Source organism: Reyranella sp. (genome assembly GCF_036558665.1).
In the GTDB taxonomy this organism is placed as follows: Bacteria; Pseudomonadota; Alphaproteobacteria; order Reyranellales; family Reyranellaceae; genus Reyranella.
The window spans coordinates 1-113,327 of the sequence record NZ_DATBFE010000096.1 but is presented as its reverse complement, the minus strand read 5'-3'; the positions used below and the strand labels follow the sequence as shown (position 1 = coordinate 113,327).

The following is a 113,327-nucleotide window of genomic DNA, read 5'->3' as shown; positions in this document are numbered from 1 at the left end:
ATTGCCGGACGCCGAAGCCATGGCGCGCAACCGCTGGATCGAGTCGGCTACGTCCGCCTGCTGCCCGATCATGGCGTCGCCCAGCTTCTGGGTCCAGTCGAGATGCTCATTCATCTGCGACAAGACATCCGGGAAGGCCACGAGGGATTTCACGCTGACGTCCCATTCCTTGTCCTTCACCGCCGTCACGGCGGCATCGCCCTTCAGCGTCGGGTTGGCTTTCGACCAGCGCGCCGCATCGACGACCTCCAGGGGATAGCCGGCCGCCATCAAGATCTGCGACAGCAGAGCGTCGGGATAAAGCGCCACCGGCGCCAGCATCTGGTCGAGTTCCTCGGGCTTGAACTTGGGTTTGTCCGTTTGCGCGCCGACGGGACGGGCGCGGCCGATAGCCAGCAGCAAAATCGACGCCGCCAGCAAAGCGCGCCGCTTCATTGCGACTCCCTCAATCTGCCGATCAACTCCGATCCAGCATGCCGCGAGCGGCGCAGGCGCGCGCCGCCGCGCCGCGAAAGCTGCGGCGCAGATTCGAATGCGCGCAACCCGCTCGCTATCCAATGCGCCATCACTTGTGCGCATCGAAAGACGATATCGCTGCATGGCGTCATCCTGGTGCCTGCAATCGCCTCCTCTCGTGCTAGCACCATGCTAACCGCATCGCGCCTCCACGCGACTTGATAAAAATCAAGCCGAGTCGCCTCTTGCCGCTGCTATGCTGTCAAAACCGGCAATAAAGAAAGCGGACCGGTACGCGATTGGCGTTCCCCGCTTCTCACCTGCTGCGATGCCAATCGCAGGGAGGGACACATGGATGGTCCGGAAGCTCACGTCGACGAACGCCAAGGACAGGCATGGCGTACCTTTGAAGCGGGTCGCTGGCAGAGCGCCATCGACCTGCGCGATTTCATCATCCGCAATGTGACGCCCTACCAAGGCGATGATTCATTCCTGGTTGGCGCATCGGCGCGTACCAAGGCGGTATGGGACAAGCTGCGGCCCTACTTCGAGGAGGAGCGCAAGAAGGGTGTGCTCGATGTGGACGCCGCCCATCCATCGACCATGCTCGCCCATCCGGCCGGCTGGATCGATCGCGACAACGAGGTGATCGTCGGCCTGCAGACGGACAAGCCCTTCAAGCGCGCCATCTTCCCGTTCGGCGGCTTGCGCATGGTAGAGGCGGGGCTCAAGGCCGCGGGCTTCGAGCCCGACCAGACCGTGCACCAAATCTTCACCCGCTACCGCAAGAGTCACAACGACGGCGTATTCGACGTCTACACGCCGGAGATCATGCGGTGCCGACGCAGCCACATCATCACCGGCTTGCCCGACGCCTACGGCCGCGGCCGCATCATCGGCGACTACCGTCGCGTGGCACTCTATGGCGTCGACCGGCTGCTCGCCGCAAAGCGGACCGAGCGGGCACAGCTCGACGACATGTGGGCGAACGAGGACGTGATCCGCCTGCGCGAGGAGCTGGCCGAGCAGACGCGCGCGCTCAGTGACCTGGCCGCGATGGCCAAGCGCTACGACTGCGACATCACGCGTCCCGCTGAAACTGCCCGTGAGGCGGTGCAATGGACTTATTTCGCCTATCTCGGCGCCATCAAGGAGGCCAACGGCGCTGCCATGTCGATCGGGCGGATTTCCACCTTCCTCGACATCTACATCGAGCGCGACCTGCGCGAGGGCTCGCTGGACGAGATCGGAGCACAGGAGCTGATCGACCAGCTGGTACAGAAGCTCCGCATTGTGCGATTCCTGCGCACACCGGAGTATGACGCGCTGTTCAGCGGCGATCCGTACTGGGCGACCGAGTGCATTGGCGGCATGGATCTTGACGGCCGTCCGCTGGTGACGCGCAGCAGCTACCGCATGCTGCATACGCTGACGACTCTCGGCCCGGCGCCGGAGCCGAACATGACCGTTCTCTGGTCTCACAATCTGCCGGCCGCATTCAAGCGCTATTGCATCCGGCTCAGCCGCGACACTTCATCGATCCAGTACGAGAACGATGACCTGATGCGGCCCTACTGGGGCGACGACTACGGCATCGCCTGCTGCGTATCCTCGATGCGGCTTAGCAAGCAGATGCAGTTCTTTGGCGCGCGCGTCAACCTGGCCAAGACGCTGCTCTATGCCATCAACGGTGGCCGCGACGAGCTCAGCGGAGACCAGGTTGCCCCGGTCACGGCGCCGGTGACGTCTGATACGCTCGACTACGACGAGGTCTTTGCCAAGTTCGATGCCACGATGGAGTGGCTGGCACGTACCTATGTCCATGCCTTGAACTGCATCCATTACATGCATGACAAGTATTTCTATGAGCGGCTGGAGATGGCGCTCCATGACCGCGACATCCTGCGCACGATGGCGTGCGGCATCGCCGGCCTCTCGGTCGCCGCCGACAGTCTCTCGGCCATCAAGTACGCCAAGGTCCACGTCGTGCGCGACGACAAGGGGCTCGCCGTCGACTACCGCATCGAGGGCGACTTTCCGAAGTACGGCAACGCCGATGCGCGCGTCGACGACATCGCGGCCGACCTGGTGTCGCGGTTCATGGCCAAGGTGCGCAAGCACCCGACCTACCGCAACGCGACCCATACCCAGTCCGTGCTCACCATCACCTCCAACGTGGTGTACGGCAAGCATACCGGGGCCACGCCCGACGGCCGGCGCAAGGGCGAGCCGTTCGCGCCCGGAGCCAATCCGATGCATGGTCGCGATACCCATGGCTGGCTGGCCTCCTGCATCTCGGTCGCCCGGCTGCCCTACGCCGATGCGCAGGACGGCATCAGCTACACCGTCTCGATTGCGCCGAGCCTCACGCAGCGCGACGGGGAAGCGAGCATCGACAATGCCGTCAAGGCGTTCGACGCCTACTTCGGCCAGGGCGGCTTCCATATGAACTTGAACGTGCTTTCGCTCGACACGCTCAAGGACGCCATGGAGCACCCGGAGAAATACCCGCAGCTCACGATCCGCGTTTCCGGCTATGCGGTGAACTTCGTGCGCCTGACCCGCGAACAGCAGCTCGACGTCATCCATCGCACCTTCCATCAAAGCTACTGAGGGAGGGGCCGGTGTCGGAGCAGGGGATGGTCGATGTCGGCAGTCGCTACGACCTGCGCGTAGCAAAATCTCCCGATGCGCCCGAGACTGCCGGCTTCGAAGGCCAGGAGAAGAGTTTCGGCTGGATCCATTCCTACGAGACAGGGTCGACCGTCGACGGCCCTGGCGTGCGCATCGTCGTATTCATGTCCGGCTGCCTGTTGCGCTGTCAGTTCTGCCACAATCCGGATACCTGGCATCTCAAGGACGGTGCGCGCATTGAACTCGCCCATGCAGTGCGGCGCCTGGGGGACTTCGCCCCCATGCTGCGAGCCATGGGGGGCGGCCTCACCATTTCGGGCGGCGAGCCGTTGGTCCAGACGGCATTCACCGGCGCCCTGCTCGCGGCGGCCAAGCGCATGGGCCTGCATACGGCGATCGAGACCTCCGGCTTCCTCGGCGAGCGCGTGTCGGACGAGTACCTCGCCAACCTCGATCTCGTCATCCTCGACATCAAGAGCGGCGATCCCGAGCTCTACCGGCGGCTGACGTCGGCCGACCTCGAGCCCACGCTGAGGTTCGCGCGCCGCCTCAACGCCATGGGCAAGCCCATGTGGGTGCGCTTCGTGCTGGTGCCGGGACTGACCGACGACCCGGTCAACATCGGGACGGTGGCGAAGTTCGTGGCGCCCATGAAGAACGTCGAGCGGGTCGAGATACTGCCTTTCCACCAGATGGGCGCGTTCAAATGGAAGACGCTGGGTCTCGCCTACGTGCTCGAGAGCACCCCTCCTCCGACGGACGCGCAGGTGCAGGCGGGCTTGAAGATCTTTCGCGACGCCGGCTGCCGGGCGAGATAAGAGCAGGGTCGGGGGAGACGTTGTGTGGTTGATGCCGTTGCCGAGCTGATCGGCTCACAGCCGATCCTTGCCCTGTTTCTCGCCGTCGGCGTCGGCTACGCGGTCGGCCAGCTCAGCGTCTTCGGCTTTTCGCTCGGCATCGGAGCGGTGCTGTTCGTCGGCCTCGCCATCGGTGCCTTTGCGCCCGAGGCGCAGATCGCGGGTCCGATCGGACTGATCGGGCTGGTGATGTTCCTCTACGGCATCGGCACGCTGTACGGCCGGCAGTTCTTCGAGGGCCTGTCGGGACCGGGACGGCGCTACAATCTCCTGGCCTTCGTCGCAGTCGTGGCGGGGCTCCTGGTCGCACTCGGGCTCGGCCACGTGTTCCACATCGACGACGCGCACGTCCTCGGGATCTTCGCCGGCTCGATGACCAGCACGCCGACCTTGCAGGCCGCGCTCGACGTCTTCGCCAACAAGGAGCCCTCGATCGGCTATTCGGTCGCCTATCCCTTCGGCGTCATCGGCCCCATCCTCTGCTTCTACTTCCTGACACGCGCCGTAAAGCCGGCGTTCCCGCCGCCGGCCGCCCGCTTCCACATGGCCGAGATCACCATCGAACGGCTGCCCGTCGGCGGTGCCACCCTGGGCGAGGTGAAGAAGGTCCTGCCGGCCGGCGTGCAGGTGTCGATCGTGCGCCAGCGGCATCAGAATCGTCTGCCGGAGGACGACATCGTGCTCGAGCCCGGCGATGGTCTTTTGATCGCCGCCACCACCAAGTCCAGCGTCGCCGAAACGGAGGAAATACTCGGCCGGCTCGATCCTAACCGGCTGGCGAAGGATCGCAGCGACCTCAGCTATCAGCGCCTGTTCGTCTCGAGGGCGAACCTGACCGGCGTGCCGCTCGCCGAGCTGACGATGCCGGCGGGCTACCCGATGCACATCCTGCATCTGAGGCGGTACGACGCCGACATCGTGCCGAGGCCCGAAGCGACCCTCGAGATCGGCGATCGAATCGGCGTGCTGGTGCCGCCCGACCATATCGCCGACGCGCGGGCGTTCTTCGGCGACAACCTCAAGTCCACCGCCGAATTCAGCTACATCTCCCTGGGATTCGGCATGGTGCTGGGCGTGCTGCTCGGCGAGGTGCCGATCCCGCTGCCCGGCATCGGAACGGTAAGCCTGGGCATCGGCGGCGGACCGCTGATCGTGGCGCTGATCCTCGGAAAACTGCGGCGGACCGGCCCGATCAGCTGGGTGATGCCGCTGCCGGCGAACATCGTGTTGCGCAATTTCGGGCTGACATTGTTCCTGGCGACAGTGGGCATCAACTCGGGCCAGGCTTTTGCCACGACCGTGGCCCAGACCGGACCGACGATGCTGCTGGTCGGCGCGGTGGTGATCCTGACCACGGTGCTCATCGTGCTGCTCGCCGGCCGCTACCTGATGCGTATTCCGTTCGACGATCTGCTGGGCGTCGCCTCCGGCGCCACCGGCAATCCGGCCATCCTCGTCTATGCAAGCCGGATGGCGCCGACCGACCGGACCGATATCGGCTACGCCATGATCTTTCCCTCGGCGACCATCGTGAAGGTGATCGCCGTACAGGTCGTCGGCATGATCATGATGGCCGGCTGACCATCAGTAGAGCTTGACGGTGTAGTTCAGAATGAGGCGGATCTCGTCGACCGTCGTGTGCACGCCGTTCTGGTCCGTCGCGGAGAAGCCGTAGCGTGCGCGCAGCCACAAGCCCGGCAACGGCTTCCACTGCGGACGCCATTCCAGATTGAAGTCCCACTCGTACTCGTTGAGCGGACCGCCGGCGGCGGCCGCCGTCGTCCAGCCATTGAAGTAGAAGACCGATGCCGCCACGCCGGGCACACCGATCGGCGCGAGGCCATAGGACAAGCCCACCATCACCGTGTTCTCGCCGGCCCGGTTGAAGGCCTGGATCTGCGCGTCCGTGTAGAAGGGATTGGCGCTCCAGGGCGTCTGCATGTTGAAGCCCGGATTGACCACGCTGTAGGCGGCCGTGAGGATCGCCGTCTTGTAGCCGAGCTGCACCTGGGCGCCGAACTGGTTGGTGCCAAAGGGATTGCCGCCGTTCAGCAGGTTGGCGCCGGTGCTGTGCTGGTCGGCGAATTGCAGCGCGAGGGCGGCATTCCAATCGGGCGCCAGACCCACACCGTATTTGCCCTCGCCGTACATGATGTTGATCGTATCCTGGGTGTAATACTCGATGCCGCCGATGCGCAGTGGCCCCCAGCTGAACATGCCACCAAAGACGCCAGTGCCACGGTCCTCGTCGGCCCCGGCCGAACGCGACATCGACACGAAGTCCGTGGCGTTGCGATCCTTCATCGCGGCGATGTAGCCGCCGCCGTAGCGGAACGAGGGCCCGCTCTCCGGGTTGCCGAACACTCCGTGCAGCACATAGCCGTAGAACGTCTTGGGCGACATGCGGTTGTCCTGCGGCCCCATGAAGGGCGTGTCGTACAGATAGCGCCCGGCGATGATCTCGTGGTCGTCAGTGATGTGGACCTTGCCGTAGAGCTGGCCAAGCACGCCGTATTGCTGCTGGCCCGGCGCCAGCAGACCGGTGCCGTCGTGGTCGAGCGGAGCGTAGACCGGAAACGAGGTGTAGAGGACAAGGCCGCCCGAAATGAGGTCGAACAGCCGGCCCGTTTCAAAGGCGAAGGAGCCACCCGCGGCCCACGCCTCTTTCCAGGTGGCTGATCCGGGAGTGTTGTTGGTGACCTCGTCGCGATAGTAAGTGCGGAAGTTGAAGGCGGCTTTCGAATCGCGCAAGAACGCAGGCGCGTCCTTCAGTTGCTCGCGGATCTGGGGAAACATCGTAAGCTCGGCCGGCGACGGCGGCAGCGCGAACGTGCGCTCGATGGCGGTCAGGCTGTCCTTGACCGTCTCGGGAATCGGGTCTTCCTGCTTCGCGCTCTGGGCAAATGCCACCGTCGCCAGAAAGCCGGTCACCAGGCCGACCAGGGCCGCCGCCAGCGAGCGACCGCCCTTCTTGGTGAAGCGGTTCACAGCCTCCTCCCCCGATTCTTGGTCTTGATTGCGTCGCCTCAGCAGAGGACCAGATTGGCCGCCAATCCCGCCTCGCTGGTCTCCTTGTACTTCGAATTCATGTCCTTGCCGGTATCGGCCAGACTCTTGATCGTCGTGTCGAGATCGACGCGATGGCGCGAAGCGATCTCGTTGGTCGCGATCATGAAGGCAACCCACGCCTTCACCGCCCCGAAGGCGCAGCGCTCGATGCAGGGCACCTGGACGTAGCCTGCGACCGGATCGCAGGTCATGCCGAGATGATGCTCGAGCGCCGATTCGGCGGCATTCTCCAGAACCTGGGCCGAACTGCCCATCACCTGCGCGATCAGCGCGGCCGACATGGCCGACGCCACGCCGATCTCCGACTGACAACCGCCCTCGGCAGCGGCCAGGGTGGCGTTGTGCTTGCAGAGATAGCCGACGGCAAGGCCCGCCAGCATGCCTTCGCGCATCTTCTCCCTGGGAATCTTCCGAGGACCCTCGAGAAGCGCATAGACGATCGCCGGCATCACGCCGGCCGAGCCACCGGTCGGCGCAGTGATGACCAGATGGCCGCGCGCATTCTCCTCGGAAGCGGCAAGCGCGAATGCCGACACCATGGCGATGGCGCGATCGCTCTCGTACTTGTCGTCCTGGGCGCGTTCCCAGACCGTCGCCGCCTTGGTCTGAAGCTTGATCGGTCCCGGCAACACGTCGTCCTTTATCGACAGCCCGGTCTTCACCGTCGCCACCATGGCGTTCATGATCTTGTCGAGGAAGGCATTGACGTCCGCCTCGCTCTTGCCCGAGATCGAGGTCTCGTTGGCCATGATCACATGCGCGATGCTGAGATTGTTCTTCTCGGCGTGCTGGCGCAGCTCCTTCATGCTCGCGTACGGGTATTTCGGCGGATTCTTCTTGGGTGGCTGGTAGCCCTTCCATTCGATGAAGCCGCCGCCAACCGAGTAGTACTCCAGTTCGTACACGGACTGGTTGTCCGGGCCGAGGAGCTTGCAGACCATCGTGTTGGGGTGATGGAAGTCGCCCTTCGTCGAATCGTAGACGACGTCGGCCAGCGACAGGTTGAAGGTCTTGGCACCGAGCTTCAGCGGGTAGAACTGGGACGGCTTCTGGCGCATTTCGTCGAGGAACAACGGATCGACGGTCGCCGGCTCCTTGCCCAGCAGGCCCGCCAGGGCGGCCCGCTCGGTGCCGTGGCCCTTGCCGGTGGCGCTGAGACTGCCGAACAGATGCACCTTCAATCCCGTCGCCTTTGCCTGCTGGTCGGCCGGAAGCTTGGTGCAACGCTGGTAGAAATCGTAAGTGATGCGCATCGGCCCGATCGTGTGCGAGCTCGAAGGTCCGGGACCGACTTTGTAGAACTCGTCGGCCAAGGTCATGACCGGGCCTTTTTCGGCCTTCACGACCTCGAGGTCGGGCGAAAGCCGCGAACCGAGCCCGGGGACTCCGGATTCTTTCGCCGCCTGCTGAGCGCGCGCTTGAGGCGTCCAGCTCGCGCCCGTCAGCGCCGCCGCGGCGCCAATCACGGCGCTGCGCATCAGAAAGGCGCGGCGATCGACATTCGCCGGGATGCGCGATACCTCGGTGGGAAACGCAAACGCATCGTCGAACCTGTCCGGGGTGTCCATGATAGTTACCTCCCGATGACGCCACCGCATTTGCGGAAGAACCTGGACATTCTAAGACCAACAAGCGCATCGCCTGTTGATTTTAGTCAATAGGTCGTTAATCGGTTGCGGGCCTCACGACATGTTTGGCGATCGAACCCCTGCCCCGACGCGCCTCTGGCCGCGTCGCTTCCTTTTGTACGGTCTCGACCATCGGACTTTATTTCGCCGATCAAATATGCAGTGTCTCGCTGGCGTAACGGGCGATCATCCGCTCCTCGTCGGTCGGCACGACCAGCACGGTGACAGGGGTGCCATCCCGGCTGATCACCCCGCGCCCCGCCGCGTTGCGCTCGGCGTCGAGCGTCAGTCCGAGCCAATCACAACCGGCCAATACCTCCGCCCGCGTTGCGGGATCATTTTCACCGATCCCGGCCGTGAAGACCATGCCGTCGAGCCCGCCAAGCGCGGCGGCCAGTGAACCCGTCTCGCGAATGATCCGATAGATGAAGAGCGCGATCGCCTCGGCCGCCGCTGGCGACGTGGACTGGCGCAGCGTTCGCATGTCGGACGAGATGCCGGAGACGCCGAGCAAACCAGACTTGCGGTAGAGCAGATCCTCGATGCCTCTTGCATCGAAGCCCCGCTCCTGCATCAGGTAGAGCAGCACCCCCGGATCGAGCGCGCCCGAACGCGTGCCCATCATCAGGCCATCGACTGCGGTGAAGCCCATGGTGCTGGCCACACTTCGACCTTCATGCACGGCGCAGAGGCTGGCGCCGTTGCCGAGATGGGCGATCACCAGCCGCCGGCGAGCCAGGGCGGGATCGATCTCTCGAAGCCTGGAGACGATGAAGTCATAGGAAAGCCCGTGAAAACCATAGCGGCGCACGCCGGCTGCGGTGATCTCCCGCGGGAGCGCGAATTCCTGGGCAACCGCCGGCTGGCTGCGATGGAACGCCGTGTCGAAGCACGCGACCTGCGGAATGTCCGGAGCGGCCGCAGCGATCGCTTCGATCGGCGCCAGGTTGTGCGGCTGGTGAAGCGGAGCGAGCGGGATCAGTTTCTTGAGCTCGCCCAGCACCGCCGCGTCGACCAGAACCGGGCGGTCGAACCCCATGCCACCATGCACGACGCGATGGCCAAAAGCGAGCACTGGCCGGCCCGCCAGAAGCTCGCGGCCGAGCTTCAGGATCTCCGCTGTAGCGTCATGATGATCCAGCGTGCCCGAGGTCCAGCGGCGCTCCGCCACCACGGTCCCCGATACGTCCGTGACTTTGAGGTGAGGCGAAAGCCCGATGCCCTCGACTTGCCCGCGATACATCAGGATGCCCTCGCGGCCAGCCTCATAGAGCGCGAACTTGATGCTTGACGAGCCTGCATTGAGGATGGCCGCGCAGCCCGGTTCCGCGTTCACGATCGCTGCCGATCAGGCGATGATATTGGCGCCGCCGTCGACATAGACGGTGCCGCCAGTGATGCGATGAGCGAAAGGCGTGGCGAGGTAGGCGCAAGCCCAACCGACGTCCATGATGTCTACCAGCTCGCCGAGCGGTGCTTTCTGTGCCGCCTCATTCAGCAGAAGCTCGAAATCCTTCAGTCCAGAAGCAGCCCGCGTCTTGAGCGGCCCCGGCGATATGGCATGCACGCGAATACCTCGCGGGCCAAGTTCGAAGGCCAGATAGCGGCAGGCTGCTTCCAGGGCGGCCTTGACCGGACCCATGACATTGTAGTTCGGCACAACGCGGTTGGCGCCATAGTAGCTCATGGCGAACATCGTGCCGCCCTCCGTCATCAAGGGCGCGGCGACCTTTGCCATGCGAATGAAGGAGTGACAGGAGACATCCATCGCCTTGGCGAAGCCTTCGGCAGAGCAATCGAGCAGGCCGCCTTGCAAGTCGGCACGCGGGGCGAAGGCGATGGAATGGACGAGAATATCGAGCTGGCCCCAACGGCGGCCGACCTCCGCGAACACAGCCTCGAGCTGACCGGGCTGGGCGACGTCCAGCGGCATCATGATCCGAGCCTCAAGCTCGCGCGCAAGCGGCTCGACATGGGGCCTTGCCTTGTCGTTCAGCCAGGTCATGGCGAGTTCGGCGCCGGCGGCGCGGAATGCCTTGGCACAGCCGTACGCGATCGACTGGTCGTTGGCGACGCCGACGACCAGCGCGTTGGCGCCAGTCAATACCGGGCGGATTTTCGGGTCCAGGATGGTTCCTCCTTAGGCAATGGCAGCGGCGGCCGCCATGCGGCGCGCGGCGGCAACCAAAACGGCGACGGCACACGAGGCGAGCCTGGTCAGCAGCGAGTCAGCGCGGCTGGTCAGAATGATCGGCACGCGCGCGCCCAACACGATGCCGGCGGCGTCGGCGTCAGCGAGGAACGACAGGCTCTTGGCCAGCATGTTGCCCGCCTCAAGGTCGGGTACGATCAACACGTTTGCCTGGCCGGCCACGGGCGAGACGATGTTCTTGATTTTCGCTGCCTCGGCGCTGATGGCGTTGTCCAGCGCCAACGGTCCATCAAGCAGCGCGCCCGTGATCTGGCCGCGATCAGCCATCTTGCACAACGCCGCGGCCTCGACGGTCGAGGGCACCTTGGGATTGACCGACTCCATGGCACTCAGGATCGCCACGCGCACATCGGTCACGCCCATGGCGTGAGCGAGGTCGATGGCGTTCTGCACGATATCGACCTTCTCCTCGAGCGTTGGCGCGATATTCACGGCGGCATCGCTGATGACAATCGCAGTAGGATGGGAAGGCACGTCCATGACGAAGCAATGGCTGATGCGCCGTGCCGTCCGAATACCCGTGTTCCGCGACACGACTGCGCCCATCAGCTCGTCGGTGTGGAGACTGCCTTTCATCAATGCCTCGGCGCGCCCGGCTCTGACCAATTCGACGCCCTTGGCCGCCGAATCGTGGCTGTGCTGAGAATCCACGATCTCGAAACCGCCGATATCGAGCCGGGCACGGGCGGCCACGTCGGCCAACCGCGCCGACGGCCCGATCAGGACCGGGCTCAAAAGGCCAAGGCGCGCTGCTTCGACCGCACTCTCCAGCGAAACTTCATCGCAGGGATGGACCACGGCCGTCCCGATCGGCGGATGCTTGCCCGCAACCTCGATCAGGCGCTCGTACTTGGCGTGCGGCCGCGAACCGGCTGGCGTCGGGACATCAGGCATGGGCGACCTTCGCTGGTTGAGCATTCATTCCGAACAGGCTTTCGACCCGGGCGAGGCGACGGGCAGCTTCGTCAGGCAGGGCGCCTCGCGCTCCCAGCATTTCGAGCAACGCCTCGAAACCCGCTCGGCGAGCAGCTTCGCTCTCAGGCAGGAGCCGCGGGATGGCCCGCACGGCGCGCTCCTCGTCGAGGCGGAGCAGGAGAAACTGTTCCTTCAAGCAGGCCTTGAGCTCCGGCAGGCTCATGCGGTCGTTGAGCGGCTGCATGTCCCGGATGGCCTGAAGCATGGCGAAGCTGCGTTCGTCGACGCTGCGCTGCACCATGCGTACATAGACGAGGGCCCGCAGCACGGCCTGCGGAAGGCCGCCGACCTCAAAGCGCTGTTGGAGTTGGATCCGCAATTGGGCCTCGTCGGCCTCCCGTATGAGATCGCGCGCGACACGCCGCTCGGTTGGCGCGTGGTGCGTCCCCAGGCCGACCATCGACTGCAACAGCGGCGAACCGTAGGTACCGAGGAAGATCGCCTCGGTCGCGGCATCGCGAACCTGTCGATAACCCTCCCAGCAGGTCGAGATCCATGCCGAAGCTGCACGCTCGAGCGACAACAGCGGGTTGTCGGGCGACACCGGTTGGCGATTTGCGCGCACCTGTTCGGCCAGGCCCTTCACCGGCCCCATCAATGGATTCTGGTCGGAGAACGAGGCAAAGCGCAGGCGGTTGGGATGGAACTCACGCAGCATCTCGGCCGAGCGGTCGCTGGCCGACGCCTGCACCGCCGGCTGAACAATGGTGCGGTAGAGGCCTTGATTGATCTCCGACACGCGCGCCACGGTTGCGAACCGCTGGTTATCCTCGTCGCTGTTGACGCCGAGCGCGCGAATATTGTCGAGGGTGCGTGCCTCCAGCGTCATGAGATACTTGCCGTGGACAAGATCAGGTCGCTCGGTGCCCTCATTGACCTCTTCGATCACCGCCTCATATAGCCCCGGCGGTACCAGATCGATCATCTCCATGCAGGAGGCGAACTCGGCATGCTCTCGGCTGGCGATCTTGCCGGAGACGAAGATACCGAGATGACCGATCGTCTGATGCAACGTATAGACGATGGTCTGGCCGTTCGCCACGATCTCGTCCTCGTGACCGTAGAGATCGGTGATCCATCCGAGCGCTTGCTGCGGCGGAGTAATGTTGTCGCCCCAGGAACAAAGCACGATGATCGGCGACCTGATGTTGCGCAGGTCGACGCGGACGCCCGATGACGTGCGGATCTCGCCCGAGGTGAGCTTGTTGCCGACGAAGAGATTGTCGGCGATCCACTGCATCTCGCCGGCATTGAGCAGAACGGGGTGGCCCCACCATGTCTCGAAATCGAGGAAACGCGACGCTTCGGTGTCGACCTTGGAATAGAGCTGGTACGGCTTTTCCCAATAGGTGTTGGCCGGATTGAGCGATTCGAAGTTGGCCACCAGGTTGGCGCCGTCGAACGTGCCGTTGCCCATGTCGCCGGCAAGCGCGGTAAGCCAGGTACCGCCCAGCATGCCGCCCAGATAGCGCATGGGATTGCGACCGCGCACGCCCGCCCAGTAGGAAAGCGGAGAACCGGCGAGCAGAATGGGACCCACGATGTCCGGCCGGATGGCTGCCATCATCATGATCTGCCAGCCGGCCTGGCAGTTGGCCACGATGACCGGCTTGCCCTGCGCCTCACGATGGCGGCCGGCCACCTCCTCGATGAATGCGGCTTCGGCAGCGCATACGTCCTCTATCGTTTGACCCGGCACCGGCTGAGACAAGAAGCCGATGAAATAGCAAGCATGCCCAGCCGCCACGGCAACTCCGACCTCGCTCTCCTGCTTCATGCCGCCAATGCCGGGGCCGTGACCGGCGCGCGGATCAACGACGACGAACGGCGGCTTGGCCGAATCGATGGCGGTACCCTGCGGGGGGACGATGCGCACCAGTGCGTAGTTGACCGGCCTGGGCAAGGTGCGGCCATCGCGCACCACCTCGAACGCGAAGCTCAATACATGCGGCGCGGTCCGGGCACTGCGCTCCACGTAAGCATTGCCACGCTCGCGCAAGACGTCGAGCGTCAGGATCGACCGCTGCCAGGCATCGATCCAGTATTCCTGAAAGAAGTTGACCTCTGGAGTCGACGGCATGAACGCACTCCCTCTACAGAGCCGGCAGACTATCGGCCGGAACGCGTGGCGACGTTGATCTTAATCAAGGCCTGCGCCGACCACCCGGACGTCACAAAGCCAGGCAGCCGGCGATTTTGTTGTGGACACGGCGCGCCCGCACGATCGATCGTCGTCACCTGTCGGCGCCACCCGAAAGAGCGAGCGTCACGTGTACGACGCCCCTTTCACTGCGCGTCGTCATTGCAAGGCCGCAGCGCTCAAATACCTTGAGCATCGGCACATTCTCGGGCAATACTTCGGCGACGAACTCCTCCAGCCCGGCCGCGCGTGCAATCTTGATCAGGTGAGTGATCAGGTGCGTGGCGATCCCCAGTTTTTGATGCGGGTCGTCGATTGCGAACGCAATCTCTGCACAACGGGGCCGCGACACGATGTACCTCGCGCCGCCGGCGATTGTCGGCCGCCCGTCTTCGGAAAGGACAGCCACTAGCGCAACGTGGTTGGTAAAGTCCACGTTCAAAAAGAAGTCTATTTCGTGCTCGCTGAAGCTCCGCTTTGGCGCAAAGAATCGGCGGTATAGCGATTCCTTGCTGAGCCGTACTACGGCGGCAAGCATCTCCGCGCGGTCACCGGGCAGCAGCGCCCTGATCTGCAGGCATGCCCCGTTACGCAGGCGTTCGGTAGCGCAGTACTTGGCAGCATCCACGGATTGCAGCCTTTGTTTAGAGGATCGTATGACCCTAACCTGCTCAGGCGTGCGCGCTTTGTCCAATATTCCGATCAGGGGAATAGCCGGTAACGCCGATCGGGTTGCCTTGGCCTTGAGATGCGCGCCCTCATCGCGCCCGCGGCGCCGGCATCGAGATACGTCAAGCGGCTGCGACGCCTGCCAGGCAATCTTCGATCGTCCTGTGCGCAACAATCTCGCCCAGATCGGCTTCGCCGCCGGCAGTCCGCAGCTGCTCCGCCACGTCGTCGCGCAGCCCGGCGAGATGGAGGGCGATGCCCCGCTCGCGCGCAAGCCGAGCGAGAATGCGCAAGCTGGCGGCTGCCTGGAGGTCGATCATCGGCACCATCGAACAATCCAGAACCAGAGTTCGAACAGGCGCAGTCGCGCCGTCGACCATTTGCAGGATTTGCCGGCGAATGTGCTCGCCATTGAAGTACACCCAGGCCCCGGCGCTCCGAAGCACCAGCGTGCCCGGCATCTCCTCCGCAGCGGCCAGCCGCTCGCGATTGATGAAGCGACCGCTCGGATCGCGAGCAAGCAATACGATGGCGGGACGTGCCGCTCGCGCGATAAGCACAATCAATGAACCCAGCGCCGCCAACAGCAGGCCATTGAGCAAGCCGAGTGCCAGAACCCCGGCGAGCGCGATCAACGCGATACGAAACTCGACCCGCGAGGCAGCACGCAACGCCTTGAGCTCTTCCAGCTTCACAAGATGCTTGGCAGCCATCAGCACGATCGCGCCAAGAACCGGTTCGGGCATATCCTCGAACAGGCCGGCGAAGTAGAGCAGCGTCAACGCGATGGCACCGGAAGCCACCACGAGGGAAGCGGGCGAGGTGGCCCCGCCCATGTCGTTGATCGCCGTCTGCGACATGCCGCCCGCCACGGGAAAGCCCTGTGCCAGCCCCGTAGCGACGTTGGCTGCGCCCATGGCCGTCAACTCCCTGTCGGGATCGATCTCATAGCCATGCTTTTGCGCGAAGCTCCGGGCGACCGAGATGGATTCGCCATAGGCTAACAGAAAGCAGGCGAGCGCCGCCGGGACAAGATCTGTAAGGTCCGAGAGGTTGATGGCCGGCATCCCGATGGAGGGCAAGCCAGTCGGCAACGCTCCCACGACGTGGATACCGAGCGTTTGAAAGCCAAGAACCTTGGCGCCGGCAATGGAGACACCGACGACCAGCAGCGTCGTCGGCCGGCCCGGCAGGGCCCACTCGAGCACGAGAAACAGGAGCACCGCGCCGGCGCCCACGGCGAATGAGGGAAGATGCGTGTCCGGCAGCGAATGCACGACATAGATCATGCGATCGAAGAAGCTGCCACGAACACCCTCCAAGCCAAGCAACTTCGGCAGTTGGGTAGACGCAATGTAGACCGCGGCGCCGGTCTTGAAGCCCGTGACCACCGTGTCGGAGAGAAAATAGGCAGCGTTGGCCAGACCGACGAATCGCCCACTCAGGCCGATCAGCCCGACCAGCATGGCGACGCCCGCCCCGAGGGCTGCGACCCGCGCCGTATCGCCTCCGCCCAGAGCCGCTATGCTGGCCGCCACTGCGATGGCGAGTGCAGACGTGGGCCCTACCGCAAGCTGACGGCTGCTGCCGAAGATGGCGTAAGCGATGCCCGCCACGAGATAGCAGTACAGCCCCGATATCGGCGGCAACTCGGCCAACGATGCATATGCGAGAGACTCAGGGATTGCGAACGCCGCCAGCGACAGGCCTGCGATTACGTCGAGGCGAAGCCGCGGTGTCGTGTAGTCATGCAACCACTGCGGAGCCGGAATCACCGTCATGAGGGCGCCCCAAAAATGCTGGACCGTTCACCACACCCGTTCCACGAACCCGCGTCTCGCAAGACCGAGCTTCCGCAATCCTGAGCCAATATCGAGAGGACGTGTATGATTTATGTCATCTCGGCAGTCGTTTTCGGCTGTGCCACCGGTTCCCCGGGCAATGATTCGACCTGCGTCAGCCACCCAGCAGTACGGATACCAGGACCAACACTATGCCAAGTCCGACGATGGTGACGCCGATGCGCCAGGGACTCCCGCCGGAATGGCGCGCCCATTGAAACCCGACGAGGAACAGAAGGCCAATCTGGATAACGTTGGCGAGACGCAGAGCCAGACGGCTGTCTTGAAGAACGAGGAATGGCAATGCGCCCGGCACGGCTGACAGCGACACGAGCAGGACGATCGCAACCGCCGCCTGGAAATCCTGCCGGCGCAAATGAGCGCGCTCGGTGCTGGCACGTCTCATCATGTCGAGGATGACCCGATGGAAAGCCGCGTGGTCGGCCTCCCGTATGAGGGGTTCACCTTCCAAACCGAATTCTTCGCGGATCGCCTCTATGGCGTCCGCCTCACTGGCCGCCGCCCGCAGCCTGCGAATGAAGTGGACCCGCTGGTTGCGGCTGAAGACCGAGCCGATCAGATAGAGAACCGCGTCGATGATCCCCCAGGCGATGTTGCACCCGATCATGGCGGCTACGAGTTCGCCGGCCGCGATCTCGGAATGCTGCGACAGTAGCCCCGCTCCGAGCGTGACGGTCAGCGTCATGATCAAGCCGAACAGCAATTCGCCCAAGCTATCGGCGGGATCGAGGTAGCGGTGGATGTAGTCAGAGAGCATCGCCGCTACCGACCAGTTGCATGCGCTCGCTGAAGTCCGAGAGTGAACCAAATGTTCCATCCCCCGGGCCGATTTTCCGCCGCAAATTCGGCGTAGCCGCGCAGGTTGACGTCGAGCTGCATATGCCCGATCGAAAAGGCATAACCAATCTGGGGCCCCACTCCGATCACTTTCGACTCGAAAGCTCCGAGCCGGGCGCCAGGACCACCATCTGGCCCAAGCTGGTTGTAGAAGTATCCGACAGCCCCAAGGTAGAGGCTTTCGGTCGGCGAATAGGACGCGCCCCAATCGAGGTGGCCGTCCAAGCCACTCTGGTATTGTGTTTGCGGGTTCACGAAGTTGTAGGTAAGGCCCAAGGTGACCGAGGCCTCGATGCCTGACGTGTTGGCAAAGGTATAGCCAAACCCGCCATCAATGGCCCAGTGTCCGACGCCAAGGCCGGCCAGGCGGTTCGGATCGTAGACGCCCGCCGGTATGCTGCCCATCGTGTAAGCCATGAAGTTTTGGGATCCGGCGTTCCACTTGAGGGTCGCGAGCGGATAGACATCACCCATTCCCCCTGCGACGTCGCTTCGACCGGCCGAAATTCCATTCCCGCCAGGTCCTGTCAGCGTCGCGCCAATGGAAGTGTCGACGGTACCGGGTAAGAAGGTCACGCCGAGCGCAAGCTGGCCATGGAGAACCGGATCCGCGAAGGTGTAGGTCGGTGTCACAAAGACGTAGTTTTCCGTCGTCGCAATGCTGGCGACAATACTCCCGCCAACAGGGAAGGTGCGGCCGGCGGCGGCACTCGCCTGGCGGTGATAGTAGAGCAGCTCAAGCGATAGTCCGGGGTCTCCCGGAACAGCAGCAAAGCTCGCGAATTGGCCGGGAAGCCACACACTCGCGCCGCTCTCGTCCGCCCACGCTTCGGGAGTGCCGACGCACAACGGTTGCAAGATAGCGAGCACAATCGCCACGCCGATTGACCATGACGACCTTCCCGCCCACGCCGTCACGATCTACCTGACACTTCGGCGTCCATCCCGCCGAGCGTCCGGCGTCATCGCCCGGGCCTCATGGCACGTGATGTACGCGGCCGTGGCGAACGCGGATGATTGAGCCGGCGAGGTCGATGCCCGGTCGGCGCCACGATGGCGGTAACTACCGCGAACCAGTGGTTGCGGCTCATTTGGTGACTTCTCCGGCAATATAGCCGACTGATCCTCCGATGAGCCCGGCTCCGACCACCTGGCCGAACGATCCACCGGCAACCATTCCGATTCCCGAACCCAGTGCTGCTCCGGTCACGGCGCCCTTCTGGCCACGACTCATGCTCTCGCATGCACCTAAGGTGATACAGAGCCCGACCAGCCCCATTGACACGATTGCTCTCATGCCGTCCTCCGTGGGCTCTCCTGCCGATGCCAGCATAATAATAGTCCGTGACGCGAAGCCACCTATCTTTGATCTGGCTCAAACCAGAAGCGTCCGAGGCTCGATAGACAACAGCGAGACCGGCGTACCAGCCAAGATGAATTGGAGGCTGGCTTTGATCAGTACGCGGGCGCCGCGCTGCCAGCAACAACGACAACAAAGGCCAGCGACGGGCAACGTCGACAGCGCGGAGATCAGTATGCGGAGATGCCGCCTTCGGCCGGGATCGCCGCGCCGTTCACCATGCGCGATTCATCGGAGGCGAGGAACAGGGCGATGTTCGCGATGTCCTCCGGCTGCCCGACACCGAACGGGTATCGCTCGGCGACGTTATCCATGCCGCCGAAGCGAATCTGGTTGCCGCCGGTAAAGCGACTCTTGACTCGATCGGTCAGCACGATGCCGGGACAGATGGCGTTGACGCGGATCCCCTTGGGAGAGTAGGCGCCGGCCAGAGCCCGTGTGAACGCGATCAGGCCGCCCTTGGCGCTGACGTAGACATGGGCGATGTGGTTGCCGCGCAGAGCCACCACCGACGAGAAATTGACCACGCTGCCTTTGGCCTGCTCGACCATCACCGGGATGACATGCCGGCAGCACAGGAACGGGCCCTTCATGTCGAGGTTGATGGTGTGGTCCCAGACCGCGAGATCGACTTCGGTGACCGGCTTGTCGTCGCGTACAGAGCCGCCGGCGCAATTCAGCAGCACGTCTATGCGGCCAAAGGCATCTCTCGCCTGTCGAACCATCTGCTTGACGCTCTCCTCGTCGGTCACATCCGTGCGCACGAAGCGGGCGCCGGCGCCGGCTTCGCGCGCACTCGCCTCCCCCAGCGTCTCGTCGATCTCCGCCACGACGACCTTCGCACCCTCCGCGACGAACACCCTGGCCGATGCCCGGCCGATACCGGAACCCGCCCCGGTGATCACTGCAACCTTGTCCGCGAGACGATTCATCTGTTCCTCTCCTCGTCAACAAGAGAGCCGCCTGCGCGCCTCGTACGACATCGAAACGGTAGCAAGAATGACCACCTGACCGCCCTGACGTCTACGCCAGCCATTCTCGTTCAATTGGACCCGCCAGCAATTGCGGCTCTCGTCGAGCAGGGTCTGCACCTCCTTGGTGTCGGCCGGCACCGCCACTTTTTCGGGGAGCCGGAATTGCAGTGGGAGAACCCAGCAGGTCCGAAAGCGAGCCCTGGGGTGTCCTTGGTTGTCCGGACTAGGAACGCGCTCGATTCTCCCGGGCCCGCCGTATCGCCTGCCAAACGCGTTCGGGAGTGGCTGGCATTTCGAGATGCATGACGCCATACGAGGAGAGCGCATCGACGATCGCATTGACGACGAGACCCAGGGCGGGCGTGGTGCCGCCTTCGCCCCCCGGGCGAATGCCGTGCGGATGCGAACTGGCCGGCACCTCGGTGAGAAATGTCTGCAACGATGGCACCGTGTCGGCGCGGGGCAGCGGGTAGTCCATGAACGATCCGGTGAGAAGCTGGGCCGTGCCCGCCTTGTAGTGGACGGCCTCGAGCAGCGCCTGACCCAGCCCTTGCGCGATGGCACCATGGGCCTGGCCGTGGAGGATCATCGGATTGACCGCGCGCCCGACATCGTCCACCCCCGTCCAGGATACGATATCGACCTGGCCGGTATCCGGATCGACCTCGACCTCGCACACGTGGCAGCCATAGGGATAGCCGCCGGCACGATCGGTGATGTCACCGACGCCCGTCAGCGGGCCGCTCAGTTCGCGCGGCAGGGCGCCGGGGATGGCGGCGGCATTCGCGAGCTCCCACAGCCCGATGCTGGCGCCGCCCGGCACGGCGAAGACGCCGCCCTCGTAGGCCACTTCGCGTGCTTCTGCCTGCAGGACATGAGTGGCTACCGCGGTTGCGCGAGCGAGAAGCTGCTCGACGGCCTTGCCGAGCGCGGTGCTCACCATCCGCATCGATCGGCCCGAGACCGAGCCGCCGCCTACCGAGACGCGGTCGGTGTCGTTGGCCGTGAACCGTACGCAGGCAAACGGAACCTGCAGCCATTCCGCGACGAGCTGGGCAAAGCTCGTCTCGTGTCCCTGCCCGCTGCTCATGGTCCCGACAACGAGCTCGACGGTCCCGTCGGCACGCACCGTGAGCTCGGCCCGTTCGCGCGGCGGGCCGCTTGCGACCTCGATATAGTTGGCGACGGCGATTCCGCGGCAGAGGCCGCGGCTGGCCGAGCAAGCCTTGCGTTGCCGGAAGCCCGCCCAGTCGGCCTTGTCGAGGGCGTCTTCCATGCAAGCCGGGTAGTCACCGCTATCGTAGGTGACGCCGACGGCATTGGTGAAGGGCATCGCCTCGGAGGGAATGAAATTGCGGCGTCGCAGCTCGACCCGGTCGAAGCCATGGCGGGCAGCCGCGAGGTCGATCAACCGTTCGATCATGTAGATCGCCTCGGGGCGGCCGGCGCTGCGGTAGACGGCGACGGGAGCCGTGTTGGTCAGCACGGCATGGCCTCGGAAATGCACCGCCGGGATCCGATAGACGCCTTGCATCATCGACAGGCCCTTGCGCAACGGCCAGAAATAGACCGTGTAGGCGCCGACGTTCATGATGTTCTCGCCGCGCAGCCCCAGGAAGTTGCCGTCCGCATCAAGCGCGAGCTCGGCCACCGACGTCAGGTCGCGCGCCTGGTAGTCGGAGAGAAAGCACTCCGAGCGGGTGGCGATCCATTTGACGGGGCGGCCGACCCGGCGCGCCGCCCAGGGCATCAACGCGAATTCCGGCGAGAAGGCGTTCCGGGTCCCAAAGTTGCCGCCCATGTCGCCGAAGACCGCGCGGCAGCTCTCCAGCGGCACGCCCAGGGTCACGGCGAGGCGCTCGCGACTCTGCACGGCCCCGCGCCCCGACGCGGCGTACAGGGTATAACGGCCACTCGGCACATCGTAGTCGCCGACCACCGCGCGTGGTTCCAGGGGACAGCCCGTGACGCGATGGATCCAGCTGTCGAGCCGCACGACATGGGTGGCCTCGGCGAAGGCTCGATCGCATGCCGCCTGGTTGCCGACCTCGCAAGTCAAGGGAAGGTTCCGGCTGCAGTCCGGCCAGAGGCGCGGCGCACCTTTGCGCATGGCTTCGCGGGCGGCCACGATCGACGGCAAGGGCTCCCACTCGACGTCGACCAGCTCTGCCGCCTCGTTGGCAAGGGCCTCGCTCTCCGCCACCACGAGGGCCACCGGCTCACCGACATAGCGGACGATCTCCGCCGGCAGCGGCGTGTTCGGCGTCACGTAGATCTCGAAGCCGGGCGGCGGCCGAAGCTCGACATCGGGCGGGCCCTTCCAATCGGGGTTGTGAGGCATCGGTCCCAGTCCGTCCGCCGCCGCGTCATGGCCCGTGAGCACGGCAAGCACGCCGGGCAAGGAAGCTGCCCGCGAGACATCGATCGAGCGTATGCGTGCATGGGCGTGCGGCGAGCGCGCGAGAGCGGCGTGGCAGAGGTTCGGCAGGAAGAGATCACTGGCATACCGCCCGCGACCGGTGAGCAGCCGCCGGTCCTCGGTCCGCCGCAGCGCGGCTCCGATCCCGTCGCGGCGCGACATTCGCGGCGAAGAGTCGACGTCCATCTCGTTCACTGCCTCACTCCTGATGTCACTCGAGGACCGGCACGCTTCATCGCCGCCGCCGTGTCGCCCATCGCATAGAGGCTTCTTGCATAGCCCGTCGCCGCGTGGCGATCCATGCTCGGGCCGCGCGGAGATATTCTTTCAACTCGGTTGTGACGCGCCACAGTGCGCAGGACCTAGCCCCGGGGCCCGGCGTGCGCTGCGGTTCGGACCGCTGACATCCGTCGGGCACGCAACCCGCAGACTCCTCTTGCCGACCGCACCCATTGGCGCAAAGCTGGCTGTAATCAACAAATTTGGTCTGCTTCAGAGTTCGGCTTTACAGGGAGGAAGACATGACTACCCGCCGTGCGCTGATTGCCTATTTGCCCGCCATGACTTTCGCAGGGGGCCTTGCCGCCCGCTCCAAACCGGCCTTTGCCGCCGACAAGACCGTGACGGTCGGCATCGACGTGCCGTTGACCGGAGCGGACGCCGAAGGCGCCATCCTCATAAAGAACGGCGCCATGATGGCGGTCGACGAGGCCAACGCCCAAGGCGGAGTTGCCGGTTACAAGATCAAGGTAATCGTGCTGGATGACGGCACGACATCGGCCGGGCAATACGATCCGGCGCAATCCGCGACCAATGCCCGCAAGCTGGTTGCCGATTCGAGCGTCGTTGCCAATGTCGGGCCGGAGATGAGCGGCAGCGGCAAAGCCATGGCCGCGATCCTTTCCCAGGGTGATCTCGCGACCATTACCCCGTCCTCGACCAACCCCGACATCACCGATCCGAAATTCGCGTCCCAGTTCGTTCCCAAGGGCCGACCGATCTACTTCCGCACGGTGACGACCGACGCCTATCAGGGTCCGAACATGGCGAACTACTTCGCCCACACCCTGAACGTGAAGAAGGTCTATATCCTCGATGACAGCGGCGCGTACGGCGTCGGCATGGCCAACGCTTTCGAAGCCCAGGCCAAGAAGAACGGCATGACCGTCCTCGGTCACGACGAACTCGATCCCAAGGAGGCCGACTACGCGACGATCCTCACCAAGATCAAAGGGCTCAACCCCGATGCGCTCTACTATGGCGGCGTATCTCTGGCCGGAGTGAAGCTCGCCAAGCAGTCGTACAATATCCTGCCCAACATCATCAAAGGCGGCGGCGATGGCGTATACGGAGCGCCGATGCTGAAAGGCTCGGGTTTCCCGGCGATGGAAGGATGGTACGCGACCATCGCCGCGCCCTACATCGCCGACAATCCCGACGTCCAGCCTTGGATCAAGCGCTACACCGAGAAGTACAACCAGGGGCCCGGTGCGTATTCATTTACCGCCTACGATGCCATGCTGGTCATCCTCGATGCCATCAAGCGTGTTGCCGAGTCGGGCAAGCCGGTCACACGGTCGGCGGTGCGCGACGCGATCCAGACGTCCAACCTCAAGACCCTGCAGGGCGTCATCAGCTTCGACAAGTATGGCGACATCAACAGCCGGATCGTGAGCGTCTTCAGGGCGCACTACAATTCGCAATATCCGGTTGAGGATTCGCTGCACCAGTACAAGTACCTCGGGGTGGCGCCGCAGACTTCGTAAAGCTCGGCGTCGTTCATGAGCGACACCACGATAATCGTCCAGCAGGTCATCAACGGCCTCAGCCTGGGGGCGATGTACGCGCTGCTGGCGATCGGCTTCACGCTGGTCTACGGCATCATGGAGCTGATCAACTTCGCCCATTTCAACGTCTTCATGATCGGCTCCTTCCTTGGCATGTGGGCGCTCGAGAGCCTCGGGCTGTCCGGTCAGAGCCAGATGCTGACCGGGTTCGCCCTGTACGGCACGCTCGCCTTCGCTTTCGTCGTGGCGATGCTCGGCTCGGGCCTCCTCGGCGTCGCGATAGAGCGAATCGCGCTGCGTCCGCTGCGTGGAGTTGCCGGCACCACCGGGATGATCACGACGATCGGGGTGTCTTACATCCTGTTCAACGTCGTCCTGCTGGTCGCCGGTGCCGACGCGAAGAACTATCCCAATCCGATGCCGGTCGTGCAGTGGAAGGTGGGTGGCGCCACCTTCGACCTGCGCCAACTGCTGATCTGGGTGGTATCGCTGGTGCTGATGATCGCCTTGCAGTTGTTCGTCAGCCACAGCCGGCTTGGCAAGGCGATGCGGGCAACGGCGCAGGACAGCGAGGCGGCGCGGATGATGGGTGTTGATGTCGATCGCGTAATCGCCACTGCCTTCTTCCTGGGTTCGGCCCTGGCTGGAGCTTCGGCATTGATCTTCGGGCTCTACTACAACTACACGAGCTTCCTGATCGGCTACAGCGCAGGCCTGCGAGCCTTCACCGCGGCGGTTCTGGGCGGCATCGGCAGCGTGACCGGCGCAGTGGTAGGCGGCATCCTCGTCGGACTGATCGAGACCCTGGGCGGGCAGTTCATTGCCGTCCGATGGACCGACGTGATCATCTTTTCGATCCTGGTCTTTGTCCTGGTCTTTGCCCCCTCTGGCCTGCTCGGCCGGGCCCGCCCGACCAAGTCGTGACGGCCCAAATCATGACGATGTCGTGCTGATATGACGATCCAGGCCAAGCTGACCGGGCCTTGGCCAGAGGTGGCGTCCTGGCTGCGTGCCCGGACGACCCTCCGCACCCAGCACGCCTCGATGGCCTGCCTGTTGCTGGTAGCTCTGCTGTTTCCACCGTTGATCAACAACGACGGTGACGTCGACGCCGCCGCGAACGCCTTGTCGTTCGCCGCCCTCGCTCTCGGCCTCAACATCGTCGTGGGCTTCGCCGGGCTGCTCGATCTCGGTTATGCGGCATTCTTCGCGATTGGGGCCTACGCCTACGGGGCGCTCGCCTCGTGGCAGCTCCACCCGGCTTGGAGCAGCTTCTGGGTTCCGTTCCAGTGGCTCGATCTCGTATCGGAGGTGGACGGCGCTGTTCACTTCCAGGTGTCGTTCTGGCTGATGCTGCCGATCTCGGCCGCGATCGCCGCCTTCTTCGGCATCCTGTTCGGCGCCCCCACGCTGCGGCTCAAGGGGGACTACCTGGCGATCGTCACACTGGGGTTCGGCGAGATCGTGCCGATCGTCGCCCGCAATTCGCCGACCCTGACCAACGGCGCGCAGGGGCTGAATGGAGTTCTGCCGCCCGTGCTGTTCGGCTACCAGTTCGGCGTCGATGCCACCCCTTACTACTATGTAGGACTGGCGCTCGTCGTCTTCCTGATGTTCACGAGCCAGCGGCTCAAGATGTCGCGAATCGGGCGCGCCTGGATGGCGATCCGCGAGGACGAGATCGGCGCAGCGGCGATGGGCGTCGACCGCGTGCGCTACAAGCTGATGGCCTTCGCCATCGGCGCTGCCTTCGCCGGGGCAACCGGCACCCTCTACGTCGCCAAGTTGCAGACCGCCACCCCCGAGATGTTCATGTTCCCGGTATCGGTGATGCTGCTCGTCATGATCGTGTTCGGAGGCATGGGCAATGTCTGGGGCGTGGTGGTCGGAGCCTTGATCCTCCAGATCCTGCAATCATGGCTCCTTCAGGACCTGTCGGGCTGGCTGCAGGCGCTGGGCGAGCTCATCAATGTTGAGTGGCTGCAACACGTCGACCTGTCCCAGTCGATCGAGCTGATCTTCGGAATCATCCTCGTGCTTATGATGCTTTACCGGCGACAGGGGCTGATTCCCGCTTCGCGCCGCGTCGCCGGCCTCAGCCTTGACGAGCAGGCGGCGCAGGTGTCGCGGGGTGGTTTCGACGCCCTCGCCGGCCTTGGATCGATCGAAGAAAGGAGAACCGGGCCGCTGCTCGAGATCGAGGGACTGACGGTACGATTTGGCGGACTCGTCGCGCTTCGCTCGGTATCACTGTCCGTTCCAGCTCACGGCATCGTCGCGGTGATTGGGCCGAACGGATCGGGCAAGTCCACCCTGTTCAATGCCGTCACCGGATTGTTGCGGGCGGACAGCGGCAGTGTGCGCTTTGCCGGCCAGCAAATCGCGGGCATGCCGGCCCACCGCATCCTGAAGCTGGGGATTGCCCGCACCTTCCAGAATTTGCGCCTGTTCCCCAACCTGACGGTTCTCGAAAACGTGCTGGTCGGCATGCACTCGCGGTTGCGCACCGGGCTGGTCGGCGCTGTGGTGCGGCCACCGGGCACCAATCGCGAGGAGCACGACGCGCAGGAGCGGGCACTGGAGATCCTGTCGGTTTTCGGCAACCGCCTGGTGCCGCGGATCAATCACGTTGTGTCCAGCCTGTCCTATGCCAATCGCAGGCGCGCGGAGATCGCCCGCGCAATCGCAACGCGGCCGAAGCTCCTGCTGCTGGACGAGCCGACGGCCGGCATGAATCCGGCCGAGACACTGGAGCTCGCCGACCAGATCAAGAGCCTCAACCGGCTCGGCCTGACGATCGTGCTGATCGAGCACAAGCTCGACGTCGTGGTGAACCTGGCGGACAACGTGGTGGTGCTCGACCATGGCGAGGTGATCGCCTCGGGGCCACCGGACGTGGTGCGGCGCGACGAAGAGGTGATCCGTGCCTATCTCGGCAGGAGCGCGAACGTTGCCTGACCTGCTCGAATTCCGGAGCGTGGACACCTACTACGGTGACCTGCACGTCCTGAAGTCGGTCGACTACCGCATCGCCGAAGGCGAGATCGTCTGCCTTCTCGGCGGCAATGCCTCGGGAAAATCGACGACGATGAAGGCGATTATGGGGGTCGTGCCCCCGCGCCGCGGCGAGATCCTGTTCCAGGGTCAGCCACTCGCCGGCGTAAGCGTCGCCGATCGCGTACGCCGCGGCATCGCCCCCGTCCTGGAAGCGCGCCGGCTTTTTCCCCGGATGACGGTCTACGAGAACCTGGAAATGGGGGCGTACACGCGGCAGCCCGGCCCCGAGCTGGAGAAAGACCTCGAACGCGTCTTCACGCTCTTTCCGGTGGTCAAGGAGCGACTGAAACAGTTGGCCGGCACTCTGTCGGGCGGCGAGCAGCAAATGGTCGCGATCGGCCGGGCGCTGATGACTCGGCCCAAGCTCCTGTGCATGGACGAGCCGTCGATGGGACTTGCGCCGGTTCTCGTCGAACAGGTTTTCGACATCGTCAAGATGATCAACCGCCAGGGTACTACCATCTTCATGGTGGAACAGAATGCCAATATGGCACTGTCGATCGCCCATCGCGCTTATGTCCTGCAGACCGGCCAGGTGGTGCTGAGCGGCGCGGCCGCAGAACTGCGCCAGAACGATCTGATCCGCCAGGCCTACCTCGGGGAGATGGTGGTGACATGAGTCAGCCACGTGCCGCAGGCATGTCTGCTTTTCCCGGCATTGCGGACTGAAGCCGATCGACCGCGGGCTCGATCGTCGCCGGCATGGAGCTCTCCGATCCGACGCAATGCCTCCGCTGCGACTGCTCGAACCCCGGGAAAGCCATCGACCGGCAAGGTGCCTTGAACCGGTCCAGACGCATGACCGGACGTTCGGCACGCCGCTCAGGACTGCTGACGTCGATCATGTCGTCGGCGACGTGACCACAAATATCTAGCCGCCGGCCAGCCCCATCTGGCGGGAGAGCAGCACAAGGGTCTCGTAGATCACGTGCGCGCAAAGATGCGCCGCCATGCCGTTCACGTCCTGCGGCGGGCTCACGGTGTTGACGTCGACCGCCACGATGTTGAGATCGGTCAGGCAGCGCAAGAGATCGATGCCCTCCCGCGCCGACAGGCCACCCCAGGACGGCGTGCAGACGCCCGGCGCGCACGATGGGTCGAACACGTCCATGTCGAAGCAGAGATAGACCGGGCGCTTGCCGACGCGATCGCGGAACTCGGCCATGCGTTGCGCGAACCCGCCGCGCACCAGCTCGTCGATCGACACGACCTTGTAGCCGAGACTCATCGCTCGCGGCACCACGCCCTGGGCGTAAGTCGTGCTGCGGATCCCGACGTGCCAGGAGAATTCGGGGTCGACCAGGCCCTCCTCGGCGACGTGGGTGAACTGGGTCGCCGAGTTGTACCTCTCCTCCGCGCCATAGGGATAGGAATCGGTGTGCGAATCGATGTGCAGCGCCGCCATCTTCCGGTATTTCCGGCCGACCGCGCGGGCGACCGGCACCGTGACCGAGCCGTCGCCGCCGATCGTAATCGGTACCGCACCGGCCGCGACGATGCGATCGACGGCCTGCTCGGTGCGCTCGAAGGCGTCGACGATCCTGCTGGGCGTGAGCCGGACGTTGCCGCAATCGACCAGGCCAAGGGCGGCGACCGGATCGAAGTCGGCATGGGTAGGATTGAAGCGCCTGATGAGGGCAGACTGCTGGCGCACCGAATCGGGACCTCCACGCGACCCGATTCGCATGTTGGTGCCGCAATCGAAAGGGATGCCGAGGATCGCGGCCCTGTTTTCCGGCCCGGGTCGGCCGTAAGGCGCGCCCATGAAGGTCATGGGAGTGGTGAAGAGCTCCGCATCCGAGAGACGGTCCATTGCACTACCTTGCCGAAAGGAAATCGAAGGCCACGAGCGTATGGATCTTGGCGACGGCCACGAGCTCATCGACCATGACGTATTCGTCGGCACCGCCCATATTGAAGGGCGTCAACCCGAGCACCACGGTCGGGACGCCGTACTTGCGATACCATCGCGAGTCCGATCCGCCGACTCGCATGTTCACCGCCGGCGGCGAGCCCAGCACTTCCGCGGCGACGCTCGCGGTCCGGCGGATCAGTTCGTGATCCGGTGGGGTAAAGGACGGCTCGAAGCGCCGGATGGCGCGCCAGCTCACTCCCTCGAGTGGCGCCAGCCACTCGTCGAGCCTGGCGGCGAGGATGTCGGTCGTGATGCCGACGGGCAGACGGATGTCGGCGCGCGCGATGGCATGGATCGGCACGAGGTTGGGGGACGTTCCGCCTTCGATCGTGCCGAGATTCACCGTCACGCGCTGGAGCGTCTGGGATTCACCGCGCCCCGACAGCGCCTCGGAGATGCCGGATGCCTTCGTGATTGCCTCCGCCACGACCGCCGGTGCCTGAAACGGCACGTTCTCGAGATCCTTGATGCGATCGAGCGCCGCGCGCAGCCGATCGATCGCATTGACGCCACGATGCACATGCGCCCCATGGGCGGGCTCGCCGGCCGCTTCGACCTCGACCCACATGAGGCCCTTCTCGCCGAAGCGCACGATCTTCGGTGAGCCGACATCGCCGCAGATATTGGCGTCGCCGCGTGCCTGCGGGACGTGCTCCATCATGTAGCCTGTGCCGAGCGAGCCCATGTTCTCCTCGTCGGCGGCAAGAGTGAGAACGATCTCGCCTCTCCAGGTATCACGATGGTCGGCCAGCAATGACGCCGCCAGCAGCGAGCAGGCGATGCCACCTTTCATATCGCTGACGCCGCGTCCGTAAAGCTTGCCGTCTTTCAGGACCCCGCCCAACGGCGGAACCGTCCAGGGCAGCGTCTCGAGAACCGGAAACGTGTCGAGATGGCCGTTGAAGATCAGGCGCCGTCCCGGGCGGCCACTCGAAAGGCGGGCGATCAGGCTCCTGACACGCGGCTCCGGTTCGATGGCCTCGATCTCGATACCCGGGATCTCGCGTAGCAGCGCCTCCGCCACCGCGGCGATTTCAGCCGTGTCGCTCGGTGGATTAGGTGAGGCCACGGCAACGAGACGCTGCGTTGTCGCCACCAGGCGATCGTGGGCGGCCTCGACCTTCTGCATCAAGACGGCTCTGACATCCGACATGCGTCAGCGATTCCTAAGTTTTGCTTCCCACAAACGGATGCCCATCGCCAGGGGCCAGCAGATGACGAAATAGACGACCGCGATGAAGCTGAAGATCTCGAGCGGCCGGAAAGTCGAGGACGAAAGTTCCATGCCGCGTCGCGTAATCTCGCTTACCGAGATGACTGCGCCCAGCGAGGAATACTTGATGAGCTGGACGAAGTTGGAGGCGAGCGGCGGCAAGGTCATGCGGATCGCCTGTGGCAGAACGATGCGCGTGAAGTTCTGCAGCGGTGACAGGCCCAGCACCTGGGCGGCCTCGGAGTGACCGCGCGGAACGCTCTGGATACCGGAACGATAAACCTCCGAGATGAAGGCGCCCTGATAGAGCGACAGGCCGATGATGAGTGCGGTGAGCGATTCGATGCGCACGCCGAACACGATGGGGAGCACGTAGTACACCCACAGCAGCTGCACGAGGATCGGCGTGTTACGGATCAGCTCGCCGAACGTCAGGCCCACCCATCGCGCCGGCGGAAAGCGTGACATGTCCAGGAGCGCGATGATCAGGCCGGCGATCATCGCCAGGACCAGCGTGATGGCAGAGACGATGAGCGTCATCTGCAGCCCCGACATCAGGAAGTCGAAATTTTCACCGAGAACGATGTCCCAGCGGAACTGGTACTTGAACATGATCAGGCCGGCTCCAGCACGCGCATTCCCGGCTCGCCGAACATGCCTATGGCGCCACGATCGGGCCAAGCTTGTTCTTCTTGGCATACTTCATCAGCCGGCCGTCCATCTTGATCGTGTCAACGAATAGGTTGATGTAGTTCAGCCAGATCTGGTCGCCCGGTGCCACGACATAGGCGTAGGGCGTGACCGCGAGCTTCTCCTTCGGCGTCACGTAGGTCGCCCAGTCGAACTCGTCCGTGACCTTCACCGCGGTGGGAAAGTCGGTCATATCCACGTCCACGCGGCCGGCGACCAGTTCGGCCTCGCGGGTGTTGGGCGGCGCGATCGAGATCACGTCGGCATTCTTCAGGTAGTCCTTCATGAAGGGCTCGATGTAGCTGCCGAGCGAAACCGCGACCTTGATTCCTTTCTTGTCGATATCCTCCCAGGTCTTGATCCGGCCATCCTTGCGCACCACGGCATAGATGTTGGTGATGAGATAGGGCTTGGAGAACTCGACCGCCTGGGCACGCTTCAGTGTGGCGCCAACACCGAACATGCCGATGTCGCACTTGTTGGCCTGCAGATCGGCAATGAAGCTGCCGAAGCTCGTCTCCACGACCTCGAGCTTGGCATCGAGCTCCTTTGCCAGCTCCTTGGAGAGGTCGGCATCGATGCCCTCGAGCTCCCCGGTCTTGGGATTGCGGAAGGAAATCGAATAGTAGAGCGGGAACTGACACACCCTGAGCTTGTGGCTCTTCGTGATCTCGAACAGCCGTGACTGTGTCTGCTGCGCCATCGCTGGATCGGCTGAGCCAAGGCCGACTGCCGCGGCAAGCGCCAATGCGCCGAAAATCTTCCCACCCATGGCCTGTCTCCCTGATAGAGTTTCGTCATTCCTCGAATTGCTGCAGGAAGCGCCGGGCGCGCTCCGTCCTGGGTGCGTTGAAGAAGGCGGCGCCCGGCGCCTCCTCGACGATCTCGCCCTTGTCCATGAATACCGTGCGGGTCCCGACCTGGCGGGCGAATCCCATCTCATGGGTGACGACCAGCATGGTCATGCCTTCTTGCGCGAGCTGCCGCATCACCAGCAGCACCTCGCGGCGCAGCTCCGGATCGAGCGCGCTGGTCGCCTCGTCGAACAGCAGCACCTTTGGCGACATCGCAAGTGCGCGAGCTATCGCTACACGCTGTTGCTGCCCGCCCGACAACCGGCCGGGATAAGCGTCCCGCTTGTCGAGCAGGTCGACCTTGGTCAGCAGTTTCTCGGCAATCGCGACCGCCTCGGCCTTGGGGAGCTTCTTCACCCGGACCGGCGCCTCTATCAGGTTCTCCAGTACCGACATGTGCGGCCAGAGATTGAAGTGCTGGAAGACCATCCCGATGTCGGAGCGGACGGCGCGCGCCGCACTGGCGACTCGCCTGTCCTGCTCCGGCGTCGAAATCGGCACGCCCTGCATCACGATACGGCCTTCGCTGGGCGCTTCGAGAAGCGCCAGGCACCGCAACAACGTCGTCTTGCCCGAGCCGCTCGGCCCGACGACGCAGACCACGTCGCGCTCCATCACCGGCAGCGACACGCGCGTCAACACCTGGTTCGCGCCGAACCGCTTGCTCACCTTCTCGGCAACAATGATCGGCATTGCCGACATGGGTGCTGTTTCTCTCCCTGGGCGAACTTTGCCTCGTCCCAGGTACATAAGCAATTCGTATGCCGGCTCTTTTCGATATCCCGATTCGGCCGCTGATTTGCTACACATGGGCCAGAATAGGGCATTGAGGCCGATAAGCAGGGTTTATGGGCTAATGGAAGTTAAGCTTCTCGAGGCGTTCCGGGCGGTTATCGACCATCGTTCGGTGACGGCGGCGGCACAGGCGATGGGCCTGACGCAGCCCGCCGTGAGCACGCAGATCGCGCGGCTCGAGGAGGCCTGCGGCTTCTCCCTGTTCGAGCGTACCGGCGGACGACTGAAGCCGACGCCAGAAGGCCTGCTGTTCTACGCCGAGGCCAGCCGCATGCTGGGCGAATTCGATCGCTTGGCCACCGCCACCGCCCAGATCCGCGGCGGCCAGACGGGAAAGCTCGTCATCGCGAGCCATCCTTCCGCCGCCATCTCCCTCCTGCCGACACTGGTGGCGGAGTTTGTCGCCGAGCGGCCTGGCGCCACGGTTCGCCTCATCTCGCGGCATTCCGACGTCGTCAGCCAGCTCCTGCCGAGCGAAAGCTTCGATCTCGGCATTGCGGAACTCCCAGTCGACGACGCGGCGACCAAGCTCCGCAAGTACCAGATGCCGTGCGTCGCGATCCTTCCGCCGGGCCATCCGCTGGCATCGCGCAAGGTACTGACGCCGGAGCTCCTCGCCCCTCATCCCATGGTGGCGCCGTCACGGTCGATGCAGGTGCCGACTCGCCTGTTCGGCACTTTCGCCAAAGCCGGCGTCACGCTGAACGCGGTCGTGGAGGCGGAGTTCTTCGCCAGCCTCTGTGCCTTGGTCGCCGCTGGTGCCGGATGGTCGCTCGTCGACCGGCTCTCCGCCCGCAGCTTCGCCCATCTCGGTTTGGTCGTTCGCCCCTTCGAACCGACGCTGCTCTACGAGATCGGCGTTTTCCATCGTCGCGACCGAGAGCCGTCGATGCTCGCGACAGCGTTCCTCGACCTCATCGATTGCAAGCTCGGCAAATGAACCGTACCGGCAGGAGCCTCGCCTGATGCGTCTTGATCCGAAATTGGCCGCCCGAATCGCGGGCGACGTCGGTTTGTGGCAAGATTTCAACGATATCTGCGATTGCGGTGGCCGCCTCGCCGGAACGCAAAGCGAGCGCCGCGCCTTCGCCTTACTGCGCGAACGCGTGCAAGCCGCCTCCCCCGCCAATTCAGGCCGGTCCATTCCCGTGACCTACAACGGCTGGACGGCGAAGAAGGCGGTGTTGCGATTGCACGACGGCAGCGAGGCGGCCTGTCATCCGCTGGTCCGCACGATCGCCACCGGCAAGGAGGGACTGACCGCCGAGGTGATCGATCTGGGGCGCGGCACGCCGGAAGAGTTTGCCACGCATGCGGACGAGATCGCGGGCCGCATCGTTCTGGTGCGGCACGAGTTGATGTTTGCCGCCGGCACCATCCATCGCCGGCGCAAGTACGACATGGCGCGCGAACGAGGTGCGGTGGGCTTCCTGATCGCGGGTCCCCTCCCCGGAAACGTCGTGGCCGGATCGTCCGGTAGAGACGGCGGTCACGGAATTCCCGCCCTGGGAATCGCTCCGGAGACTGCAGCCCGCCTGGCGCGGACGGCCCACGGATGGCCAACTGCCACCCTGCTGATCGAGACCGTGGAGACGGCCGCGGAGACAGAATCGCTGGTCTACGACTATCCCGGCCGCAGCGACGACTGGGTGGTCCTGTCCGCTCATGTCGATGGTCACGATCTTGCCGAGTCGGCCATGGACAACGGCAGTGGACTCGCTGCCGTGCTATCCGTCGTGCGGGCGCTCTCCCCGGAGGTGGCGAATTTCCGTCGCGGCCTGCGGGTGATGTTCTTCAGCGTAGAGGAATGGGCGCTCACCGGTTCGGCGCAATATGTGGCTGCCCTCGGGGAGATCGACAGGGCAAAGATCGCGCTCAACATCAACCTCGATTCGGTGGCGGGAAGCCCGGATATCGCCGCGCTCACCAGCGGGTATGCTAGCGTCGAACCGTTCTTGCTAATGGTGGCGGCGCAAAATGGCCATTCACTGCGCACAGTTCGTCCGCTGATGATCAACTCGGATCACGCCAACTTCGCCCTGAGTGGGATTCCTGCCATCCGGCTGGTCGCGGGCTTCGACGACCCGACAGCGAACCTTCGTGTCGTTCTCACTCCGGCCGATACTCGGGACAAGGTGGCGCAAAGCGAGCTGCGTCAGGCTGCCCTGCTGACCGCTGCCCTGGTCGCGGCCGCCTGCAACGCCGGTCCTTCTGAAGCCGCGGCCTGGCGCGCGCACTAACGATCCACCGAGGCCCGCCATAGTGCACGCCTCCGTGCCCGTTCCCTGTTCGTGCCGGGAGATTCCCTGTTATCCCGCGGGTACCACAAAACAGAGTAGGCTGGATTGGCTCCGCCGCGGCTGGCAATTTCGCCTGCGCCGTGCTGCGCAGAATGACCAAGCACCCACTGCACCCGAACTTTTCGCTGCTGGGAGCAAGAAACGAGGAGGCAAGACATGACGATCAACCGACGCCCCATGATCACGGCACTTGCGACAGCCGGCGGGCTGCTCGCCCTTCCCTTCGTCGCGCGTGCCGCCGAGGGCACGCTCGAAGAGGTAAAGAAGCGAGGCACGCTTCGTGTCGGCGTCACGCAGGCGCCGCCCTGGTTCTCCAAGGATCCGAAGACCGGCCAATGGACCTCCGGCGTCGGCATTTTCATGGGAGAGGCGATGGCCAGGACACTCGGCGTCAAGATGGAAACCGTCGAGGTGAGCTGGGGGAATTCGATCGCGGCTCTTCAGGCGAACAAGATCGACCTCATGTTCACGATCGACGCCACGCCCGAGCGCAAGCAGGCGGTCGATTTTCCGGCCTCGCCGCTTCTCTGGTATTCTCTGGCGATCCTGACGCGCGACGACCTGGCGGTGAAGGCCTGGGACGATCTCAATAAGCCCGGCATGCGCATTGCCGTGCCGCAGGCTTCGTCGATGGATCGGTTCCTCACCGAGCACACACCCAAGGCCGACATCGAACGCTTTCCCGACAATGCGGCCGCCATCGCGGCCTTCCAGTCGGGACGTGTCGACGCGGTGTGCCTGTTCCATCCGCCTCTGCTCGCCGCACGGCAGAAACTCGGCAAGGGCAAGCTGGTGGTGCCGTCCCCTGCCCAGTCGCAGGCGAGCAGTGTCGCTCTTCGCAAGGGTGATACCGAGTTCGTGGCCTGGGTCGACAAGCAACTCGCCGCCTACTACCAGAGCGGCCAGACGGAGAAGTGGTACGAACAGGCCCTCACCGACTTCGGCCTCGATCCCAAACTCGCGCCTCCAATCATGAAGGAAATGATCAGGTAGCGCAGATCGCATCAGCCGGACTGCCGCCTCCATGTATCGCTGGGACTTCGCGCCGGTCTTGGCCAATGCTTCCTTGTTGGCGGAAGGCCTGCTGAACACGCTCAAGGTCACGGGAGTGGCCCTCGCATGCGGGCTCGTTCTCGGCCTCGCGCTCGCACTGTTCCGGCTGTCGCCGCGGCGTTGGCTTTCATGGCCCGCCGGGCTCGTCATCGAGGTGTTCCGCACCACACCGCCGCTCGTCCAGCTCTTCTGGTTCTTCTTCGCCCTGCCGCTGATTGCCGGTATCGAAATGACGCCGTTTTTGGCGGCTTGCGTCACCTTCTCGATCCAGTCCGCGGCCTTTTTCGCCGAAGTCTTCCGCGCCGGCATCGTCTCGGTAGAGCGCGGCCAGTGGGAAGCAGCGCTCGCCATCGGCCTGACGCGCCGCCAGACGCTCGGACGGATCGTGCTGCCTCAGGCGGTGAAGCGCATGATTCCGGCCTTTCTCGAGCGCGCCATCGAACTCATGAAGACGACCACACTCGTGGCCACGATCGCCTATGCCGATCTTCTGTTTGAAGCCAGCGACATCGCCCAGAAGACGTTCCGGCCGCTCGAGACATTCACGGTCGCGGCCTTGATCTATTTCGCCGTGATTTACGTGTTCAGCCTCCTGGGGCGGGGGCTCGAGCGGCGACTGGCGGTCAGCGGCGAGTCCACGGTGCACTGATGGCCGCGCATTGGGACTTCGCATCAGTCTTCGCCAATACCGATGCCTTGCTGGCAGGCCTCGCGGGCACGCTTCGCCTGTTCGCGATCTGTCTCGTGCTCGGCCTCGGTCTCGGGCTGGTGGTCGGTCTCGCCCGCTATGCACACAACAGATGGCTCTATGTGCCGGCCACGATCTTCGTAGAATTCTTCCGCAACACGCCCGTGCTCGTGCAAATCCTGTGGTTCTACTTTGCCCTGCCGATCCTGCTTCCATTCGAGATCAGCCCTCTGGCAGCCGCCTCCCTCGGCATTTCACTGAATTCGGCGGCCTTTTCGGCCGAGATCTATCGCGGCGGCATCCAGTCGATCGAACGCGGCCAGTGGGATGGCGCGCGAGCGATCGGCATGCGATGGGGCCAGGCGATGCGGCGCATCATTCTGCCTCAGGCCCTCAAACGCATGCTGCCGGCGCTGACGAATCGCGCCATCGAAATCTTCAAGATGTCGACCCTTGCTTCGGCTGTCGCCTATGTCGAGCTCTTGCAGCAGGGCAAGCTGATCGCCTCGCTCAACTTCAATCCGATCGAAGCCTACACAGCGATCGCTGTGATTTTCTTTGTTCTCCTCTGGCCGCTCGTGCAGTTCACCTATTTGCTCGAACGCCGGCTGAAGAGGGACGAGTGACGATTCTGAAAGCCGCTGGTCTCGTCAAACGCTTCGGCGCCGTCGACGTGCTGCGCGGCATCGATCTCGAGGTGCAGCGCGGCGAGCGCATCGCCATCCTGGGTGCGTCGGGATCCGGCAAGAGCACCTTGCTTCGCTGCCTCAACTTCATGGAATTGCCGACAGCCGGTCGAATCGAGCTCAATCGCCGGATACTCGGCAGCGAACGCCGCGACGGCCAAAGGGTCTATCGCGAGAGCGAGCTCACAGGAGTGCGACAGCGGGTCGGCATGGTGTTCCAGCAGTTCAATCTTTTCCCCCACATGACCGCGATCGGCAACGTGATGGAAGGATTGCGCACCGTTCGCCGCAAATCCAGGGCCGAGGCGCGGGCCCGTGCCGAAAAGGAGCTCGCCCGCGTCGGCCTTGCCGACAAGGCCGATGCCTATCCGGCACACCTTTCCGGCGGCCAGAAGCAGCGCGTGGCCATTGCCCGCGCGCTCGCCATGGATCCCGAGCTACTGCTGTTCGACGAGCCGACGTCGGCGCTCGATCCTGAGCTGGTCGGCGAGGTATTGAACGTGATCCGGGCGCTGGCCGAGGAAGGCCGGACCATGCTCCTGGTCACGCACGAGCTCGGCTTCGCCTACCACGTTGCGACACGGGTGATTTTTCTCTCCGGTGGCACCATTCTCGAGGACGGCCCGCCGGACGAGGTGCTCAAGAACCCGCGGCAGGACCGCACCCGCGCCTTCCTCGCCAGCCACCGACAATTCAGCTTCTAGGAAGGCATACAATGAGTGCAACAGAGGCCGGCAGCGCCCAGGGCTACCTTCCCGATGCAAGAAACGAGAAGGTGCTGGTCTACGTGAACGGCGATCTGGTGCCGCGCCAGGAGGCGCGCGTGTCGATATTCGATGCAGGCTTTGCGCTCGGCGACGGCGTGTGGGAGGGCCTGCGGCTGGTCAAGGGCAAGCTGATCAGCCTCGATGCCCACATGGATCGGCTGTTCGAGGGCGCGCGCTCGATCGATCTCGATATTGGCCTCGATCGGCAAGGCGTGATCGAGGCGGTACGGCACACGCTCGACCGCAATGGCATGAGCGATGGCGTCCACATACGCCTGATGGTGACACGCGGCATCAAGACTACGCCCAACCAGGATCCGCGCTTTGCCGTTGGTAAGCCCACGATCGTGATCGTGGCCGAATATAAGACGCCGTTGCCGGAGGCAAAGGCCCGCGGCTATGCGCTCTTCACCTCGACTTTCCGCACCACCGGCCCGGATCAGTTCGACCTGCGGCTCAACTCGCATAGCCGACTGAATCTCATCCAGGCGCTGATCCAGGCGATCAAGACCGGAGCGGACGAGGCACTGATGCTCGACCCGAGGGGCTTCGTTGCCTCCTGCAATTCGACCAACTTTTTCATCGTGCGCAAGCGTGAGCTCTGGACTTCGACAGGTCTCTACAACTTCAAGGGCATCACCCAGGCCAACGTCATTGCGGCCTGGCGCAACGCGGGCGGCATCGCGCGGGAGTGCGATTTCACCCTGGCGCAGGTTTATTCTGCGGACGAGGCTTTCGTGACCGGAACACTGGGCGGCGTGACGCCCGTGACGAAGGTCGACGGACGTCTCATTGGCAACGGCCAACCCGGTGCCCTGACGCGGGAGGCGAGCCAGCTTTATCTGAAGGCCGTAGGCGCGCTTTGACGGACGGCGGTTCGCACCGCGCCAGGAGCGGCGTCGGATGGGACAAGGGTTGGCGCTATGCCTAGCGCTTGCAATATCGCCGGCGACGCGAGAGCCAGCTCTTCAGGGAATTGAGTGAAAAGCCCAATTCCCTGCCGCGCAGCTCGCGGAAGTGGGCCACTCCCAGGCCGGCTCGCATCCATGCGCGGTAGTGTGTCCGTTTCCTCTACATCGGCGGAGTTTTCTTAGGGTGACACCACCAACCCACTCTGCTTGAGCACCTCGCAGGCAATGCGAATGATCGTGTCGGTTCCACGGTTAGCACTTTCGCGGGCCTGGCATATGAAGAGCGGACGTGGTGCGATGCGAGGCCTGGTCGTCAATACCTTCAGCTTTCCCGATCGAATCTCCGACCGCAATGTTCTGAAGGGCAAGACGGCAATAGCGTGGCCGGCGCAAACAAGCTGCGACATGAGCGTATGTGAGTTGCAGGCGCTGAGATGCTCCGGTTCGAGGCCGGCCCGGCCGAACCACTCCATGATGATCGTATGCAATGTCGACGGCTCGGGATTGGTAATAATTTGGAGCTGCGCAAGGTCCGACGGCTCCAGCTCGCGCTTGGGCAGAGCTAACCGCGGACAGGCGATCCATCCCAGCTCGATGCTGCCGATCTTTCTCGCGACGACGCGATCGTCCGGCTCCGGATCCGTCACGATGGCAAGGTCGAGCTGACGAGCGTTGAGCTTGCGGCTGAGCAAGGTGCCGACATCCACGGTCAACTCGACCCGCAACTCGGGGAAGCTCTCCGTCAGCTTTGAGAGCAGCTCCGGCAATGCCATGAGCGCGACCGATTCCACGGCACCGAGCCGCAACAACCCGCGCATCGGATCGCGCTGCTGCACCGTCTGCTCGAGGTCGTTGGCGAGCCGCAGTATCTGCCTCGTCCTTGCGAGGATGTCGCGGCCCGCCGCCGTGATCTCGGCCCGCTGATGGACCCGGTCGAAGAGCGTGACCGCAAGGCCCGCTTCGAGTTCGCGGATGCGCGCCGATATCGTCGGCTGGGTCAGCCGAAGATGACGTGCCGCCGCGTGGAACGAACCGAGCCGCGCGACCCAGTAGAAGGTTTCGATCTGTATGAAGGTGGCCTTCATGACAGAGTATCTTTATCAGTTTGCCATCTTCTTTTCGATTATCTTCTATCGTCGGACGGGCCGTATGATCTGGCCTGTCGGGTGACGATCAACAAAGAACGAGCACGCGTCGTTCCGACGACACGTTCAAGGGAGGGTGCGATGGGAAAGTGGTGGGTTGGCACGCCTGGTATCTGCCTCACGGTTGTTGCCCTTGCCGCGGCCGGCCCGGTCAAGGCGCAGGACGAGATCAAGATCGGAGCTTTCTTGCCCGTGACTGGCGTTACCGCCGACGTGGGTGCCCAGATGAAGGCGGGAATCGAGGTCGCCGTTGAACATGCCAACGCGGCGGGCGTAAAGCTCGACAAGCCCTATAAGCTCCGGGTGATCTTCTACGATACCGAGGGCAAGGGCGATGTCGGGTTGAACGTCGTTACCCGCGCCTTGTCGGTCGACAAGATCGACATCGGCGTCGGATTCATCAGCAGTGACGTGTTCACCCGTGTCATGGACGAGTTTCAGAAGGCAAAGGTGCCGGTCGTCGACTGCTGCGCCGCCTCGCTGAAGGTCGGCGACAAGATCGCCGAGCGGAAGATGACGTACGTCTTCCAGCTGAGCCCGACAGCAAGCGACATCGCAAAGTCGGTGGCGGCGGCTGTGGGGCAGTGGGTCAAACCGGCGAAGGTCGCGATGCTGAACGAGAACACCGATTCCGGCCGCGATTTCTCGAAAACCACGAGAGAGTGGTTTGCCGCACATGAGCCGAAGGTCGAAGTCGTTGCCGACGAATTTGTCGATCACGGGGCAACCGACATGACGGCGCAGATGGCGAAGTTCAAGCGCTCCGGGACGCAGGCAATCATCGGCGAGATCTACGGCTCGAGCGCGCCAATTCTCTATGAGCAATGGTACGAGCTGAAGGTGCCGGCGATTATCGCGCACATGGGCGCGACCGCTGCCGCAGGCAGCTTCATCGAGCAAAATGCCAAGGTCATGGAGCATTCGATCGTCAACGTCCGCTGGTGGCCCGCCGCCTACTCTCCTGTCTCGGAGCCGATGATGGCGGCCTACAAGAAGAAGACCGGCCGCGATCCGACGAACTTCTCGGTGCAAGCGCACGATTCCGCGCTGGTCGCGATCGACGCGATCCAGAAGGCAGGCAGTCTCGACGCCGAAAAGATCAGTGCGGTTCTGTCCAAGACCACGTTCCAGACCGCGTGGGGCGACCGCAAGTTCACCCCGCTCGAGGAAGGTCACCGGATGCCCATCGAGACCGTTGTCGCGCAGGTTCAGAACGGCAAGGCCGTGCCGATCTATCCCGCCGCTGTCGCGAAGTCGGCCGGCGGCACTTACAAGGCCGTCCCGCCCTACGCCTGGGAGATGAAGTAGCTGTCCTGTCATGCACCAAGCGTCCCTGGGCACATCCGCCGAAGCACCTGCCGCCGTCCTTTCGGTCGAAGGACTGAGCAAGCGCTTTGGCGGCGTCGTCGCGGTGGACGACTGTTCGTTCGAGGTCGAGCGTGGGTCGGTGGTCGGAATCATCGGTCCGAACGGGTCAGGAAAGAGCACGCTCTTCAATCTGCTGACGAGCGTGCTTCGCCCTGACAGGGGCGTGGTCCGCTATCGGGGCGAGCGCATCGACGGGCTTCCCCTCTACGAAATCGCCCGCAAGGGGATCGGCCGGACCTACCAGTCGGTGAGGATCTTCCGCGACCTGCCGGTCTGGATGAATCTCGAGATCGCGGCCATGGGCCGGGGACGCTCGGCCTGGGAAGTCCCGGCGCGGCAATGGCTGGAGCGGTTCGGACTGACCCACCTTGTCGGCGACGCTTCGGACACCCTGTCGGTCGGCCAGCAACGACTCCTGGAACTGGCGATGAATCTCGCCATGTCCCCGGATCTCCTGCTGCTCGACGAGCCTCTCGCCGGCGTCAATCCGGTCGTGCGCGACACGATCGCCGACGCGGTTGTCGCATTGCGCCGCGAAGGCAAGACATTCCTCATCATCGAGCATCACATGAACTTCGTGATGCGCCTCTGCGACAAGATCGTGGTCATGGACCATGGCGAGAAGATCGCCGAGGGAACGCCTGAATCGATCCGCGAGGACGCGCGCGTGATCAACGCGTTGCTCGGCAAAAGGGCCGCCCAGGCATGATACTCGAGGTCAATGACGTCCGCGCCGGCTACGACCGACTGGAGATCCTCCAAGGGGTCTCCCTCTCGGTAGCGCCTGGCCAGATCGTTGGCATCATCGGCCCGAATGGCGCCGGCAAATCGACGCTTCTGAAGTCGATCTTCGGCTACATCCGTCCTTTTTCGGGCCGCATTGCGCTGCGCGGCGAGATCCTGAATGGCTGTCGGCCTGACCAGGTGATGCGACGGCGGGTCGGCTTCGTCGCCCAAGCCGGCGGGCTCTTCGCCGAGATGACGATCGAGGAGAATCTGCTGCTCGGTGGTTACAGCGTCGGCGACACGGGCACCGTCCGCGGCGCGATCCGCGAGGTCTACGACCGCTTTCCGCTTTTTCGCGAGCGGCGTCGGCAGCTCGCCGGCAGCCTCAGCGGCGGCGAACAACGGCTCCTGGCGATCGCCCGTTCGCTCATCATCAAGCCAGAGCTGTTGCTGCTCGACGAGCCTTCGGCGGCCCTCGCCCCGCGCTTTATCGACGAGGTCTATGAGACGCTGCGGAAGCTGAACGCACAGGGGATCGCGATGCTCGTCGTCGAACAGAATACCGGCGTCATCCTCGACACGGCCGATCGCGTGTTCGTGCTCGAAATGGGCACAAACGCCTTTGACGGAACCCCCGCCGAGCTGCTCGCTGACGACCGCATCCGGCGACTCTATCTGGGCTCGGAGGCCGCCTGACCGATGCTCGAGTCGATCGTCGAGTTCCTCATTCTGGGCATCGTCCTCGGTGGCATCTATGCCTTGTTTTCGACCGGGCTGACCCTGATCTTCGGCGTGCTTGACGTCATCAACGTCGCGCATGGCGAGTTTTTCGCCATCGGCGGATACATCGTCTTTGCCACTGTCGTGCTGCTCCATCTCTCGCCGGCGCTCGGTCTTCTCGCCGCAACGACAGGATCGTTCCTGCTCGGGCTCGCCGTCTATCCGCTACTGATCGCACCGTTGAAGCGACGCCTCGGCCGCCGGCCGCAAGGGCCGCTCTTCCTCGTGCTGACGCTTGGGCTTTCGACTTTCCTCCAGAGCACACTGCTGGCGATCGGCGGCGGCGATTATCTTCGCGTTCCCCCCTTCGCCCGGGGCATGCTCGATCTCGGCTTCACAGCGGTGAGCTACCAACGGCTGCTGATTCTCGCGGTCGCGACCCTGGCCCTCGTGGCTCTGTTCACGTTCCTGCATTTTCATCGCCAGGGCATGGCGATCCGGGCCGTTGCCCTGAACCCTGACGCAGCCCAGGCAGTGGGCATCAATCTCGGCATGATCTTCACCCTCGCTCTCGCGCTGGGCGTCGCCTTGGCGGGAATGGCCGGCGCTCTCATGGCGCCGCTCTTCAACGTCTATCCGGCCGTCGGTTTCGCGTTCACCATCAAGGCCTTCGCGATCACGATCCTGGGCGGTCTCGGCAATCTCGCCGGGGCGCTCCTCGCGAGCTTCGTCATCGCAATTGTCGAGACGCTGTCGGTCCTGGTCATTCCCTCGCAATGGCAGAACGTGATCGCTTTCGCGATCATGATCCTCATCCTCCTGATCAGGCCACAGGGCCTGCTCGGCCGGGCCGACCGCTGATGATCATGACCCGATCCACGCGACGATGGCTCTGGTTCGTCGGCGCCGTCGCGACCGCGGCCGCGGTACCGTTTGCCGTGCCGCATCCCTTTCTCTTCAACCTTCTGATCCAAGCCGCGATCTGGGCATTGGTGACGGCGAGCTGGGACCTGCTAGGCGGCTATGCAGGTCAGATCTCGTTCGGCCATTCCGGATTCTTTGCGCTCGGCGCCTATACCGCCGCTGGCCTCGCTTATCACCTCCACGTTTCGCCGTGGTTCGGTCTCGTGGCCGGAGCCATATTGTGCAGCCTGGTTGGCCTTTGCGTGGGATTCCCGGCGCTTCGACTTCGCGGCCACTACCTCGCGCTCGTGACACTCGGCTTCGCCGAGATCATTCGGCTGGTGGCGCAAAACTGGGTACAGATGACCGGTGGTCCCTTCGGCATGCACGATTTCGGCACGCTCCCGGGTCTTCCGACTGCTCTTCTGCGCTACAACGAGACGCTTTATCTCGTCGTGCTCGGCATCGCGGCCGCTGCGATCGCACTCATGCTGACCGTATGCGAGCACACCGACGCGGGCAAGGCGTTTCGCGCCATCCGCGAGGATCAGGTCCTCGCGGAAAGCCACGGTATCAACATCAAGGTCTACAAGCTCTACGCCTTCGCGTTGAGCGCCGCATTGGCCGGGCTCGCCGGCGGCCTCTACGCCTTCTCGATCGGGCTTGTAGACCCGAATCTCGCGTCGCCGCTGACCAGCGCGATGATTCTTGGCATGGCGGTATTCGGCGGAATCGGCACGATCTGGGGGCCGGCGCTGGGCGCCGTGCTGCTCTTCATGATGAGCGAAGGACTTCGCTTCGTTGGAGTCGTTTACAATCTGATCGCCTTCGGGCTCGTCATCATGGTCTTCGTGATCTTTGTGCCGCGCGGGGTTGCCGGGCTGAGGCTCGGCCGCAACGAACGACTTTCGAGGCGCGACTTGTTGCAATCGGAGCAGGCTGGCACCAGGCCGGACCCAGTCCAGCGGCGGGAGGTGATATGAGCAGGGTTGAACCGGGCGGCTGGCGCCTGGGCGCCGATGTTGGGGGAACGTTCACGGACCTTGTGCTGCTGTCGCCCGACGGACGCGCCACCACTCGGAAGGTGCTCTCGACCACTGCCAACTATGCAGACGCGATCCTGCAAGGAGTCCGCGAGCTGCTCGCCAGCGCGGGCATCGCCGCGGGTGAGATCGCCGAGCTCATTCACGGTACCACCGTCGCGACCAACGCCATACTCGAGCGCCGCGGCGCCCGGACGGGGCTTGTCACCACCGAGGGCTTCCGAGACCTCCTGGAGATTGGCCGGATCAGGCTATCCCGCCTCTATGACATGGACCAGCAGCGCCCAGTTCCGCTCGTGCGGCGGCGCTGGCGTTTCGAGGTCGAGGAGCGCCTTGATCATAAGGGCAACATCCTGCGGCCGCTCGACCCGCGCAGCATTGACCGGGTCATCGACGCAATGCTTGCAGAGGACCTCGAGTCCCTCGCAGTCTGCCTCGTCCATGCCTACGCCAATCCGGTCCATGAGCGCGCGGTCGCGGCCGCGGTCCGTGCTCGGCTGCCCGGTCTGCATCTCTCCCTGTCGTCCGAGGTGCTGCCCGAGATTCGCGAGTTCGAGCGTACCAGCACGACAGTGACGAACGCCTATGTGATGCCGGTCATTGGCCAGTATCTTTCCGCACTTGAAACCCGGCTCGACTCGCTTGGCATGACGGCGCCGATCCTGATCATGCAGTCGAATGGCGGAGTCATGAGTGCGCGCCGGGCGCGTCAGCGTCCGGTCCAGATCATCGAATCCGGCCCGGCTGCCGGCGTCATCGCCGCGGCGGCGCTGGCGCGCCGGGTCGGCGCGCCGAACGTTATCAGCGTCGATATGGGCGGGACGACGGCGAAGGCCTCGGTGATCGAGGACTACGAGATCAAGCGGTCGAACGAATTCGAGATCGGCGGGCCCATCTCCCAGGGGAGCCGGCTCAACAAGGGCGGCGGCTACCTTTTGAGGACGCCGGCGATCGATATCGCCGAGGTCGGGGCTGGCGGCGGCAGCCTCGTCACCGTCGACGACGCAGGCGCGCTCCATGTCGGACCGCAGAGCGCCGGGGCTGTTCCCGGCCCGGTCTGCTACGATCTCGGCGGCGCTGTCGCGACGCTTACCGACGCCAACGTCGCCCTCGGCTATCTGGCGCAGGACCGGCTGCCCAGCGGTCTGGTGCTTGCGGCCGAGAAGGGACGGCGGGCAATCGAGGAGCAGATCGCGCGGCCGTTGCGACTCTCGATCGACGAGGCGGCGCACGGTGTCTACCTGGTCGGCTGCGCCGGGATTGCCCGTGCCGTGCGCGCCGTCACCATCGAACGCGGCCGCGACCCACGCGACTTCACGATCATCGCCTTCGGCGGCAATGGCCCGCTGCTCGCCGCCGAAATGGCGCGATCGCTCGAGATCGGCAGCGTCCTCGTGCCGCTCGCCCCGGGGGTGTTCAGCGCGCTCGGTCTGCTCGAGGCCGATGTCGAACACCACCTCGTCAGGACCTTCAACCGACCGCTGGACAGAGTCGCGGACGGCGACCTGGCGCGCGAACTCGCGGCGCTCGCCAACCAGGCGCGGGATCTGACGCTGACGGAAGGTCACCGCCAGCAACTGGCGACCACTTCGGCGGTTGATGCGAGATATGCCGGGCAGTCGTTCGAGCTGACCGTTCCGGTGCCGGATCTCGATGCTGGAGGGCTTGCCGCAGCCATTGCCGAGGATTTCGGTCGCGAGCACGAGCGCACCTATGGCCATCGTGCCCCGGGCGACCCCATCCAGATCGTCAATCTGCGGGTTATCGCCCGCGTACCGCAAGGGACCGGACGGCAGGCGATCCGCCCGGCCACCGAACCGACTGCCGGCCAGGCGCAGCGGCTCGCCTATTTCGGCGCGCGACTCGGACAGCTTTCGACGCCCGTCATCGGCCGCTTCGATCTCGCGAAGAGCGCGCGGCCCGGCCCGCTCCTGATAGACGAATACGATGCGACCACGCTGGTGCCTCCCGACTGCACTGCGCGGCTCGACGCGCTCGGCAACATCATCATCGCGGTGGAGACGTGACATGGACGCGCGCGAGGTCAGCGATCCGATCCTCCTCGAGCTGGTGAAACATGCACTCGATGCGATCGTCGACGAGATGGCGATTGCACTGGTGCGCACCGCCTACTCGAACAACCTGAAGAATTCGATGGATATGAGTTGCGCACTCTGCGACGCGGAAGGCCGGCTCATCGCGCAGGGAATGACCCTGCCGCTTCACCTCGGCTCGATCCCTGATGCGATGCGCCATGTCCGGCGAAAATTCGGCGACGGGGTCCGGCCTGGCGATGTCTTCATCCTCAACGATCCATACGAGGGTGGCACCCACCTTCCCGATTTCTACATCCTGAAGCCGGTATATCGCGCTGGCATGCTTGCCGGCTGGGCGGCGACAGTCGGCCATCAGCTCGATGTCGGCGGGATGACGCCGGGCGGCAATGGCTGCGATGCCACCGAGATTTTCCAGGAGGGTCTGCGGATCCCGCCGCTTCGGCTCTACGACAGGGGACGTCCAGTGGATGCCGTCTTCGCGTTTATCGAGCGGAATGTGCGCGTGCCGCGGCAGGTCCTGGGCGACGTCCGCGCCCAGCTCTCGGCCTGCTCGGCGGGCGAGAAGGCACTGTTGCACCTCATCGAGAAATACGGTCCCGAGCGCTTTGCGGCATGCCTCGATGCGCTGCTCGATCAGGCCGAACGGCTGGCGCGGAATGCGATCCGGGCAATGCCGGACGGGCGCTACGACTTCGAGGACTGGATCGACGACGACGGGATCGATCCCGGCGAAATTCCGATCAAGGTGACGATCACGATCGCCGGCGACCGCTTGATTGCCGATTTCACCGGCAGCGCGCCGCAGGTCAAGGGAGCCATCAACTCGCCCCTGCCCTTCACGAAATCCGCGGTCTACGCCTGCGTCCGCCACCTCATCGGCGGCAATCCGCCAAACAACGAGGGCTATTTTCGGCCGATCGAGGTGATCGCCGCACCAGGGACGATCGTCAATCCGGTGATGCCGGCCGCCGTTGCAGCGCGTGGCTTGACCGGCTTCCGTGCCGCCAATGCGATCTTTGGAGCGCTCGCCAAGATCGCCCCGGATCGCGTCTTCGCCTGCGAGATGGGCGGCGATACCGGCATCAGCTTCGGTGGCTATGATGCCGAGCGACGGCCCTTCGTCTTTCTCGAGTTCCTGTTCGGCTCCTGGGGCGGGCGGCCGACCCGCGACGGGATGGATGCGGCGTCGAGCTCGGTCGTCAATTTCTCGAACAACCCGATCGAGATTGTCGAAGCCGAGTATCCCTTGCTGATCGAACGATACGGTTACGTGCCGGATTCGGAAGGCGCAGGGAAGTTCCGGGGCGGTTCGGCGCTGGTCCGCCAGTACCGCTTCCTCGAAGCCGAAGGAACCCTCCAGGTACGCGCCGACCGCCAGAAGCACCTGCCCTACGGACTTCGGGGCGGCCGGTCGGGAACGCCATCGATGAACATCCTGAACCCTGGCGGCGCCACCCGGCAAATGCCGAGCAAGTTTCGCCATAGCGTGCGTCGCGACGACGTGTTCCGCCATGCCCTTGCCGGCGCCGGTGGCTGGGGCAACCCTTTCGACCGCGATCCGGCGCTCGTCGCCTTCGACGTCGCGGAAGGGAAAGTCTCAGTCGAGCGGGCGCGGCGCGCGTACGGCGTCGCGCTCGACGTGGCAACCGGCGAAATCCTGACCGAGGACACGAATAGGCTTCGACAGACGGCACGACGGGTGAGCCGCGGCCAGTGAGGACGAGGATATTGTTCGCCTGCAGGAAGTCCAGAAGAGCGGTGATCTCACTCTACGGTCCGGCTTGAGGGATCTCCTACCTTCCTGGAGAAACTGGGGCGCAACGACTCTTCAAAGTCGGGCGCAGAAGTTCTCTCTTTTGCACAGGGATGGCGTCCCCAAGGGGATTCGAACCCCTGTTACCGCCGTGAAAGGGCGATGTCCTAGGCCTCTAGACGATGGGGACGAGGCCGCGAGAGCGGGTGGGTGTAACGGGCTCCGGCAGTGAAATCAAGGCGCTGAACCGCGCGGCAAATGCCTAACCGAGCACCGTTCCGGCAGCCGATGCCGCATCGTCGATCTGCAGGCGCACGCTCTGCCGGCCGTTATAGCGGTCGAGGCGCAGGGCGCCCGCGACGTGCAATACCGGCTTGGCGCGATCAAGCAACACCGCGCCGAGCGGCGTCTGGCCGGCGCGAAAGGCGATCGCGTCGACTCGCCCACGCTCCTGGCCGACCAGGGTGCAGCGGACATGTCCCTCGCCGACGGGCTGGGCGTAGTCGACCCGGACGCCGGTCAGGGCGAAGCGCGGCAAAGCGTTGCCGGCGCCGAACGGACCGGCGCGCTCGATCATGGCGACCAGTTCCTCCGTGGCCCCACCCGGGGTCAGCGCCGCATCGATTCCGAGCTCGCGAATGGCGGGAGCAGCGCCGAGCTGCGGCGCCACACGTTCGTCGAGAAACCGCGCCAGCGCCGCCAGCTGTTCCCGCGCCACCGTCAGACCGGCGGCCATGGCGTGGCCGCCGCCATTGATCAGCAATCCCGATTGCCGTGCCGCGATTACGGCCGCGCCCAGATCGACGCCGCGCACCGACCGGCCGGAGCCTTTGCCGATCTCGCCATCCATGCCGATCACAAAAGCCGGACGGCCATAGCGCTCCACCAATCGACTGGCAACGATGCCAATCACGCCGACATGCCAGCCCTCGCTCTCCACCACAAGCGCCGCCGGCAGGGACTGCCGCCCGGCACCGTACGCGCGCTCGATGTTCTGGATCGCCTGGTCGAGGACCTCACGCTCGATCGCACGGCGTTCGGCGTTGAACTCATCGAGCCTGAGCGCCAGGGCACCCACCTCGTGCGGATCGTCGCTCGACAACAGGCGCGCGCCGAGATCGGCCTGGCCGACGCGGCCGCCGGCATTCACCCTCGGCCCGAGCAGGAAGCCCAGATGATAGGCACCCGGCGGCTCACGCAGACGCGCCACGTCGGCAAGGGCTGCGAGGCCGACATTGCCTCGATCGGCCATGACGCGCAGCCCCTGGCGGACCAGTGCACGATTGATGCCGGTCAGCGGCACGACATCGGCGACCGTTCCGAGCGCCACCAGATCGAGCCAGCGGCGCAGATCCGGTTCCGGCCGCGAGGCGCCGTACCAGCCAATTCCACGCAGCGCCCGGTTGACTCCGACCGCGAGCAGGAAGGCCACGCCTACGGCGGCAAGTTGCCTGTGCGGGCTCGCCTCGTCGACGCGATTGGGATCGACAACGGCGACGGCTGGCGGCAAAGCGATCTCGGCCTGATGGTGGTCGACCACGATCATGTCGAGCCCGGCCCGCCTCGCCTCGGCCAGTGGCTCATGAGCGGTGACGCCGCAGTCCACCGTGATAACGACGCTCGCCCCATCTTCCTTGAGCTTGAGCAACGCCGCGGTATTGGGGCCGTAGCCTTCCTTGCGACGGTCGGGAATGTAGAGACAGACATCGCCGCCGACGCTGCGCAGGAACCGCAACAGCAGGGCGGACGACGTCGCTCCATCCACGTCGTAATCGCCGAACACCGCGATGCGCTCGCCGGCCTGGATGGCGCTCACCACGCGTGCGACCGCCGCATCCATATCCTTGAGATGCGAGGGATCAGGGAGGAACTTGCGTAGCGTCGGCTCGAGGAAATCCGGCACCCCCTCGAGATCGACCTCCCGCGCTGCCAACAGCCGGCAGATCGCCTCGGGCAGGCCGTGACGCTGCGCCATCGCGATCGCCATGCGCTCGTCCGCCAGCCGTTCGGCCCAGCGCCGGCCAGTAAGCGATCGTTCGACACCGAGAAAGGCGGCACGGGCGCTGCGGACTTCGGATGGCATGCCGACAATGTAGTTGTCCAACGGATGGACGCCACCTGCTCGGCATTCATAGGCTGTGGGCAATGCGCCCGATCGTCCGCCGGTCGACTACCACTTCCATTCAAACGGCCAGAGTCGCAGGACGGCGATATTGACGCGATTCGCCTTTACACCGCCGATCTGCAGCGTCAACGGCGCGCCCTTGACCTGGATCTGCACGCTTTCGCGAGTGCCGGGGCAGTTCGTGGCCCGGTCCGCGCCGAGGATCGGAAGGCGCTTGTTTTCCTGGACCGCGTCGATCCAGCCCACTTCCGACAACACGATGCGATAGCGACCAGCCGGCAGATATTCCAGCGTGACGATGCCGCCGTTGCCGTTGTCGCTGCCGCGCTCGGGAGCAACCGGATAGATCACCTCGGAGACCGGACGCAGCTTGAGCGTGAACACGCCTTCCTTGGGCAAGGACTGCGCACTGTCGATCGGAGGCATGTAGGCAGAGAACGGATCGGGGTCCCTCGACTGGGCAGACGGCAGGAGGCCGCAGACGTCCTGCGCCGCGGCGGGTAGCGCCAGCGACGACAGAAAGGCGACGACCAAGGCACTCCCTGTCTTTGTCATCCGGACCGTGAAGCGGGACTCCGCTCAGGCACGCGAACCGAAGGTCCGCGTCCGGAAAGAATGACTAAGCCCAGCTCGGCAGACCAGTCTTTATCGAGAAATTGTGATTGGCCGAAATCCACCGCACCGTGCCGGTCTTGGAGCGCATGACAATGGAATGGGTCTCCGCGCCGTTGCCGAAACGCCGCACGCCCTTCAGCATCGAACCCGAGGTGACTCCGGTGGCGGCGAACATCACATCGCCCTTCGCCATATCGGTCATCGCGTATTTGCGGTTGAGGTCCTTGATACCCCATTTGCGGGCGCGGGCCTTCTCGTCGTCGTTGCGGAACAGGAGGCGCCCCTGGATCTGGCCGCCGATGCAGCGCAGCGCAGCGGCGGCCAGCACCCCTTCCGGCGCCCCGCCCGAGCCCATGTAGATGCTGATCCCCGAATCCCCGGTCGAGGTCGCGATGACGCCGGACACGTCACCGTCGCCGATCAGCATGATACGCGCGCCCGCTTCACGGACCTTCGCAATCAGCTCGGCATGGCGCGGCCGGTCGAGGATGCAGACCACGAGATCGGCAACCTCGACCTTCTGGGCCTTCGCCAGATCCTTGAGGTTGTCGGCCGGCTTCTTGTCGAGATCGACGATTCCGTCGGGCAAGCCGCCGCCCACCGCGATCTTGTCCATGTAGACGTCGGGCGCGTTGAGGAAGCCGCCGTGCTCGGCCATCGCCATGACCGCGAGCGCATTGGGCAGTCCCTTGGCGGTGATGGTCGTGCCTTCGAGCGGATCCAGCGCGATGTCGATTTGCGGGCCACCTGTACCCACTTTCTCACCAATGTAGAGCATGGGCGCCTCGTCGCGTTCGCCCTCGCCGATCACCACCGTGCCGTCGATGGCCAGCGAATTGAGCGTCGTGCGCATGGCATCGACGGCGGCCTGGTCGGCCTGCTTCTCGTCGCCGCGCCCCATCAGCTTGGAGGCCGCAAGCGCGGCCGCTTCCGTGACCCGCACTGCCTCCAGTGCCAGGTTGCGGTCCATCTTGCCCATGTCAGCCATCGTTTCCTCCGTCTCCTGGAACGCCCCCTTCAAAGCGCCTCTATCCTGATCAGGCAGGGTTCCTCCGCCACTGCCCGCAGCTTTCCAATGCGCGCCGCGGCCCTCTGCATGGCCGCCTCCTCGGTCTCGTGCGTGGTCAGCACCACCGGCACCTCGGCCGACCGCGAGCGGCCACGCTGCAGCATGGACTCCACCGAAATCCGTTCCTTCGCCAGCACGCTTGAGAGCGCCGCGATCACGCCCGGCCGATCCTGCACCATCAGGCGCATATAATACGCGCCAATATGCCGGCCCATGGGAGAGACTTTCTTGGCCGCGAGCCGGGCTGCCGGCACGACGAAGGCCGGCATGTCCCGGCCGCGCGCCACGTCGACCAGGTCGGCCACGACGGCGGAAGCCGTAGGGCCCTGCCCCGCGCCGCGGCCCTGGAACATGGTGGTGCCCACAAAGTCGCCTTCCACGACCACGGCATTGAACACGCCCTCGATATGGGCGATCGGCGCCTCGAGCGAGACCATGCAGGGATGGACGCGCTGCTCGATGCCGTACGGCGTCCCGCGCGCGAGGCCAAGCAGCTTGATGCGGTAGCCCAGTTCCTCGGCGAACTGGATGTCCATGGACGTCACGCGGCGGATGCCTTCGACATGCACGCCTTCGAAATTCACCCTGCAGCCGAACGCAGCGCCCGTGAGCACCGCCAGCTTGTGAGCGGCGTCGATGCCATCGACGTCGAAGCTGGGATCCGTTTCGGCGTAGCCGGCAGCCTGCGCTTCGGCCAGCACCACGTCGAAGTCGCGCCCGGTCTCGCGCATGGTCGTCAGAATGTAGTTGCAGGTGCCGTTCAGGATGCCATAGAGCCGTCTCACCCGATTGCCGACCAGGCCTTCGCGCAGCGCCTTGATGATGGGGATACCGCCCGCGACGGCCGCCTCGAAGGCGAGGATGCGTCCCTTCTTCTCGGCCAGCGTGGCAAGCTCGGTGCCGTGCATGGCGAGCAGCGCCTTGTTGGCGGTCACTACGTGCTTGCCAGCGGCAAGCGCCTTCTGAACGAGCTGTCGCGCGATGCCGCGCGAGCCGCCGATCAGCTCGATCACGACATCGACGTCGGGTGCCGCGGCGAGCGCCAGCGGATCCTTCTCCCAGCGCACGCGGGAAAGATCGATATCGCGCTTCTTGGCTTTGCTGCGAGCGCTGACAGCGACCAGCTTGAGCGGGCGGCCGCCGCGCAGGGACAGCAGCCGGCCGTGCTCGGCCAGCAGTTTGACCACACCAGCGCCCACCGTGCCGAGCCCGGCAATGCCGATTCTGAGAGGAGAATTCATGGTTCCCTGACGCGACGGGAATGGATCAGGCACGAGCCTTCAGGGGCGTGATGTTGTCGCCCACGCCGCGCAGGTAGAGATCGACCGCCCGGGAGGGGTCGGCCATCACCTGGCGGATATTGCGGATGGCCTGGCGGATGCGATGCTTGTTCTCGACCAGGGCAATGCGGACATGTCCATCGCCATGCTCGCCGAAGCCGATGCCTGGCGAGACCGCGACGTTGGCCTGGGTGAGCAGAAGCTTCGAGAAGGCGAGCGATCCCAGTTCGGCAAAGGCCTGCGGGATTGGCGCCCATGCGAACATGCTGGCGGATGGTGGAGGCAGCGCCCAGCCGGCCGCCGTCAGCCCCTCTATCATCACGTCGCGGCGTTCCTTGTAGGTGGCGCGTGCCTCGGCAACGCAGTCCTGCGGCCCGTTCAACGCCGCGGTCGCCGCCACCTGAACCGGTGTAAAGGCGCCGTAATCGAGGTACGACTTGATGCGCGTCAGCGCCTGGATCAGCGTCCTGTTGCCGGCTGCAAAGCCGATACGCCAGCCGGCCATCGAGTAGGTCTTGCTCATCGAGGTGAATTCGACTGCGATCTCGCGAGCGCCCGCGACCTGCAACACCGAAGGCGGTGGCACGCCGTCGAAATAAATTTCCGCATAGGCGAGATCCGACAGAATCCAGATGTTCTGCCGTTTGCAGAAATCGACGACAGCCGCATAGAAGTCGAGATCGACGACCTGTGCGGTCGGATTGGAAGGATAGTTCAGCACCAACGCGATCGGCTTGGGCACCGTATGGCGCACCGCGCGCTCGAGCGCCGGCAGAAACTCCTGGGTCGATGTGCTCCCGGGCACCGGGATGTGCCGCACCGACCCTCCGGCGATGATGAAGCCGTAAGGATGGATCGGATAGCTCGGATTGGGCACCAGCACGATGTCACCCGGCGAAGTGATCGCCTGGGCGAGGTTCGCCAGGCCCTCCTTGGATCCCAGCGTCACGATGATTTCGTTCTCTGGATCGAGTTCGACACCGAAGCGGCGTTGATAGTACCCGGCCTGCGCCTTGCGCAGGCCGGGAATGCCGCGCGACGCCGAATATCCATGGGCGCGCGGATTGGCGGCAGCTTCGGCAAGCTTGGCCACGATATGCGGCGCGGTTGGCAGGTCGGGATTTCCCATGCCGAGGTCGATGACGTCGTGTCCGGCGGCTCGGGCGCGCGCCTTCATGGCGTTCACTTCCGCGAACACATACGGCGGAAGGCGCTTCAAGCGGTGAAATTCAGAGTCGTCCATTGGTTCTTCCTTGCGCTCAGGGGTCAGCGAACCCGTCGATTCAGGAACCGGGAGGCTTGGCGCCGGCCGGCGCCGGAAGGGGGCCGTTTGCAGGCGGCGGCACAGGCGTGCCCGTCACCGGCGCGCGCGGTGGCGCGACCGGTTGTGTCGGCGGTTCCCCGGCGGTGGTATTGGCCTGCTTGCCCGAGGCCGCGTTCTTGTCGGCCTCTTTCGCAGCGTTGTCAGCCTTCTCGCGGGCCTCGCGTTCCTGAGCGTCGCGGGCCTCTTCCTCCTTCTCCTGCTTTTCCAGCTGCGCTTTCTGACCGCCGCTTTCCGGAACGATCGAGCCGATCTGGGGCGTGTTGCGCATCGTGTCGACCGGTGCAATCGCCGGGTCGTACTGCTGGCCGGCGGGGGGCGGTGGCAAGCTCGCACTTACCGGCACATCGCGGTCGAGCCCCGGTCGCAGCTTGCCCATATCGACGGGCGTGCTGCTGTCAAACCAGTCGCAGCCGGACAGGAGGGCCGCCATCGACACCGCAAACACGCCGCAAACGCAGCCTTTGCCGATCCTGCTCCTGGAACCCTGCATCGTCGTCACCTGCCAGAACCCTGCCCGCGCTGTTTAACGAAGGTCGAGAGGAAGTTTGACCCGTCAGTTGTCGCAGCCTACCTAGGAATAAAGTCTTGGCAGCCCGAACGAGCCGGCACAAGTTATAGCATCGGGATGCCGCAAATACCGCAAGAAAAGCGGCTAGAGCAATGACTTAAGAGAGGAAACCCATGTCGGACACCTCTGCGCCTCCAGGCCCGTCCAGCACCATCTCCGGATTCTCCGACGCGGAGTCCGAGACGATGCGCGCCGCCTTCACCGACATCGCCGAGCGCAGCCAGAAGCTCTTGAAGGAATTTGCCGAGCGCTATGCCACCGAAGGCCCGCAACCAGCCGATCCGCTGCACCTTACGCAGGCCTTCATGGATTTCACGGCCAGGATGCTGGCCGATCCCAACAAGCTCGTGCAGGCGCAAATCGAGCTCTGGCAGCAATATATGCGGCTCTGGCAGGTGACGGCCCAGCGTATGATGGGCCAGAAGGTCGAGCCGGTAGCCGAACCCGCCAAGGGGGACAAGCGCTTCAACGATCCGGCGTGGAAGGACGAGGTGGTCTTCGACTACCTCAAACAGTCCTATCTGCTGACGGCGCGCTGGCTGCAGGACATGGTGAAGGACGTCGAGGGCATCGACGACAAGACCGCTCGGAAGGTCGAGTTCTACACGCGGCAATTCGTGGACGCGATGTCGCCGACTAATTTCGCTCTCACGAACCCGCAGGTCGTGAAGGCTACGGTCGAGAGCAGGGGCGAGAACCTGGTGAAGGGACTGCAAAACCTCCTCACCGATCTCGAACGCGGCAAGGGACGGCTGGCCATCCGGCAGACCGACATGAAGGCCTTCAAGGTGGGCGAGAACGTCGCGACATCGCCCGGCAAGGTCGTCTACCAGAACGAGGTGATGCAGCTCATCCAGTACGCGCCGCGGACCGACGAGGTCTATGCGATGCCGCTTCTGATCGTGCCGCCCTGGATCAACAAGTTCTACATTCTCGACCTCAAGCCCGAGAACTCGTTCATCAGGTGGTGCACCGAGCACGGCTACACCGTCTTCGTGATTTCCTGGGTCAATCCCGACGAGAGCCTGAGCAAGCTCGTGTTCGAAGACTACATGAAAAAGGGCCCGCTGGCCGCGCTCGATGCGATCGAGAAGGCAACGGGAGAGAAGAGGGTGTCGGCGATCGGCTACTGCATCGGCGGCACATTGATGGCGACGACGCTCGCGTACATGGCGGCGCGCGGCGACGAGCGGATCGCCGCCTGCACCTTCTTCACGGCGCAAGTCGACTTCACCGAGCCGGGCGAACTCGGCGTCTTCATCGACGAGGATCAGCTCGCCGGCGTCGAACAGGTGATGAGCAAGAAGGGCTATCTCGACGGGACGGAGATGGCGACCACCTTCAACATGCTGCGCGCCAACGACCTCATCTGGTCGTTTGTCGTGAACAACTACCTGATGGGCAAGGACCCCTTCCCGTTCGATCTCCTGTTCTGGAATGCCGACGCGACCCGGATGCCGGCCGCCATGCACAGCTACTACCTGCGCAACATGTACCAGAAGAACCTGCTCGCCAAGCCGGGCGGTCTGGTGATCGACAACGTGCCGATCGATCTCGGCAGGATCACGATTCCGGTCTATCTGCAGGCCGGCAAGGACGACCATATCGCGCCGGCCAGGTCGGTCTACAAGGCAACGCAGCTTTTCTCCGGCCCGGTGCGCTTCATGCTCGCCGGGTCTGGCCATATCGCTGGCGTCGTCAATCCGCCGCAGGCCAGGAAATACCAGCACTGGCTGAACGAGACGGCGAAGAACCCGCCGACGCTCGAGGAGTGGAAGGCCGGCGCCACTGAGTTCCCCGGCTCGTGGTGGAACGACTGGGACAAATGGCTGTCGGAGAAGTCCGGCCCTAGGGTCCCCGCTCGAATCCCGGGCCACGGTGATTTGCCGGCGTTCGAAGAGGCACCGGGATCCTACGTGAAAGTCCGGCTGATCGACTAAGGGCCGCGATAGGTGACCGACTCGTCCTGGCTGTCGCGGAAGACGGCAACCTTGACGAGGCCTTTGGTCACGGGAGCGAGCCTACGCCAAATCCAGGCGGCGAGGTTCTCCATCGTCGCCGGGCCGAGACCGGGCACGTCGTCGAGCATGTGGTGATCAAGCGCCCCGCGCGCCTCGGCGAGCGTTCTCTCCAGCAGGCCGAAATCGATGACCATTCCGGTCTCGGGGTCCGGTTCGCCGCGCAGCGTCACCTCGGCACGATAGGAATGGCCATGGACGCGTTTGCTCGAGGCGGTGTCGATGCTGCGCTTGAGCGTGTGCGCGGCGTCGAACCGGAACGACTTGGTGAGCTCCCACATCAGCGGATGCCCAGATGCTTGTGGGTCTGCGTGCTGAGTTGCCATTGCGGATGGGCAAGGCAATAGGCGATTGCCCGCTTCGTGTTCTCGGCAACGTCGGGGCCGTCCATGGGCTGGAGCGAGAAGCGCCGGAAATCGAGACCGAGCAACGCCTCCGGCGGCACGTCGGCCTGCGGATAGACGAGCTTCAACTCGTCGCCCTGCTTCACCTTTAGCTCGTCCAGTGTCTTGGGGCTGACGCAGACCCAGTCGATGCCGGCCGGCAGTTCGAGCGTGCCGTTGGTCTCGAGCGCGATCTCAAAGCCGCGACGGTGTAGCGCCTCGACCAGGGCTCCATCGACCTGAAGCAATGGCTCGCCGCCGGTCAATACAACGAAACGGCGCTCGCTTGGGCCGTCCCAGGCGCGCTCGACCGCTGCCGCAAGATCGTCGGCCGTGGCATACCGGCCGCCCAGCGTGCCGTCCATGCCCGCGAAATCGGTGTCGCAGAACCGGCATGTCGCTGTCGCCCGATCCTCCTCGCGACCCGACCAGAGATTGCAGCCGGAGAAACGGCAGAAGACCGAAGTACGGCCGGCCTGCGCCCCCTCGCCTTGCAACGTCTTGAAGATCTCCTTGATTGCGTAGCTCATGAGCCCGCCTCTGCGCCGCCTACTCCGCCGCCCGGAGCGCGCCGCCGGCACGATAGGCATTGGCAAGCGTGACATAGTGCGCCGCTGCCCGTTTGAAACCCTCGATGTCCTGCTCGGCGAGGTCGCGCATTTTGACCGCCGGGTTGCCGGCCCAAAGCTCGCCGCTGCGGACGATCTTGCGCGGCGGCACGACGGCGCCCGCCGCCACCATCGCGCCCGATTCGACTACCGCATTGTCGAGCACCGTCGAATGCATGCCGATGAAGGCGCCGTCCTGGACCTCGCAGGCATGCAAGAGAGCCAGATGGCCGACGGTGACGTTGCGCCCGACCACAGTCCCACGGCCCCGCGCGGTGACATGGATCACGGTGCCATCCTGGATATTGGAACCGTCGCCGATCCTGATGCCCGGACCGTCTCCGCGCAGCACCGCGCCGAACCAGATGCCGCACCGCGCGCCGATCTCGACTTCGCCGATCAGCGTCGCATTGGCGGCGATGAACGCCGTCTTGTCGACCTTCGGCACGAAGCCGTTGAACGGAACGATCAGACCCGACATGCCCTTCTCTCCACAAGAACGAAGGGCGCCTCGCGGGCGCCCCTCGACCATATCGACTGGCTCTCGGGGCGCCGCTTAGCGCTTGGAAAACTGGAAGCGGCGGCGCGCGCCGGCGCGACCATATTTCTTGCGCTCGACGACGCGGCTGTCGCGGGTGAGAAAGCCGTTGGTCTTCATGGCGCCTCGCAGGTCGGGCTCGAACTTGGCCAGCGCCTGGGCGATGCCGTGACGGACCGCGCCGGCCTGGCCAGAGAGGCCGCCGCCGGAGACGGTGGCAATGACGTCGAACTGGCCGCCGCGCTGCGACACGTCGAAGGGCTGCTGGATCACCATCTGCTGTGTCGGGCGTGCGAAATAGACCTGCTGGTCGCGGCCGTTGATGACGATCTTGCCGGTCCCGGGCTTGACCCAAACGCGAGCGACGGCGTTCTTGCGCCGGCCCGTGGCGTAGGCACGGCCCTGGGCGTCGATCTCCTTCTCGCGGATCGCTGCGGGCGCCGGCGCGACGGGCGCCTTCTTCAGCTCGGCGAAGGATGAAAGTTCGGTAGCCATGGTCAGCCGATCCTCGAATTCTTGCGGTTCATTCCAGCGACATCCAGCTTCTCCGGCTGCTGCGCCTCGTGCTCGTGATGGGGCCCCTTGTAGACGCGCAGGTTCTTCATTTGCTGGCGGCCGAGCGGCCCCCGGGTGATCATCCGCTCCACGGCCTTGACGATGACGCGCTCGGGGAAGCGGCCTTCAAGGCGCTTGCCCAGCGTCTCGCCCTTGATGCCGCCGGGATGGCCGGTGTGCCAGTAGAAGGATTCGCGCTCGGCCTTGCGGCCGGTCAGGCGCACCTTCTCGGCATTGACCACGACGATGTTGTCGCCGCAGTCGATGTGCGGCGTGAAGGTCGGCTTGTGCTTGCCGCGCAGGCGCATGGCGATGATCGAGGCCAGCCGGCCCAGGACCAGCCCATCGGCATCGATCAGCACCCACTTCTTCTGCACGTCGGCAGTCTTAAGGCTCAGGGTTTTCATGGCACTTTCTTCCGTGAGCCGGCGCTTATGGGGAGCATGCCGGCAAATGTCAAATCGAGTGCAATAATCAAGCACAATCAAGCCATTAACGATGAGGTAACACAATACCGCAGGCTAACCTTTTGATCTGCGTGGGATCGAATAGGTCATGGTGGCATGCGCCACGGGCTCGCTTTGCCCGTCGTTCCAGATGGTGAAATCGCCGACGGCGAGACTCCGCCCGAGCTTCAGCAGGCGGCCCTCCCCTACCAGCTGGCTGGCCGCCTTGGGCTTGCGCATGAAGTTGATATTGAGGTTGGTCGTCACGGCCAGTGCCACCGGCCCCAACTGGCCGAGGATCAGCAGATAGAAGCCGACATCCGCCAGCCAGACCAGCGTCGGGCCCGAGACCGTGCCTCCCGGCCGCAGATGTTGCTCGTCCGTGGGCAGGCGCAAACGGATCGTCCTATCGTCGAGATGCTCGATCTCCATGCCGGCGGTCGCGGCCTGCGGAAATTCCCTGTCGAGAAACACCATCAATTCCGCTGTGGTCATCACCGGCATGACGCCGCCCTGCTCAAGCCATAGAATGAATTCATGTCCATTACTCCCAATGAGCCTGTCCTGTTGCGTCGCGACGAGGACCGCATCGCCATCCTGACGCTGAACCGCCCGCAGGCCATGAACGCGCTGTCGGGCGAGCTTATAGACGCGCTTCAGGCGGAATTCGACAGGCTGGCGGTGGACCACGCTGTCCGCTGTGTGATCATCGAGGCAACGGGCCGCGCCTTTTCGACCGGCCACGACCTTCGCGAGGTCGCCGGCCGCAAGGACTACGCCTTCCACCACGACCTGTTGACGCGCTGTTCGGCGATGATGCTGTCGATCCATCGCCTGCCCCAGCCGGTGATCGCCAAGGTCCATGCCATGGCGACGGCTGCGGGCTGCCAGCTCGTCGCCGCATGCGATCTCGCCGTCGCCTCGAGCGAAGCGACCTTCGCCACCTCGGGCATTACCAACGGCCTGTTCTGCGGCACGCCGTCGGTCACGGTCGGCCGCAATGTGGGCCAGAAACGTGCGCTCGACATGCTGTTCACCGGCCAGTTCGTCGACGCCACCGCGGCGCTGCGCGACGGTTTGGTGAGCCGTGTGGCGTCGCCTGAAGAATTGGACAAGGAGACGATGGCGCTGGCGGAACGGATCGCCGCCCAGCCGCCGCAACAGATCGCGTCGGGCAAGGCGATGTTCCACAAGCACATGGAGATGAACATCGAGCAGGCGTATGCGCTCGCGACCGAGTTCATGGCCGGCGCCCTGCAGAGCGAGGACGCCCAGGCAGGCATCGATGCCTTCGTGAACAAGAAGCCCAGGCCCGAGTGGAAGGGAAAGTAGTCGCGTCTTGCGCTCGGGCATGACAGGCCGAGCCGTCATCCCTTCGCAAACACAAAGCTTTCAGGCGCCTTCGCTGCAATCCGGAAGGAGTCACGGCGTTATCGCCGACGGTGCCTTGTGCCGAATTTAGATGACATATCATCTAATGATATTGCATCTAATTGCAGGAGACCATGTCACCTCCCAAAGACACCCTCCGGATCACGTTCGGCGCGCTGCTGGCCCTGGCCTCGCGTCAATGGCGGCGCGCCGCCGATCAGCGGCTGCAGCCGTTCAAGCTCACCGAGGCAACCTGGCTGCCCCTCGTCCACATCGCTCGCGCCGCCACCCCGCCGCGCCAAAAGGATCTGGCGGCCTCGCTTTCGCTCGACAGCTCGTCGGTCGTGCGGCTGCTCGACAATCTGGAGGCGGCAGGTCTGATCAGGCGTCGCGAGGAAGCAAGTGACCGGCGTGCCAAGGCGATCTTCCTGACAGCACGCGGCCGCGCGATCGCCGACAAGGTCGAAGTGGCGGCGCGGCAAGTGCGGCACGACGCCTTGGGCGGCCTGAGCGACCGGGACATCGAGGCGGCCTATCGGGTGCTCACCCATGTCTGCGGCGCGCTGGAGAGGTCCATGCCGGAAATCGCGGCATGACCATCGCCGCCACGATCGCCGAAAAGCCTGCGGGCGCAGCGCCGCTCTGGCTTCTCGCCCTGATCACCTTCAGCGGTACGCTGGCCATGCATATCTTCGTCCCGGCGCTGCCGGAGGCCGGGCACGATCTCGGCGCCAGCATCGGCGCGATGCAGATGACGATGAGCGTCTATATCTTCGGGCTTGCGATCGGCCAGCTCCTCTACGGCCCCCTGTCGGACCGTTTCGGCCGGCGCTCCATCCTGACCACGGGACTCGTCATCTATGCCGCCACCGGCCTGTGGGCCGCTTTCGCGCCCGATGTGCACACCCTGATCATCCTGCGGCTGTTGCAGGCACTGGGCGGATGTTCGGGGCTCGTCATCGGCCGCGCGATCGTGCGCGACACGGCACTTGCCAAGGAAGCGGCCCGCCGCCTCGCGCTGATGAACCTCATGGTTGCGATCGGGCCAGGGGCCGCTCCGCTGCTCGGCAGCGCATTGACGACGACGTTCGGCTGGCGCTCGATCTTCTTCGCCCTGGCAGGGCTTGGTGCAGTCAACCTTCTCTTCACCTGGCTGTTGTTGCCGGAAACGCATTCGACATCCGGCACGGCGCAAGTCGGCCGGCTGGCGCGCAACTACGGGCGGTTGCTGCGGTCACCTGCCTTCCTCGGCTATGCGCTGGGCGGCGGCTGCGCCACGACGTCGATCTACGGCTTCATCGCCGCCTCGCCTTTCATCTTCATCCATCAGCTTGGCCGGCCGGACTACGAAGTCGGGATCTATCTCGCGATCCAGATCTCCGGCATCTGGCTCGGCAGCATGGCGGCGTCGCGTCTGATTCCCAAGGTGTCGGTCGACCGCCTCATGGTCGGCGCCAACCTCGCGAGCGTGCTGGCCGCTCTGTCGTTCCTCGCCATCGTGCTACTCGGACATCTCTCCGTTCCGCTGGTCGTGGGCCCGATGTTCTTCTTCGCCCTTGGTGCGGGCATCGCGTCTCCGGCCGCGCTCGGTCAGGCGATCAGCGTCAATCCTGCGGTGATCGGCTCGGCCTCGGGCTTGTACGGCTTCAGCCAGATGGCCGTCGGCGCCGTCTGCACCGCGATCACGGGCTTCGGCAGCAATCCTGCACTTGCGGCCGCCATCGTGCTGGCGGCGGCTGGCCTGGTCGCGCAATGCTCGTTCTGGATCGCGCTGCGTTTTCGCGGGCCGACCGCGGGCGCGGACTAACGAAGCGAAATTTACCTCCACGATAGCCGACCCGAAGGTTGATGCGCCTTGGGCATCACCGCACAAGATTGAGCGGCTTCTCGCCGCGCGCGATCCGGTCGATGTTGGATGCCACGAGCGCCGCGCGCGACTGGACAGTCCCTTGCGTGCTGCCCGACATATGCGGAGTCATGAGGACGTTCGGCAACTCGTGAAAGGGCCGGTCGGCCGGCCAGGTCGGCGAGTTGTCCTGGGGGTAGCGATACCAGACGTCGAGCGCCGCGCCGGCCAGACGACCGCTGGCCAGCGCATCATACAAGGCCGTCTCGTCGACGATTTCCGCACGCGCGACATTGACCAAAAAGGCGCTCGCTTTCATCAGCGCGAGCTCACGTCGGCCGATCAGGCCGCGGGTACTGTCGTTCAGCGACAGAGTAATCGCGAGGTAGTCCGCGCGAGCCAGCACTTCGTCCAAACGATCGGGCCCGCCGACGCCGGCCAAGTCATCACGGCCGCCCGAAAGATCGCGGCGAATGGCCAGGATCTCCATGTCGAAGGCGTGCGCCCGGCGGGCCAGCGCCCGACCGATATGACCGTATCCCAGGATGCCCAGCGTCTTGCCAGCGAGCTCGGCGGCCAGGGGCAGGCGCGGTTTGCCCGGCGACCACGGTGCCGGCCAAATGCCGACGCGCAGATCCGCATCCAGACGCACGACGTTCCGTCCCAGCATCAGCATGGCGCCCATGATGAATTCGGCGATGGCGGTTTCGTGACCATAGGCGTTGGCCAGCAGGACGCCGGCCGGCAGCGCGGCACGATCAATGCGATCCAGTCCCGCCGCCGGAAGTTGCACCAGCTTCAGCCGCGGGCCAGCAGCCTTGCCCATGGCGGACGTGAAGGCGAGCGTTACCAGCACGTCGATCTCCGCCAGGTGCGCAAGGACAGCACCCTCTTCCACCTGCAATGTCTCGCACGGCGCCTTGATCAGCGGCCGCACCAGCGGCTCGAATGGCCCGGCAAAACTGCCGGCAAAGGCGACGCGGAGCATTGCGCGACTCTCCATCCCGACATGGTCGCCGACAACTACCTTCCGCGTTATTGCGTCCGAGCGCGATCAGTCGCCCTTCTCGGTCGGGCCCGAGGCCGCGACCTGTCGGTCGCGTCCAGAAGATCGGTGCAGCCGAGATGGTCGACCAGCCGCTACAAGCGGCCAGCGGCGCACCGCGCCGCCCACAAGTCGCGTGGTTACTTGTTGCCCTTCGCCTTCAGTTCGGTGACCGCTGTCAGCGTGTTCTCGACATGCTTGTCGGGATTGCGGTCGGCATAGGCGTAGACGATCCTGCCGCGCGGCGCGATGACGTACGAGATGCGATCGGCGACGCTGGCGGATCCAGCGCGAACCAGAGCCGCGTCGTAGGCGCGGATGATCTTGAGATCGGGGTCGGCTGCGACCGGGAACCTGGCCGAGCATTCCTGCGTGGAGAATTTGTGCAGCGTGGCGATGTCATCCGCCGACATGCCGATCAATGTGGCGCCGGAGGCGGCGAAGCGGTCGGCGGCTTTGGCAAATTCGTGAGCTTCGGCCGTGCAGCCGGCGGTGAAAGCCTTGGGAAAGAAGTAGAGGACGACCGGTCCCTTCTTGAGGGCCGCCGCCAGCGAGAACGTGAATTCCTTTCCGCCAACAGCCGCTTGTGCGGTGAAGTCGGGAGCCGCAGCACCGGGCTCCAGGGTCGCGAAGGCGGGACCCGCAAGAACGCAACCAAGAACCAGGGCAACCGCCACTACTCTTCCCATAACGCTCTCCACGAACGTGAACGAGCCGCAATCGTACGCTGCAGCAGCGGGGACTCACATCAAGACCCGGTGAGCTGCGTCGCCAACGAGCTCTCATGCTCTTCATACGGGGTCGGTGGCGTCGCCGTCTTTGGCACTGGGCGTGCTTCGCGGGCCAAATAGGCCTGTCACGTCGACCTCGGCGCCGGCACGACCCTCTTCCGCAACGTCGTGTCGCGGATCGAAATCGGTTCCAACAGCTCGGGCTTCGCCATGTATAATCCCTTCATGCCGCCGCTCGGTCACGACCGCTATGACGATGCCTATCTGCGCCGCATTCTTCGCGACAGCCGGACCATCGCCATGGTTGGCGCCTCGGCCAACTGGAATCGCCCTTCCTACTTCGCGATGAAGTACTTGCTCGACCGCGGCTACACGGTCATCCCGGTCAATCCGGCCGCCGCAGGCCAGGAAATCCTCGGCCAGAAGGTCTATGGCTCGCTCGCCGAGGTGCCCGTGAAGGCCGATATGGTCGATATCTTCCGCAACTCCGAGGCCGCCGGCCCAATCACCGACGAAGCGATCAAGCACGGAGCGAAGGTGATCTGGATGCAGCTTGGTGTCAGGAACGACGATGCTGCCAGGCGTGCCGAAGCGGCCGGGCTCAAGGTGGTCATGAACCGTTGCCCCAAGATCGAGCATTCGCGTCTCGCCGGCACCATCGAATGGCATGGCATCGCAAGCGGCGTGATCAGCAGCAAAAAGCGGGCACTGTGATCGGCGCCGCGCTCCTCCACAGGGATGGCCGAGGATGAAGTTCGGCGTCTTCGATCACATGGATCGGGCTGGCGACGACGTCGGCCGGCAGTTCGACGAGCGCCTTCGCTTGATAGAGCTATACGAGAAGAGCGGCTTTCACGCCTATCACATCGCCGAGCATCACGCGACGCCGCTCGGCATGGCACCCTCGCCCAGCGTCTTCCTCGCCGCGGTCGCACAACGGACCAGGACGCTGCGTTTCGGCCCTCTGGTCTATACCGTGAATCTCTATCACCCGCTGCGGCTGATCGACGAAATCTGCATGCTCGATCAATTGAGTGGCGGCCGGCTCGAGCTCGGCGTTGGGCGCGGGATCTCGCCGTATGAAGTCGGCTACTACGGCATCGATCCGGCAACCGGTCCCGAACGCTTTGCCGAGGCGCTCGAGATCATCCTCAAAGGCCTCACCGTGCCGCGACTCACGTACAAGGGGAAATACTTCGCCTTCGAAGACGTACCCATGGAGATGCGGCCGGTGCAGCAGCCGCATCCGCCGCTCTGGTATGGCGCCAATTCCCTGGAAAGTGCCGATCGGCTTGCCCGGCAAGGATGCAACACCGTGGTCGGCATGAAGGCGGACGGCGTCGGGCAGTTCGCCGCGCGCTTTCGCGCCGCCTGGAAAGCATTGGGACGTCGCGACGCCGACATGCCGTTGATCGGCCTCAGCCGGCACATCGTGGTCGCCGACACCGACCGGGAGGCGTTGAGCGCTGCCAAGCGCGCCTTCGCCCTTTGGTACGATGCCCTGATCCATCTCTGGCGCGCGCACGGCGTCGGCCTGCCGCGGCAGTTGATTCCTGCCGAGTTCGAGGACGCGCTGTCGGGCGGCTACATCATCGCGGGCTCGCCGTCGACGGTGCGCGACCGAATGAAGCACGACAATGACGTGGCGGGCATCAACTACTGCCTCTGCCGGCTCGCCTTCGGCGACCTGTCGCTGGAAGAGTCGAGCCAATCCGTGGCGTTATTCGCCAGCGAGGTAATGCCTGCGCTCTAACCTGAGAGTCGTCACACGGAAAGCGCGACTTTTCTCGCAGTTGTGTGTAGGATGCGGGAACAACCCGATCTGGGAAAAGTGTAGTGAAGTTTGCCGTTTTTGACCACCTGGACCGATCCGGTCCCGACCTTGGTCAACAGTACGAAGACCGGCTGAAGCTGATCGAGCTCTATGAATGGGCGGGCTTTCACGCCTACCATGTCGCCGAACATCACGGTACGCCGCTGGGATCGGCCCCCTCGCCGGGGTTGTTTCTCGCCGCCGTCGCACAGCGCACCTCCACCTTGCGGTTCGGCCCGCTCGCCTATCCGCTCGGCCTCTACCATCCGCTGCGCCTGATCGAAGAGATCTGCATGCTCGACGTGATGAGCGGCGGCCGGCTCGAGCTCGGCGTCGGCCGTGGCGCTTCGCCTTACGAGGCGGCCTTCTTCGGCATTGACGCGAGCAGCAGCCAGGAACGGTTCGAGGAGATCCTCGAGATCATGCTGAAGGGCCTCGGCTCGGCGCACCTCACACATAGCGGCAAGTACTTCACCTTCGAGCGCGTGCCGCTGGTAATGCAACCGGTACAGCACCCCCACCCGCCTCTGTGGCATGTCACACGATCGATCGAGAATGCAGATCGGCTTGCCGGCCTCGGCTGCAACGTGGCGCTCGCCCTGCCGACCATCGACGCCGGCAGATTCACGGCTCGCTATCGCTCCGCGTGGGAGGGGCTCGGCAACGCACCCGAGGATATGCCTTTCGTCGGCAACACGCGCAATGTGGTGGTGCTCGACAGCGAAGCGGATGCGGTTTTCGCAGCGCGCCGCGCCTTTCATGTCTGGTACGATTCGATGGTCCACCTCTGGCGCGCGCACGGTGTCGAGTTGCCGCGCGCCATTTCCACCCCCGACTTCGACGAGGCCGTCGAGCAGGGCTATATCGTCGCCGGTTCGCCTGCGGCCGTGCGTGATCGCCTGATGCGCGATCATCTGATTTCCGGCATCAACTACAGTATCTGCCGCTTCGCCTGCGGCGATCTGTCGTTCGAGGAATCGGCGCGCTCGGTGCGGCTGTTTGCCCGTGAAGTGATGCCGGCGCTCGATCCCAAGGGAACCAGCGGCCGGGAACAGGCAGCGACGGGCAGCTATGCCCGCGGTCTGCACTGGATCGGCGACGAGGACCTTTCCGAGATCGGCTTCCTGTTTCGTTGATCTCCGGCACGGCAAAGCCGGCGATGGAAACCACCGCCGGCTTCGTCGAGAGGTCCCGTCACGCTGCCCGGGGAGAAACAGCAACGTACCGGGTCATCCCCTCTCGATAGATTTTCAGCAGCACCGGCTTCTTGGATTCCTTCGCCTCACGAAGCTTGCTGGCCGCAGCCTTTGCGCTGTCGACGGAGTCATGGCCGACCTGCTGGATGATGTCGCCGGCGCGCAGCCCCTTGCTGTCGGCCGGGCTGCCGGGCTCGACGCCCGCTATCAGTGCGCCGCTGACCGAGTCCTTGAGGCCAAGTTCCTGCCGGGCCTCGGGCGTGATCGGCGCAAGGGAGAAGCCGAACGATCCGTGCTCGGCCTTCGTGCCCTGGTGGCTGTCGTCCTCGTCCGCCTTTGCCTGCTGGTTCGACGTGGAGTCGCCGAGCTTGGCTTGGACCGTCATGTCCTTGCCGTCGCGCACGAGTCCGATCTTGACCGTCGAGCCGGGCTGCGCCGCCGCGATGGTGCGCGTGAGATCGCGGACATCGTCAATCTGCTTGCCGTCGACACTCCTGATCACGTCACCCGACTCGATGCCGGCCTTCCGCGCCGCACTCTTGGGCTCGACCTGCGCGACCAGCGCTCCGTGGGTCGAGCCGAGCGACAGGCTGTCGGAGATCTCAGACGTTACCGGCTGAATTTCGACGCCGAGCAACCCGCGCTCGACCCGCCCATGTTCACGGAGCTGGGCCACCACCGGCTGAGCGATGCTGGACGGGATGGCGAACCCGAGCCCGACGGAGCCGCCGGAGGGCGAGAAGATCGCCGTGTTGATGCCGATGACCTTGCCGTCCATGTTGAACAGCGGACCGCCGGAATTGCCGCGGTTGATCGCGGCGTCGGTCTGGATGTAGTCGTCGAACGGACCCGAATGAATGTCACGGCCGCGCGCCGACACGATGCCGGATGTCACCGTGCCGCCAAGTCCGAACGGATTGCCGACCGCCATGACGGGCTGGCCGACGCGCACCTGGTTGGCGTCGCCGAACTCGACATAAGGCAAAGGCTTGTCGGCCTTGATCTTCAGCACCGCAATGTCGGTCTTCTGATCAGCGCCCAGCAGCTTCGCCGGATACTTGGTGCCGTCCGTCATCGTCACGGTGATGGAATCGGCTTTGCCGGCGACATGGTAGTTCGTAACGATCACGCCCGACGGATCGATAATGAAGCCGGTGCCGAGCGCCTGCTCCTTCGGCATCGGTCGAACCTTCATCGGGCCCTGGCCGAAACGTTCGGCGAATTGACGCATGAACTCTTCCATTTGCCGCTGCGCCGACCGGTCGGACATCTGCATGCTGTCATCGCTGTCGGCCTTCATCGTCACCTGGACGTTGACGACGGCCGGTGTCACCTTCGCGGCGAGATCGGAAAGATCGCGCGGCGTGGCTTCGCCCGCCATCGCCGGCGGCGCGGTCAGGATCGGAAGTATGGCGGCAGGCGCCGTCAGCGCTGTGGTCAGCGCCAGGGCGGCAAGAATGGATCTGGTCTTGGACATCGGGAAACCTCCTCGTCTGGCTCGCCCCGAATATGGGGTCCCGGTGATGGCGTCCCCATGTCCGCAACATTGAAAGTTTGTATAGTTCGCCGCGATTGCACCGCAGCCGAAAGCGACAAGAATAGCGGCATGACGAAGGGGCCGCGGTGAAGATCCTCCTGATCGAAGACGACCGACAAACTGCCGACTACATCGCCAAAGGGCTGCGTCAGCATGGACACGTGGTCGACCAGGTCGACAACGGACGCGATGGGCTCTACATGGCGACCGGCGACCCCTACGACGTGATGGTCGTCGACCGAAACCTGCCCAAGATGGACGGCCTATCGATGGTGAAGGCTGCGCGCGACGCGGGCACGCGCACCCCCGCCCTGTTTCTGACGACGATGGGTGGTGTCGATGATCGGGTCGCCGGCCTCGACGCCGGCGCCGACGACTATCTCGTCAAGCCGTTCGCCTTCGCCGAGCTCATGGCGCGGATCAGTGCACTCGCGCGCCGGCCGCCGATGGTCGCGCAGACGAAGCTTCAGGTCAGCGGCCTCGAGGTTGATCTGCTGGCGCGGTCGGTGGCACGCGACGGCAAGCGGATCGACCTTCTCGCCCAGGAGTTCAAGATCCTGGAGTATCTCATGCGGCATGCCGGCGAGATCGTCACCCGCACAATGCTCCTGGAGAAAGTCTGGGATTTCCACTTCGACCCGAAGACCAACATCGTGGAGACTCATATCAGCCGCCTGCGCTCCAAGATCGACAAAGGCTTCGACAGGCCCTTGCTCCACACGGTGAGGGGAGCCGGCTATGTCATCCGCCCCCCGGAGTAACACCTTCCGCAGGATCCTGCGGTCCGCGAACTTTCGCCTCGCGCTGATCTATGCGGCGCTGTTCGTGGTATCTGCCTGCGTGCTGTTCGCGACGGTGTTCGTCACGGCAACGGCCGCGATGCAGAGCGACATGCAGGCCGTCCTGCGCACCGAGGCCTTCCAGCTCGCCGAGATCCATCGCCGCCTCGGCCTGATCGGGCTTGCGCAGCAGATCACCCGCCGCATGGACTTCCGCACTCGCGGGCCGATCTACTATCTCCTGCAGGCGCCCAATCGGCAGGTCGTGGTCGGCAACTTGCCCGGCATGCCGCCGGTGGAGGGCGTCATCGATTTCCGGAGCGATTCCGACGCCGGCGAAACGGACGCCGACCGCGGCCGCCTGATGGGCTTCGGGCTCGTCCTGCCCGACGGTTCCTTCCTCCTGGTCGCGCAGGATGCCAGCCGGCTGCTCGACATGCAGAGCGCCATCGTCCGTGCCTTCGTATGGGCCGGCGGCCTCACCCTGCTGCTCGCGGTTGCCGGCGGTCTGCTGCTCGGCCGCAACTTCCTGCGCCGCATCGATACGATCGGCCGCACCACCCGCGCCATCATGGAGGGCGATCTCAGTGCGCGAATTCCCGCGCGCGGCACCAACGACGAGATCGACCAGCTCGTGGCCAGCCTCAACACCATGCTCGACCGGATCCAGACCCTCATGGAAGGCTTGCGCCAGGTCACCGGTGACATCGCCCACGACCTGCGTACACCGCTCGGGCGGTTGCGCCAGGGGCTGGAAGAGGCGCGCGAGCACGCCACGACCACGGGTGAATATGCAACGGCAACCGAAGCCGCCATCTCCGAGGCCGACACGTTGCTCGAGACCTTTTCCGCTTTGTTGCGCATCGCCCAGATCGAGGCCGGCGCGCAGAAGAGCGCCTTTTCAGAGCTCGACCTCTCCGAGTTGCTGCGCAGCGTCGGCGAGGCCTATCTTCCCGCTGCCGAAGACTCCCAGCACGCGCTCGAACTCAGAATCGACAATGACGTATGCTTCACTGGCGACCGTCAGCTGCTTGCCCAGATGGTGTCAAACCTGATCGAGAACGCCCTCAATCATACGCCCGCTGGCTGCACCGTACGCCTGATCCTGACGCGCAGCGCACCGACCGGCTTAGAGATCGAGGTTTCCGACAATGGGCCCGGCGTTCCCGAGTCGGAGCGCGACCGCGTCTTCGACCGCTTCTATCGGCTCGATCGCAGTCGCACCACGGCAGGCAGTGGACTTGGCCTCGCGCTCGTCAAGGCAATCGCCACCCTGCACGGTCTGACGATCCGGCTGGGCGACGCCAATCCCGGGCTGCGCGTGACGATCTCGCACTGAACGTTCCGCCGGGTGACGAGTGAACTCGACCGATCTGCCGCAACGATTGTGGCGACGTCCGGTTGAGGCGACACTGCGCAACCATGAAGACGCTCTTCGCCTATGTCGGCTGCTACACCACACCCGAACGCCGCGGCCATGGCAATGGCATCAATGTCTATCGGGTCGACCGGCGAAGCGGCGCTTTCACTCATGTCCAGCGTCTGGATGGATTGGAGAATCCGTCGTTCCTGGCGATCGATCCAACGGGTCGACATCTTTATTCGGTGCATGGCGATCGCAGCGAGGCGACGTCCTTCGCGATCGACGGCCCGACCGGCCGTCTCCGCTTGCTGAATCGCCAATCGACAGGTGGCTACAACCCGATTCATCTCGCCTTCGACAAGGCTGCGCGTTTCCTGGTCGTGGCCAACTACGGCACCGATTCGACCGCCGTCCTGCCGATCCGACCAGATGGCACCCTGGGACCCTACTCGACGCTCACGACCGTCACCGGCATCGTGGGCCCGCACCGGAGGGAGCAGAAGAACATCCGGCCGCATCACAACCCACTCGACCGGTCCGGCCGCTACTTCTTTCTGCCCTGCAAGGGCGGCGACACGGTGATCTCCTACCGCCTCGATCGACGGCGCAGCATCCTCGTCGAGGTCAGTCGTGTCGCCGCGCGCCCCGGTGCCGCGCCACGGCATATCGCTTTTCACCCTCGAGGTCCCTTCGCCTATGTCGTCAATGAGCTCGATTCGACGATCACGACATACAGCCAGACGGGCGCCAGGCTGACGCCGCTGCAAGTGGTGTCCTCGACGCCATCAAACTTCACCGGCTACAGCACCGGTGCCGAAATCGCCGTCGATCGCGCCGGCCGTCATGTCTATGTCTCAAATCGCGGGCATGACAGCATCGGCGTCTTTGCCATCGATGCCGCGAACGGAACGCTGACGCCCAAGCAGTGGGTGCCGACCAGAGGCACGGTGCCGCGCTTTTTCGCGCTCGATCCGGCCCAACGCTTCCTGTATGTCGCCAATCAGGGCACCCACACGATCTTCGGTTACCGCGTGGCCCGCGATGGAAGATTGTCAGCGACCCCGATCAAGGTGAAAGTCGGCAGCCCGGCCTGCATCGTTTTCAGTAGCGGAGTTACACGATGAGCGACAAGAGCTACGGCTTCGAGACCCTGTCGGTCCATGCAGGCGCTGCGCCCGACCCGGCGACCGGCGCACGCGCGCAACCGATATACCAGAGCACGGCCTTTGTCTTCGAGGACGCCGACCACGCGGCCGCGCTCTTCAACCTGCAGACCGTGGGCTTCATCTATTCGCGCCTCACCAACCCGACCAACTCGGCCCTCGAGACGCGCCTTGCCACGCTCGAGGGCGGCCGCGGCTGCACGGTCACGTCGACCGGTCACGCAGCACAGGTGCTTGCCCTCTTTCCGCTGATGCAGCCTGGCAGCGAGATAGTTGCGTCTTCGCGCCTCTACGGAGGTTCGATCCAGCAGATGCGCAACACCTATCCCAAATTCGGCTGGACGGCGCATATCGTCGACGCCGACCAGGTCGACAATTTCAAACGCGCCGTCACGGAAAAGACGCAGGCTTTCTTCATCGAGAGCCTTGCCAATCCGGGCGGTGTGATCAGTGATATCGAAGCGATCGCGCGCATTGCCGAAGCCGCAGCGGTGCCGCTGATCGTCGACAACACGCTGGCCACGCCGTGGCTCTGCAAGCCGATCGACTACGGCGCGACGCTGGTCGTGCATTCGACGACGAAGTTCCTGAGCGGCAATGGCACATCCATGGGCGGTGCGGTCATCGACTCCGGCAAGTTCGACTGGGCCAAGGACGGCAAGTTCCCGAGCCTGGCCGGGCCTGAGGCGGCCTATCACGGCCTCAATTTCTTCGAGACCTTCGGCGACATGGCCTACACTTTTCATAGCCACGCTGTCGGGCTGCGCGACCTCGGGCCTACCCAGGCGCCGTTCAACTCGTGGCTCACCATGCTCGGCGTCGAGACGCTCGGCCTGCGCATGGAGCGCCACTGCAGCAACGCGCTCAAGGTCGCGCAATATCTCGAGAAGCATCCGGCCGTGGCATGGGTCAATTATGCCGGCCTGGCGTCGAACAAGTACCACGCGCTGGCGAAGAAGTACTTGCCGCGCGGTGCGGGCTCGGTGTTTACATTCGGCGTCAAGGGCGGCTACGAAGTAGGGGTGAAGATCGTCGACAGCGTCGAGCTCTTTTCGCACGTCGCCAATATCGGCGACGCCAAGAGCCTGATCATTCATCCTGCCTCGACGACGCACCGCCAGCTCTCCGACGAGCAGCGCGTCGCGGCCGGTGCCGGGCCGGACGTGATCCGCCTGTCGATCGGCATCGAGACCGTCGACGACATCATCGCGGATCTCGAGCAAGCTCTGGTGAAAGCGACCGCGTAGGCGATCGACGGGGGAGGTACTGATGCTGAGCCGGGCGGACAACGATTTCCTGACGCAGAGCGGCCAGCGCACGCCGATGGGCGAGCTGCTGCGCCGCTTCTGGATGCCGGCCTTGCTCTGCGCCGAGCTGCCCGAGCGCGATTGCCCGCCGAGGAAGATCAAGATCCTGGGCGAGGACCTGCTCGTCTTCCGCGACAGCAACGGCAGGGTCGGCATCGTCGAGCCACACTGCCCGCATCGCGGCGCCAATCTGTACTTTGGACGCAACGAGGAATGCGGCCTGCGCTGCGCCTACCACGGCTGGAAGTTCGACGTCGACGGTAACTGCCTCGACCTGCCGACCTCGCCGCCGGACTCCGGCTACAAGGACACGATCAGGCTGCTCGCCTATCCGACCCGCGAATGGGCCGACATGATCTGGGTCTATATGGGCCCGAGGGAGCACATGCCCGAATTGCCCCAGCTCGAGGTCGGACTGGTGCCGGCGGGACAGCGTTATGTCTCGAAGAAGTGGCAGGACTGCAACTGGGTGCAGAGCGTCGAAGGTGCGCTCGACACCTCGCACTTCTCGTTCCTGCACATGGTGCTGGCGAAGGACGATGCGGCCGCGCGAGCCGCCATGGCAAAGGCCGCCATTGCTGACCAGAGCAAGCCGGACGACCGTATCCGGTGGGTCCAGAACGATCCACGGCCGAAGTTCACCGTGCTGGGTCACGACGCCGGGCTGGTGATCGGCGGCGCACGCAGGACCGACGGTCCCGAGCTCTACTGGCGCATCGCCCAGTTCCTCATGCCCAACCACGCCTACACGCCCACCGCCTTTCCGGGCGAGATCAACTATGGCCAAGCCTGGGTTCCGGTCGATGACGTGTCGTGCTGGGTTTACACCTACTCCTGGCATCCCGACAGGCCATTCACCAATGCCGAACGCGCCAAGTTCGACGGCGGATTCAACGTCCATGCCGAGGTCGACACGAGCTACGTGCCGTTGCGCAATCTGCGCAACGACTACCTGATCGATCGTGCGCAACAGAGAACGCAAACCTTCACCGGTATCACGGGCGTCTCGGAACAGGACGCGGCGATCCAGGACAGCCAGGGCCCGATCCAGGATCGGACACGCGAGCATCTCGGGCCGACCGACCTCGGGATCGTCGAGTTCCGAAAGCTTCTGATGGGGGCCGCACGTGCGCTTGGCGACGGCCAGGCGCCGCGTGCAGCAAAGTCGGCGAACCGGTATGCGGTACGGTCGGGTGGCTGGGTGACGGGCCCCGATCGCGATCTCGCGACCGTCATGACCGAACGCTTCGGCCATCCGCATGGCTATGTCGGGAAGCAGTACGGACTCGGCGAATAGCTGTTAGACCCGCGGCCCGACGTGCACTATCGTTCGACCCGGGAAGCGGTTGGAGAGCCCGGTGACGATCAAGATTTATGGACCTACGGCCTCGCGTGCAGCACGTACTCTCTGGATCGTGCATGAACTCGGCATTCCATTCGAGCACGTCGCGATGGAGATGAAAGACCTGAAGGGTCCGGAGTACCTCAAGATCAATCCCAACGGCAAAGTGCCGACCATGGTCGATGGCAACTTCAAGCTGTTTGAATCGATGGCGATCAATCTTTATCTCGCGGCCAAGTACAACAAGAATGGTTTCTTCCCGGCGTCGCTGGAGGATCAGGCGCTCTGCCACCAGTGGAGCTTCTGGGGCATGACCGAAGTGGAAAAGCCCCTCCTCACCATCCTCATCGACATGTTCATGACTGCGCCCGACAAGCGCAAGCCGGAGGCGGTCGCCGAGGCGCAGAAGGCCTTGCCGAAGCCGTTCAGCGTGCTGAACGGCGCGCTCCAGGGACGTGACTATCTGCTCGGTTCGACCTTCACCGTCGCCGACCTCAATCTGGCATCGATCTGTAGTTGGTCGAAACCGATCAAGTTCGAGTTCGGACCTTTCCCCAACGTGGGCGGCTGGCTTGATCGATGCCTCGCCCGGCCGGCCTACAAGGCGGCCCGCGGAACAAAGTAATTCCCCTTAGATGACCGGGCGGCGTGCTTGCGGCCACGCCGTCATTCGCGCTAAAGCCCCCAAGCCGCGAGCCCGTCAGCATTGCGGCATCGGTCGGGGCGTAGCGCAGTCTGGTAGCGCATCAGTCTGGGGGACTGGGGGTCGTCGGTTCAAATCCGGCCGCCCCGACCAATAAAATCAAGGTCTTTGCCAATTCACGCCAAGTGCGCAAAAGCCAAAAAGTAACGGGTAACGGGTGGGCGGTGGATAGCGCCAGCCCTTGGGTGCTGGCCGTCCATCGTCCCCAAAGCCCTCCAACCCCCGTCTTGCCGACCCGGCGGACGAGTTCTTGTAAGGGTGGGCGGTGTATTCTGCGCCCATGCCGCTGACCTTCAGAACGGCAATCTTCTCGGAGGGCCAAGAGGTCGGGCGCGTCATACGCGCAGCCTTCACGCCCTATGTCCGCGCTTTGGGGCGCGAGTTGCCTGCCGACGGATCTGCTCGGTTTGCCGAAGAGTGGGAGCGATTTGCGGCGGAACTCGAGCGCGGCGACGTCTACGTCGCTTTGGATGATGAGCGCATCGTCGGCGCCGTCAGGACGAAACCGCAGGAGAAAGACCTCTACATCCACCAGATCGCTGTCGATCCAGCGCGACAGGGCAGCGGCGTCGGGAGCTGGCTGTTGCAGCGGATCGACGAGGTGGCGCGGGCGCGCGGCCTTGGCGGCCTGTCGCTCTATACCGCCGAGATGGCAGTGGCCAACATTCACCTCTACCAGCGGCACGGCTTCGAGATCGTGAGCCGTGGGCCGCCCGACCACGGGCTCGACCCACACATAAGGGTCTACATGGTGAAGTCGCTTTAGGTCATGTCATCCCGAGCGCACCGTCAGAGCCGTGGGAAGAGTTCGTCAAGTCTAGGGTCGGCGTGGACACTCTGTCGAACAGGCCTTCCAGGGATCGGCAGGAACTAGCCACGCGGCCCAACGCGGCTTCCGCGCTACCCACCAGCGACGGGAAACCTGTCGGCGTCAATTTTGCGCGGGCGTCGTCGAAGCGGTATCGCTGCCCATGACTTGTGGCTGCTGGTCTGGATCACGAGGGACAGGCCCGGCTTGCCGGCATCGGTTTTCGATGCACCGGGCCGGATCGGGCCCTCGATAGCGGCTTGCGCAATCGTGGCGGACACGAACACCTAAGGCACCGAAGCCACTTGGCGGCCCGCCGCAGTGAGTTTGCAGACCAGCCAGTCCGGCTTGAGTGGATTGTGGAACCACGGTTCGGCCCAGCCCCGGTCAAGGCAGCGACGGACAATGGCCCCGTCAACCTGCTGGCCATCGAGGTCGAACAGGGGCAGCTTGCCGCCCGGCTGGACCAATCCTCGCCGCAGATAGAGAAGTTCAATCAAAGTCGGAGGATCGCCCCCCAACTCGTTGTCGTTGACAAGATTAAAGCCGAAGTCGAGCGCGCGTCCGCGCACGTTGTCGCGATCTGCCAGCACGGCTGCGTCCCCCTTTGACGTTGCCGCTACAAGAGCCCCTCAAAATCAGCATACGCCAAACGGACCGAAAACCAATCAAAATCAGGCGGTTATCGGCAATTTCTACCACAACCACATGATTTGGTAGTGGGTCTTCTCAAGCCTTCCCAACCGTTGGGCCAGGATCTTGCCACCGTCTAATTCTGACCCTTGAGAGTGGTGCGCAACTGCGTAAGCGCTTGCTCGAGATCTTCGAGCACGGATTCGATCTCGCGGCGCTTGTGCAGGTCGAGCATGGCCGCCCGTGGCGTCGTTGTCGACGGCTGTGGCCCGGTGCGCGGCAACGGTCTCGCCGCCATCGCCTCCGCTCTCGCCGAGACGATGCGCAGGCTTTCCAAAGCGCTCTCGGCCGCCACATCGAGACGCTGCTGCGGCAGACGCCCCCGACCCTCCTTCAGGAGCCGTTGCACACCCTTGATGGTGTAGCCATCGTCGTAGAGGAGCGACCGGATACGGCGCAGAAGATCGATATCTTCCGGGCGATAGTACCGCCGTCCACCGCCCCGCTTGAGCGGTCTCACCTGGCTGAACTTGCTTTCCCAGAACCGCAGGACGTGCTGCGGCACGTCGAGCTCGCTTGCAACTTCGCTGATCGTGCGAAATGCCTGAGCCGACTTCTCTATCCGTCGGTCAACGGTCTGAACTGACACGGCCATATCCTATCCCCCACACGTTCACCCCAAGGGCCCCTTGATGGTTTCGTCGGGCGTCCCATTGATGAGAGATTTAAGGACGTTCGACGCACGGAAGACAAGGACACGCCGGGGCAGAATCGGAACTTCCTGCCCGGTCTTTGGATTTCGGCCGATGCGCTGACCCTTGTCGCGAACGGTGAAGCTCCCGAACGAGGAGATCTTGACCGATTCGCCACGCGCCAACGCTTCCACGACCTCGGCGAGGATCGTCTCGACGAGATCACTGGATTCGTTGCGAGACAGTCCCACCTCCTGGAACACGGACTCGCTCAAGTCGGCGCGCGTAATGGTCCGGCCTTCCATCCGGCTGTATACCTTCCTTCCCCAATTAATCCTTACTCTAAGGTAGGAAAGCGGTCAATATCAGCAAGATAGACGGTGTAATTGAATCCCGGCGCGTTCTCGTTCCGTTGCGATGGATTCATTCAGTCACAGCGCAACTACCAGCGGATCAACGAAGCCCCCCAGGCAAGACCGCCGCCGATCCCTTCCAACAGCACCAGATTGCCCTTTTTGATCCGGCCGTCCTTCACCGCCGTGTCGAGGGCTAGGGGAATTGAGGCCGCCGAGGTGTTGGCGTGCTTGTCGACCGTGACCACCACCTGATCGGACGACAGGCCGAGCTTGCGGCCCGTGCCGTCGATGATGCGCTTGTTGGCCTGATGCGGAACCAGCCAGTCGAGGTCCCCAGGACCGAGGCCGGTCTTCTCCAGCACTTCGGCCACTACTGCCGTCATATTGACCACGGCGTGCTTGAAGACCTCTTTGCCCTCCATGCGCAACAGCCCCGTCGTCCGCGTGGAGGATGGTCCTCCGTCGACATAGAGGATGTCGTGTTGGCGGCCATCGGAGTGCAGCGCGTTGGCCAGAACGCCGCGGTCGGCGGGCAGGCCCTTGCCTTCTTCGGCTTTCAGCACCACGGCGCCCGCGCCGTCGCCGAACAGGACGCAGGTAGCCCGGTCGGTCCAATCGAGGATGCGGGAGAAAGTCTCCGCGCCGATCACCAAGGCCGTCGATGCGAGGCCGTTCTTCAGCATGCTGTCGGCGATCGAAATGCCGTAGACGAACCCGGCGCAGACCGCTTGGATGTCGAACGCGGCACCGTTCGTCATGCCGAGGGCCGACTGCACGCGCGTTGCCGTAGCGGGAAACGTTTCGTCGGGCGTCGCGGTCGCGAGCACGATCAGATCGAGATCCGACGCCTTCAGGCCGGCATGCGCGAGTGCGCGCTCGGACGCCTTCAACGCCAGATGCGAGGTGAATTCCCCTTCGGCCGCGATATGGCGTTGACGGATGCCGGTGCGCTGCCGGATCCATTCGTCGGAGGTATCCACCTTTCTGGCAAGTTCGTCGTTGGTAACGACTCTCTGCGGCAGGTACGCGCCGCACCCGTGAACGACGGAACGGATCACTCGACGCCTCCGCTCGCATGCAGCGCAGCCGGAGCAGGCTCGGCGGCCGAGACGACCTGGCGAAGCTTGGCCAGGCCTTCGATCAACTTGTTCTTGTATTCGTACCGTACCAGATCATTGGCGACGCCAATGGCGTAGGCGAAGCCCAACCCGTCGGTACCGCCATGGCTCTTCACGCAAACGCCATCCAGGCCGAGGAAAACGCCGCCATTGTAGCGCCGCGGATCGACCCGCTTGCGCAACTTCATCCAGGCACCGGAGGCGAACAGGTAGCCGATTCTCGCGAAAGTCGAGGTCCGGAACGCATCGCGCACGAAGCCGGTGTAGAGTTTGGCGGTTCCCTCGATGGCCTTCAACGCGACGTTGCCCGTGAAGCCGTCTGTCACCACGACATCGACCACGCCGGCGCCGATATCGTTGCCCTCGACAAACCCGTGGAAGTTGACCGGCGAGCCTTGGCGTCGCAGCCAGCTCGCGGTTAGACGCACTTCCTCATGACCCTTGACCTCCTCCGAGCCGACATTCAGCAGTCCGACCTTGGGCGTATCGAGACCGAGCAGCACCTGCGCGAAGACACTGCCCATGACGGAGAATTCGGCGAGGTTATCGGCGTCGCATTCGACGTTGGCGCCGAGGTCCAACATCACCACTTCGCCGCGGCTGGTCGGCAGAAAGGAAGCGAGCGCCGGACGATGGGCACCCTCCACCATACGCATCGCGAACATGGAGATGGCGAGCAAGGCCCCGGTGTTGCCGGCGGAAACGACGCTGTCCGCGCGCCCTTCGGCCGCCGCCTGGACTGCCAGCCACATGCTCGATTTCCGGCGCCGGCGAAGGGCGAAGGATGGCTTGTCGTCTGCACTGACGGCTTCTTCCGCCGGCACGATTTCCAACACCTTCGCCAGACCTTTGCGTCGATCCACCAACGGCCTGAGCCGGGCGGGATCGCCAAATAGCAGAAACGTCGTGCCCGGATGGCGTTCGCGCGCGATGTCGGCGCCGTCGACCACGACGTCGGGCGCTCGGTCTCCGCCCATTCCGTCGAGCGCCAGAACGACCTTGGCTGCGCTCATTGCGCCGCTCCGCCTGTCGACTGCCAGCCCATCGCCGGCCGCGCGTGGCGGCCTACTTCTCGGCCGACGTGCTGTCGGCCAGGACCGGCATGTCCTCGCGATAGTAGCCGCAGTGTGAGCACACGGTATGCGGCCGTTTCAGTTCGCCGCAGTTCTTGCATTCGACATATGCCATTGATGGCAAGGCATGGTGGGCGCGCCGCATGTTGCGCCGTGACTTCGAAACCTTCTTCTTGGGAACTGCCATGACAATCTCCGGAGCGGGGCGGCGGCGCCTGCCCTAAAAAGCTGAGGCCGCGCTCGATAGGCGCGGCGGGCCGACTTCTCTAGCCAAATCGTTACACCATCGCAACATTTTACCTTACCGACCGCGTCGCGGTTTGTCGCGCAGGGCCGCCAAACCGGCAAAGGGGTGACGTCGTTGCTCGGCCCGGCTCGTTCGGCTGCCGTGGCGATGCCTGGGCAGCACGTCCTCGAGCTTGACACCAGGCCGCCGCGGATACGGGTCTGCAGCAAGCGAGAGCTGCTCGGCGACGATTTCGCCGACATCGAGCATATTTCCTGACAACGGCTCGGGCGCGTCCACCTGGGCCCCGATGATCGCCTCCCCGCTCTCCGGATCCCGTTCCTCGGTCAAGTCCTGCTTGAACACGATACGGAAGGTCTCGTCGAGATCCTGACTTACCGGATCGAGGGTAAGGATACATGCCTGCACGACTTTGCCGCGCAGCCGGCCTTCGACCACGATTTGCCCCCCGGGTTTCCGGTCAACAGTCGCGCGCGCCGAGAATGCCGGCAATCCCAGGAAACCGAAGCGCCTGACAAGGGCGGCCCGTTCGCTATCGCTGGCGACAATATCCAGCGCCGCACCGGAGAGCCCCATGCGATCGAGGTCGACGACTCTTTCAAGTTCTGACTTTTCCTGTTTTTCAGGGCGATATGGCATTTTACTGATCTACTTCACGAGGTCTGGGCGAGCTGCTGCGCCAAGCCGTTCAAGTTCCCGGCGGACATACGCTTCCAAATAGTCCACGCAAGCAGCGTCCTCGGGCGGCCTACCGCCATAGGCATTGCGGCGCAAGACCTCGCCGAGGAGCGCCGGTCCGCCGGCGAGCGCCTCGCGGTAAGCCAGGGCACGGCCATGAAAGCCTTCGGCCATGATCTTGATGCGCCGGCCGACACCCAAGTCCTGTACGCCGATCTCGCGCAAGGTGAGATCCAGATGCTTGAACATGGCATCGAAGAAAGCTTGCGCCAGAGCTTCACCATCGGGCTCGCGGTGAAGCCGGTCGATCATCAGCGCGGCATGCAGGGCGAGCGCGTCGAAACGGCCATCGAGAGTGTCTGGAATGCCGCAAGCCTCGAACAACTCCGGCGTGCGGGCACGCTCGGCGACTGCCCGATAGATTGCGGCAGCGTATTCGGCATCAGGGTTCCTGCGGCGAAACAAGCGCTTTCTCCCTCGTCACGACGCCCTGCGGTTGACCCAAAGCCTTCGCCACGACATGTTGTGCACCCTCTTTCTCCGGAACCCAAGAAAACGTCCATGCGTCGCACCGTCCCGATCCTCCTTGTCGGCGCCGCTTTCGGCGCTCTCGCCCTGGGCGGGTGCTCCAACATTGTCGCCCAGCGCGGCTTCGCCCCGACCCCGGGTTCGGTCGAGAAGCTCGAGATCGGCACTCAGAGCCGCGACGACGTCATCCGGCTGATCGGATCGCCCTCGACCGTGTCCACCTTCAATCCCAGCATCTGGTACTACATCAGCCAGAAACAGGAGAATTGGGCGTTCCTCAAGCCTGAGATCACTGACCAGAAAGTGATGCAGCTCACGTTCAATGACGCGGGGCGCCTGCAGGCGATCAAGAAATACGACCAGAGTGATGCCGAGAATATCACCATGGTCTCGCGCATCACGCCGACCGCGGGCAAGGAGCTCACGATCCTTGAGCAGATCCTGGGCAATGTCGGCCGCTTCAGCACGCCCAAGCAGTCCAATCCCGGCGCGCCGACCAGCGGCGGCATCTGACGAAAAAAGCCCCGGCCTGTCGACCGGGGCTTTCTCTTGCGATGTGTGTTGGGGCTTAGTGCGCCAGCACGGCGAGCAGGAGCAAGGCCACGATATTGGTGATCTTGATCATCGGATTGACGGCCGGCCCGGACGTATCCTTGTACGGATCGCCCACGGTGTCGCCAGTTACTGCAGCCTTGTGGGCCTCGGATCCCTTGCCGCCGAAATGGCCCTCCTCGATATACTTCTTGGCATTGTCCCAGGCCCCGCCTCCGGCGGTCATCGAGATGGCGACGAAGATTCCGGTGACGATCACGCCGAGCAGCATGGCGCCCACAGCGGCGAATGCATCCGATCGATTCGAGATCGCGCTGATCACGAAGAACACCACGATCGGCGAGAGGACCGGGAGGAGCGAAGGGATCATCATCTCCTTGATGGCGGCGCGCGTCAGCATGTCGACGGCGCGGCCGTAGTCGGGACGATCCGAGCCCTTCATGATGCCCGGCTTCTCCTTGAACTGCCGGCGAACTTCCTCGACGACCGACTGCGCGGCGCGACCGACGGCCAGCATCGACATGCCGCCGAACAAGTAGGGCAGCAGGCCGCCGATCAGCAGACCGACCACGACGTAAGGGTTCTTGAGCGAGAACTCGACGACCTTGGTGCCGAGCTTCCCCTGGCTCATGAAGTAGTCGAGGTCGGAGGTATAGGCCGCGAACAGCACCAGCGCACCCAGCCCTGCCGAGGCGATGGCGTAGCCCTTGGTGACCGCCTTGGTGGTGTTGCCCACAGCGTCGAGCGCATCGGTATTCTTGCGCACTTCCTTCGGCAGGCCCGACATCTCGGCGATGCCGCCGGCATTGTCGGTGACCGGGCCGTAGGCATCCAGCGCCACCACCATGCCGGCGAGCGCGAGCATGGCGGTGGTAGCGACCGCGATGCCGAACAGACCGGCGAGGACGTAGCAGATCACGATCCCCGCGCAGATCAGCAACGCCGGCATGGCCGTGGCCTCCATCGACATCGCGAGCCCTGCGATGACGTTGGTGCCGTGGCCGGTGACGGAGGCCTGAGCGACCGCCTTCACCGGGCGATAGTCCGTGCCGGTATAGTACTCCGTGATCCACACGATCAGGCCGGTGATTGCGAGCCCGACGAGGGAACACCAGAAGAGCGAAAGGCCGGTGAAGGACCGGTCACCGACCTTGAGAACCGTATCCATGCCCACGATCTGGCTGGTGACGAACCAGATCGCCGGAATCGACAGGACCGCCGCCACGATGACGCCCTTGTACATCGCCCACATGATCTTGGCGTCCTCGCCCAACTTGACGAAGAACGTGCCGATGATCGAGGTGATGATGCAGGCCGCACCGATCGCCAGAGGATAGACCATCAGCTTCGTGACCAGGGCGGCGTCGCCGGCGAAGAAGATCGAGGCCAGCACCATGGTAGCGACCGTCGTCACCGCGTAGGTCTCGAACAGGTCAGCGGCCATTCCGGCGCAGTCGCCGACGTTGTCGCCCACGTTGTCGGCGATGGTGGCCGGATTGCGCGGGTCGTCTTCCGGAATGCCAGCTTCGACCTTGCCGACCATGTCGCCACCGACATCCGCGCCTTTGGTGAAGATGCCGCCGCCGAGGCGAGCGAAGATCGAGATCAAGGAAGCACCGAAGCCGAGCGCCACCAGCGCATCGACCATCTCGCGGCTCCCGGGGGCGATGCCGGAACGGGAAAGCAGCGAATAGTAGCCGGCGACCCCCAGCAGCGCGAGGCCGGCCACCAGCATCCCGGTAATGGCCCCCGACTTGAAGGCAAGGTCGAGACCCTGGCCCAGGCTCTTCTGGGCCGCGACGGCGGTGCGCACATTGGCTCGCACCGATACGTTCATGCCGATGAAGCCGGTGGCACCGGAGAGCACCGCACCGATAAAGAAACCAACCGCGGCGAGTTTGCCGAGCAGCAGGAACAGGAGCACGAGCACGACCACGCCGACGATGGCGATGGTCGTATATTGGCGGCGCAGATATGCGGCCGCGCCCTCCTGGACCGCTTGTGCGATCTCCTGCATGCGCGGCGTGCCGGCATCGGCGGCCATGACGCGCGACGCGGTGACGACGCCGTAGAGCACGGCGATCAAGCCGCACGCGATGACGGCCCAAAGAACGGAAGACATAGTATGTAACCTATTGTTTTTTCGGCGTTTTCCTGCTTGTCACGGCCCGAAGCAAAGGTTTCTCCCCCGGGGCGAGGCGGGCGGAAAATGACAGAAGCCCCACCGCCGCGCAACCTCAGCCGAAGAGGGAAAATCCCCGTCACCTCAAGGGCTTGGCCTTACGCTCGGGCGGGGTGGCGCAGCCGAAACAGACAAATGACGAGGAGCGCGGCACAGACCAGAACGAAGGCGAAGTAGTTCAGCATCGCCCAGCCCTTGAGTTCCAGCACCACGCTTGCCATCAGGCTGGCGGTGGTCGTGGTGCCGAAAACCATGAAGTCGTTGAACGCCTGCGCCTTGCCGCGCTCCGCCGGCCGATACGTCGTCGTCAGCAGGGTCGTGGCGCCGACGAACAGGAAGTTCCAGCCGACACCGTTCAAGCTGAGGGCACCGCGGAAATGCCAGGCCGTGGTGCCCATCAAGGCGACGGCAACACCGGCGACCAGCAGGGCGACTCCTGCAAGCATCACATTGAAGATACCGAAGCGCGCGACAAGGTGGCCCGTGAAGAAGGCCGGAATGAACATGCCCATGACGTGCGTGAAGATCGTGACTGGCGCCTCGGCCTTGTCGAGGCCGCACTGCACGATGGCGAGCGGCGAGGCGGCCATGACGAACGACATGACGCCGAAGGCGATCATCGCACCCGCTACGGCCACCATGTAGGCCGGCTGGGTCACGATCTCGAGCAACGGCCGCTGCGGTTCGGTGCTGTCTTCCGTCCTGATCACGGGGAACTCGATCAAACTCAGGACCATGAACACGATCACATGCACGACGACCACGGCGACGAAGCTCGCCTGGAAGGTCGGAAGCCAGAGGTCCGGTGTCCATCGCGCCAGGGTCGGACCGATGATACCCGCCACTACGCCGCCCGCTGTCACGTACGAGATCGCCTGCGCGCGGAAATGAGGCGGCGCCAGTTCGACCGCGGCAAACCGGTAGAGCTGCATGTTGGCGATGGCAAAGCCCAGCAGCAGGCCACCCAGGCACATCGCGACAAAGCTGCCCATGCCCAAGCCGACGGCGGCACAAGAGGCACCCACCATGCCGGCCACCGAGCCGGTGCGAAAGCCAAAGCGCCGGCCGCGACGCATCATCAGCATCGAGGCCGGAAATACCGAGAGCATGACGCCCAGATGCTGCATGGTGATGGGCAGATTGGCCAGCAGTCGCATGTCGGCCGGCACAATGGTGAGCACGGCAAGCGCCGACGACGCGAACATCAGCGTGTTGCTGCTTTGGGTGAGCGCCTGACATGTCGCCAGCAGGGCGATGTTGCGCAGCGATCGGTGCGGTATGCTCCCGGGGGCCGCCGCCGGCTGCGCCTCCCGGAGTCTCGTCAGGCTATCCATTCGGCGCGCACTCTAGTCGGCATTGCGTGATCGGCCCAAGCGAATCGGCGCCGAGGTGGAAAGTCCGCACGCAACGCAGCCATGACCGCGTGGGCGTTGCGTTCGATCATCATCACAAGCCTAGAAATGGACGTAGCCTGCCCGGGGCGCCCTCACCGTCCGGCCACCCACGGTAAGCCGCACGCCTCGACCAGCGGCGAATGAGCCAATCGGACTGACCTCGATACGTGCGGTGCGCGCGGCCTTGAGCAGCGCACTCCGTCGGCGGGCGGGCACCGCCATCACGAGTTCGTAGTCATCGCCTCCGCCCAGGACATTGGCCCACAAGGACGGCTCGGCCCGGAGGATGCGTCGTGCTTCGCGCGATAGAGGCACGCGGTCGCGTTCGATCACGAGTGCAAGATGCGATGCCTCAGCAATATGGCCCGCATCGGCCAGCAGGCCATCGGAGACGTCGGCTGTCGCGTTCGCAATTCCGACCAGAAGCGGTCCCAAGGTGGTGCGCGGCCGAGGAAGGCGATAGCGGTTTTCGAGTGCCGGGCTCGCCAGACGACCGCCGGCTGCCAACAGGCCGATCGCCGCATCGCCGATCGTCCCGCTGACCCAGAGCTCGTCACCTCGCCTGGCGCCGCTGCGGCTCAACCCCTTGCCGCGCGCCACGTGACCAAAAGCGGTGATCGTGACGGTGAGTGGCCCCGGGGTGGCGACCGTATCGCCACCGCAAAGGACGACGCCATAGCGACGCTGATCTGCTCCAAGACCACGCGCGAATGCCGCTATCCAGCGTTGCGTCCATGCCGGATCGAGGGCCAACGCCAGTTGATAGGCATAAGGCGTCGCGCCGCCGGCCGCCAGATCGGAAAGGCAGACCCGCAGCGCTTTCGCAGCCACGATCTCGGGCCTTTCGTCGGGGAGAAAGTGCACGCCGGCAACGATCGTATCGGTCTTCACCACGAGATCGTGACGGGCGTCCGCGGGCAGGAACGCATTGTCGCTCTTGAGGTCGCCTGCTCCCGGGAAGCCCTTCGCCAATGGCGCAAAGTACCGCGCGATCAGCTCGAACTGACCGAGCCGCCGGCCGGCCATGCTAACTGGTCAATTCCGAGCCGCGCACCTGGCGGGCCACGCGATCGAGCACCGAATTGACGAATGTCGGCTCGCCCTGATCGTAGAACGCATGTGCGATCTCGACATATTCGTTGATCGCCACCTTGGGTGGCACGTCGCGGCGATGCACCAGCTCGTACGCCCCGGCGAGGAGTATCGCGCGCACCAGACGATCGACGCGTCCCCAGGTCCAGTCCTCGGCGAGCGCCGAAGCGACTGTCTCCTGCAGCTCCTGCCTGTGTCCTGCAGCGCCTTCGACGACATCCTTGAACAAGGGCCGGTCGGCATCGCGCCGCATGCCGCCTTCGCCCGATTCGCCGGTACGCACCTTCAGGAACTGCTCGACGATATCTCCGGGTGCATCCTGGCCTTCCTGCCATTGATAGAGGGCCTGCACCGCCGCCAGGCGCGCCGCCTGACGCCGGCTCGGCGGACGGTCTGGCGTCGCTTGCTCGCTCATCCGTTCCGCCAGCGTCGCCCGAGCGCCACCATGGCGAGGCAGGCATGGGCGGCATCGCCGCCCTTGTTGCCACGGTCGACAAAGGCGCGGGCCCGCGCCTGATCCATCGTATCGACCGTGACGATGCCATAGCCAATGGCGAGCTTGTCCCGGACCGTCAGATCCATCAGACCTCGGGCACTCTCGCCGCAAACATAGTCGTAGTGCGTGGTCTCCCCGCGAACGACGCATCCCAGGGCGACAAATCCGTCATAACGGCCGGCCGCGAGCGCGATCGCGCCGGGAATCTCGAACGCGCCGGGCACGACGACACGCTCCGCCAGCGCGCCGTTCCTTGCAATCTCGTGCTCGGCACCGGTGATCAGCGCGTCCGCGATCTCGGCGTAGTAGCGCGATTCGACAATCAAGATGCGGGCGCCCCTGACGCCGTCGATCGCGGGCCGAGCCGTCGGCGTTTCGGTCCGTGTCGACATCGGTCAGCCCGCCGTTCGGTCGGGAACGGGCCTTTGCCCGACGACCCGCAGCCCGAAGCCCTCGAGGCCGACAATGCTCTTCTTGGAGTGGGTAAGCAGGATCATGTCCTTGACGCCGAGGTCGATCAGGATCTGGGCGCCGACACCGTAGTCGCGCAGCTCCTGGCCAGCCGGTGCAACCGGCTCGCCAGCGCGCCGACGCTGCTCGGAGAGTACCACGGTCAGCGGCTCGCGGATGAGAACGATCACCCCGCGTCCCTCGGCAGCGATGGCATGCATCGAAGCCTCGATCTCGCCGCCGCGGCCGCCGCTGCGCTGACCAAGGGCGTCGGTAAAGATGTTGACGGCATGCATGCGCACCGTGACCGGGCCGCCGGTCGCCGGATCGCCCTTCACAAGGGCGATATGCTGGGCCTTCGTCACCTTGTTGAGATAGACGACGCAGCGAAAGTCTCCGCCGTAGATGCTGTCGAACACCGTGTCGCTGATCCGCTTCACAATTGAATCGTAGCGCCGGCGATAAGCGATGAGATCGGCGATGGTGCCGATCTTGAGGCCGTGGCGCTGGGCGAAGCTGATGAGATCGTTGCGGCGGGCCATCGTCCCGTCGTCGTTCATGATCTCGCAAATCACGCCTGCCGGCGTCAGCCCGGCGAGGCGTGCCAGATCAACGGCCGCCTCCGTGTGTCCGGTGCGCTCCAGCGTTCCGCCGTCGCGGGCGACCAGGGGAAAGACATGGCCCGGTGTCACGATGTCGTGCGGACCGCACGAGGGGTCGATGGCGACTGCCACCGTACGTGCGCGGTCGGCCGCGGAGATCCCCGTTGTCACTCCCTCGCGCGCCTCGATCGACGTCGTGAAGGCCGTCTGGTGGCGCGTGCCGTTGTTCTGGGACATCAGCGACAGGCCAAGTTGCTCTACCCGCTCGCGCGGCAGTGCAAGACAAATGAGGCCCCGGGCATGCTTCGCCATGAAGTTGATCGCATCGGGCGTAGCGAATTGCGCCGGGATGACGAGGTCGCCCTCGTTCTCGCGGTCCTCGTCGTCGACAAGGATGAACATCCGGCCCTTGCGGGCTTCCTCAATAATGTCTTCGGCGGCGGCCTTCACCTCGCTGAAGGTGATGCGCCAGGCGTCCTTATCGAGCGCGTTCATGCCTTTCCGTGCTCCAACAGTCGCGCAACGTAACGCGCGAGCATATCGACCTCAAGGTTGACCGGTTGTCCGGCCTGGGCCTGGCCCAGCGTTGTGACCGCCAGGGTGTGTGAAATCACGTTCACGCCGACGCGGTTGCCGGTCACCTCATTGACTGTGAGCGACACGCCGTCGACCGCGATCGACCCTTTGGCCGCCATGAAGCGCGCGAGGTCCGCCGGCGCCTCGAACACGAACCGGATGCTGCCACCTTCCGGCGTCGTCGACACGATCTTTCCCACACCGTCGACATGGCCGTAGACGAGATGGCCGCCGAGCTCGTCACCGAGCTTCAGTGACAATTCGAGATTGATGCGGGTGCCTCGCTGCCAATCGCCGAGATGCGTCTTCTCGAGGGTCTCGCCCGAGGCTTCTACCGTGAAGCGGTCCGGCCCCTTCTCGGTGACAGTGAGGCAACAGCCGGAACAGGCGATCGATGCGCCGAGGGTGACCGCCTTCATGTCATGCCTGGTACGCACGACAAAGCGGCGGTCGCCCGTCTTGCCGCCTGGCGTGACGGAGACGATTTCGCCGATATCGGAGACGATGCCGGTGAACATGGCCGGTACTTAAGCGTCTCTCCGCCAGGTTTCCACCATGTCGGCTCCCACAGTTCGGGCCGAGACCAGGGTGAACCGGGGCGCGAAATCCAAACGCTCGACGGCCATGGGCCCGACCGCAGAGCGGCTGTCGGCGCCCATCACCAAGCCCGAACGATAGTGGCTGATGCGGTCGGCCAGGTTTGCCTTCAGGAAAGCAGCCGCCACCTCACCGCCGCCCTCGATCAACACCCGCGTGAGGCCCCGGTCGCCCAAGGCCCTGGCGGCGGCAACGACGTCGACCCGTCCGTCCGCGCTGGCCGGAACACGGATCACCTTCACGCCCCGCCCGGTCAGCCGTACCTCGTGGCCGGGATCGATTTGCGTGCAGATCAGCCAAACCGGGGTTGCGCCGGCAGTCGTCGCGAGCCTGGAGTCGAGCGACAGGCGCGCTCGCGAATCGAGAACGATCCGTACCGGCGAATAGGCGGCAAGACCAGGCAGCCGGCAGGCGAGCTCCGGATTGTCCAGCGCCACCGTGTTGGCACCCACCAGGATAGCGTCGTGCGTCGCCCGCAACCTGTGGCCATCGGCGCGGGCCGCCGTCCCCGTGATCCATTTGCTCTCGCCGGTCGATGTCGCGATTGCCCCGTCGAGGGAGGTGGCGAGCTTCAGATGGAAAAGCGGCCGCCCTTCGCGAACGCGCTGGAAGAAGCCGGCATTGATCTCCGCCGCCGCCTGGGCGCCCTCGCCGACCTCGACGGCGATGCCCGCGGCCCTCAGACGTGTGTGACCCTGCCCCTTCACCCGCGGGTCGGGATCCTCGATCGCCGAGACAACGCGCGATACGCCGGCCGCGATCAACGAGTCCGCGCAGGGCGGCGTCCTGCCGTGATGCGCACACGGTTCGAGCGTCACGTAGACTGTGGCGCCGGCCACAGGCTCGAGCGCTGTCGCCAGCGCGTCCGCCTCGGCGTGCGGACGGCCGCCGTCGCGCGTGCGGCCGCGGGCGATGATGCGGCCGTCGCGCACGATCACGCAGCCGACGGCAGGATTGGGCCAGGTGCGGCCGAGCGATCGGCGCGCCAGCGCGAGCGCCGCGCGCATCATCGCTTCAATCCTTGAAGTTGGTCTCGGCAAGATCCGAGATGAATTCCTCGAAGTCCTTGGCCTCGCGGAAATTGCGATAGACTGAGGCGAAACGCACATAGGCCACCGGGTCGAGCGCGCGCAACGCGTCCATCACCAGTTCGCCGATCTGCGCCGAGGGGATCTCGCTCTCGCCGGAGCTTTCGAGGCGGCGCACGATGCCGTTCACCACCCGCTCGACGCGCTCGGGGTCGACGGGCCGCTTTCGGCAAGCCACCGAGATCGAGCGCGCGAGCTTGTCGCGATCGAAGGCCACGCGTTGGCCGTTCTTTTTGAGCACGGTCAATTCGCGCAATTGGACGCGCTCGAAGGTCGTGAAGCGTGATCCGCAGGAAGGGCAGTACCGCCGACGGCGGATCGCCGAATTGTCGTCGGTCGGTCTCGAGTCCTTAACCTGGGTATCCTCGTGACCGCAGAATGGACAGCGCATCTCTCCCCCCTTGCTTGTCTGCGGCGCCTTGTCAGTCGCGGTAGATCGGGAAACGCGCGCAAAGGTCGTGGACCTTGCCGCGAACCTGCGCCTCGACCTGAGCATCGCCGTCCGGGCCGTTCCTCGCGACTCCGTCCAGAACGTCCGCGATCAGATGACCCACCTGACGGAACTCGGCCACGCCCAAGCCGCGCGTCGTGCCCGCCGGCGATCCCAGGCGGACACCGGAAGTAATCGTGTATTTCTCCGGGTCGCCCGGGATGCTGTTCTTGTTGACGGTGATGCCGGCGCGATCGAGCACCTTCTCCGCCGCGACGCCTGTCGCCTTCTTCGGCCGCAGATCGACCAGCATGACATGGCTGTCGGTACCCCCGGAGACGATCTTCAAACCTCGCTCCGTCAGTGCCGAGGCGAGCGCACGGGCATTGTCTATGGTGCGTTGGGCATAGACCTTGAAGTCGGGTCGCAGCGCCTCGCCGAGGGCCACGGCCTTGGCGGCGATGACGTGCATCAGCGGCCCGCCCTGCAGTCCCGGAAAGACCGCCGAATTGATCTTCTTGCCGATCTCCGCATCGGTCGAGAGAATCATGCCACCGCGCGGACCGCGCAGCGTCTTGTGGGTCGTCGTCGTCACGACGTGGGCATGGGGCAGCGGGCTCGGATAGACACCGCCAGCCACCAGCCCGGCATAATGGGCCATGTCGACCATGAAGAACGCGCCGATTTCGTCGGCGGCCTTGCGGAAGCGCGCCCAGTCGATCTGGCGCGAGTAGGCGGAGGCGCCGGCGATGATCAGCCTTGGCTTCTCCTTTCGCGCGATCGCTTCCATCTGCTCGTAGTCGATCAGATGCGTGTCGGGCTTGACGCCGTACGACACGACCTTGAACCATTTGCCGGACTGGTTTGCGGGCGAGCCGTGCGTGAGGTGGCCGCCCTGGTCGAGCGCCATGCCCAGAAAGGTGTCGCCCGGCTTCAGCAGCGCCATGAACACGGCCTGATTGGCCTGCGCACCCGAATGGGGCTGCACATTCGCGAAAGCGCAATCGAAAAGCTTGCAGGCGCGGTCGATGGCGAGTTGCTCGGCCTTGTCGACTTCCTCGCAGCCGCCATAGTAACGTCGGCCGGGATATCCTTCGGCATATTTGTTGGTCAGTACGGATCCGGCCGCCTCGAGAACGGCGCGCGACACGATGTTCTCCGAGGCGATCAGTTCGATCTGCTCGCGCTGGCGCTGCAGCTCGCCCTGCAGCACGGCATGGATCGCAGGATCGGCTTCGGCCAGATCTTGCGTAAACATTGGCAAAGCGGTCTCTTCGGTCTTCGCGGCAGGCTGGCTCATTTTGGCAATTCCCTCGAGAGCTTGGCGACGCGGCCGGCATGCCGGCCGCCTTCGAATGGCGTGGCGAGAAACACTTGCAGCGCCTCGCGTGCTGTCTCGACGTCGATCAATCTCTGGCCGAACGCCACAACGTTGGCGTCGTTGTGTTCGCGCGACAGTCGCGCCGATCTCACATCATGTGCAAGAGCGGCACGAACCATCGGGTTGCGATTAGCCGCGATCGAGATGCCGATCCCGCTGCCGCATACGAGAACGCCGCGCCCCGCGCGGCCGGTGGCAATGACCTCGGCCATCGCCTGCCCGAAATCGGGATAGTCGACCGTTGCCGTGGAACTGGTCCCGAGGTCGAGCACGTCGTGACCAGCTTGCTGCAAGTCGCGCTTGAGAATTTCCTTCAGGTCGAAGCCGGCATGATCCGACGCGACGGCGATGGTGGCCCCGGCCATCCGACGTCCATCCCCTCTAGCTGTTGGGTCCCGATTACCATATCCGGCGCAGCCATGTCACGATCCCCCCAAAATCATGAGTTCCGGGCCACAAGACATTGATCCGCCGAATAAAAAGGCCCGGCGCGAGACCGGGCCTCTGAAAGTCAGACGTGGTAGCGCCTATTTGACCGTCGGATAGGACTTGCCGTCCTTCCAAACATAGATGTCATACACCGGATTCTTGATGTCGCCCTTCTGGTCGAAGGCGAGCGGGCCGACCGCCGAATCATAGGTCTGGCTGCGCAGTGCAGTCGCCACCGCAGCGGCGTCGGTCGACTTGGCCTTGTTGGCGGCTTCGGCCCACACTTTCACGGCGGCGTAGCTGAACAGCGTGTAGCCCTCCGGATTGTACTTGGCGTCGCGGAATTTCTTGACCAGGCTCGCGTTCTTCGGATCGTCCTCGGCCTTGGGCGGGAAAGACATCAGGACGCCGTTCGTCGCCGCGCCGCCCAACTGGTAAAACTCGGCCGTCTCGAGCGAATCGAAGCCGACCATCTGGGTGGGCAGTCCCTGCTCCTTCGACTGCTTGATGATCAGCGCCGCCGCGGTGTGGTAACCACCCAGCACGATCATGTCGATCTTCTCACGCTTCATCTTGTTGATCAGCGCGGTGAAGTCCTTGTCCGTGTCGTTGTAGGCCTCGTACATGACCTCGCGCAGGCCGCCCTTGTTCAGGGTCTTCTTGGTCTCGTCGGCCACGCCCTTGCCGTAGGGCGACTTGTCCTGGAGGATCGCGACGCGCGCGTTCTTGTGGTACTTGAGAATGTAGTTGCCGACCGTCGTTCCCTGGACGTCATCGCGGCCGCAGGTGCGGAAGATGGTCGTGTTGCCATTGGCGAAGGCATCGTCCGTCAACTTGGGATTGGTCGACGCCGGCGTGATCTGCAGGATCTTGGCTTCATGGTAGATCGACGACGCCGGAATCGAGGAGCCGGAGCAGAAGTGGCCGGCCACGAACACGACCTTGTCCGACGCCATCTGGTTGGCGACCGCGGTCGCCTGCTTGGGATCGCAGGCATCGTCGCCGATGGTCAGTTGCAGCTTCTGGCCGTTCACGCCGCCGGCGGCATTGATCTCGTCCACCGCCATCTGGGCGCCGCGCTTCAACTGCTCGCCGAAGGCGGCATACTGGCCCGTCATCGGTCCGGCCGAGCCGATCTTGATCTGCGCGAAAGCCGGCAACGCGGTCATGGCGACGGCCGCCGCCGCCAGCGCCCCGTAAATGCTCCTCATGCGAACCTCCCTCATTTGACCCCTCCCCGACGTGGAACGACGTGTCAGCTTAGTGCCGCTCCTGCCAGCCCAGCAAGCCTTTGCGCCGATAGAGCCACGGATATTGCCGCACCATCTGACGTGTGCGCGTCAGCCGAAAGCTGAACGCGGCGATCGCGAGTTGTACCGCCCAGCCGAGCGCGAACCCTCCGAGCGACCACAACTCACCGCTCGCCAGTGCATAGTCGAGAAATCGCAAGCCTGCCGAAAGAAGGCCGGTATAGAAGACGATGCGATTCCATCGCCGCCAGGCGATCGCTACCGCATGTCCTGCCGCGAACGAAGCCGGTCCCACCAAGACCACATTGAACAGGACTACGTTGAACAACGTGTCGCCGAACCAGTCGAAGGAGAAAGTGTCGACTGCGCTCATGCATGTCCGCCTTCGAGATAGGCGGCGCGAACCTCGGCGTTGGCCAGCAGTTCGCTGGCCTGGCCGCTCAACCTCACATGACCGTTGACCAGCACATAGCCACGGTCGGCCAGTCGCAGCGCGTGATAGGCGTTCTGCTCGACCAGGAAAATCGTGACCCCCTCCTCGCGCGCGATCCGGCCAATCGCCGCAAAGATCTGCTGCACGATCAGCGGCGCCAGGCCTAGCGAGGGCTCGTCGAGCAGCAGGAGTCTCGGCCGGCTCATGAGCGCGCGGCCGATCGCCAGCATCTGCTGCTCGCCGCCCGACAGGGTGCCGCCGCGTTGGCCACGGCGTTCGGCGAGACGCGGGAACATGGCGAAGACGCGATCGATATCCTGCTGGAAATGTGCCGGAGCCGCGATCGTGGCGCCCATTTGCAGGTTCTCGAGCACGCTCATGCGCGGAAAGATTCGCCGGCCTTCGGGAACCTGCGCCACGCCTCGCCGCACGATCTCGTGCGTCGGCAGATGAGCAATCTCCTCGCCGTCGAGCCTGATGGATCCGGACCGCGCGCGGGGGCTGCCGCATATCGTCATCAGAAGAGTCGACTTGCCGGCGCCATTGGCCCCGATCAAGGTGACGATTTCGCCGCGGCCCACGTTGAGTTCGACGCCATGCAGCGCCTGGATGGCGCCGTAGAAAGTCGTGACGCCGGTCACCTCCAGGGCAAGCGTCTCAGGCATCCGGACCACCCTCGCCGGTCCCGAGATAGGCGCGAATCACGGCGGGATCGCGCTGTACATCCACTGGCGATCCCTCCGCGATCTTTCGGCCGTAGTCGAGGACCACCACATGATCGGAGATCCTCATCACGACGGTCATGTCGTGTTCGATCAGGAGGACTCCAATGCCGTCGCGGTCGCGGATCGAGACGAGAAGCGCGTTGAGTGCAGTCGTTTCCCTCGGATTGAGACCGGCCGCCGGCTCGTCCAGACAAAGCAGGCGCGGCTCGGTGCACATCGCGCGGGCGATCTCGAGGCGCCGCTGCGCTCCGTAAGGCAACTCGCCGGCCGGCCGATCGGCATCGGCCACAAGGCCAATACGTTCGAGCCAGCCGCGCGCCATCTCGACGGCCGCACTCTCGGCCAGGCGGTATCGTCTCAAGCCGAGAAGACCGAACACGCTCATGCCCGACGCCCGCATCAGCTTGTTGTGCTGGGCGACCATGAGGTTCTCGAGCACCGTCATGCCCGGGAACAGCCGGATATTCTGGAAGGTGCGAGCCACTCTCGCCTGCTGGCCGATCTCGTATCCGAGCATGCGCTCCAGGAGATACTCGCGATCGCCGCGCAGCGTAAGGCGGCCGATGGTCGGCTTGTAGAAGCCGGTAATGCAGTTGAATACCGTCGTCTTACCCGCCCCGTTGGGCCCGATGATCGCCGTGATCTCGCGCGGCCGGGCACTGAACGAGACATCGTCGACAGCCAGAAGGCCACCGAAGCGCATCGTCAGCCGTTCGATATCGATGAGCGGCAACGATGGCGTCATCCGCCGCCTCCGGCGGGCTTGGTATGCAAGCGTAGCGACGGCTCGCGATGCGCAATCAGTCCGCGTGGCCGGAATACCATGATCAGGACCATGGCGAGCCCGAAGGCCAGCATGCGGTAGGTGCCGAGATCGCGGAACCATTCGGGCAGCCCGATCAGCAGCACGGCGGCCAGGACCACACCGATCTGGCTGCCCATGCCGCCCAGCACGACGATGGACAGAATGATCGCCGATTCGATGAAGACGAAGCTCTCGGGACTGATGAACCGCTGTTTGGCGGCGAAGAAGGAGCCGGCAAAACCGGCGAACATGGCGCCGATGGCGAAGGCGGTGAGCTTGGTGTTGGTCGGATTGATGCCGAGCGCCTGGCAGGCGGTCTCGTCCTCGCGCAGGGCTTCCCAGGCACGCCCCACGGGCAAGCGACGCAGGCGCAGGGCGAAGAGATTGGTAACCAATGCCAGCCCGAGGATGATGTAGTAGAGGAAGATCAGCCGCTGTGTGCCGTCGAACGGCACGCCCATCATCTCGGCGAACGTTCGACGCCCGGCCGGCGCGCGTTCCGCAAACACCGCGCCGAACAGCGTCGGCCCGGGAATGCCGCCGATGCCGGCCGGTCCGTTGGTCAGGTCGACCCAGTTGATCAGCACCAGCCGGATGATCTCGCCGAATCCGAGCGTCACGATGGCGAGGTAGTCGCCGCGCAGGCGCAGAACGGGGAATCCCAGCAGCAGGCCAAAGGTCGCGGCCATGGCACCTGCGAGCGGCAGCACCACCCAGAAGCCCAGCCCCCATTGCGTGCTGAGCAAGGCGTAGGAATAGGCGCCAACGGCATAGAACGCGACGTAACCCAGATCGAGCAGGCCGGCGAGCCCGACCACGATGTTGAGGCCCCAGCCAAGCATCACGTATGTCAGGATCAGTACAGCGAGATCCATCGTCTTCTGGTCGGCAACGGGCAGGACGGGCAGCGCGACCGCTGCGGCCAACAGGATCAAGGCCAGCCATCGACTGCCCGCGAGCTTGAGCACGTGGCCTTGCTTCGACCGCTGGGCTCGGCTGATCACCCGATTGGCAGCGGGCCACAGTGTACGACCTATGACCAACAGGCCGGTCAGCCCGACGAACCAGTGCAGGAAAGCTGATGGAAGCTCGACCGGAGAAGCGCCGCTCGCGCCCAGAATCCCGCCGAGGATGAGAGCGGGCCAGCGCTCGCCTTCGGCCGCCAGGGACAGGCCGAGCCGGCCCGCGAAGATCGCGACAACGGCAACGGCGAGATCGATGAACTGGTAGTCGAAGGTCAGCCCCTTGGTCGAGCCGATGTCGACTGTACGGAACCCGACGATGAAGATGCCGAGCGCAGCAGCGACGAAGGCGGTGAGCGCCGCGTCCTTCAGGAGCCAGGGAAGACGCGAAGCCATCGGCTCAGACCTTTTCGATCTCCGGTTTGCCGAGCAATCCGGTCGGGCGGAAGATCAGCACCAGAACCAGGATGCCGAAGACAGCGACATCCTTGTACTCGCTCGAAAAGTAGCCCGCCCAGAAGACCTCGATCAGGCCGATCAGCAAACCGCCCAGCATCGCGCCGGGCAACGAGCCGATGCCGCCGAGCACGGCTGCAGTGAAGGCCTTGATGCCGGCAAGGAAGCCTATGAAGAAGTCGATGACGCCGTAGTACATCAGGAACAGCATGCCCGCGACGGCAGCCAGCGCCGCGCCCACCACGAAGGTGAGCGAGATGGTGCGGTTGACGTCGACACCCAGCAGCGCCGCCATCTTCATATCCTGTTCGCAAGCGCGTTGCTGGCGGCCGAGCGGCGTGCGCGCGATCACCCAGGTGAAGGCGGCCATCAGGATTACTGTGACGAGCACGATGATGATCTGAAGCCAGGTCACTCGGACGTCGAAACCGTCGGCGCTGAAGAGATTGTAGCCGCCCGATACGATCTGCCCGCCGGGCTTGGGCCGTGCCCCCTGGGTGAGCTGGACGTAGTTCTGCAGGGTGACCGACATTCCAATGGCGGAGATCAGCGGTGCCAACCGAAATGAGCCGCGCAATGGGCGGTATGCCAAGCGCTCAACCGCCCATCCATAGACCGACGTGAAGGCCATGGCGAGCAGCAACACCAGCAGGATCGCGAGCGGCGCGGAGCCCAGCCCCAGCAGTGCGCAGATCATGAACCCGATCAAGGCAATGAAGGCGCCGATCATGAAGATCTCGCCATGGGCGAAATTGATCATGCCGATGATGCCGTAGACCATCGTGTAACCGATGGCGATGAGACCGTAGACAGCGCCGAGCGTAATGGCGTTGATGAGCTGCTGCGAAAAATACGCCATACGCCTGCCTTCCCCCTCCTCTGCGCTCTACGACGCCTTGAGTGTCCGGACTCCAGTGTAACGCGGAGAACGCCCACAGGGAGGACGAAAATGACGATCTCATGATGATCCGTGTGCAAATCACGGACCACGTCGCCCGCGTCACCATGGACCATCCCCCGGTCAATGCCCAGAACGCCGCATTCCAGGACGAAATGATCCATGCCTTCGACCGCCTTTCCGACATGGGCGAGGTCCGTGTCGCGGTGCTTAGCGGCAAGGGGAGATGCTTTTGCGCCGGCGTCGACATCAAGGCGCGCGCCGACCAGCAGCTCAGCTGAGGAGATGCCTGGCAGGGCATGCGATACGTACGCGAATGCTTCATTCGATTGTCGAATGCAGGAAGCCGGTGATCGCCCCCATCAACGGGCCGGCGCCAGGCGCGGGCCTTGCAGTCGCGGCCTCATGCGACCAGAACATGACGGTCAACCTGCAGAACAGCGAAGATTCCAAGGAGGCGATGCGTGCCTTCGTCGAGAAGCGCAAGCCGCTACTCAAGGGTCGCTGAGTGCTATAGTTCACCGCGATGACCATTCCGACCTACGACCTGATCGTCATCGGGGCGGGACCGGCGGGCCTCTCGGCAGCAGCGGAGGCGGCGCGCCTGGGCGTCGCGACCCTCTGTCTGGACAAGCTGGCGCCCGGCGGCCAACTGATCAATCTCGGTGAATTGCAGGACGTCGAGGAACCCTTGGACGGCCCGGATATGGCGGCACGCCTGACGGACGATGCGGCCGTGGCGGGCGTCGAGATCGGCTTCGGTGAAGTCACCGCGCTTTCGGGCTCGGGGCCCTGGACCGTCGAGACTTCCGAGGGCGAAGCACGCACGGCCAGAGCGATTGTGATCGCGACCGGGCTCAACAAGGGAATGCTCGGTTTGCCGAACGAGTCCGACTATGAGGGTCGAGGCCTGTCACATTGCGCTCACTGCGACGGGCCGCTCTATGCGGGGTTGCCCGTGGTGGTTGCGGGCGGCGACGGCTGGGCCAGGTACGAGGCGCAGGAACTTGCGAGTCTTGCAGGCAAGGTCACGATCGTCGATGCGAGCGCCGCCTCGAGCTCGCAAGATATTCCGCGAATTGCCGGCCGGATCGTCGCGCTCGAGGGCAGCGACGGCCTCCAGTCCGTTACGGTCGAGGGCGACCGGGGCCGCCAGACGCTTCCGGCCTGCGCCGTGTTCGTCTACGTCGGCCAGTCTCCTGCAGCGGAATTCGTGCCGGATTCCCTTGCGCGTGACGCCACGGGGCATATCGTTGCCGATGAGGAAGGCCGAACAGCGGTCTCGACCGTCTTCGCTGTCGGTGACGTACGGGCGGGGGCCCGTCAATCCCTGTCCGACGCGATCGCCGATGGCCAGCGCGCCGCTCAGGCGGTTGCGGCGGTCCTGAAGAAGAAGTGAGGAGGATCTTCTATGCGTATCTACAATCCCACCTTCGGTCTATCGGCCGCCGGCGGCGAGAAAGTGGCGCTGAAGCCGGTCAACTGGAAGACGGACTCCATTGCGCTCGTTTCGAACTCCAAACCGAACGCCCGGGAGTTGCTCGAAGGCATTCGAGCCAAACTCGGCGCCGTCCGCGAGATCGACAACGTCAAGTTCGAAGCCAAGAACAGCGCCAGCCAGCCGGCACCGAAGGATCTGATCGAAAAAGTGGCGGCCAACTACCGCGGTGCGCTTCTCGCCATAGCGGATTGAGGAAGCTGCTCATCGTGGAGTTTCCACGACAGCATCGAACTCGAGAAGCATGGCATCACGGCCTACGTGATCGCCACTGAGACATTCAAGCCGCTGGTTCTGGCGCAGGCGAGGGCCCGCAAGGTAGAGCCGCGGTTGATCGTGGTGAAGCATCCGATCGGCGGCCTCAATGCCGACGAACTGGCGGAACGGATCGAGGCGGCAACCAAAGGACTGGCCGAGGCCACGAGCAAATGAAGGATACCGCGGACCAGGAAATCATCGACATCGGCGATCTCGATGTCGAGGCGTTCAACGAATTTGCCGTCGAGCAGGGCTGGAGCGACGGCATGCCGCTCTATATGCCAACGGAGGCGAAGGTCGCGACGTTCGTCGATACGGTGCGCGGCGACAACCGCCCGTTCTCGGCCGTGCCGCCACGTCAGGTCGTTCCGACCATCCAGGCCCTGGCAGCCAACGCCGTGATGGCAGGGTGCAAGCCGGCATACTTCCCGGTCGTGACCGCCGCCCTGCGCGGCGTTCTCGACGCCGACTACAATCTTCACGGAACGCTGGCGACCACCCACTCCTGCGCTCCGATGATCATGGTGAGCGGACCGATCCGCAAGGAGCTCGACATCAATTGCGGCTCGAACTGCTTCGGGCAAGGCTGGCAGGCCAATGCCACGATCGGCCGTGCGCTCGGCCTGGTGCTGCTGAACGTCGCCGGCGCCAAGCCCGGCGAAATGGATCGCTCGACCCAGGGTAATCCGGCCAAATTCACCTTCTGTTTCGGCGAGAACGAGGAAGAGAATCCCTGGAAGCCCTATCACGTGCAACGCGGCTTCGCGCCGACGGACAGCATCGTGACGGTCATGTCGGGCGAGGGGCCGCACAATCTCAACGATCACGGCAGCACGACGGGCGACGGCCTCCTGACCACTTTCGCCAATTCGATGGCGACACCGGGCGCCAACACGATCTACGGCAAGGGCCCCTCCTTCGTGATCATCGGTCCCGAGCATGCCGCGACGCTGGCGCGCGACGGCTATACGATCGAGAGCATCCAGGATGAGCTCTTCAAGCGCTCGCGCGTGCATGCCTCGCGGATCTCGAAGGAGAACCAGGAGACCTACGTCAGTACCGGCCACAAGCCCGACGGCGACTGGTTCGCGATCGCACGCTCGCCGCAGGACATCCATGTCACCGTCGCCGGCGGCCCGGGGAAGCATTCGGCCTTCATCCCGTCGTTCGGCGGCACCACCGTCGCTTCGGTGCGCATCGCGCGATGACCGAATGGTGCGGCTGGCCGGTCGTCGGCGAGGCGATCGCCTGGGAAGCCGCGCAACAGATCCTGACTGACGCCGAACTGTCGGATGGCTTGCCGCTGGTGCCGCCGACGCAGCGACGCCTCGATGCGATGATTGCGGGTATCGCCCGTTGCGCCGAGTCGAGGGGTGCCATGCCGCCGATGTTCGGCGAGATCACGCCTGAAGCCGTCGCCTACCAATGCGCGATCGCCGGCTGCCGCCCGGCCGAGTTGCCGGTCGTCCTGGCAGCCGCGGAAGCGACGCTGGAACCGGACTTCAATCTCCTCGGCATAGCCACCACGACCGGCACGGCATGCGTCGCGCTTTGCGTGCATGGGCCGATTGCGCGGCAGCTCGACATCAATTCAGGCACCAACTGCCTCGGGCCGGGCAACCGCGCCAATGCGAGCATCGGCCGCGCCCTTCAGCTTTGCATCCGCAATATCGGCGGCGCGAGATCCGACACCGGCGACATGGCGACGATGGGCCAACCGGGCAAATACGCATTTTGCTTCGCCGAGCGCTCCGACGGGCCCTTCCCGACGCTCCCCGTGCGCAATGGGTTGGGCGGCGATGCCAGCGCCATCACGGTGATGGGCGTCTCCGGCACGGCCGAGGTCCTGCCCGGCGATGGCGAGGGCGCCACACCGGAGGCGATCCTGTCGCCCATCGTCGCCGGCATGCGTGCCGCTATCGTCATGTCCGGCATGAGCCGCAGGAACGAACGAGGCGAACAGGTCTTCCTGCTGCCGCTCGAGATGGCGGAGAAGATCGCCCGCCACGACGGCTGGGACGTCACCCGCATCCAGCGCTACGTGTTCGACGAAGGCCAAGGCGTGGCACGATCCCCCGACGCCATCCATCCCATCGTCGCCGGCGGTGCCGGCTACAAGATGACTTACCTGCCGATCTGGGGCGGCGGCTCGCAGACGGTGATGCGCCGACTTTAGGACCGGGGCGAACTACACCTTTTCGACCGGGCCGCCCTTCTCCGCCCAGTCCTTGAACGCGCCGAGGTTGCGCACGTCGCGGTAGCCCAGATCCTGCAACGCCTTGCCCGCCAGAGCCGACCGGCCGCCCGAGGCGCAGTAGAGAATCACAGGACGATCGCGCCTGAAGGCCTTGTCGTGGTAGGGCGAGTCGGGATCGGCCCGGAACTCGAGCATTCCCCGGGACACGTGGACCGCGCCTACTACTTTGCCGCTGGCCTGGAGTTCCGGCATGTCCCGCACGTCGACAACCAGAGCATCCTTGCCCTTGATCAGTGCCATCGCCTCGTCGCGTTCAACCCGCGGCACGGCAGCGTTGGCGGTCGCAAGCATTTCCTTGACCGAGGTCGGCATGTCGTCCTCCCGGAAAGTGATCGATGGCGCCAGCTTGCGCCGCGGTCCGGGCGCCTTCAAGCCACCTTCCATCCGATCCATTCGCAGACGCCGCGTCCCATCACCCATTCGAGATCCTCGCCCTTCAGCCACGGCATCTCCTCGGTGAACATCGTCACGCCCTGCCGATAGCTGCAGGGCAGCCGCGACCAATCGGTGCCCCAGAACGTGCGTTTGGGACCGAACGCGTCGAACACGCGCTCGATGTGGCGGTGCACGGACCTGAAGGGATAGGTCCTGTCGTCCGCATAGCACGGCATGGCCGAGACCTTGGCGGCGACGTTGGGCCGCCTGGCGAGTGCCAGCACCTTGTCGAGGGTCGCGAAGTTGGACGTCTCGGCGACGGTCTTCCCGCTCTTCAGGCCCAGATGGTCGAGGACGAGCCTGAGCCCCGGATAACGCTCCGCGATAGCGCCGGCGAGATGCATGTATTCATGATGGAAGAGCACCATCGCCGGGATGCCCGCCTTCTCCATCTCACCCCACACCCAGTCGAAGCGCCCATCAAGCAGCGGTTGCCGCAGGATGTCGGTATGGAATGTGAAGCGCATGCCGAGCATGCCCGGCTGCTTCTTCCAGGCGGCGATCTGGCCCCGCGCACCGGGTGCCTCGGGATCGAAGCGACCCATGACAGCCAAACGGGTGGGATGGCTCTTGGCCGCCTCGAGTGCGAGATCGTTGCGGTCGCCCTCCCAGGAAGGCGGAACGATGACGACGCGATCGACGCCGGCCTCGTCCATCTCCGCCAGCAGCTCGTCCTTGCCGAGCGGCGCGCGATGCGGCTCACCACGCGCCGGCCACGGACGCTCCGGCGTGCTGGCAGCCCAGATATGGACCTGTGCATCCGCGATCAGCATGGATGTCCTCGCTTTGACCTCACCGGAGGCGGCCGGCGATCGCGCCACGGCCGCGCCCGCTCGAGCTGGCCGGCGAGTGAATAGAGTATCTCCTCGGCGCCATATCGGGCGGCGAAGTGCAAGCCGATCGGCAGCCCACCGTCGGTCCAATCCAGCGGCAGCGACATGGCGGGAATGCCGGTCGCATTGCAGACGGCAGTGAAGGGAGTCAGGGGCGCCACCGCCTTCTCGAACTCGTCAGCCGATCTGTCCGTGCGCACGCGCCCCAGCGGCAGATGCGTGATGGCGAGCGTTGTGGACAACAGCACATCGTATGCCTCGAAGAAGGCGCCGAGCCGCCGGCCGGTGCGATGGAATGTCTGAACGGCGCGAATATATTCATCGGCCGTCACCGCTCGGCCGCGCTCCGCGTAGAGGCGGGTTACGGGCTCGATATCATCGGGCCCGGGTGTGCGGCCGTTGGCTCGGACCTGCAGGTTGGTCCAGGTGTTGGCGCACATCACGCGCCAGAAAGCTTCGTTCAGCCGTTCGGCGTCATAGTCGGGGTATGCCTCCTCGACGTGATGCCCGAGGTCTTCGAGGAGCTTGGCCGTGCGCTCGATGGTGCGAACCAAGGCAGGCTCGAGCGCGGCGCCACCGACGGGCCTGCGCATGACCGCAATGCGCAGCCGGCCCGGTGGCCGCGAGGCCGCTTCGAGGAATGTTCCTGCCGGCGGTGGTGCACCATAGGGATCGCCGGGCTGAGCGCCTGCCGTCGCATCCAGGAGCGCAGCGCTGTCGCGCACCGAGATCGAAACACAATGCTGCACCCCGGCGCCGGCCAGCGTCTCGCCGATCGGCGCCAGGCTGATGCGGCCCCTGGACGGCTTCAGTCCGAACAGGCCGCAGAGACTGGCCGGAATGCGGATCGAGCCGCCGCCGTCCGTCGCGTGCGCCATCGGGAGGACGCGGGCGGCCACCATCGCCGCGGAGCCGCCCGACGACCCGCCGGGCGACAGGTCGAGCCGCCACGGATTGCGGGTCGGCCCACCGAAGGCCGGCTCGGTCGTCGGTGCCAATCCGAACTCGCTGGTGTTGGTACGGCCGACGATCACCAGGCCGGCACGCCGCATGCGCGCCACGGCTGCACTGTCGGCCGCCGAGACCGGCTCCCTGGCAAAGAATCGCGAGCCGAGCGTCGTCGGCGTGCCGGCGCATTCGGCCATGAGCTGCTTCACCAGATAGGGAATTCCCCGGAACGGCCCGTCGCCGGCCGCCGCGACAGATCGTTCCAGCAGCTCGCCTGCGTACAAGTCGGCGACGGCGTTGAGCTCTTCATTGGCGTCGCGCAGACGGCGAAGCGTGTGATCGAGTAACTCTCGCGCGTCGAGCTTGCGCGCCTTGATCAGCCCGGCGACCGCAAGCGCGTCATGTGTTGCAAAAAGATCGTGCACTCAGGCGCGCCAGCGCTCGAGGTTGGCGGCGACGAAGGCATCGTCGTGCAGCTCAGGATAGGTCGTGTACAGCCGGTCGATGCCGGCGCTCTGGCCCGGACTCAACTTCTCCTCGGGATCGAGACATTCGATCGATCTCATCAACCCCTGGCGCCGCAGGATCTCATGGCATCCCGGAATGCAGCCGGCAAAGTCGTGCTCGACGTCGAAGACCACGCTGTTGCAGTCGGTCACGAACGAATCGAGGGCGAGCACTTCAGGCGAAACATCGCCGTTCGACACCGAAAGCTTGAGCCGCTCGAGGAGCTGCACGGCGCCGCGCGTCCACACGCTCCAGTGGCCCAGCAGACCGCCCTTGAAGCGCAGCATGACCTCGCGATTGCCGGTGCGGACGACCATCGGCGTAATGAGGTCGGCGACGATATGATCGTCGTTGCCGGTGTAGAGCGTGACGCGTTCCTCCGCCTGCGCCCGGGCGACTCCGACGGCGACGTCGAGTGTGCGGTAGCGGTTGAAGGGCGCGACCTTGATCGCCACGACGTTGTCGATCGCGGCGAAGCGCTCCCAGAAGGCACGCGACAGAGGAATGCCACCGACAGCAGTCTGCAGGTAGAAGCCGACCAGCGGCATCTCCTGCGCGACAGCGCTGCAGTGCCCGATCAGCTCGTCTTCGCTCGCGCCCTTCAAGGCTGCCAGAGACAACAGTACGGCGTGATAGCCGAGAGCGCGGGCCGTGCGCGTCTCTTCTACGGCCTGCGCCGTCTTGCCCACCGCGCCTGCGATCATCACCAGTGGCCGGTCCGTCCACTCGCGCGCCGTCTCGATCGCGAGCTCGAGCACGGGCCGATAGAGGCCGACCTCGCGAATCGCGAACTGGGTAGAGTGAACGCCGACCGCCAGCCCGCCCGATCCCGCATCCAGATAGTATCGACTGATCGCCCGCTGCGACTGCCTGTCGAACTGCCGGTCGGGGCCCAGTGCCAGAGGATGGGCCGGAATCACCGTCCCCTCCCGCAAGAGGGACAGGACGGGGCCCGGGAGATCGCGCCAATTCAGAAACTTGTCGCCAGTCATGGCCATATCCTATCCCAATTCGGGACCAGCCAACGCGAAAAGCCGCCCCGGATCCTCCAGCCCCTTCACCTCTCCCAGGGTCATCCTCACATAGGCGCGCGGCGAGACGGCGCCCTGCTTCCAGAGCCAGCGTCGGATGTCGCCATGGACTTCGGGAACGTCGAGGATGAAGGGCCCGGACACCGCGGCAGCCGCTCGCGCTATCAGCGCGAGACCGATCGCCTCGTCGTCGGCAACGACCGGCCCGATCGAGTTGGCCAGGCGCCCCTCACGGCCCAGGGCGAAGCCCACACACTTTCCCTCGGCATTCTCCGCGATCCAGGCCAGTCGACGCTGGCGGCCTGCCAAGTGCGCCAGGATCCCCGGTCTTTCCATGGCGCTTCGCGGTTGGTCGTAGCGCGAGATGCCCTTCAGGTCGGTACTGACGCACGGCCGCAGGTTCATGCCGGATGGCGGCGCAACCGCTTCGGCCGCCTTGTCGAGGTGCCAGCGCGAGATCCTGTAGAGGTCGTGGAAGCCCAAAGTCAGGTAGAGCGGCCGACCCTGCTCCGTCGCATCGAGACCGGCGACGCCATCTGCTGCGCGCACCTCCTCGACGCAGCGCTTCAATAGAGCCGTGCCGAGACCGGCCCGGCGACGCGCCTTCGTAACCAAGACCATGCTGATCCAGGACAGCGACCGCCCGAGCGGCAGGACCAGCGAGCTTGCCTCCCAATGGCCGTTGGCGCTCCTGCAACCGAAGCCACGGCCCGTTTCAAGCATGAACCGCCAATCCGTGGCGTTCTGGTTCCAACCCGCCTCGACCGACAAGGGCCACACCGCTTCGCTCTGGTCCGGCTTGATGGGCACGACCTCCAGAACGTCAATATTGGCCATCGCGGACCTCGTAGTGGGTCGGCTTGTTCAAGGTTTTCATGTCCCGCATAAGCCAGTCGGCCGTCCATTCGATCATGCGCGCCAATGGCACACTCGGCGGCCCGAATTCCTGCAGCATGCGGCTGGCATTGTTCAGCCAGCCCGTCGCTGCCTCCGTGCCGGAAAATCTCGGCGTCTTCCCCATCAGCTTGCCAAATTCATTGGCAAGCCATCGTACCTCGATTGTCTCCGGTCCGGTGACGTTGATGGGACTGGTCGGTGTCGTCGTATGGGCGAGACAACGCAGCGCGATCGTATTGGCGTCCCCCTGCCAGATCACGTTCACATGGCCCATGGAGAGGTCGATGGTATCGCCGTCGCGGACCTTGCGGCCGATGTCGTGCAGGACGCCGTAACGCATGTCGATCGCGTAGTTCAGCCGGAAGAGACGCCCGGGCGTGCCATGCCTGGCCGAAAAATACTCGAACATGCGCTCACGGCCGACGCAGGAACTAGCGTAGTCCCCCGGCGGAGGCAGCGGGGGGACTTCCTCCGTCGCGCCACCGCCTTCGACAGGCACGAAGGGGTAAACGCAGCCGGTCGAAAAGGCGACGATGCGCGCAGACTTGAAGACTTCGGCCACCATCGCCGGGACATGCACGTTCATCGCCCAGGTGAGCGGTACGTCGCCTGTCGCGCCGAACTTTCGCCCGGCCATGAACACGACGTTGCGGGCCTTAGGCAATTTCTCGAGGGCGGATTGATCCAGCAGATCGGCAGCGATGGGCTCGACCCCGGCCTGAGCCAAAGCCTCGCGCACCCCGGGTTCGCTGAAGCGGGCCACCCCCATCACCCGCCTGGAAGGCGCCGCCCGCCTGGCCAGGCGCGCCAGCGTCGGCCCCATCTTTCCGCCGACGCCGAGAACAAGAATGTCGCCCGGAACCGCCGCCAGATCGTCGACCAGCGCCGTCGTGGGCGTGGTCATGAAATCCTCGAGCACCTCGACAGAGTCGAAGCGCGCCGGCAGTCTTGCCTCATCGGTGCTCATGTCGTCACTCCGGCCATCTCACGCATCGAGTCGAAGTCCATCTCGGCACCGACTGCAAAGCCCGGGACGCCGAGCGAACCGAGCGCAATCTTGCCACCCGACGCCTTGAGACGGGCCGGCTTGCCGTCCTTCATGTCGTACAGATCCGGATGAGCTGCCGTAAAGGCTCTTTGTTCCAGCTCCGGGGCGAACGACATGCCATCGACGAAGTGATGGGCGTTGCGTTCGACATGCGTCATGCCGAGCAGCGACACAAGGGCCAGGTCCTGCTGCAGGCTGACGCCGGGCAACGTCGTGAGATCCTCCGCCGACATGAAATAGCCATGACCGAGCTTCGAGACCCGTGACGCGTTCAGGATCGATTTGTAGAAGCCCTTGCAGTTCTTGCTCGAGACGCCGGCGTAGCCGAGCGTCAAGGCAGTCGGGAAGGAGGACAGTTCTCCGTCTGATTCGTCGATGATGACGGGCCTCAACTTCGCCAGTGGCCGGATCGACCGGCTGAGGGCGACGCTGCGCTTGATCGGCTGCTCGATGAACAGCGTCGACCTGGCCAATCTTGCCAGTGCCGGCGTCTCCTCGACCTTGCGCCAGAGCGCAACGATTCCCTCGACATCGTCATACTGCTCGTTGCCGTCGAGCGTTGCACGATAGTCGGCCAAGCCTGAATCGAGAACGGCAGCGATCCGCGTCAGACGTTCGAGATCGGCCCTGATGTCGCCCGACACTTTCAGCTTGTAGTAGCGGCCGCGGTACCAGGATACGACCTCTTCGAGCGTTTCGGGCAGGCCGTCATCTACCCGCTCCTGCGGCGGACGATCGGCCGCGGTCAGCGGATCGACGAGACCGACTGTATGGCGAAGATCGATCGACGCAGCGGGCTTCAGCTTGGCCAGGAACGATGCCAGATCAGCCTCCCTGATGTCGGGCGTCAGCTCGGTCGCCCTGATGCCGGGGACATTGGAAGACACCATCTCGGCGAATGACTGCCCGGTCGCCTTGCCCGCGGCGTCGAGGATCGCCCGGTCGAGCAGAGCCGGCCCGTAGGAGGCGACGAGCGGATTGAGCCCAAGCGTGGCACCTCGTTGCTGCTGCGCCAGATAAGTGTGGGCAAACAGGCCGAACGGCGTATCGAAGCCGCCGGCTCTGTAGTGATCGATGGCGATGGCCAGCGACCGGCGCAGCTGGTCGAGATTCTGCGCGTCGGTGAAGCGCGGATCCTTTTCGAACCACTTGGCGGCGAGGGCTTCGGCCGCCACGCCTTTGCCCGTTCGGCCATCGGCGAGGGAAATGCGGACCCGGGTCACTGCCTGCACACCTTCGGTCACGGTGATGACGCCGAAGCGGAAGGCGAGCCGCATCTTCATCGGCCGCTCATAGCATTCGGCTTCCTCCAGCTTCACCTTCATGCCGCTACTCCAGAAGCCCGGCGACGTAGCCGATCATACGCGCCGCGCATGTCGGCCCGTCCGGTTCGTAGACGAATGGTTCCATCGCCACCCAGCCGTCATAGCCGGTATCGCGCAGCGCATCGATCACGGGACCGAACTTGTCGTCGCCCTGCCCCGGCCCACGCCGGCTGCGGTCGTTCAGCTGGATATGCGCCATCAATCCGCTTGGCATCCAGCGGCGAATAACCTCCGCAACCGGTTCCCGTTCCATCAGACTGGCAGCCAGCGTATCGACCATTGTCTTGAACGCCGGATTGGCGAGCCGGCGCACTACCTCCGTCGCTTCCGCGACCGTGTTGATGTAGTTGCAATCAGGTTTGGCCAACGGCTCGAGGCAGTAGCTGACACGTGCTTCGCGCGCTTCCTCGGCTGCCGCGGCCCAAGCTTCTTCCGCCCGCTTCGCGTCGTCGGGGCTGCTTACGCGGCGCTGTGCCGGCGATCCATGGACCAGATAGCTTCCGCCCAGCTCGGCGCAGAGCCCGACCGACCCGCGCAGCACGTCCACGCTCTTCTGCCAGACCCTGCGATCGGCACTGGTGATCGAAAGGCCGGCCGGCGCCGCCAGCAGCCAGTGGAGACCGCTGACGGCGATCCCGGCGTTGGCGCAGGCGGTTCGAATTTCCGCGCGCCGGACGGCAGGCATGCACCACGCATCGTCGCCGAAGGTAAAGGGCGCGAGCTCGAGCCCGGCATATCCCAGCCGTGCCGCAAGTGCACACTGTCGCTCGAAGGGAAGTTCTCGGATCACCTCGTTGCACAAGGACAGCTTCACCGATCATCCTCGCCTTGACGGGCAATAGGCCGTTCGTCAGTCTGACTGAAATGAGCGGGCATGATATCAGCGCATACGAGGCGATGAAGGGCGTCGTCACGCGTCGGGCATGACAAGATTGAACGCAATCGGCCGCCAGTACACGCCGACGATCGCTCTGTTCGTGGCGCTTCTTCTGATCTGGCAGCTGGCCGCCAGCTTCTCCGGCATCCGCGAATATCTCCTGCCGTCGCCGATCTCGGTCTGGGATGCGTTATGGACCGGCGAGATCTCCTGGTCGCAGCACCTGTGGGTGACGACCTGGGAAATCGTCGGCGCCTTCCTGATGGCAGCCGGAGTCGGCGTGGCGCTGGGTGTCGCCATCGCCTGGTCGCCGCTGCTGGCCAACGCACTGGTGCCGTTCCTCGTGTTCGTCAACACGCTGCCCAAGGTCGCGGTCGCGCCGCTGTTCCTGATCTGGATGGGGTACGGCATCTTCCCGAACATGCTGATGGGCGCGCTGATCGGCTTCTTTCCGGTGGTGATCAACACGGCCGTCGGATTGAGCCAGGTCGAGGCCGACATGCTCGATCTCGGCCGAGTCTTCAACGCGCCGAAGTGGAAGATCTTCGCCAAGATCCGCATTCCCAACGCCCTGCCCTACATCCTGAGCGCGCTCAAGATCACCGCGACGGCCGCGGTGGTGGGTGCGATCGTGGGCGAGTTCGTCGCTTCGCAGAAGGGCCTGGGTTACGTCATCGTCACCACGCAAAGCAGCATGAATACGTCGGTGGCGTTCGCTTCGCTGATCTGGATTTCCGTTGTCGGTCTCGTCCTGTACGGCATCGTGGTCTTGCTGGGCCATCTCTGGGCACCGTGGGCGGAGGGTCTGGACTGAGGCTTCATTCGTTTTCGGGGAAGGGAGGATCATCATGAAACGAGCGTTGTGGCTGGCGCTTGCCACGCTCCTCGCGACGGCGGGATCGGCCGGGGCGCAGGAGAAGTTCACTTTCGCGCTCAATTGGTTCGCGGTCGGCGACCATGCTGCGTACTGGGTCGCGCTCGACAAGGGCTACTACAAGGCGAAAGGCCTCGACGTTACGCTGGAAAACTCCAAGGGATCGGGCGACTCGATCGCCAAGGTCGATACCGGCCGCGCCGACGCGGGCCTGGCGGACGCCGCGGTCGTGATCGCCTCCAAGGCGCGCGGCACGACCATCAAGACGGTCGGCATGGTGTTCGACAAGACGCCGCTCAACATCTTCAGCCTCAAGAGCCATCCGCTTGCCAAGCCGAAGGATCTCGAGGGCGCCACGCTCGGCTCGCCTCCGGGCGACGCGCAGCGCCAGATGTTCCCCGCTTTCGCCAAGCTGAACGGCGTGGATGCGAGCAAGGTCAAATGGGTCAACATCGAGCCGGCCGCCAAGATCGCCGCCGTCGCCGAGAAGCGCATGGACGGAGTCAGCGACTACACCACCGGCCTGCCCCTGTACGAGAAGGCCGCAGGAAAGGGCAACGTCGTCATGATGCCGTGGGCCAATTTCGGCTTCGATCTCTATTCGATGTCGATCATCGCCAGCGAGAAGACGATGAAGGAACGTCCCAAGGTACTGAAGGACTTCCTCGAGGCCTCCTACATGGGCTGGCGCGACGTCATGGCCGATCCGAAGGCGGCCATGGTGATCTTCAAGAAGCGCGTGCCGGAAATCGACGTCGATGCGATCTCGGCCAACATGCTGATGGGCCTCGACCTGATGAAGACGGACCAGTATGCCAAGAACGGCATTGGCTCTATCGACGACAAGCGCATGTGCGCATCGGTCGACCTCGTGAACACCTATATGGGCCTGCCCAAGAAGGTCGACTGCAAGGACGTCTACACCAAGGATTTCTACACCAAGGTCGACATGCCGAAGTAAGTGCCTGGCCGAAATCACCGTGGCAAGGGCACTGATCGACCTCGACAAGGTTGGGATGATCTATCCAGCGGCAAGCGGCCCGGTCGAGGCCCTTGCCGACATCTCCCTGAGGGTGGGGAGCGGAGAGTTCGTCTCCCTCGTGGGACCGAGCGGCTGCGGCAAGTCGACCTTGCTGCGCATCGTCGCCGGCCTGCGACCGGCCACGCAGGGCGCAGTCACCGTTGCGGGCCGCAAGGTCGACCGCCCGATCGCCGACATCGGTATGGTCTTCCAGCAGCCGATCCTGCTCAAATGGCGCTCGATCCTGGACAATGTTTTGTTGCCGGCCGAGCTCGCCGGCAAGGATGCGGCTGGCCTCAAGCCACGCGCCGTCAAGCTGCTCGACATGGCGGGCCTCGG

At 64.5% G+C, this 113,327-nt stretch carries 113 protein-coding genes, 2 tRNA genes and 1 pseudogene (1 of these 116 running past the window's edge); 46 read left to right on the top strand and 70 right to left on the bottom strand.

From position 1 onward, the window contains the following. Positions 1–435 carry the 5' end (the start) of a DUF3300 domain-containing protein gene (locus VH499_RS15770; RefSeq protein ID WP_332053692.1) on the bottom strand. 876 nt of this gene lie to the left of the window's left edge, so only the first 435 of its 1,311 coding nucleotides appear in the window; its start codon is at positions 433–435; its stop codon lies beyond the left edge, outside the window. 372 nt (positions 436–807) lie between these two features. On the opposite strand from VH499_RS15770, the gene pflB reads away from it, so the two are divergent. From pflB to VH499_RS15755, 3 genes are read left to right on the top strand one after another with little or no spacing between them, the layout of a single operon-like run. After that, entirely contained in the window at positions 808–3,069 is a 2,262-nt protein-coding gene (gene pflB / locus VH499_RS15765; protein WP_332053691.1) for a formate C-acetyltransferase, read from the top strand. Positions 3,070–3,080: 11 nt separating this feature from the next. Beyond that, positions 3,081–3,908: a pyruvate formate-lyase-activating protein gene (gene pflA / locus VH499_RS15760; RefSeq protein WP_332053690.1), complete on the top strand. Its 828-nt coding sequence runs from the start codon at positions 3,081–3,083 to the stop codon at positions 3,906–3,908. A 24-nt stretch (positions 3,909–3,932) separates the two neighbouring features. After that, positions 3,933–5,528 (top strand): aspartate:alanine exchanger family transporter, encoded by a 1,596-nt coding sequence (locus tag VH499_RS15755; protein WP_332053689.1) that lies wholly within the window; start codon positions 3,933–3,935, stop codon positions 5,526–5,528. 3 nt (positions 5,529–5,531) lie between these two features. Here the strand turns inward: VH499_RS15755 and VH499_RS15750 are convergent, their stop codons facing one another. The 13 genes from VH499_RS15750 to VH499_RS15690 all read right to left on the bottom strand — a co-directional run bounded on the left by VH499_RS15750 (position 5,532) and on the right by VH499_RS15690 (position 22,278). Beyond that, positions 5,532–6,935 carry an OprD family outer membrane porin gene (locus tag VH499_RS15750; RefSeq protein WP_332053688.1) on the bottom strand — a complete coding sequence of 468 codons (1,404 nt, stop codon included), beginning with the start codon at positions 6,933–6,935 and terminating at the stop codon, positions 5,532–5,534. A gap of 38 nt (positions 6,936–6,973) precedes the next feature. Beyond that, a complete protein-coding gene (locus tag VH499_RS15745) occupies positions 6,974–8,584 on the bottom strand; it encodes an L-serine ammonia-lyase (protein WP_332053687.1) in 1,611 nt (536 codons plus the stop codon). A 211-nt stretch (positions 8,585–8,795) separates the two neighbouring features. Then, entirely contained in the window at positions 8,796–9,980 is a 1,185-nt protein-coding gene (locus VH499_RS15740; RefSeq protein ID WP_332053686.1) for an acetate/propionate family kinase, read from the bottom strand. 12 nt (positions 9,981–9,992) lie between these two features. After that, positions 9,993–10,748, bottom strand: a complete 756-nt coding sequence (gene fabI, locus VH499_RS15735) for an enoyl-ACP reductase FabI (protein ID WP_414709795.1) — start codon at positions 10,746–10,748, stop codon at positions 9,993–9,995. Between the two features lie 36 nt (positions 10,749–10,784). Beyond that, on the bottom strand, positions 10,785–11,750 hold the full coding sequence (locus VH499_RS15730; RefSeq protein WP_332053685.1) for a phosphate acetyltransferase: 966 nt from the start codon (positions 11,748–11,750) through the stop codon (positions 10,785–10,787). Further along, the gene (locus tag VH499_RS15725) at positions 11,743–13,911 is read right to left on the bottom strand and encodes a DUF3141 domain-containing protein (protein WP_332053684.1); all 2,169 of its coding nucleotides are present in this window, start codon (positions 13,909–13,911) and stop codon (positions 11,743–11,745) included. Before VH499_RS15725 ends, VH499_RS15730 begins: the two co-directional genes overlap by 8 nt. 154 nt (positions 13,912–14,065) lie before the next feature. Next, the gene (locus tag VH499_RS15720; protein WP_332053683.1) at positions 14,066–14,599 is read right to left on the bottom strand and encodes a GNAT family N-acetyltransferase; all 534 of its coding nucleotides are present in this window, start codon (positions 14,597–14,599) and stop codon (positions 14,066–14,068) included. Between the two features lie 163 nt (positions 14,600–14,762). Then, positions 14,763–16,421, bottom strand: a complete 1,659-nt coding sequence (locus VH499_RS15715; protein ID WP_332053682.1) for a SulP family inorganic anion transporter — start codon at positions 16,419–16,421, stop codon at positions 14,763–14,765. Positions 16,422–16,596: 175 nt separating this feature from the next. Further along, complete coding sequence (locus VH499_RS15710) at positions 16,597–17,259, bottom strand: VIT1/CCC1 transporter family protein (protein ID WP_332053681.1); 663 nt, start codon at positions 17,257–17,259, stop codon at positions 16,597–16,599. 5 nt (positions 17,260–17,264) lie between these two features. Continuing rightward, positions 17,265–18,218 (bottom strand): SphA family protein, encoded by a 954-nt coding sequence (locus tag VH499_RS15705; protein WP_332053680.1) that lies wholly within the window; start codon positions 18,216–18,218, stop codon positions 17,265–17,267. A 208-nt stretch (positions 18,219–18,426) separates the two neighbouring features. Beyond that, a complete protein-coding gene (locus VH499_RS15700) occupies positions 18,427–18,636 on the bottom strand; it encodes a hypothetical protein (protein WP_332053679.1) in 210 nt (69 codons plus the stop codon). Between the two features lie 233 nt (positions 18,637–18,869). Further along, positions 18,870–19,631 (bottom strand): glucose 1-dehydrogenase, encoded by a 762-nt coding sequence (locus VH499_RS15695; protein WP_332053678.1) that lies wholly within the window; start codon positions 19,629–19,631, stop codon positions 18,870–18,872. 265 nt (positions 19,632–19,896) lie between these two features. Beyond that, positions 19,897–22,278, bottom strand: coding sequence for a xanthine dehydrogenase family protein molybdopterin-binding subunit (locus tag VH499_RS15690; protein WP_332053706.1), 2,382 nt, complete (start codon positions 22,276–22,278; stop codon positions 19,897–19,899). Between the two features lie 335 nt (positions 22,279–22,613). On the opposite strand from VH499_RS15690, the gene VH499_RS15685 reads away from it, so the two are divergent. The 4 genes from VH499_RS15685 to VH499_RS15670 are packed head-to-tail and all read left to right on the top strand — an operon-like array spanning position 22,614 to position 27,555. Next, positions 22,614–23,858, top strand: coding sequence for a branched-chain amino acid ABC transporter substrate-binding protein (locus tag VH499_RS15685; RefSeq protein ID WP_332053677.1), 1,245 nt, complete (start codon positions 22,614–22,616; stop codon positions 23,856–23,858). A gap of 15 nt (positions 23,859–23,873) precedes the next feature. Then, a complete protein-coding gene (locus tag VH499_RS15680; protein ID WP_332053676.1) occupies positions 23,874–24,803 on the top strand; it encodes a branched-chain amino acid ABC transporter permease in 930 nt (309 codons plus the stop codon). A 30-nt stretch (positions 24,804–24,833) separates the two neighbouring features. Next, entirely contained in the window at positions 24,834–26,837 is a 2,004-nt protein-coding gene (locus VH499_RS15675; RefSeq protein WP_332053675.1) for a branched-chain amino acid ABC transporter ATP-binding protein/permease, read from the top strand. Continuing rightward, positions 26,830–27,555, top strand: a complete 726-nt coding sequence (locus VH499_RS15670; RefSeq protein ID WP_332053674.1) for an ABC transporter ATP-binding protein — start codon at positions 26,830–26,832, stop codon at positions 27,553–27,555. Before VH499_RS15675 ends, VH499_RS15670 begins: the two co-directional genes overlap by 8 nt. A 252-nt stretch (positions 27,556–27,807) precedes the next feature. Here VH499_RS15670 and VH499_RS15665 read toward each other — a convergent pair whose 3' ends face one another. The 5 genes from VH499_RS15665 to VH499_RS15645 are packed head-to-tail and all read right to left on the bottom strand — an operon-like array spanning position 27,808 to position 32,310. Beyond that, positions 27,808–28,749 carry an arginase family protein gene (locus VH499_RS15665; RefSeq protein ID WP_332053673.1) on the bottom strand — a complete coding sequence of 314 codons (942 nt, stop codon included), beginning with the start codon at positions 28,747–28,749 and terminating at the stop codon, positions 27,808–27,810. 4 nt (positions 28,750–28,753) lie between these two features. Further along, complete coding sequence (locus VH499_RS15660; protein WP_332053672.1) at positions 28,754–30,004, bottom strand: M20/M25/M40 family metallo-hydrolase; 1,251 nt, start codon at positions 30,002–30,004, stop codon at positions 28,754–28,756. 3 nt (positions 30,005–30,007) lie between these two features. Continuing rightward, entirely contained in the window at positions 30,008–30,676 is a 669-nt protein-coding gene (locus VH499_RS15655; protein ID WP_332053671.1) for an amino acid ABC transporter permease, read from the bottom strand. A gap of 46 nt (positions 30,677–30,722) precedes the next feature. Next, the gene (locus VH499_RS15650) at positions 30,723–31,526 is read right to left on the bottom strand and encodes an ABC transporter substrate-binding protein (RefSeq protein WP_332053670.1); all 804 of its coding nucleotides are present in this window, start codon (positions 31,524–31,526) and stop codon (positions 30,723–30,725) included. A 25-nt stretch (positions 31,527–31,551) separates the two neighbouring features. Beyond that, positions 31,552–32,310, bottom strand: a complete 759-nt coding sequence (locus tag VH499_RS15645) for an amino acid ABC transporter ATP-binding protein (protein WP_332053669.1) — start codon at positions 32,308–32,310, stop codon at positions 31,552–31,554. 154 nt (positions 32,311–32,464) lie between these two features. On the opposite strand from VH499_RS15645, the gene VH499_RS15640 reads away from it, so the two are divergent. From VH499_RS15640 to VH499_RS15610, 7 genes are all read left to right on the top strand, one after another. Then, a complete protein-coding gene (locus tag VH499_RS15640; RefSeq protein WP_332053668.1) occupies positions 32,465–33,343 on the top strand; it encodes a LysR family transcriptional regulator in 879 nt (292 codons plus the stop codon). Positions 33,344–33,368: 25 nt separating this feature from the next. Continuing rightward, the gene (locus VH499_RS15635; protein ID WP_332053667.1) at positions 33,369–34,643 is read left to right on the top strand and encodes a M28 family metallopeptidase; all 1,275 of its coding nucleotides are present in this window, start codon (positions 33,369–33,371) and stop codon (positions 34,641–34,643) included. A gap of 216 nt (positions 34,644–34,859) precedes the next feature. Further along, complete coding sequence (locus VH499_RS15630; RefSeq protein WP_332053666.1) at positions 34,860–35,696, top strand: transporter substrate-binding domain-containing protein; 837 nt, start codon at positions 34,860–34,862, stop codon at positions 35,694–35,696. 31 nt (positions 35,697–35,727) lie between these two features. Next, on the top strand, positions 35,728–36,405 hold the full coding sequence (locus VH499_RS15625; RefSeq protein WP_332053665.1) for an amino acid ABC transporter permease: 678 nt from the start codon (positions 35,728–35,730) through the stop codon (positions 36,403–36,405). Next, positions 36,405–37,070 carry an amino acid ABC transporter permease gene (locus tag VH499_RS15620; RefSeq protein WP_332053664.1) on the top strand — a complete coding sequence of 222 codons (666 nt, stop codon included), beginning with the start codon at positions 36,405–36,407 and terminating at the stop codon, positions 37,068–37,070. Before VH499_RS15625 ends, VH499_RS15620 begins: the two co-directional genes overlap by 1 nt. After that, entirely contained in the window at positions 37,067–37,834 is a 768-nt protein-coding gene (locus tag VH499_RS15615) for an amino acid ABC transporter ATP-binding protein (protein ID WP_332053663.1), read from the top strand. The genes VH499_RS15620 and VH499_RS15615 overlap by 4 nt, the downstream gene beginning before the upstream one ends. 11 nt (positions 37,835–37,845) lie before the next feature. Further along, complete coding sequence (locus VH499_RS15610) at positions 37,846–38,763, top strand: aminotransferase class IV (protein WP_332053662.1); 918 nt, start codon at positions 37,846–37,848, stop codon at positions 38,761–38,763. Positions 38,764–38,987: 224 nt separating this feature from the next. Here the strand turns inward: VH499_RS15610 and VH499_RS15605 are convergent, their stop codons facing one another. Together VH499_RS15605 and VH499_RS26170 are read right to left on the bottom strand one after the other, a co-directional pair. Further along, positions 38,988–39,644, bottom strand: a complete 657-nt coding sequence (locus VH499_RS15605) for a substrate-binding domain-containing protein (protein ID WP_332053661.1) — start codon at positions 39,642–39,644, stop codon at positions 38,988–38,990. A 117-nt stretch (positions 39,645–39,761) separates the two neighbouring features. Next, positions 39,762–39,893: pseudogene (locus tag VH499_RS26170) on the bottom strand (LysR family transcriptional regulator); the annotation flags it as partial. Positions 39,894–40,034: 141 nt separating this feature from the next. On the opposite strand from VH499_RS26170, the gene VH499_RS15600 reads away from it, so the two are divergent. From VH499_RS15600 to VH499_RS15570, 7 genes are read left to right on the top strand one after another with little or no spacing between them, the layout of a single operon-like run. Beyond that, positions 40,035–41,261 carry an ABC transporter substrate-binding protein gene (locus VH499_RS15600; protein WP_414709798.1) on the top strand — a complete coding sequence of 409 codons (1,227 nt, stop codon included), beginning with the start codon at positions 40,035–40,037 and terminating at the stop codon, positions 41,259–41,261. A 10-nt stretch (positions 41,262–41,271) separates the two neighbouring features. Next, on the top strand, positions 41,272–42,030 hold the full coding sequence (locus VH499_RS15595) for an ABC transporter ATP-binding protein (RefSeq protein ID WP_332053659.1): 759 nt from the start codon (positions 41,272–41,274) through the stop codon (positions 42,028–42,030). Next, positions 42,027–42,743 (top strand): ABC transporter ATP-binding protein, encoded by a 717-nt coding sequence (locus tag VH499_RS15590; RefSeq protein ID WP_332053658.1) that lies wholly within the window; start codon positions 42,027–42,029, stop codon positions 42,741–42,743. The genes VH499_RS15595 and VH499_RS15590 overlap by 4 nt, the downstream gene beginning before the upstream one ends. 3 nt (positions 42,744–42,746) lie before the next feature. Further along, entirely contained in the window at positions 42,747–43,628 is an 882-nt protein-coding gene (locus VH499_RS15585; protein ID WP_332053657.1) for a branched-chain amino acid ABC transporter permease, read from the top strand. A 5-nt stretch (positions 43,629–43,633) separates the two neighbouring features. Next, positions 43,634–44,653 (top strand): branched-chain amino acid ABC transporter permease, encoded by a 1,020-nt coding sequence (locus VH499_RS15580; protein ID WP_332053656.1) that lies wholly within the window; start codon positions 43,634–43,636, stop codon positions 44,651–44,653. Continuing rightward, positions 44,650–46,740, top strand: coding sequence for a hydantoinase/oxoprolinase family protein (locus VH499_RS15575; protein ID WP_332053655.1), 2,091 nt, complete (start codon positions 44,650–44,652; stop codon positions 46,738–46,740). Before VH499_RS15580 ends, VH499_RS15575 begins: the two co-directional genes overlap by 4 nt. A gap of 1 nt (position 46,741) precedes the next feature. Continuing rightward, the gene (locus VH499_RS15570) at positions 46,742–48,487 is read left to right on the top strand and encodes a hydantoinase B/oxoprolinase family protein (protein WP_332053654.1); all 1,746 of its coding nucleotides are present in this window, start codon (positions 46,742–46,744) and stop codon (positions 48,485–48,487) included. 150 nt (positions 48,488–48,637) lie between these two features. On the opposite strand, the gene VH499_RS15565 is transcribed toward VH499_RS15570, so the two are convergent. The 7 genes from VH499_RS15565 to VH499_RS15535 all read right to left on the bottom strand — a co-directional run bounded on the left by VH499_RS15565 (position 48,638) and on the right by VH499_RS15535 (position 55,435). Further along, positions 48,638–48,713, bottom strand: a tRNA-Glu gene (locus VH499_RS15565). A 72-nt stretch (positions 48,714–48,785) separates the two neighbouring features. Next, positions 48,786–50,606, bottom strand: coding sequence for a single-stranded-DNA-specific exonuclease RecJ (gene recJ, locus VH499_RS15560; protein WP_332053653.1), 1,821 nt, complete (start codon positions 50,604–50,606; stop codon positions 48,786–48,788). Positions 50,607–50,693: 87 nt separating this feature from the next. Further along, positions 50,694–51,182 carry a hypothetical protein gene (locus VH499_RS15555; protein ID WP_332053652.1) on the bottom strand — a complete coding sequence of 163 codons (489 nt, stop codon included), beginning with the start codon at positions 51,180–51,182 and terminating at the stop codon, positions 50,694–50,696. 85 nt (positions 51,183–51,267) lie between these two features. Then, positions 51,268–52,251 carry a class II fructose-bisphosphatase gene (gene glpX, locus VH499_RS15550; protein WP_332053651.1) on the bottom strand — a complete coding sequence of 328 codons (984 nt, stop codon included), beginning with the start codon at positions 52,249–52,251 and terminating at the stop codon, positions 51,268–51,270. A gap of 29 nt (positions 52,252–52,280) precedes the next feature. Further along, positions 52,281–53,573, bottom strand: coding sequence for a homoserine dehydrogenase (locus VH499_RS15545; RefSeq protein WP_332053650.1), 1,293 nt, complete (start codon positions 53,571–53,573; stop codon positions 52,281–52,283). Positions 53,574–53,598: 25 nt separating this feature from the next. After that, positions 53,599–54,855, bottom strand: a complete 1,257-nt coding sequence (locus tag VH499_RS15540) for an LL-diaminopimelate aminotransferase (protein ID WP_332053649.1) — start codon at positions 54,853–54,855, stop codon at positions 53,599–53,601. A gap of 40 nt (positions 54,856–54,895) precedes the next feature. Continuing rightward, positions 54,896–55,435, bottom strand: a complete 540-nt coding sequence (locus tag VH499_RS15535) for a hypothetical protein (protein WP_332053648.1) — start codon at positions 55,433–55,435, stop codon at positions 54,896–54,898. Between the two features lie 182 nt (positions 55,436–55,617). Here VH499_RS15535 and VH499_RS15530 point away from each other — a divergent pair, with 182 nt between their 5' ends. After that, positions 55,618–57,444, top strand: coding sequence for a class I poly(R)-hydroxyalkanoic acid synthase (locus VH499_RS15530; protein WP_332053647.1), 1,827 nt, complete (start codon positions 55,618–55,620; stop codon positions 57,442–57,444). On the opposite strand, the gene VH499_RS15525 is transcribed toward VH499_RS15530, so the two are convergent. The 6 genes from VH499_RS15525 to VH499_RS15500 form a co-directional block, all read right to left on the bottom strand. Beyond that, the gene (locus tag VH499_RS15525; RefSeq protein WP_332053646.1) at positions 57,441–57,803 is read right to left on the bottom strand and encodes a 6-carboxytetrahydropterin synthase; all 363 of its coding nucleotides are present in this window, start codon (positions 57,801–57,803) and stop codon (positions 57,441–57,443) included. The genes VH499_RS15530 and VH499_RS15525 overlap by 4 nt on opposite strands. Then, the gene (gene queE / locus VH499_RS15520; protein WP_332053645.1) at positions 57,803–58,435 is read right to left on the bottom strand and encodes a 7-carboxy-7-deazaguanine synthase; all 633 of its coding nucleotides are present in this window, start codon (positions 58,433–58,435) and stop codon (positions 57,803–57,805) included. The genes VH499_RS15525 and queE overlap by 1 nt, the downstream gene beginning before the upstream one ends. 19 nt (positions 58,436–58,454) lie before the next feature. Further along, positions 58,455–58,994: a gamma carbonic anhydrase family protein gene (locus VH499_RS15515; protein WP_332053644.1), complete on the bottom strand. Its 540-nt coding sequence runs from the start codon at positions 58,992–58,994 to the stop codon at positions 58,455–58,457. 75 nt (positions 58,995–59,069) lie between these two features. Then, complete coding sequence (gene rpsI / locus VH499_RS15510; protein WP_332053643.1) at positions 59,070–59,546, bottom strand: 30S ribosomal protein S9; 477 nt, start codon at positions 59,544–59,546, stop codon at positions 59,070–59,072. 2 nt (positions 59,547–59,548) lie between these two features. Then, positions 59,549–60,013, bottom strand: a complete 465-nt coding sequence (gene rplM / locus VH499_RS15505; protein WP_332053642.1) for a 50S ribosomal protein L13 — start codon at positions 60,011–60,013, stop codon at positions 59,549–59,551. A gap of 114 nt (positions 60,014–60,127) precedes the next feature. Further along, complete coding sequence (locus VH499_RS15500; protein WP_332053641.1) at positions 60,128–60,556, bottom strand: PaaI family thioesterase; 429 nt, start codon at positions 60,554–60,556, stop codon at positions 60,128–60,130. 33 nt (positions 60,557–60,589) lie between these two features. Here VH499_RS15500 and VH499_RS15495 point away from each other — a divergent pair, with 33 nt between their 5' ends. The 3 genes from VH499_RS15495 (at position 60,590) to VH499_RS15485 (ending at position 63,230) form a co-directional block, all read left to right on the top strand. Next, complete coding sequence (locus VH499_RS15495; RefSeq protein ID WP_332053640.1) at positions 60,590–61,384, top strand: enoyl-CoA hydratase; 795 nt, start codon at positions 60,590–60,592, stop codon at positions 61,382–61,384. 173 nt (positions 61,385–61,557) lie between these two features. Next, positions 61,558–62,019: a MarR family winged helix-turn-helix transcriptional regulator gene (locus VH499_RS15490; protein ID WP_332053639.1), complete on the top strand. Its 462-nt coding sequence runs from the start codon at positions 61,558–61,560 to the stop codon at positions 62,017–62,019. Further along, complete coding sequence (locus tag VH499_RS15485) at positions 62,016–63,230, top strand: multidrug effflux MFS transporter (RefSeq protein WP_332053638.1); 1,215 nt, start codon at positions 62,016–62,018, stop codon at positions 63,228–63,230. Before VH499_RS15490 ends, VH499_RS15485 begins: the two co-directional genes overlap by 4 nt. 55 nt (positions 63,231–63,285) lie before the next feature. Here VH499_RS15485 and VH499_RS15480 read toward each other — a convergent pair whose 3' ends face one another. Both VH499_RS15480 and VH499_RS15475 read right to left on the bottom strand, forming a co-directional pair. Further along, complete coding sequence (locus VH499_RS15480) at positions 63,286–64,206, bottom strand: 2-hydroxyacid dehydrogenase (RefSeq protein ID WP_332053637.1); 921 nt, start codon at positions 64,204–64,206, stop codon at positions 63,286–63,288. A 248-nt stretch (positions 64,207–64,454) separates the two neighbouring features. After that, positions 64,455–65,003: a peroxiredoxin gene (locus VH499_RS15475; protein WP_332053636.1), complete on the bottom strand. Its 549-nt coding sequence runs from the start codon at positions 65,001–65,003 to the stop codon at positions 64,455–64,457. A 252-nt stretch (positions 65,004–65,255) separates the two neighbouring features. On the opposite strand from VH499_RS15475, the gene VH499_RS15470 reads away from it, so the two are divergent. The 3 genes from VH499_RS15470 (at position 65,256) to VH499_RS15460 (ending at position 67,994) form a co-directional block, all read left to right on the top strand. After that, positions 65,256–65,759: a CoA-binding protein gene (locus VH499_RS15470; RefSeq protein ID WP_414709797.1), complete on the top strand. Its 504-nt coding sequence runs from the start codon at positions 65,256–65,258 to the stop codon at positions 65,757–65,759. Between the two features lie 34 nt (positions 65,760–65,793). Continuing rightward, the gene (locus tag VH499_RS15465) at positions 65,794–66,798 is read left to right on the top strand and encodes an LLM class flavin-dependent oxidoreductase (RefSeq protein WP_332053635.1); all 1,005 of its coding nucleotides are present in this window, start codon (positions 65,794–65,796) and stop codon (positions 66,796–66,798) included. Positions 66,799–66,881: 83 nt separating this feature from the next. Continuing rightward, a complete protein-coding gene (locus VH499_RS15460; protein ID WP_332053634.1) occupies positions 66,882–67,994 on the top strand; it encodes an LLM class flavin-dependent oxidoreductase in 1,113 nt (370 codons plus the stop codon). A 58-nt stretch (positions 67,995–68,052) separates the two neighbouring features. On the opposite strand, the gene VH499_RS15455 is transcribed toward VH499_RS15460, so the two are convergent. Further along, positions 68,053–69,531 (bottom strand): DegQ family serine endoprotease, encoded by a 1,479-nt coding sequence (locus VH499_RS15455; protein ID WP_332053633.1) that lies wholly within the window; start codon positions 69,529–69,531, stop codon positions 68,053–68,055. Positions 69,532–69,677: 146 nt separating this feature from the next. On the opposite strand from VH499_RS15455, the gene VH499_RS15450 reads away from it, so the two are divergent. The 8 genes from VH499_RS15450 to VH499_RS15415 all read left to right on the top strand — a co-directional run bounded on the left by VH499_RS15450 (position 69,678) and on the right by VH499_RS15415 (position 77,014). Further along, positions 69,678–70,352 (top strand): winged helix-turn-helix domain-containing protein, encoded by a 675-nt coding sequence (locus tag VH499_RS15450; RefSeq protein WP_332053632.1) that lies wholly within the window; start codon positions 69,678–69,680, stop codon positions 70,350–70,352. Beyond that, the gene (locus VH499_RS15445; RefSeq protein ID WP_332053631.1) at positions 70,330–71,709 is read left to right on the top strand and encodes a HAMP domain-containing sensor histidine kinase; all 1,380 of its coding nucleotides are present in this window, start codon (positions 70,330–70,332) and stop codon (positions 71,707–71,709) included. Before VH499_RS15450 ends, VH499_RS15445 begins: the two co-directional genes overlap by 23 nt. An 83-nt stretch (positions 71,710–71,792) precedes the next feature. After that, positions 71,793–72,857 carry a lactonase family protein gene (locus tag VH499_RS15440; protein ID WP_332053630.1) on the top strand — a complete coding sequence of 355 codons (1,065 nt, stop codon included), beginning with the start codon at positions 71,793–71,795 and terminating at the stop codon, positions 72,855–72,857. Further along, positions 72,854–74,143 carry an O-acetylhomoserine aminocarboxypropyltransferase gene (locus tag VH499_RS15435; protein WP_332053629.1) on the top strand — a complete coding sequence of 430 codons (1,290 nt, stop codon included), beginning with the start codon at positions 72,854–72,856 and terminating at the stop codon, positions 74,141–74,143. The genes VH499_RS15440 and VH499_RS15435 overlap by 4 nt, the downstream gene beginning before the upstream one ends. A 22-nt stretch (positions 74,144–74,165) precedes the next feature. Next, positions 74,166–75,500, top strand: a complete 1,335-nt coding sequence (locus VH499_RS15430; RefSeq protein WP_332053628.1) for a Rieske 2Fe-2S domain-containing protein — start codon at positions 74,166–74,168, stop codon at positions 75,498–75,500. A 61-nt stretch (positions 75,501–75,561) separates the two neighbouring features. Beyond that, positions 75,562–76,170, top strand: coding sequence for a glutathione S-transferase family protein (locus tag VH499_RS15425; RefSeq protein ID WP_332053627.1), 609 nt, complete (start codon positions 75,562–75,564; stop codon positions 76,168–76,170). A 94-nt stretch (positions 76,171–76,264) separates the two neighbouring features. Next, positions 76,265–76,341: transfer RNA gene (locus VH499_RS15420), tRNA-Pro, on the top strand. Between the two features lie 187 nt (positions 76,342–76,528). Continuing rightward, on the top strand, positions 76,529–77,014 hold the full coding sequence (locus VH499_RS15415; protein WP_332053626.1) for a GNAT family N-acetyltransferase: 486 nt from the start codon (positions 76,529–76,531) through the stop codon (positions 77,012–77,014). Positions 77,015–77,343: 329 nt separating this feature from the next. Here VH499_RS15415 and VH499_RS15410 read toward each other — a convergent pair whose 3' ends face one another. From VH499_RS15410 to VH499_RS26165, 8 genes are all read right to left on the bottom strand, one after another. Beyond that, on the bottom strand, positions 77,344–77,649 hold the full coding sequence (locus VH499_RS15410; protein WP_332053625.1) for a hypothetical protein: 306 nt from the start codon (positions 77,647–77,649) through the stop codon (positions 77,344–77,346). A gap of 176 nt (positions 77,650–77,825) precedes the next feature. Continuing rightward, complete coding sequence (locus VH499_RS15405; protein ID WP_332053704.1) at positions 77,826–78,311, bottom strand: MerR family transcriptional regulator; 486 nt, start codon at positions 78,309–78,311, stop codon at positions 77,826–77,828. Between the two features lie 51 nt (positions 78,312–78,362). Further along, positions 78,363–78,686, bottom strand: a complete 324-nt coding sequence (locus tag VH499_RS15400) for an integration host factor subunit alpha (RefSeq protein WP_332053624.1) — start codon at positions 78,684–78,686, stop codon at positions 78,363–78,365. Between the two features lie 137 nt (positions 78,687–78,823). Next, positions 78,824–79,795 carry a beta-ketoacyl-ACP synthase III gene (locus VH499_RS15395; RefSeq protein WP_414709794.1) on the bottom strand — a complete coding sequence of 324 codons (972 nt, stop codon included), beginning with the start codon at positions 79,793–79,795 and terminating at the stop codon, positions 78,824–78,826. Further along, positions 79,792–80,868: a phosphate acyltransferase PlsX gene (plsX, locus tag VH499_RS15390; RefSeq protein WP_332053623.1), complete on the bottom strand. Its 1,077-nt coding sequence runs from the start codon at positions 80,866–80,868 to the stop codon at positions 79,792–79,794. The genes VH499_RS15395 and plsX overlap by 4 nt, the downstream gene beginning before the upstream one ends. Before the next feature lie 52 nt (positions 80,869–80,920). Then, entirely contained in the window at positions 80,921–81,115 is a 195-nt protein-coding gene (gene rpmF / locus VH499_RS15385) for a 50S ribosomal protein L32 (RefSeq protein WP_332053622.1), read from the bottom strand. A gap of 114 nt (positions 81,116–81,229) precedes the next feature. Beyond that, positions 81,230–81,814, bottom strand: a complete 585-nt coding sequence (locus tag VH499_RS15380; protein ID WP_332053621.1) for a DUF177 domain-containing protein — start codon at positions 81,812–81,814, stop codon at positions 81,230–81,232. Between the two features lie 9 nt (positions 81,815–81,823). Then, on the bottom strand, positions 81,824–82,237 hold the full coding sequence (locus tag VH499_RS26165; protein WP_414709793.1) for a ubiquinol-cytochrome C chaperone family protein: 414 nt from the start codon (positions 82,235–82,237) through the stop codon (positions 81,824–81,826). Between VH499_RS26165 and VH499_RS15375 the strand changes: the two genes are divergently transcribed. Then, positions 82,175–82,894, top strand: coding sequence for an outer membrane protein assembly factor BamE (locus VH499_RS15375; protein ID WP_414709792.1), 720 nt, complete (start codon positions 82,175–82,177; stop codon positions 82,892–82,894). The two genes, VH499_RS26165 and VH499_RS15375, sit on opposite strands and share 63 nt — an antisense overlap. A 55-nt stretch (positions 82,895–82,949) precedes the next feature. On the opposite strand, the gene VH499_RS15370 is transcribed toward VH499_RS15375, so the two are convergent. The 17 genes from VH499_RS15370 to VH499_RS15290 form a co-directional block, all read right to left on the bottom strand. Beyond that, positions 82,950–85,055, bottom strand: coding sequence for a sodium-translocating pyrophosphatase (locus VH499_RS15370; RefSeq protein WP_332053619.1), 2,106 nt, complete (start codon positions 85,053–85,055; stop codon positions 82,950–82,952). Positions 85,056–85,213: 158 nt separating this feature from the next. Further along, a complete protein-coding gene (locus tag VH499_RS15365) occupies positions 85,214–86,449 on the bottom strand; it encodes an MFS transporter (protein WP_332053618.1) in 1,236 nt (411 codons plus the stop codon). A gap of 120 nt (positions 86,450–86,569) precedes the next feature. Further along, on the bottom strand, positions 86,570–87,535 hold the full coding sequence (gene thiL / locus VH499_RS15360) for a thiamine-phosphate kinase (protein ID WP_332053617.1): 966 nt from the start codon (positions 87,533–87,535) through the stop codon (positions 86,570–86,572). Between the two features lies 1 nt (position 87,536). After that, complete coding sequence (nusB, locus tag VH499_RS15355) at positions 87,537–88,016, bottom strand: transcription antitermination factor NusB (protein WP_332053616.1); 480 nt, start codon at positions 88,014–88,016, stop codon at positions 87,537–87,539. After that, positions 88,013–88,489 (bottom strand): 6,7-dimethyl-8-ribityllumazine synthase, encoded by a 477-nt coding sequence (gene ribH / locus VH499_RS15350; protein ID WP_332053615.1) that lies wholly within the window; start codon positions 88,487–88,489, stop codon positions 88,013–88,015. The genes nusB and ribH overlap by 4 nt, the downstream gene beginning before the upstream one ends. A 3-nt stretch (positions 88,490–88,492) precedes the next feature. Further along, positions 88,493–89,644 carry a 3,4-dihydroxy-2-butanone-4-phosphate synthase gene (gene ribB, locus VH499_RS15345; RefSeq protein ID WP_332053614.1) on the bottom strand — a complete coding sequence of 384 codons (1,152 nt, stop codon included), beginning with the start codon at positions 89,642–89,644 and terminating at the stop codon, positions 88,493–88,495. Then, positions 89,641–90,243, bottom strand: coding sequence for a riboflavin synthase (locus VH499_RS15340; RefSeq protein ID WP_332053613.1), 603 nt, complete (start codon positions 90,241–90,243; stop codon positions 89,641–89,643). The genes ribB and VH499_RS15340 overlap by 4 nt, the downstream gene beginning before the upstream one ends. Before the next feature lie 9 nt (positions 90,244–90,252). Then, positions 90,253–91,332: a bifunctional diaminohydroxyphosphoribosylaminopyrimidine deaminase/5-amino-6-(5-phosphoribosylamino)uracil reductase RibD gene (ribD, locus tag VH499_RS15335; RefSeq protein ID WP_332053612.1), complete on the bottom strand. Its 1,080-nt coding sequence runs from the start codon at positions 91,330–91,332 to the stop codon at positions 90,253–90,255. Positions 91,333–91,336: 4 nt separating this feature from the next. Then, positions 91,337–91,801: a transcriptional regulator NrdR gene (nrdR, locus tag VH499_RS15330; protein ID WP_332053611.1), complete on the bottom strand. Its 465-nt coding sequence runs from the start codon at positions 91,799–91,801 to the stop codon at positions 91,337–91,339. Between the two features lie 31 nt (positions 91,802–91,832). Beyond that, positions 91,833–93,140, bottom strand: coding sequence for a serine hydroxymethyltransferase (gene glyA, locus VH499_RS15325; protein ID WP_414709791.1), 1,308 nt, complete (start codon positions 93,138–93,140; stop codon positions 91,833–91,835). Then, positions 93,137–93,586, bottom strand: coding sequence for a ribose 5-phosphate isomerase B (gene rpiB / locus VH499_RS15320; protein ID WP_332053609.1), 450 nt, complete (start codon positions 93,584–93,586; stop codon positions 93,137–93,139). The genes glyA and rpiB overlap by 4 nt, the downstream gene beginning before the upstream one ends. 162 nt (positions 93,587–93,748) lie before the next feature. Then, the gene (locus VH499_RS15315) at positions 93,749–94,861 is read right to left on the bottom strand and encodes a branched-chain amino acid ABC transporter substrate-binding protein (RefSeq protein ID WP_332053608.1); all 1,113 of its coding nucleotides are present in this window, start codon (positions 94,859–94,861) and stop codon (positions 93,749–93,751) included. A gap of 49 nt (positions 94,862–94,910) precedes the next feature. Then, the gene (locus tag VH499_RS15310) at positions 94,911–95,273 is read right to left on the bottom strand and encodes a DUF6867 family protein (RefSeq protein WP_332053607.1); all 363 of its coding nucleotides are present in this window, start codon (positions 95,271–95,273) and stop codon (positions 94,911–94,913) included. Then, a complete protein-coding gene (locus tag VH499_RS15305) occupies positions 95,270–95,998 on the bottom strand; it encodes an ABC transporter ATP-binding protein (protein WP_332053606.1) in 729 nt (242 codons plus the stop codon). Before VH499_RS15305 ends, VH499_RS15310 begins: the two co-directional genes overlap by 4 nt. Beyond that, complete coding sequence (locus VH499_RS15300; protein ID WP_332053605.1) at positions 95,991–96,803, bottom strand: ABC transporter ATP-binding protein; 813 nt, start codon at positions 96,801–96,803, stop codon at positions 95,991–95,993. Before VH499_RS15300 ends, VH499_RS15305 begins: the two co-directional genes overlap by 8 nt. Next, complete coding sequence (gene livM, locus VH499_RS15295; RefSeq protein WP_332053604.1) at positions 96,800–98,221, bottom strand: high-affinity branched-chain amino acid ABC transporter permease LivM; 1,422 nt, start codon at positions 98,219–98,221, stop codon at positions 96,800–96,802. The genes VH499_RS15300 and livM overlap by 4 nt, the downstream gene beginning before the upstream one ends. Before the next feature lie 4 nt (positions 98,222–98,225). Continuing rightward, complete coding sequence (locus VH499_RS15290; RefSeq protein WP_332053603.1) at positions 98,226–99,140, bottom strand: ABC transporter permease subunit; 915 nt, start codon at positions 99,138–99,140, stop codon at positions 98,226–98,228. Positions 99,141–99,241: 101 nt separating this feature from the next. On the opposite strand from VH499_RS15290, the gene VH499_RS15285 reads away from it, so the two are divergent. From VH499_RS15285 to VH499_RS15255, 6 genes are read left to right on the top strand one after another with little or no spacing between them, the layout of a single operon-like run. Then, entirely contained in the window at positions 99,242–99,460 is a 219-nt protein-coding gene (locus tag VH499_RS15285) for an enoyl-CoA hydratase-related protein (RefSeq protein WP_332053602.1), read from the top strand. Positions 99,461–99,495: 35 nt separating this feature from the next. Continuing rightward, positions 99,496–99,687, top strand: a complete 192-nt coding sequence (locus VH499_RS15280; protein WP_332053601.1) for a hypothetical protein — start codon at positions 99,496–99,498, stop codon at positions 99,685–99,687. Positions 99,688–99,705: 18 nt separating this feature from the next. Next, positions 99,706–100,578, top strand: coding sequence for an NAD(P)/FAD-dependent oxidoreductase (locus VH499_RS15275; RefSeq protein WP_332053600.1), 873 nt, complete (start codon positions 99,706–99,708; stop codon positions 100,576–100,578). 12 nt (positions 100,579–100,590) lie between these two features. Further along, positions 100,591–101,109 carry a UGSC family (seleno)protein gene (locus tag VH499_RS26200; protein ID WP_422662707.1) on the top strand — a complete coding sequence of 173 codons (519 nt, stop codon included), beginning with the start codon at positions 100,591–100,593 and terminating at the stop codon, positions 101,107–101,109. After that, positions 101,106–102,143, top strand: a complete 1,038-nt coding sequence (locus tag VH499_RS15260; RefSeq protein WP_332053597.1) for a hypothetical protein — start codon at positions 101,106–101,108, stop codon at positions 102,141–102,143. The genes VH499_RS26200 and VH499_RS15260 overlap by 4 nt, the downstream gene beginning before the upstream one ends. Further along, positions 102,140–103,111: a hypothetical protein gene (locus tag VH499_RS15255; protein WP_332053596.1), complete on the top strand. Its 972-nt coding sequence runs from the start codon at positions 102,140–102,142 to the stop codon at positions 103,109–103,111. The genes VH499_RS15260 and VH499_RS15255 overlap by 4 nt, the downstream gene beginning before the upstream one ends. A gap of 12 nt (positions 103,112–103,123) precedes the next feature. Here the strand turns inward: VH499_RS15255 and VH499_RS15250 are convergent, their stop codons facing one another. From VH499_RS15250 to VH499_RS15215, 8 genes are read right to left on the bottom strand one after another with little or no spacing between them, the layout of a single operon-like run. Beyond that, positions 103,124–103,504 (bottom strand): rhodanese-like domain-containing protein, encoded by a 381-nt coding sequence (locus VH499_RS15250; protein WP_332053702.1) that lies wholly within the window; start codon positions 103,502–103,504, stop codon positions 103,124–103,126. Positions 103,505–103,560: 56 nt separating this feature from the next. Next, positions 103,561–104,400, bottom strand: coding sequence for an amidohydrolase family protein (locus VH499_RS15245; RefSeq protein WP_332053595.1), 840 nt, complete (start codon positions 104,398–104,400; stop codon positions 103,561–103,563). Continuing rightward, entirely contained in the window at positions 104,394–105,833 is a 1,440-nt protein-coding gene (locus VH499_RS15240; RefSeq protein ID WP_332053594.1) for an amidase, read from the bottom strand. Before VH499_RS15240 ends, VH499_RS15245 begins: the two co-directional genes overlap by 7 nt. Next, positions 105,834–106,907, bottom strand: coding sequence for a dihydrodipicolinate synthase family protein (locus tag VH499_RS15235; RefSeq protein WP_332053593.1), 1,074 nt, complete (start codon positions 106,905–106,907; stop codon positions 105,834–105,836). 9 nt (positions 106,908–106,916) lie between these two features. Next, positions 106,917–107,783, bottom strand: a complete 867-nt coding sequence (locus VH499_RS15230) for a GNAT family N-acetyltransferase (RefSeq protein WP_332053592.1) — start codon at positions 107,781–107,783, stop codon at positions 106,917–106,919. Continuing rightward, positions 107,770–108,810, bottom strand: a complete 1,041-nt coding sequence (locus tag VH499_RS15225) for an NAD-dependent epimerase/dehydratase family protein (protein ID WP_332053591.1) — start codon at positions 108,808–108,810, stop codon at positions 107,770–107,772. The genes VH499_RS15230 and VH499_RS15225 overlap by 14 nt, the downstream gene beginning before the upstream one ends. Further along, the gene (locus tag VH499_RS15220; RefSeq protein WP_332053590.1) at positions 108,807–110,216 is read right to left on the bottom strand and encodes a mandelate racemase; all 1,410 of its coding nucleotides are present in this window, start codon (positions 110,214–110,216) and stop codon (positions 108,807–108,809) included. The genes VH499_RS15225 and VH499_RS15220 overlap by 4 nt, the downstream gene beginning before the upstream one ends. A gap of 4 nt (positions 110,217–110,220) precedes the next feature. Beyond that, on the bottom strand, positions 110,221–111,030 hold the full coding sequence (locus VH499_RS15215; protein ID WP_332053589.1) for a sugar phosphate isomerase/epimerase family protein: 810 nt from the start codon (positions 111,028–111,030) through the stop codon (positions 110,221–110,223). A gap of 109 nt (positions 111,031–111,139) precedes the next feature. Here VH499_RS15215 and VH499_RS15210 point away from each other — a divergent pair, with 109 nt between their 5' ends. From VH499_RS15210 to VH499_RS15200, 3 genes are all read left to right on the top strand, one after another. After that, positions 111,140–111,907, top strand: a complete 768-nt coding sequence (locus VH499_RS15210; RefSeq protein WP_332053588.1) for an ABC transporter permease — start codon at positions 111,140–111,142, stop codon at positions 111,905–111,907. A gap of 34 nt (positions 111,908–111,941) precedes the next feature. Beyond that, complete coding sequence (locus VH499_RS15205; protein WP_332053587.1) at positions 111,942–112,928, top strand: ABC transporter substrate-binding protein; 987 nt, start codon at positions 111,942–111,944, stop codon at positions 112,926–112,928. 19 nt (positions 112,929–112,947) lie between these two features. Continuing rightward, on the top strand, positions 112,948–113,327 hold a 380-nt coding region (locus tag VH499_RS15200), incomplete at its 3' end, for an ATP-binding cassette domain-containing protein (RefSeq protein ID WP_332053586.1).

Bases quoted from the DNA above. Each gene is read 5' to 3' on its own strand.
- pflB (WP_332053691.1), top strand. From the start codon at position 808: ATGGATGGTCCGGAAGCTCACGTCGACGAACGCCAAGGACAGGCATGG.
- VH499_RS15745 (WP_332053687.1), bottom strand. From the start codon at position 8,584: ATGGACACCCCGGACAGGTTCGACGATGCGTTTGCGTTTCCCACCGAG.
- VH499_RS15730 (WP_332053685.1), bottom strand. From the start codon at position 11,750: ATGCCTGATGTCCCGACGCCAGCCGGTTCGCGGCCGCACGCCAAGTAC.
- VH499_RS15725 (WP_332053684.1), bottom strand. From the start codon at position 13,911: ATGCCGTCGACTCCAGAGGTCAACTTCTTTCAGGAATACTGGATCGAT.
- VH499_RS15715 (WP_332053682.1), bottom strand. From the start codon at position 16,421: ATGACGGTGATTCCGGCTCCGCAGTGGTTGCATGACTACACGACACCG.
- VH499_RS15710 (WP_332053681.1), bottom strand. From the start codon at position 17,259: ATGCTCTCTGACTACATCCACCGCTACCTCGATCCCGCCGATAGCTTG.
- VH499_RS15700 (WP_332053679.1), bottom strand. From the start codon at position 18,636: ATGAGAGCAATCGTGTCAATGGGGCTGGTCGGGCTCTGTATCACCTTA.
- VH499_RS15695 (WP_332053678.1), bottom strand. From the start codon at position 19,631: ATGAATCGTCTCGCGGACAAGGTTGCAGTGATCACCGGGGCGGGTTCC.
- VH499_RS15690 (WP_332053706.1), bottom strand. From the start codon at position 22,278: ATGGACGTCGACTCTTCGCCGCGAATGTCGCGCCGCGACGGGATCGGA.
- VH499_RS15685 (WP_332053677.1), top strand. From the start codon at position 22,614: ATGACTACCCGCCGTGCGCTGATTGCCTATTTGCCCGCCATGACTTTC.
- VH499_RS15680 (WP_332053676.1), top strand. From the start codon at position 23,874: ATGAGCGACACCACGATAATCGTCCAGCAGGTCATCAACGGCCTCAGC.
- VH499_RS15675 (WP_332053675.1), top strand. From the start codon at position 24,834: ATGACGATCCAGGCCAAGCTGACCGGGCCTTGGCCAGAGGTGGCGTCC.
- VH499_RS15665 (WP_332053673.1), bottom strand. From the start codon at position 28,749: ATGGACCGTCTCTCGGATGCGGAGCTCTTCACCACTCCCATGACCTTC.
- VH499_RS15660 (WP_332053672.1), bottom strand. From the start codon at position 30,004: ATGTCGGATGTCAGAGCCGTCTTGATGCAGAAGGTCGAGGCCGCCCAC.
- VH499_RS15655 (WP_332053671.1), bottom strand. From the start codon at position 30,676: ATGTTCAAGTACCAGTTCCGCTGGGACATCGTTCTCGGTGAAAATTTC.
- VH499_RS15650 (WP_332053670.1), bottom strand. From the start codon at position 31,526: ATGGGTGGGAAGATTTTCGGCGCATTGGCGCTTGCCGCGGCAGTCGGC.
- VH499_RS15645 (WP_332053669.1), bottom strand. From the start codon at position 32,310: ATGTCGGCAATGCCGATCATTGTTGCCGAGAAGGTGAGCAAGCGGTTC.
- VH499_RS15640 (WP_332053668.1), top strand. From the start codon at position 32,465: ATGGAAGTTAAGCTTCTCGAGGCGTTCCGGGCGGTTATCGACCATCGT.
- VH499_RS15635 (WP_332053667.1), top strand. From the start codon at position 33,369: ATGCGTCTTGATCCGAAATTGGCCGCCCGAATCGCGGGCGACGTCGGT.
- VH499_RS15630 (WP_332053666.1), top strand. From the start codon at position 34,860: ATGACGATCAACCGACGCCCCATGATCACGGCACTTGCGACAGCCGGC.
- VH499_RS15625 (WP_332053665.1), top strand. From the start codon at position 35,728: ATGTATCGCTGGGACTTCGCGCCGGTCTTGGCCAATGCTTCCTTGTTG.
- VH499_RS15620 (WP_332053664.1), top strand. From the start codon at position 36,405: ATGGCCGCGCATTGGGACTTCGCATCAGTCTTCGCCAATACCGATGCC.
- VH499_RS15610 (WP_332053662.1), top strand. From the start codon at position 37,846: ATGAGTGCAACAGAGGCCGGCAGCGCCCAGGGCTACCTTCCCGATGCA.
- VH499_RS15600 (WP_414709798.1), top strand. From the start codon at position 40,035: ATGGGAAAGTGGTGGGTTGGCACGCCTGGTATCTGCCTCACGGTTGTT.
- VH499_RS15595 (WP_332053659.1), top strand. From the start codon at position 41,272: ATGCACCAAGCGTCCCTGGGCACATCCGCCGAAGCACCTGCCGCCGTC.
- VH499_RS15590 (WP_332053658.1), top strand. From the start codon at position 42,027: ATGATACTCGAGGTCAATGACGTCCGCGCCGGCTACGACCGACTGGAG.
- VH499_RS15585 (WP_332053657.1), top strand. From the start codon at position 42,747: ATGCTCGAGTCGATCGTCGAGTTCCTCATTCTGGGCATCGTCCTCGGT.
- VH499_RS15580 (WP_332053656.1), top strand. From the start codon at position 43,634: ATGACCCGATCCACGCGACGATGGCTCTGGTTCGTCGGCGCCGTCGCG.
- VH499_RS15575 (WP_332053655.1), top strand. From the start codon at position 44,650: ATGAGCAGGGTTGAACCGGGCGGCTGGCGCCTGGGCGCCGATGTTGGG.
- VH499_RS15570 (WP_332053654.1), top strand. From the start codon at position 46,742: ATGGACGCGCGCGAGGTCAGCGATCCGATCCTCCTCGAGCTGGTGAAA.
- recJ (WP_332053653.1), bottom strand. From the start codon at position 50,606: ATGCCATCCGAAGTCCGCAGCGCCCGTGCCGCCTTTCTCGGTGTCGAA.
- glpX (WP_332053651.1), bottom strand. From the start codon at position 52,251: ATGGCTGACATGGGCAAGATGGACCGCAACCTGGCACTGGAGGCAGTG.
- VH499_RS15545 (WP_332053650.1), bottom strand. From the start codon at position 53,573: ATGAATTCTCCTCTCAGAATCGGCATTGCCGGGCTCGGCACGGTGGGC.
- VH499_RS15540 (WP_332053649.1), bottom strand. From the start codon at position 54,855: ATGGACGACTCTGAATTTCACCGCTTGAAGCGCCTTCCGCCGTATGTG.
- VH499_RS15530 (WP_332053647.1), top strand. From the start codon at position 55,618: ATGTCGGACACCTCTGCGCCTCCAGGCCCGTCCAGCACCATCTCCGGA.
- VH499_RS15525 (WP_332053646.1), bottom strand. From the start codon at position 57,803: ATGTGGGAGCTCACCAAGTCGTTCCGGTTCGACGCCGCGCACACGCTC.
- queE (WP_332053645.1), bottom strand. From the start codon at position 58,435: ATGAGCTACGCAATCAAGGAGATCTTCAAGACGTTGCAAGGCGAGGGG.
- VH499_RS15515 (WP_332053644.1), bottom strand. From the start codon at position 58,994: ATGTCGGGTCTGATCGTTCCGTTCAACGGCTTCGTGCCGAAGGTCGAC.
- rpsI (WP_332053643.1), bottom strand. From the start codon at position 59,546: ATGGCTACCGAACTTTCATCCTTCGCCGAGCTGAAGAAGGCGCCCGTC.
- rplM (WP_332053642.1), bottom strand. From the start codon at position 60,013: ATGAAAACCCTGAGCCTTAAGACTGCCGACGTGCAGAAGAAGTGGGTG.
- VH499_RS15500 (WP_332053641.1), bottom strand. From the start codon at position 60,556: ATGCCGGTGATGACCACAGCGGAATTGATGGTGTTTCTCGACAGGGAA.
- VH499_RS15495 (WP_332053640.1), top strand. From the start codon at position 60,590: ATGTCCATTACTCCCAATGAGCCTGTCCTGTTGCGTCGCGACGAGGAC.
- VH499_RS15490 (WP_332053639.1), top strand. From the start codon at position 61,558: ATGTCACCTCCCAAAGACACCCTCCGGATCACGTTCGGCGCGCTGCTG.
- VH499_RS15485 (WP_332053638.1), top strand. From the start codon at position 62,016: ATGACCATCGCCGCCACGATCGCCGAAAAGCCTGCGGGCGCAGCGCCG.
- VH499_RS15475 (WP_332053636.1), bottom strand. From the start codon at position 65,003: ATGGGAAGAGTAGTGGCGGTTGCCCTGGTTCTTGGTTGCGTTCTTGCG.
- VH499_RS15470 (WP_414709797.1), top strand. From the start codon at position 65,256: ATGTATAATCCCTTCATGCCGCCGCTCGGTCACGACCGCTATGACGAT.
- VH499_RS15465 (WP_332053635.1), top strand. From the start codon at position 65,794: ATGAAGTTCGGCGTCTTCGATCACATGGATCGGGCTGGCGACGACGTC.
- VH499_RS15455 (WP_332053633.1), bottom strand. From the start codon at position 69,531: ATGTCCAAGACCAGATCCATTCTTGCCGCCCTGGCGCTGACCACAGCG.
- VH499_RS15445 (WP_332053631.1), top strand. From the start codon at position 70,330: ATGTCATCCGCCCCCCGGAGTAACACCTTCCGCAGGATCCTGCGGTCC.
- VH499_RS15440 (WP_332053630.1), top strand. From the start codon at position 71,793: ATGAAGACGCTCTTCGCCTATGTCGGCTGCTACACCACACCCGAACGC.
- VH499_RS15435 (WP_332053629.1), top strand. From the start codon at position 72,854: ATGAGCGACAAGAGCTACGGCTTCGAGACCCTGTCGGTCCATGCAGGC.
- VH499_RS15430 (WP_332053628.1), top strand. From the start codon at position 74,166: ATGCTGAGCCGGGCGGACAACGATTTCCTGACGCAGAGCGGCCAGCGC.
- VH499_RS15415 (WP_332053626.1), top strand. From the start codon at position 76,529: ATGCCGCTGACCTTCAGAACGGCAATCTTCTCGGAGGGCCAAGAGGTC.
- VH499_RS15400 (WP_332053624.1), bottom strand. From the start codon at position 78,686: ATGGAAGGCCGGACCATTACGCGCGCCGACTTGAGCGAGTCCGTGTTC.
- plsX (WP_332053623.1), bottom strand. From the start codon at position 80,868: ATGAGCGCAGCCAAGGTCGTTCTGGCGCTCGACGGAATGGGCGGAGAC.
- rpmF (WP_332053622.1), bottom strand. From the start codon at position 81,115: ATGGCAGTTCCCAAGAAGAAGGTTTCGAAGTCACGGCGCAACATGCGG.
- VH499_RS15380 (WP_332053621.1), bottom strand. From the start codon at position 81,814: ATGCCATATCGCCCTGAAAAACAGGAAAAGTCAGAACTTGAAAGAGTC.
- VH499_RS15375 (WP_414709792.1), top strand. From the start codon at position 82,175: ATGCAGGGCGAGCGCGTCGAAACGGCCATCGAGAGTGTCTGGAATGCC.
- VH499_RS15370 (WP_332053619.1), bottom strand. From the start codon at position 85,055: ATGTCTTCCGTTCTTTGGGCCGTCATCGCGTGCGGCTTGATCGCCGTG.
- VH499_RS15365 (WP_332053618.1), bottom strand. From the start codon at position 86,449: ATGGATAGCCTGACGAGACTCCGGGAGGCGCAGCCGGCGGCGGCCCCC.
- thiL (WP_332053617.1), bottom strand. From the start codon at position 87,535: ATGGCCGGCCGGCGGCTCGGTCAGTTCGAGCTGATCGCGCGGTACTTT.
- nusB (WP_332053616.1), bottom strand. From the start codon at position 88,016: ATGAGCGAGCAAGCGACGCCAGACCGTCCGCCGAGCCGGCGTCAGGCG.
- ribH (WP_332053615.1), bottom strand. From the start codon at position 88,489: ATGTCGACACGGACCGAAACGCCGACGGCTCGGCCCGCGATCGACGGC.
- ribB (WP_332053614.1), bottom strand. From the start codon at position 89,644: ATGAACGCGCTCGATAAGGACGCCTGGCGCATCACCTTCAGCGAGGTG.
- VH499_RS15340 (WP_332053613.1), bottom strand. From the start codon at position 90,243: ATGTTCACCGGCATCGTCTCCGATATCGGCGAAATCGTCTCCGTCACG.
- ribD (WP_332053612.1), bottom strand. From the start codon at position 91,332: ATGATGCGCGCGGCGCTCGCGCTGGCGCGCCGATCGCTCGGCCGCACC.
- nrdR (WP_332053611.1), bottom strand. From the start codon at position 91,801: ATGCGCTGTCCATTCTGCGGTCACGAGGATACCCAGGTTAAGGACTCG.
- glyA (WP_414709791.1), bottom strand. From the start codon at position 93,140: ATGAGCCAGCCTGCCGCGAAGACCGAAGAGACCGCTTTGCCAATGTTT.
- rpiB (WP_332053609.1), bottom strand. From the start codon at position 93,586: ATGGCCGGGGCCACCATCGCCGTCGCGTCGGATCATGCCGGCTTCGAC.
- VH499_RS15315 (WP_332053608.1), bottom strand. From the start codon at position 94,861: ATGAGGAGCATTTACGGGGCGCTGGCGGCGGCGGCCGTCGCCATGACC.
- VH499_RS15310 (WP_332053607.1), bottom strand. From the start codon at position 95,273: ATGAGCGCAGTCGACACTTTCTCCTTCGACTGGTTCGGCGACACGTTG.
- VH499_RS15305 (WP_332053606.1), bottom strand. From the start codon at position 95,998: ATGCCTGAGACGCTTGCCCTGGAGGTGACCGGCGTCACGACTTTCTAC.
- VH499_RS15300 (WP_332053605.1), bottom strand. From the start codon at position 96,803: ATGACGCCATCGTTGCCGCTCATCGATATCGAACGGCTGACGATGCGC.
- livM (WP_332053604.1), bottom strand. From the start codon at position 98,221: ATGGCTTCGCGTCTTCCCTGGCTCCTGAAGGACGCGGCGCTCACCGCC.
- VH499_RS15290 (WP_332053603.1), bottom strand. From the start codon at position 99,140: ATGGCGTATTTTTCGCAGCAGCTCATCAACGCCATTACGCTCGGCGCT.
- VH499_RS15285 (WP_332053602.1), top strand. From the start codon at position 99,242: ATGATGATCCGTGTGCAAATCACGGACCACGTCGCCCGCGTCACCATG.
- VH499_RS15280 (WP_332053601.1), top strand. From the start codon at position 99,496: ATGCTTCATTCGATTGTCGAATGCAGGAAGCCGGTGATCGCCCCCATC.
- VH499_RS15275 (WP_332053600.1), top strand. From the start codon at position 99,706: ATGACCATTCCGACCTACGACCTGATCGTCATCGGGGCGGGACCGGCG.
- VH499_RS15260 (WP_332053597.1), top strand. From the start codon at position 101,106: ATGAAGGATACCGCGGACCAGGAAATCATCGACATCGGCGATCTCGAT.
- VH499_RS15255 (WP_332053596.1), top strand. From the start codon at position 102,140: ATGACCGAATGGTGCGGCTGGCCGGTCGTCGGCGAGGCGATCGCCTGG.
- VH499_RS15250 (WP_332053702.1), bottom strand. From the start codon at position 103,504: ATGCCGACCTCGGTCAAGGAAATGCTTGCGACCGCCAACGCTGCCGTG.
- VH499_RS15245 (WP_332053595.1), bottom strand. From the start codon at position 104,400: ATGCTGATCGCGGATGCACAGGTCCATATCTGGGCTGCCAGCACGCCG.
- VH499_RS15235 (WP_332053593.1), bottom strand. From the start codon at position 106,907: ATGACTGGCGACAAGTTTCTGAATTGGCGCGATCTCCCGGGCCCCGTC.
- VH499_RS15230 (WP_332053592.1), bottom strand. From the start codon at position 107,783: ATGGCCAATATTGACGTTCTGGAGGTCGTGCCCATCAAGCCGGACCAG.
- VH499_RS15225 (WP_332053591.1), bottom strand. From the start codon at position 108,810: ATGAGCACCGATGAGGCAAGACTGCCGGCGCGCTTCGACTCTGTCGAG.
- VH499_RS15220 (WP_332053590.1), bottom strand. From the start codon at position 110,216: ATGAAGGTGAAGCTGGAGGAAGCCGAATGCTATGAGCGGCCGATGAAG.
- VH499_RS15210 (WP_332053588.1), top strand. From the start codon at position 111,140: ATGACAAGATTGAACGCAATCGGCCGCCAGTACACGCCGACGATCGCT.
- VH499_RS15205 (WP_332053587.1), top strand. From the start codon at position 111,942: ATGAAACGAGCGTTGTGGCTGGCGCTTGCCACGCTCCTCGCGACGGCG.